At 67.7% G+C, this 114850-nt stretch carries 115 protein-coding genes and 1 pseudogene (1 of these 116 cut by a window edge); 59 read left to right on the plus strand and 57 right to left on the minus strand.

The window, feature by feature from the left end; genetic code table 11:
* The 8 genes and pseudogenes from A5732_RS04845 to A5732_RS04880 form a co-directional block, all read left to right on the plus strand.
* A pseudogene (locus tag A5732_RS04845) lies at positions 1-287 on the plus strand (amidohydrolase family protein); the annotation flags it as partial.
* 11 nt (positions 288-298) lie between these two features.
* Positions 299-751, plus strand: a complete 453-nt coding sequence (locus A5732_RS04850; RefSeq protein WP_065056314.1) for a MarR family winged helix-turn-helix transcriptional regulator — start codon at positions 299-301, stop codon at positions 749-751.
* A 93-nt stretch (positions 752-844) separates the two neighbouring features.
* Positions 845-1939, plus strand: a complete 1095-nt coding sequence (locus tag A5732_RS04855) for a ferredoxin--NADP reductase (protein WP_081395987.1) — start codon at positions 845-847, stop codon at positions 1937-1939.
* Positions 1940-1971: 32 nt separating this feature from the next.
* A complete protein-coding gene (locus A5732_RS04860) occupies positions 1972-2715 on the plus strand; it encodes an SDR family NAD(P)-dependent oxidoreductase (protein WP_076101075.1) in 744 nt (247 codons plus the stop codon).
* Positions 2716-2728: 13 nt separating this feature from the next.
* Entirely contained in the window at positions 2729-3991 is a 1263-nt protein-coding gene (locus tag A5732_RS04865; protein WP_076101078.1) for an aromatic ring-hydroxylating oxygenase subunit alpha, read from the plus strand.
* The gene (locus A5732_RS04870) at positions 3988-4326 is read left to right on the plus strand and encodes a hypothetical protein (RefSeq protein WP_076101081.1); all 339 of its coding nucleotides are present in this window, start codon (positions 3988-3990) and stop codon (positions 4324-4326) included. Before A5732_RS04865 ends, A5732_RS04870 begins: the two co-directional genes overlap by 4 nt.
* Before the next feature lie 14 nt (positions 4327-4340).
* Positions 4341-5186, plus strand: coding sequence for a TauD/TfdA dioxygenase family protein (locus A5732_RS04875; RefSeq protein ID WP_076051510.1), 846 nt, complete (start codon positions 4341-4343; stop codon positions 5184-5186).
* Positions 5186-5737: a carboxymuconolactone decarboxylase family protein gene (locus tag A5732_RS04880; protein ID WP_076101083.1), complete on the plus strand. Its 552-nt coding sequence runs from the start codon at positions 5186-5188 to the stop codon at positions 5735-5737. Before A5732_RS04875 ends, A5732_RS04880 begins: the two co-directional genes overlap by 1 nt.
* Before the next feature lie 64 nt (positions 5738-5801).
* Here the strand turns inward: A5732_RS04880 and A5732_RS04885 are convergent, their stop codons facing one another.
* Positions 5802-5993 carry a ferredoxin gene (locus tag A5732_RS04885; RefSeq protein ID WP_064952222.1) on the minus strand — a complete coding sequence of 64 codons (192 nt, stop codon included), beginning with the start codon at positions 5991-5993 and terminating at the stop codon, positions 5802-5804.
* A gap of 125 nt (positions 5994-6118) precedes the next feature.
* Here A5732_RS04885 and eno point away from each other — a divergent pair, with 125 nt between their 5' ends.
* Positions 6119-7402 (plus strand): phosphopyruvate hydratase, encoded by a 1284-nt coding sequence (gene eno, locus A5732_RS04890; protein WP_076101086.1) that lies wholly within the window; start codon positions 6119-6121, stop codon positions 7400-7402.
* Positions 7403-7413: 11 nt separating this feature from the next.
* On the opposite strand, the gene A5732_RS27780 is transcribed toward eno, so the two are convergent.
* The 8 genes from A5732_RS27780 to A5732_RS04930 form a co-directional block, all read right to left on the minus strand.
* Positions 7414-10296 carry an ATP-binding cassette domain-containing protein gene (locus A5732_RS27780; protein ID WP_076101089.1) on the minus strand — a complete coding sequence of 961 codons (2883 nt, stop codon included), beginning with the start codon at positions 10294-10296 and terminating at the stop codon, positions 7414-7416.
* 45 nt (positions 10297-10341) lie between these two features.
* Complete coding sequence (locus tag A5732_RS04900) at positions 10342-11169, minus strand: mycofactocin-coupled SDR family oxidoreductase (RefSeq protein ID WP_076101091.1); 828 nt, start codon at positions 11167-11169, stop codon at positions 10342-10344.
* Positions 11170-11186: 17 nt separating this feature from the next.
* Positions 11187-14012 (minus strand): RND family transporter, encoded by a 2826-nt coding sequence (locus A5732_RS04905; RefSeq protein WP_076101094.1) that lies wholly within the window; start codon positions 14010-14012, stop codon positions 11187-11189.
* On the minus strand, positions 14009-14407 hold the full coding sequence (locus A5732_RS04910; RefSeq protein WP_076051520.1) for an MmpS family transport accessory protein: 399 nt from the start codon (positions 14405-14407) through the stop codon (positions 14009-14011). Before A5732_RS04910 ends, A5732_RS04905 begins: the two co-directional genes overlap by 4 nt.
* A gap of 161 nt (positions 14408-14568) precedes the next feature.
* On the minus strand, positions 14569-14994 hold the full coding sequence (locus A5732_RS04915) for a hypothetical protein (protein WP_076051503.1): 426 nt from the start codon (positions 14992-14994) through the stop codon (positions 14569-14571).
* Positions 14995-15063: 69 nt separating this feature from the next.
* Positions 15064-15249 carry a hypothetical protein gene (locus tag A5732_RS04920; protein ID WP_076101097.1) on the minus strand — a complete coding sequence of 62 codons (186 nt, stop codon included), beginning with the start codon at positions 15247-15249 and terminating at the stop codon, positions 15064-15066.
* Between the two features lie 29 nt (positions 15250-15278).
* Positions 15279-16727: a hypothetical protein gene (locus tag A5732_RS04925; protein ID WP_076101100.1), complete on the minus strand. Its 1449-nt coding sequence runs from the start codon at positions 16725-16727 to the stop codon at positions 15279-15281.
* 110 nt (positions 16728-16837) lie between these two features.
* Positions 16838-19273 (minus strand): glycogen/starch/alpha-glucan phosphorylase, encoded by a 2436-nt coding sequence (locus A5732_RS04930; protein WP_076101250.1) that lies wholly within the window; start codon positions 19271-19273, stop codon positions 16838-16840.
* Positions 19274-19568: 295 nt separating this feature from the next.
* On the opposite strand from A5732_RS04930, the gene A5732_RS04935 reads away from it, so the two are divergent.
* On the plus strand, positions 19569-21068 hold the full coding sequence (locus A5732_RS04935) for an MFS transporter (protein ID WP_253189006.1): 1500 nt from the start codon (positions 19569-19571) through the stop codon (positions 21066-21068).
* Positions 21069-21122: 54 nt separating this feature from the next.
* Here the strand turns inward: A5732_RS04935 and A5732_RS04940 are convergent, their stop codons facing one another.
* Positions 21123-21446 carry a DMT family transporter gene (locus tag A5732_RS04940; protein WP_076051517.1) on the minus strand — a complete coding sequence of 108 codons (324 nt, stop codon included), beginning with the start codon at positions 21444-21446 and terminating at the stop codon, positions 21123-21125.
* 93 nt (positions 21447-21539) lie between these two features.
* Between A5732_RS04940 and A5732_RS04945 the strand changes: the two genes are divergently transcribed.
* The 4 genes from A5732_RS04945 to A5732_RS04960 all read left to right on the plus strand — a co-directional run bounded on the left by A5732_RS04945 (position 21540) and on the right by A5732_RS04960 (position 24729).
* Entirely contained in the window at positions 21540-22463 is a 924-nt protein-coding gene (locus A5732_RS04945; RefSeq protein ID WP_142256558.1) for an alpha/beta hydrolase, read from the plus strand.
* A complete protein-coding gene (locus tag A5732_RS04950; RefSeq protein WP_076101255.1) occupies positions 22463-22888 on the plus strand; it encodes a DoxX family protein in 426 nt (141 codons plus the stop codon). Before A5732_RS04945 ends, A5732_RS04950 begins: the two co-directional genes overlap by 1 nt.
* A gap of 83 nt (positions 22889-22971) precedes the next feature.
* Positions 22972-23769, plus strand: coding sequence for an SDR family NAD(P)-dependent oxidoreductase (locus A5732_RS04955; RefSeq protein WP_076101106.1), 798 nt, complete (start codon positions 22972-22974; stop codon positions 23767-23769).
* Positions 23770-24729, plus strand: a complete 960-nt coding sequence (locus tag A5732_RS04960) for a phosphotransferase family protein (protein WP_076101109.1) — start codon at positions 23770-23772, stop codon at positions 24727-24729.
* Positions 24730-24753: 24 nt separating this feature from the next.
* On the opposite strand, the gene A5732_RS04965 is transcribed toward A5732_RS04960, so the two are convergent.
* Positions 24754-24999, minus strand: a complete 246-nt coding sequence (locus A5732_RS04965) for a hypothetical protein (protein WP_076051515.1) — start codon at positions 24997-24999, stop codon at positions 24754-24756.
* A 171-nt stretch (positions 25000-25170) separates the two neighbouring features.
* On the opposite strand from A5732_RS04965, the gene A5732_RS04970 reads away from it, so the two are divergent.
* Positions 25171-25854: an MspA family porin gene (locus A5732_RS04970; protein ID WP_081388640.1), complete on the plus strand. Its 684-nt coding sequence runs from the start codon at positions 25171-25173 to the stop codon at positions 25852-25854.
* Positions 25855-25866: 12 nt separating this feature from the next.
* Here A5732_RS04970 and A5732_RS04975 read toward each other — a convergent pair whose 3' ends face one another.
* Genes A5732_RS04975 through A5732_RS04990 form a run of 4 tightly spaced genes read right to left on the minus strand, consistent with a single transcriptional unit; the run spans position 25867 to position 30334 of the window.
* A complete protein-coding gene (locus A5732_RS04975; RefSeq protein ID WP_076101112.1) occupies positions 25867-27162 on the minus strand; it encodes an acyl-CoA dehydrogenase family protein in 1296 nt (431 codons plus the stop codon).
* Between the two features lie 3 nt (positions 27163-27165).
* Positions 27166-28308, minus strand: a complete 1143-nt coding sequence (locus A5732_RS04980; RefSeq protein ID WP_076101114.1) for a CaiB/BaiF CoA transferase family protein — start codon at positions 28306-28308, stop codon at positions 27166-27168.
* The gene (locus A5732_RS04985; protein WP_170879958.1) at positions 28305-29087 is read right to left on the minus strand and encodes an enoyl-CoA hydratase/isomerase family protein; all 783 of its coding nucleotides are present in this window, start codon (positions 29085-29087) and stop codon (positions 28305-28307) included. Before A5732_RS04985 ends, A5732_RS04980 begins: the two co-directional genes overlap by 4 nt.
* On the minus strand, positions 29084-30334 hold the full coding sequence (locus A5732_RS04990) for an acetyl-CoA C-acetyltransferase (protein ID WP_076101116.1): 1251 nt from the start codon (positions 30332-30334) through the stop codon (positions 29084-29086). The genes A5732_RS04985 and A5732_RS04990 overlap by 4 nt, the downstream gene beginning before the upstream one ends.
* 353 nt (positions 30335-30687) lie before the next feature.
* Between A5732_RS04990 and A5732_RS04995 the strand changes: the two genes are divergently transcribed.
* Positions 30688-31644 carry an LLM class F420-dependent oxidoreductase gene (locus A5732_RS04995; RefSeq protein WP_076101119.1) on the plus strand — a complete coding sequence of 319 codons (957 nt, stop codon included), beginning with the start codon at positions 30688-30690 and terminating at the stop codon, positions 31642-31644.
* A 3-nt stretch (positions 31645-31647) separates the two neighbouring features.
* Here A5732_RS04995 and A5732_RS05000 read toward each other — a convergent pair whose 3' ends face one another.
* The 7 genes from A5732_RS05000 to A5732_RS05030 form a co-directional block, all read right to left on the minus strand.
* Positions 31648-32478 carry an oxidoreductase gene (locus A5732_RS05000; protein ID WP_076101121.1) on the minus strand — a complete coding sequence of 277 codons (831 nt, stop codon included), beginning with the start codon at positions 32476-32478 and terminating at the stop codon, positions 31648-31650.
* Positions 32479-32495: 17 nt separating this feature from the next.
* Positions 32496-33374, minus strand: a complete 879-nt coding sequence (gene ppk2, locus A5732_RS05005; protein ID WP_076051491.1) for a polyphosphate kinase 2 — start codon at positions 33372-33374, stop codon at positions 32496-32498.
* Positions 33375-33403: 29 nt separating this feature from the next.
* Positions 33404-34069 (minus strand): nitroreductase family protein, encoded by a 666-nt coding sequence (locus tag A5732_RS05010; protein ID WP_171974962.1) that lies wholly within the window; start codon positions 34067-34069, stop codon positions 33404-33406.
* A 14-nt stretch (positions 34070-34083) separates the two neighbouring features.
* A complete protein-coding gene (locus tag A5732_RS05015) occupies positions 34084-35601 on the minus strand; it encodes an Hsp70 family protein (RefSeq protein WP_076101126.1) in 1518 nt (505 codons plus the stop codon).
* Positions 35602-35782: 181 nt separating this feature from the next.
* Positions 35783-36067: a hypothetical protein gene (locus tag A5732_RS05020; RefSeq protein ID WP_142254527.1), complete on the minus strand. Its 285-nt coding sequence runs from the start codon at positions 36065-36067 to the stop codon at positions 35783-35785.
* 136 nt (positions 36068-36203) lie between these two features.
* A complete protein-coding gene (locus A5732_RS05025; RefSeq protein ID WP_076101131.1) occupies positions 36204-38483 on the minus strand; it encodes a carbon starvation CstA family protein in 2280 nt (759 codons plus the stop codon).
* 53 nt (positions 38484-38536) lie between these two features.
* Positions 38537-40066, minus strand: a complete 1530-nt coding sequence (locus A5732_RS05030; protein ID WP_076101134.1) for an ATP-dependent DNA ligase — start codon at positions 40064-40066, stop codon at positions 38537-38539.
* Between the two features lie 111 nt (positions 40067-40177).
* Between A5732_RS05030 and A5732_RS05035 the strand changes: the two genes are divergently transcribed.
* Together A5732_RS05035 and A5732_RS05040 are read left to right on the plus strand one after the other, a co-directional pair.
* A complete protein-coding gene (locus A5732_RS05035; protein WP_064952246.1) occupies positions 40178-40945 on the plus strand; it encodes an SDR family NAD(P)-dependent oxidoreductase in 768 nt (255 codons plus the stop codon).
* Positions 40946-41120: 175 nt separating this feature from the next.
* Complete coding sequence (locus A5732_RS05040; protein WP_076101137.1) at positions 41121-43286, plus strand: acyl-CoA dehydrogenase; 2166 nt, start codon at positions 41121-41123, stop codon at positions 43284-43286.
* 10 nt (positions 43287-43296) lie between these two features.
* Here A5732_RS05040 and A5732_RS05045 read toward each other — a convergent pair whose 3' ends face one another.
* A complete protein-coding gene (locus A5732_RS05045; protein WP_076051484.1) occupies positions 43297-43632 on the minus strand; it encodes a Zn-ribbon domain-containing OB-fold protein in 336 nt (111 codons plus the stop codon).
* Between the two features lie 53 nt (positions 43633-43685).
* Here A5732_RS05045 and A5732_RS05050 point away from each other — a divergent pair, with 53 nt between their 5' ends.
* The 3 genes from A5732_RS05050 (at position 43686) to A5732_RS05060 (ending at position 47493) form a co-directional block, all read left to right on the plus strand.
* Entirely contained in the window at positions 43686-44879 is a 1194-nt protein-coding gene (locus tag A5732_RS05050; RefSeq protein WP_076051483.1) for a thiolase family protein, read from the plus strand.
* Between the two features lie 22 nt (positions 44880-44901).
* Entirely contained in the window at positions 44902-46359 is a 1458-nt protein-coding gene (locus A5732_RS05055; protein WP_076051482.1) for a FadR/GntR family transcriptional regulator, read from the plus strand.
* Positions 46360-46500: 141 nt separating this feature from the next.
* On the plus strand, positions 46501-47493 hold the full coding sequence (locus A5732_RS05060; RefSeq protein ID WP_076051481.1) for a sensor histidine kinase: 993 nt from the start codon (positions 46501-46503) through the stop codon (positions 47491-47493).
* A gap of 70 nt (positions 47494-47563) precedes the next feature.
* On the opposite strand, the gene A5732_RS26890 is transcribed toward A5732_RS05060, so the two are convergent.
* Together A5732_RS26890 and A5732_RS05070 are read right to left on the minus strand one after the other, a co-directional pair.
* The gene (locus A5732_RS26890; protein WP_076051480.1) at positions 47564-47773 is read right to left on the minus strand and encodes a hypothetical protein; all 210 of its coding nucleotides are present in this window, start codon (positions 47771-47773) and stop codon (positions 47564-47566) included.
* Positions 47774-48189: 416 nt separating this feature from the next.
* A complete protein-coding gene (locus A5732_RS05070) occupies positions 48190-48369 on the minus strand; it encodes a hypothetical protein (protein WP_076051479.1) in 180 nt (59 codons plus the stop codon).
* 332 nt (positions 48370-48701) lie between these two features.
* Here A5732_RS05070 and A5732_RS05075 point away from each other — a divergent pair, with 332 nt between their 5' ends.
* Positions 48702-49223, plus strand: a complete 522-nt coding sequence (locus A5732_RS05075) for a homocitrate synthase (protein ID WP_076101140.1) — start codon at positions 48702-48704, stop codon at positions 49221-49223.
* An 88-nt stretch (positions 49224-49311) separates the two neighbouring features.
* Here the strand turns inward: A5732_RS05075 and A5732_RS05080 are convergent, their stop codons facing one another.
* A complete protein-coding gene (locus A5732_RS05080; protein ID WP_076101142.1) occupies positions 49312-50790 on the minus strand; it encodes a cytochrome P450 in 1479 nt (492 codons plus the stop codon).
* Positions 50791-50904: 114 nt separating this feature from the next.
* Here A5732_RS05080 and A5732_RS05085 point away from each other — a divergent pair, with 114 nt between their 5' ends.
* Positions 50905-51540 carry a TetR/AcrR family transcriptional regulator gene (locus A5732_RS05085; protein WP_076051476.1) on the plus strand — a complete coding sequence of 212 codons (636 nt, stop codon included), beginning with the start codon at positions 50905-50907 and terminating at the stop codon, positions 51538-51540.
* A gap of 30 nt (positions 51541-51570) precedes the next feature.
* A complete protein-coding gene (locus A5732_RS05090; RefSeq protein WP_076101145.1) occupies positions 51571-52503 on the plus strand; it encodes an SDR family oxidoreductase in 933 nt (310 codons plus the stop codon).
* Here A5732_RS05090 and A5732_RS05095 read toward each other — a convergent pair.
* Positions 52438-53490 (minus strand): DNA polymerase IV, encoded by a 1053-nt coding sequence (locus tag A5732_RS05095; protein WP_076051475.1) that lies wholly within the window; start codon positions 53488-53490, stop codon positions 52438-52440. The genes A5732_RS05090 and A5732_RS05095 overlap by 66 nt on opposite strands.
* Complete coding sequence (locus A5732_RS05100) at positions 53487-54095, minus strand: TetR/AcrR family transcriptional regulator (RefSeq protein WP_076051474.1); 609 nt, start codon at positions 54093-54095, stop codon at positions 53487-53489. Before A5732_RS05100 ends, A5732_RS05095 begins: the two co-directional genes overlap by 4 nt.
* A gap of 90 nt (positions 54096-54185) precedes the next feature.
* On the opposite strand from A5732_RS05100, the gene A5732_RS05105 reads away from it, so the two are divergent.
* From A5732_RS05105 to A5732_RS05140, 8 genes are all read left to right on the plus strand, one after another.
* Complete coding sequence (locus A5732_RS05105; protein WP_076051473.1) at positions 54186-54740, plus strand: NAD(P)H-dependent oxidoreductase; 555 nt, start codon at positions 54186-54188, stop codon at positions 54738-54740.
* A 504-nt stretch (positions 54741-55244) separates the two neighbouring features.
* Complete coding sequence (locus A5732_RS05115; RefSeq protein WP_064952259.1) at positions 55245-55484, plus strand: redoxin NrdH; 240 nt, start codon at positions 55245-55247, stop codon at positions 55482-55484.
* Positions 55485-55511: 27 nt separating this feature from the next.
* Complete coding sequence (nrdI, locus tag A5732_RS05120) at positions 55512-55958, plus strand: class Ib ribonucleoside-diphosphate reductase assembly flavoprotein NrdI (protein ID WP_064952260.1); 447 nt, start codon at positions 55512-55514, stop codon at positions 55956-55958.
* Positions 55928-58093: a class 1b ribonucleoside-diphosphate reductase subunit alpha gene (nrdE, locus tag A5732_RS05125; RefSeq protein ID WP_076101148.1), complete on the plus strand. Its 2166-nt coding sequence runs from the start codon at positions 55928-55930 to the stop codon at positions 58091-58093. Before nrdI ends, nrdE begins: the two co-directional genes overlap by 31 nt.
* Positions 58094-58274: 181 nt before the next feature.
* Complete coding sequence (locus A5732_RS26895) at positions 58275-58958, plus strand: adenylate/guanylate cyclase domain-containing protein (protein WP_142256560.1); 684 nt, start codon at positions 58275-58277, stop codon at positions 58956-58958.
* 2 nt (positions 58959-58960) lie between these two features.
* Positions 58961-59551 (plus strand): hypothetical protein, encoded by a 591-nt coding sequence (locus A5732_RS26900; protein WP_076051469.1) that lies wholly within the window; start codon positions 58961-58963, stop codon positions 59549-59551.
* Between the two features lie 658 nt (positions 59552-60209).
* Positions 60210-60938, plus strand: a complete 729-nt coding sequence (locus tag A5732_RS05135) for a TetR/AcrR family transcriptional regulator (RefSeq protein ID WP_076101257.1) — start codon at positions 60210-60212, stop codon at positions 60936-60938.
* A gap of 154 nt (positions 60939-61092) precedes the next feature.
* Positions 61093-62631 (plus strand): flavin-containing monooxygenase, encoded by a 1539-nt coding sequence (locus A5732_RS05140; RefSeq protein WP_076101153.1) that lies wholly within the window; start codon positions 61093-61095, stop codon positions 62629-62631.
* 65 nt (positions 62632-62696) lie between these two features.
* Here the strand turns inward: A5732_RS05140 and A5732_RS05145 are convergent, their stop codons facing one another.
* Complete coding sequence (locus A5732_RS05145) at positions 62697-63242, minus strand: TetR/AcrR family transcriptional regulator (RefSeq protein WP_076101156.1); 546 nt, start codon at positions 63240-63242, stop codon at positions 62697-62699.
* Complete coding sequence (locus tag A5732_RS05150; protein WP_076051467.1) at positions 63226-63672, minus strand: SRPBCC family protein; 447 nt, start codon at positions 63670-63672, stop codon at positions 63226-63228. Before A5732_RS05150 ends, A5732_RS05145 begins: the two co-directional genes overlap by 17 nt.
* A gap of 179 nt (positions 63673-63851) precedes the next feature.
* Here A5732_RS05150 and nrdF point away from each other — a divergent pair, with 179 nt between their 5' ends.
* Positions 63852-64826 (plus strand): class 1b ribonucleoside-diphosphate reductase subunit beta, encoded by a 975-nt coding sequence (gene nrdF, locus A5732_RS05155; RefSeq protein WP_170879956.1) that lies wholly within the window; start codon positions 63852-63854, stop codon positions 64824-64826.
* A 234-nt stretch (positions 64827-65060) separates the two neighbouring features.
* On the plus strand, positions 65061-65219 hold the full coding sequence (locus tag A5732_RS27265; RefSeq protein WP_170879955.1) for a hypothetical protein: 159 nt from the start codon (positions 65061-65063) through the stop codon (positions 65217-65219).
* Between the two features lie 273 nt (positions 65220-65492).
* Here A5732_RS27265 and A5732_RS27270 read toward each other — a convergent pair whose 3' ends face one another.
* On the minus strand, positions 65493-65807 hold the full coding sequence (locus A5732_RS27270) for a hypothetical protein (RefSeq protein ID WP_171974963.1): 315 nt from the start codon (positions 65805-65807) through the stop codon (positions 65493-65495).
* A 186-nt stretch (positions 65808-65993) separates the two neighbouring features.
* On the opposite strand from A5732_RS27270, the gene A5732_RS05160 reads away from it, so the two are divergent.
* Positions 65994-66419 carry a DUF3349 domain-containing protein gene (locus A5732_RS05160; RefSeq protein WP_076101158.1) on the plus strand — a complete coding sequence of 142 codons (426 nt, stop codon included), beginning with the start codon at positions 65994-65996 and terminating at the stop codon, positions 66417-66419.
* A 13-nt stretch (positions 66420-66432) separates the two neighbouring features.
* Here A5732_RS05160 and A5732_RS05165 read toward each other — a convergent pair whose 3' ends face one another.
* Both A5732_RS05165 and A5732_RS05170 read right to left on the minus strand, forming a co-directional pair.
* On the minus strand, positions 66433-67473 hold the full coding sequence (locus A5732_RS05165; protein WP_076101161.1) for an NAD(P)-dependent alcohol dehydrogenase: 1041 nt from the start codon (positions 67471-67473) through the stop codon (positions 66433-66435).
* Between the two features lie 119 nt (positions 67474-67592).
* Positions 67593-68699: an iron-siderophore ABC transporter substrate-binding protein gene (locus tag A5732_RS05170; RefSeq protein ID WP_076101163.1), complete on the minus strand. Its 1107-nt coding sequence runs from the start codon at positions 68697-68699 to the stop codon at positions 67593-67595.
* Between the two features lie 235 nt (positions 68700-68934).
* On the opposite strand from A5732_RS05170, the gene ctaD reads away from it, so the two are divergent.
* The 8 genes from ctaD (at position 68935) to A5732_RS05215 (ending at position 77381) form a co-directional block, all read left to right on the plus strand.
* Positions 68935-70695, plus strand: a complete 1761-nt coding sequence (ctaD, locus tag A5732_RS05180) for an aa3-type cytochrome oxidase subunit I (protein ID WP_139334546.1) — start codon at positions 68935-68937, stop codon at positions 70693-70695.
* A 17-nt stretch (positions 70696-70712) separates the two neighbouring features.
* Entirely contained in the window at positions 70713-71951 is a 1239-nt protein-coding gene (gene serB / locus A5732_RS05185; protein WP_076101166.1) for a phosphoserine phosphatase SerB, read from the plus strand.
* Between the two features lie 60 nt (positions 71952-72011).
* Positions 72012-72854: an ABC transporter ATP-binding protein gene (locus tag A5732_RS05190; RefSeq protein WP_064952272.1), complete on the plus strand. Its 843-nt coding sequence runs from the start codon at positions 72012-72014 to the stop codon at positions 72852-72854.
* On the plus strand, positions 72851-73684 hold the full coding sequence (locus A5732_RS05195; RefSeq protein WP_076101169.1) for an NUDIX hydrolase: 834 nt from the start codon (positions 72851-72853) through the stop codon (positions 73682-73684). The genes A5732_RS05190 and A5732_RS05195 overlap by 4 nt, the downstream gene beginning before the upstream one ends.
* Positions 73681-74445 carry an enoyl-CoA hydratase gene (locus tag A5732_RS05200; RefSeq protein WP_142254528.1) on the plus strand — a complete coding sequence of 255 codons (765 nt, stop codon included), beginning with the start codon at positions 73681-73683 and terminating at the stop codon, positions 74443-74445. The genes A5732_RS05195 and A5732_RS05200 overlap by 4 nt, the downstream gene beginning before the upstream one ends.
* Before the next feature lie 10 nt (positions 74446-74455).
* Entirely contained in the window at positions 74456-75427 is a 972-nt protein-coding gene (locus A5732_RS05205) for a class I SAM-dependent methyltransferase (RefSeq protein ID WP_076101260.1), read from the plus strand.
* The gene (locus A5732_RS05210) at positions 75424-76626 is read left to right on the plus strand and encodes a THUMP-like domain-containing protein (protein ID WP_216351567.1); all 1203 of its coding nucleotides are present in this window, start codon (positions 75424-75426) and stop codon (positions 76624-76626) included. The genes A5732_RS05205 and A5732_RS05210 overlap by 4 nt, the downstream gene beginning before the upstream one ends.
* Positions 76627-76697: 71 nt before the next feature.
* Positions 76698-77381 (plus strand): esterase, encoded by a 684-nt coding sequence (locus A5732_RS05215; RefSeq protein WP_076101173.1) that lies wholly within the window; start codon positions 76698-76700, stop codon positions 77379-77381.
* 22 nt (positions 77382-77403) lie between these two features.
* Here the strand turns inward: A5732_RS05215 and A5732_RS05220 are convergent, their stop codons facing one another.
* Both A5732_RS05220 and A5732_RS05225 read right to left on the minus strand, forming a co-directional pair.
* Entirely contained in the window at positions 77404-77793 is a 390-nt protein-coding gene (locus A5732_RS05220) for a DUF6264 family protein (RefSeq protein WP_076101175.1), read from the minus strand.
* A gap of 18 nt (positions 77794-77811) precedes the next feature.
* Positions 77812-79134 (minus strand): outer membrane protein assembly factor BamB family protein, encoded by a 1323-nt coding sequence (locus A5732_RS05225; protein WP_076101177.1) that lies wholly within the window; start codon positions 79132-79134, stop codon positions 77812-77814.
* A 136-nt stretch (positions 79135-79270) separates the two neighbouring features.
* Here A5732_RS05225 and A5732_RS05230 point away from each other — a divergent pair, with 136 nt between their 5' ends.
* A complete protein-coding gene (locus A5732_RS05230) occupies positions 79271-80008 on the plus strand; it encodes an acyltransferase (RefSeq protein ID WP_064952277.1) in 738 nt (245 codons plus the stop codon).
* 155 nt (positions 80009-80163) lie between these two features.
* On the opposite strand, the gene A5732_RS05235 is transcribed toward A5732_RS05230, so the two are convergent.
* From A5732_RS05235 to A5732_RS05245, 3 genes are read right to left on the minus strand one after another with little or no spacing between them, the layout of a single operon-like run.
* Positions 80164-81492 carry a cryptochrome/photolyase family protein gene (locus tag A5732_RS05235; protein ID WP_076101180.1) on the minus strand — a complete coding sequence of 443 codons (1329 nt, stop codon included), beginning with the start codon at positions 81490-81492 and terminating at the stop codon, positions 80164-80166.
* Positions 81493-81495: 3 nt separating this feature from the next.
* A complete protein-coding gene (locus A5732_RS05240) occupies positions 81496-81975 on the minus strand; it encodes a TspO/MBR family protein (protein ID WP_076055283.1) in 480 nt (159 codons plus the stop codon).
* Complete coding sequence (locus A5732_RS05245; protein WP_076101182.1) at positions 81972-84077, minus strand: MMPL family transporter; 2106 nt, start codon at positions 84075-84077, stop codon at positions 81972-81974. The genes A5732_RS05240 and A5732_RS05245 overlap by 4 nt, the downstream gene beginning before the upstream one ends.
* Before the next feature lie 146 nt (positions 84078-84223).
* Between A5732_RS05245 and fni the strand changes: the two genes are divergently transcribed.
* Entirely contained in the window at positions 84224-85270 is a 1047-nt protein-coding gene (gene fni, locus A5732_RS05250) for a type 2 isopentenyl-diphosphate Delta-isomerase (RefSeq protein WP_076101185.1), read from the plus strand.
* An 11-nt stretch (positions 85271-85281) separates the two neighbouring features.
* The gene (locus A5732_RS05255; protein ID WP_076101187.1) at positions 85282-86532 is read left to right on the plus strand and encodes a glycosyltransferase; all 1251 of its coding nucleotides are present in this window, start codon (positions 85282-85284) and stop codon (positions 86530-86532) included.
* On the opposite strand, the gene A5732_RS05260 is transcribed toward A5732_RS05255, so the two are convergent.
* From A5732_RS05260 to A5732_RS05320, 13 genes are all read right to left on the minus strand, one after another.
* Complete coding sequence (locus A5732_RS05260; RefSeq protein ID WP_076055290.1) at positions 86529-87101, minus strand: MarR family winged helix-turn-helix transcriptional regulator; 573 nt, start codon at positions 87099-87101, stop codon at positions 86529-86531. The two genes, A5732_RS05255 and A5732_RS05260, sit on opposite strands and share 4 nt — an antisense overlap.
* 132 nt (positions 87102-87233) lie before the next feature.
* On the minus strand, positions 87234-87569 hold the full coding sequence (locus tag A5732_RS05265; RefSeq protein WP_076101190.1) for a DUF3140 domain-containing protein: 336 nt from the start codon (positions 87567-87569) through the stop codon (positions 87234-87236).
* Positions 87570-87601: 32 nt separating this feature from the next.
* Positions 87602-87817: a DUF2945 domain-containing protein gene (locus tag A5732_RS05270; RefSeq protein WP_076055294.1), complete on the minus strand. Its 216-nt coding sequence runs from the start codon at positions 87815-87817 to the stop codon at positions 87602-87604.
* Positions 87814-88251 (minus strand): hypothetical protein, encoded by a 438-nt coding sequence (locus A5732_RS05275; RefSeq protein WP_076101192.1) that lies wholly within the window; start codon positions 88249-88251, stop codon positions 87814-87816. The genes A5732_RS05270 and A5732_RS05275 overlap by 4 nt, the downstream gene beginning before the upstream one ends.
* A gap of 320 nt (positions 88252-88571) precedes the next feature.
* Positions 88572-88961: a DUF2784 domain-containing protein gene (locus A5732_RS05280; RefSeq protein ID WP_076101194.1), complete on the minus strand. Its 390-nt coding sequence runs from the start codon at positions 88959-88961 to the stop codon at positions 88572-88574.
* A 36-nt stretch (positions 88962-88997) separates the two neighbouring features.
* Positions 88998-90008, minus strand: coding sequence for a DUF5914 domain-containing protein (locus A5732_RS05285; RefSeq protein WP_076101197.1), 1011 nt, complete (start codon positions 90006-90008; stop codon positions 88998-89000).
* Positions 90005-91531 carry a hydroxysqualene dehydroxylase gene (locus tag A5732_RS05290; RefSeq protein ID WP_076101199.1) on the minus strand — a complete coding sequence of 509 codons (1527 nt, stop codon included), beginning with the start codon at positions 91529-91531 and terminating at the stop codon, positions 90005-90007. Before A5732_RS05290 ends, A5732_RS05285 begins: the two co-directional genes overlap by 4 nt.
* The gene (locus tag A5732_RS05295) at positions 91528-92247 is read right to left on the minus strand and encodes a class I SAM-dependent methyltransferase (RefSeq protein WP_076101201.1); all 720 of its coding nucleotides are present in this window, start codon (positions 92245-92247) and stop codon (positions 91528-91530) included. Before A5732_RS05295 ends, A5732_RS05290 begins: the two co-directional genes overlap by 4 nt.
* Positions 92234-92545 (minus strand): lycopene cyclase domain-containing protein, encoded by a 312-nt coding sequence (locus tag A5732_RS05300; RefSeq protein WP_076101203.1) that lies wholly within the window; start codon positions 92543-92545, stop codon positions 92234-92236. Before A5732_RS05300 ends, A5732_RS05295 begins: the two co-directional genes overlap by 14 nt.
* Positions 92542-92865, minus strand: a complete 324-nt coding sequence (locus A5732_RS05305; RefSeq protein ID WP_065054623.1) for a lycopene cyclase domain-containing protein — start codon at positions 92863-92865, stop codon at positions 92542-92544. Before A5732_RS05305 ends, A5732_RS05300 begins: the two co-directional genes overlap by 4 nt.
* Positions 92862-93815, minus strand: coding sequence for a phytoene/squalene synthase family protein (locus tag A5732_RS05310; protein WP_076101206.1), 954 nt, complete (start codon positions 93813-93815; stop codon positions 92862-92864). The genes A5732_RS05305 and A5732_RS05310 overlap by 4 nt, the downstream gene beginning before the upstream one ends.
* A complete protein-coding gene (gene crtI, locus A5732_RS05315; protein ID WP_076055344.1) occupies positions 93812-95332 on the minus strand; it encodes a phytoene desaturase family protein in 1521 nt (506 codons plus the stop codon). The genes A5732_RS05310 and crtI overlap by 4 nt, the downstream gene beginning before the upstream one ends.
* A gap of 28 nt (positions 95333-95360) precedes the next feature.
* Positions 95361-96545, minus strand: coding sequence for a polyprenyl synthetase family protein (locus A5732_RS05320; RefSeq protein ID WP_081389592.1), 1185 nt, complete (start codon positions 96543-96545; stop codon positions 95361-95363).
* A gap of 160 nt (positions 96546-96705) precedes the next feature.
* Here A5732_RS05320 and A5732_RS05325 point away from each other — a divergent pair, with 160 nt between their 5' ends.
* The gene (locus tag A5732_RS05325; RefSeq protein WP_076101209.1) at positions 96706-96894 is read left to right on the plus strand and encodes a hypothetical protein; all 189 of its coding nucleotides are present in this window, start codon (positions 96706-96708) and stop codon (positions 96892-96894) included.
* A 24-nt stretch (positions 96895-96918) separates the two neighbouring features.
* Here A5732_RS05325 and A5732_RS05330 read toward each other — a convergent pair whose 3' ends face one another.
* Positions 96919-97350, minus strand: a complete 432-nt coding sequence (locus A5732_RS05330; protein ID WP_076055311.1) for an STAS domain-containing protein — start codon at positions 97348-97350, stop codon at positions 96919-96921.
* Positions 97351-97770: 420 nt separating this feature from the next.
* Here A5732_RS05330 and A5732_RS05335 point away from each other — a divergent pair, with 420 nt between their 5' ends.
* Together A5732_RS05335 and A5732_RS05340 are read left to right on the plus strand one after the other, a co-directional pair.
* Complete coding sequence (locus tag A5732_RS05335; protein WP_076101212.1) at positions 97771-98502, plus strand: Rv1815 family serine proteinase; 732 nt, start codon at positions 97771-97773, stop codon at positions 98500-98502.
* 74 nt (positions 98503-98576) lie between these two features.
* Entirely contained in the window at positions 98577-99260 is a 684-nt protein-coding gene (locus A5732_RS05340; protein WP_076055346.1) for a phosphodiesterase, read from the plus strand.
* A 10-nt stretch (positions 99261-99270) separates the two neighbouring features.
* On the opposite strand, the gene A5732_RS05345 is transcribed toward A5732_RS05340, so the two are convergent.
* From A5732_RS05345 to A5732_RS05360, 4 genes are read right to left on the minus strand one after another with little or no spacing between them, the layout of a single operon-like run.
* On the minus strand, positions 99271-100626 hold the full coding sequence (locus A5732_RS05345; RefSeq protein ID WP_076101215.1) for a TIGR01777 family oxidoreductase: 1356 nt from the start codon (positions 100624-100626) through the stop codon (positions 99271-99273).
* A gap of 22 nt (positions 100627-100648) precedes the next feature.
* Positions 100649-101893 (minus strand): glycosyltransferase family 4 protein, encoded by a 1245-nt coding sequence (locus A5732_RS05350; RefSeq protein WP_076101218.1) that lies wholly within the window; start codon positions 101891-101893, stop codon positions 100649-100651.
* A gap of 13 nt (positions 101894-101906) precedes the next feature.
* Positions 101907-103487, minus strand: coding sequence for a 1,4-alpha-glucan branching protein domain-containing protein (locus A5732_RS05355; RefSeq protein ID WP_076101221.1), 1581 nt, complete (start codon positions 103485-103487; stop codon positions 101907-101909).
* Positions 103484-104308 (minus strand): class I SAM-dependent methyltransferase, encoded by an 825-nt coding sequence (locus tag A5732_RS05360; RefSeq protein ID WP_076101223.1) that lies wholly within the window; start codon positions 104306-104308, stop codon positions 103484-103486. Before A5732_RS05360 ends, A5732_RS05355 begins: the two co-directional genes overlap by 4 nt.
* 227 nt (positions 104309-104535) lie before the next feature.
* Here A5732_RS05360 and A5732_RS05365 point away from each other — a divergent pair, with 227 nt between their 5' ends.
* The 6 genes from A5732_RS05365 to mnmA all read left to right on the plus strand — a co-directional run bounded on the left by A5732_RS05365 (position 104536) and on the right by mnmA (position 110547).
* Positions 104536-105327, plus strand: coding sequence for an electron transfer flavoprotein subunit beta/FixA family protein (locus tag A5732_RS05365; RefSeq protein WP_064954550.1), 792 nt, complete (start codon positions 104536-104538; stop codon positions 105325-105327).
* Positions 105328-105361: 34 nt separating this feature from the next.
* Positions 105362-106318, plus strand: coding sequence for an electron transfer flavoprotein subunit alpha/FixB family protein (locus A5732_RS05370; protein ID WP_076055322.1), 957 nt, complete (start codon positions 105362-105364; stop codon positions 106316-106318).
* A gap of 249 nt (positions 106319-106567) precedes the next feature.
* Positions 106568-107416 (plus strand): GNAT family N-acetyltransferase, encoded by an 849-nt coding sequence (locus A5732_RS05375; protein ID WP_076101225.1) that lies wholly within the window; start codon positions 106568-106570, stop codon positions 107414-107416.
* Positions 107413-108258 (plus strand): lysophospholipid acyltransferase family protein, encoded by an 846-nt coding sequence (locus A5732_RS05380; protein WP_076101228.1) that lies wholly within the window; start codon positions 107413-107415, stop codon positions 108256-108258. The genes A5732_RS05375 and A5732_RS05380 overlap by 4 nt, the downstream gene beginning before the upstream one ends.
* Before the next feature lie 33 nt (positions 108259-108291).
* Positions 108292-109470: a cysteine desulfurase family protein gene (locus A5732_RS05385; RefSeq protein ID WP_076101231.1), complete on the plus strand. Its 1179-nt coding sequence runs from the start codon at positions 108292-108294 to the stop codon at positions 109468-109470.
* Positions 109471-110547 carry a tRNA 2-thiouridine(34) synthase MnmA gene (gene mnmA / locus A5732_RS05390; RefSeq protein ID WP_076055328.1) on the plus strand — a complete coding sequence of 359 codons (1077 nt, stop codon included), beginning with the start codon at positions 109471-109473 and terminating at the stop codon, positions 110545-110547.
* A 7-nt stretch (positions 110548-110554) separates the two neighbouring features.
* Here mnmA and A5732_RS05395 read toward each other — a convergent pair whose 3' ends face one another.
* Entirely contained in the window at positions 110555-111199 is a 645-nt protein-coding gene (locus tag A5732_RS05395; protein ID WP_170880116.1) for a sensor domain-containing protein, read from the minus strand.
* Between the two features lie 99 nt (positions 111200-111298).
* Here A5732_RS05395 and A5732_RS05400 point away from each other — a divergent pair, with 99 nt between their 5' ends.
* The 4 genes from A5732_RS05400 to ligA all read left to right on the plus strand — a co-directional run.
* Positions 111299-112327, plus strand: a complete 1029-nt coding sequence (locus tag A5732_RS05400) for a methionine synthase (RefSeq protein ID WP_076101233.1) — start codon at positions 111299-111301, stop codon at positions 112325-112327.
* A gap of 64 nt (positions 112328-112391) precedes the next feature.
* Positions 112392-112874 carry an SRPBCC family protein gene (locus A5732_RS05405; RefSeq protein ID WP_064954558.1) on the plus strand — a complete coding sequence of 161 codons (483 nt, stop codon included), beginning with the start codon at positions 112392-112394 and terminating at the stop codon, positions 112872-112874.
* Positions 112871-113188 carry an ArsR/SmtB family transcription factor gene (locus tag A5732_RS05410; RefSeq protein WP_076101236.1) on the plus strand — a complete coding sequence of 106 codons (318 nt, stop codon included), beginning with the start codon at positions 112871-112873 and terminating at the stop codon, positions 113186-113188. The genes A5732_RS05405 and A5732_RS05410 overlap by 4 nt, the downstream gene beginning before the upstream one ends.
* A 55-nt stretch (positions 113189-113243) precedes the next feature.
* Positions 113244-114850, plus strand: partial view of an NAD-dependent DNA ligase LigA gene (gene ligA, locus A5732_RS05415; RefSeq protein ID WP_076101238.1) — the 5' portion only. 475 nt of this gene lie beyond the right edge of the window; 1607 of the gene's 2082 nt are visible here — the first part of the coding sequence; the start codon lies at positions 113244-113246; its stop codon lies off the right edge, out of view.

Genomic DNA, 114850 nt, shown 5'->3' on the forward strand with positions numbered 1-114850 from the left:
CCCGCCCGGGGGGCGCCCCCCCGGCCCCCCCCACCCCCCCCGCCAAAACGCCGAGGAGCTCGGCGCGCTGGGGCAACGGGGCATGACTCCCGCCCAACCGATCCGGGGGGCCCCCGGGGGGGCCCGCCGAGCTGATCGAGGCGGATGACGAGTTGGGCAGGCTGGCCCCGGGCTATCTGGCCGACATCATCGCCGTTCCCGGAGACCCGTTTGACGACATCGCCGCGACCCTTGACGTCCGCTTTGTCATGAAGAACGGGCAGATCTACAAAGCCCCAGCGGCGTGATGGAGGCGGGCATGGAACTCACCGACAACATCCTGTGGCTGCTCAAGCAGGCCTTCTATTACTCGCTGACCACCATCAACGAGGCGATGCGCGAACACGGCGTGAGCACCGCCCAGATCGGCGTGCTGCGCCAACTGGCCAACGAACCCGGCCTGTCCGGCGCCGAATTGGCGCGGCGCCTGCTGATCAGCCCGCAAGGCGTGCAGCTGGCACTCACCGCCCTGGAACGTCGCGGCCTGGTGGAGAGAAAACAGGACCCCCAGCACGCGCGCATCCTGCGGGCCTATTTGACCGGGGAGGGCCGCACGGTCGCCGAAACGGTGGTCAATGACGCGATCGCCGCGCACCAGGAGGTGTTCGGTGTGCTGAACGAGCAAGAGCAGCGGACCTTGCGGGAACTGCTGGGCCGCGTGGTCGAAAAGGGCACCGGTCATGAGCTGTTCAACGATCACGTCGATGGCTGACGCCGCCAGCAGCGGCGTGACCTGGGGCAGCGTCGTGCGGCCCCATTATCTAGTACTTGAGACTAATCGCAAGTAGTTGATACTCTGGCCGGGATGGGTGAAAAGCACGTGACTGCGAACGTTGGTACGGCGGCGGTGGCCGACGCCGGCTTAGGCGGTCTCGACGTCGCTGCCCTGCCGGATGGCTTTGTGCCACTGCGGATCAAGCGCGTGATCCCCGAAACCCGTGACGCCGTGTCGATCGTTCTCGATGTTCCACCGGGCAGCGTGGAACGGTTCGATTACCAAGCCGGACAGTTTCTGACGCTGCTGGTCAGCATCGACGGCAGCGAGCACCGGCGGTGCTACTCGATGTCGTCCGCACCCGGTCTGGGCGAGGACCTGCAGATCACCGTCAAACGCGACCGCGACGGCCTGGTGTCGAATTGGCTCAACGACAGAGCCGCGCCCGGCGACCAGCTGCCCGCCCTGCCGCCGCAGGGCCGCTTCGTGCTGCACAACACCGATCGAGAGCTGATCGCCTTCGCCGGCGGAAGCGGTATCACGCCGGTCTTTTCGCTGCTGCACACCGCGCTGGCGTCCGGCAAACGCACCGCGCGACTGTTCTACGCCAACCGAAGCCGTGAGGCGGTGATCTTCGACGAGGCATTGGCGTCGCTCAACACGCGGCACGCCGATCGCTTCGTCCTGCACCACCATCTCGACGACAGCAGCGGCTTCGTCACCCCGGCGGACGTCGAGGCGTTCGTCCGCGATGCCGGCGACGCCGAGGTCTACATCTGCGGGCCCAACGAATTCATGGAGACCGTGCGTACCGCCCTGTCCGCGACGGGTATGCCGGCCGATCGCCTGCATGTGGAGCACTTCGACGTGAACGACATCGCCGCGGCGGCGCCGCCGGACACCGATGTGGTGACCGACGAGGTCACCGTCGTGCTGGACGGGGTCACGACCACGGCGTCCTACGATCCGGGCAACACGTTGCTGCAGACGGCCCGGATGGCCGGCCTGCGGGCCCCGTCGTCGTGTGAGATCGGTTCGTGCGGAACGTGTATGGCGCGCCTGACACAGGGCAGTGCCCGGATGATCAACAACGACGCGCTCGAGCCGGATGAGGTGGAGGAGGGCTGGGTGCTCACGTGTCAGGCCCTGCCCACCAGTCCCACGGTGCGGGTGGTCTACGAGTGAGCGAAAAGGCGGTCGATGGTGGAGTTGAGTCGATGACCAGGGTGGCGGTGGTGACCGGCGGCGCCTCGGGTATGGGCGAGGCGACCTGCCATGAATTGGGCCGGCGCGGACTCAAAGTCGCGGTCCTCGATGTCAATGAGCATGCCGCGCAACGTGTCACCGATGATCTGCGCGCCAACGGTGTGACCGCGCTCGGGGCGCGCGCGGACGTCACCGATCGGGCCGCGGTGGAGCAGGCCTTCGCGAAGGTGCGTAGCGAACTGGGCCCGGTGACGGTCCTGGTGACCAGCGCCGGCATGTTCGACTTCTCGCCATTCTTGGAGATCAGCGCCGAAACCTGGTCGCGCATCATCGACGTCAATCTCACCGGCACCTTTCACTGCTGTCAGGTCGCGTTGCCGGACATGGTGGAGGCGAATTGGGGGAGGATCGTGATGATCTCGTCGTCGAGTGCCCAGCGCGGCTCGCCGTTCGCCGCCCACTACGCGGCGTCCAAGGGTGGGGTCATCACCTTGACCAAGTCGCTGGCCCGCGAATACGCGCCGCACGGGATCACGGTGAACAACATTCCGCCCTCGGGCATCGAGACACCGATGCAGCACCAGGGCCAGGCCGCCGGGTACCTGCCGTCCAACGAGCAGATCGCCAGCAATATCCCGTTGGGCTACCTCGGCAGCGGGGCCGACATCGCCGCGGCCGTGGGGTTTTTATGTTCGGAAGAAGCCAGGTACATCACCGGCCAGGTGTTGGGTGTCAACGGCGGAGCGGTGATGTGATTGTGAGGATTCGATGACCAGAGCAGGCAGGCCCCCGGAGGGCTCCTGGACCGAGCACTATCCCGAATTGGGAACCGGCCCCGTGTCTTTCAAGGACTCGACGTCGCGGGAATTCTACGAACTCGAGCGCGAGGCGATCTTCAAACGGGCGTGGCTGAACGTCGCACGCGTGGAGGAGTTGCCGCGCGTCGGCAGCTACCTGACCAAGGAGATCGAGGTCGTCGGCGTCTCGGTGATTCTGGTCAAGGGCAAGGACGAGCAGATCCGCGCGTTCTACAACGTGTGCCGGCACCGCGGAAACAAGCTGGTGTGGAACGACTTTCCCGGCGAGGAGACCCGCGGTACGTGCCGGCAGTTCACCTGCAAATACCACGGCTGGCGCTACGACCTGCAGGGCGCGCTGAAATTCGTCCAGCAGGAGTCGGAGTTCTTCGACCTCGATCCCGCGCAGTACGGGTTGCGTCCGGTGCACTGCGACGTGTGGAACGGCTTCGTCTTCATCAACCTCGACACCGAACCGCGCCAGAGCCTGCGTGAGTTTCTCGGCCCGATGATCACCGCCCTCGACGACTATCCGTTCGGCAAGCTGACCGAACGCTACGAGTGGGTGGCCCACAACAACAGCAATTGGAAGATCTTCGCCGACGCCTTCCAGGAGTACTACCACGTGCCCTCGCTGCACTCACAGCAAGTGCCCTCCGAGGTGCGCGACCCCAACGCCGGATTCACTTGCGGGCATTTCCAACTCGACGGGCCGCACCGATTGGTCTCCACGGCCGGGCGCCGCCGCTGGCTGCTGCCACCGGAATACATGTACCCGATCGAGCGGGCCACCCGCAGCGGGTTGGTGGGACCGTGGCGAACCCCCGACATCGGCGAACTGCCGGCTGGCCTCAATCCGGGAGGGATCGAGCCGTGGGGCATCAGCAATTTCCAGATCTTCCCGAACATCGAGATCCTGATCTATGGCGGCTGGTATCTGCTGTACCGGTACTGGCCCACCTCGCACAACACGCATCGGTTCGAGGCGTACACCTACTTTCATCCGGCGCGCACCGTGCGGGAGCGTATCGAGCACGAAGTCGCCTCGGTGGTGCTGAAAGAGTTTGCGCTGCAAGACGCCGGGATGCTCGGCGGGACGCAGGCGGCGCTGGAATACGGCATCGTCGACGAGTTCCCCCTCAACGACCAGGAGATCCTGGTGCGCCATCTGCACAAGGTCGCCGCGGACTGGGTCGAAGCCTACCGCCGCGAGCGGGATTCGGTGGGGGTGTGACCATGACTCCCATGCTGCCCAGCGCCTTCGCCGAGCTGGAGGACTACGCCCAAACCTGGTGCCTGGAAACAGAAACCGAGCGCTGGAACGCCCGGATTAACGCGTCGATGCCGGAACTGCGCGACTTCTACGATGCGTTCTTTCCCCGCCTCGAAGAGGCGATCGACTACTGCGACAAGTTTCCCCTCGACAATGTGCCCGACGACGCACTGAACCTGCTGCACTTGATCTATTCGCTGATCATGGTCGCCATGGCGGTGGAGATCATGCACCAACCCGCTCCGGTCGACGCCGCCGACGCGGTCATGATCCGCACCGGCGGACCGGTGCCCTGACGAAAGGAGCGACCATGAGTCTGCTCACCATCACCAAACTCACCGACTCCGTCGGTGCCGAAGTCGCGGGCCTGGAGCCGGCCGCACTGGCAAGCGACGACTCGGTTGGTGAGGCGGTGCTGGATGCGTTGGAAGACAACGGAGTTCTGGTCTTTCGGGGCCTGCAGCTCGACCCGGCCGCCCAGGTCGGCTTCTGCCGTCGCCTCGGCGAGATCGACCACTCGTCTGACGGCCACCATCCGGTGGCCGGCATCTACCCGATCACGCTGGACAAGTCGAAGAACGCCTCGGCCGCCTACCTGAAGGCCACCTTCGACTGGCACATCGACGGTTGCACACCGCTGGGCGACGAATGCCCGCAGAAGGCCACCGTGTTGTCGGCGGTACGGGTCGCGGAATGGGGCGGCGAAACCGAATTCGCCAACTCGTACGCCGCCTACGACGCCCTGAGCGACGAGGAGAAGGAGCGGTTCGGCACCCTGCGTGTGGTGCACTCGCTGGAAGCCTCCCAGCGCCGCGTCTACCCCGACCCGTCGCCGGAACTGGTGCAGCGCTGGCGATCTCGCCGCACCCACGAACATCCGTTGGTGTGGACACACCGCACCGGCCGCAAGTCGCTGGTGCTGGGCGCCTCGGCGGACTACGTCGTCGGCATGGATCTCGATGAGGGACGCGCCCTGCTGGACAGCCTGCTGGAGCGCGCCACGGTGCCCGAGAAGGTCTACAGCCACAGCTGGTCGATCGGCGACACCGTCATCTGGGACAACCGCGGGGTGCTGCACCGCGCGGCCCCGTACGACCCGGATTCACAGCGCGAGATGCTGCGCACCACCGTGCTCGGCGACGAACCGATCCAGTGATGACGCCGGCCGACCAGCATCCGCTGCGCCTGACACCGTTGCCCGCCGACGAGTGGGACGAGAGCGCCCGTGCGGCGCTGGCGTCGCTGATCCCGGCCGAGCGGGCGAATCCCGTTGGTGCGGGCAATGTCTTGTCGACCATGGTCCGCCACCCCGACCTGACCGCGGCCTACCTACCGTTCAACGCCTACCTGCTCATGCGATCGACCCTGTCGCCCCGGGTGCGCGAAGTCGCGTTGCTGCGGGTGGTGCACCGCAGCAATTGCGGCTACCTGTGGTCGCACCACATTCCGATCGCTCTGCGTGCCGGCCTGACCGAATCCGAGATCGATGACATCCGCTCCGGCCGCTGCGCCGACCCGACCGATCAGGCCGTGGTCCGGGCGGTCGACGATCTCACCGGTGACAGCACCATCAGCAAAGCGACCTGGGATTTACTGGGCGAGCTGTTCACGCAGCAACAGTGCATGGATCTGACGTTCACCATCGGCGGCTACCTCCTGCTGGCGCTGGCCGTGAACACGTTCGGGATCCAGGAAGAGCACGAATAGGAGCGCCGTTTGGGCGCGCGGCCAGCGCCCGGGTGTTCAACCCAATATGTGAGTCTCAAAAGCGCTAGTCCTCGCGAGACAGGGCGGCGCGCGGGCACTCGGCGATGGCCTGCTCGACCAGCGCCTCCTGTTCGACGGGGACCGGATCCGCGATGACCACCGCATAGTCGTCATCGTCGAGCTGGAAAACATTCGGCGCGATGTTCACGCAGTAGGCGTTGCCTTCACACCGATCAAGGTTCACTACCGGCCGCATGAAGATCCTCCTCTGATCTCGTACGGGATTTTCACAAGTGAGGCTTGTGTAAATCCTAGTACGCCGCTTCTCAGTGACCTCTCAGTGGCGCGGTCTTACGCTGAGATACTGGGTCCGGGAGGTCGATGATGAAGATCGCATCCGTCATCGCGCGCCAACTGCTGGACTGTAAAGCCCGGCCCCTGCTCGAGGTCGAAATCACCACCGATAGCGGCGTTGTCGGCCGCGGTGCGTCGCCGACCGGCAGTTCGGTGGGTTCACATGAGGCGTTCGTGCTGCGGGACGGCGATCGAACCCACTACAACGGGCTGAGCGTGCACCACGCCATCGCCGCGGTGACCGACGAAATCGCCCCTGCCCTGATCGGCGCGGAGCTCGACGATCCGCGGTCACTGGACCGGATCATGATCGATCTCGACGGCACGCCGGACAAGCGCCGGCTCGGCGGCAACGCGATCTACTCCACGTCGATCGCGCTGCTGCGGGCGGCCGCCGCCGCGGCCGGCGCACCCACCTACATCTATGTCGGCGCACTGCTCGGGCTTGAGCCGCCGACCACCGTCCCGGTGCCCAGCTTCAACATGATCAACGGGGGTCACTACGGCGATGTCTGCCAGACGTTCAGTGAGTTCCTTGTCGTGCCCTATCGCGCGGACTCGATCGAATCCGCGGTCGAAAAGGGGGTGAGCCTGTTCGAGACGCTCGGCGAGGTGCTCACCGAGCGGATCGGTCGCGCACCGATGCTGGCGTCGTCGTATGGATACATAGCGCCGTCCGGCGACCCGCGCGTCGTCCTGGAGGTGCTGACCGAGGCCGTCGAGCGCGCCGGCTGCGCCGACATCATGGCGTTCGCCCTGGACTGCGCGTCCAGTGAGGTGTACGACAGCGACTCTGCGACATACGCATTCAACGGCGAACGGGTGACGGCGGAGGCTTTGATCGACTATGCCCGGGGGCTGTCGCAGGAGTTCCCGATGCTGTTCATCGAAGATCTGCTGGACGGGGATGACTGGCCCGGGTTCGCCAAAGCGGTGCAGGCGGTGCACCGTTCGATCATTCTCGGCGACGACCTGATCGTCACCAACCGCGCCCGCTTGCAGCGGGCCGTCGAGACGTCCGCCGTGGACGGTTTCATCCTGAAGCCCAACCAGGTCGGAACCATCGCCGAAGCCCTGGACTGCTTCGAATATGCCACGCGGAACGATGTTTTGGCGATCCCGTCGGGCCGCTCGGGTGGCGTCATCGACGACGTGGTGATGGACCTGGCGGTGGGCCTGGCGGCGCCGTTTCAGAAGAACGGCGCACCGCGGTCGGGCGAGCGCATCGCGAAACTCAATTTTCTGCTGCGCGCCGCCGAAGGCATCCCGGACTGTGCGCTGGCCGACGTCGCGGCACTGGCGCGGTTCTGAGCCCGTTGCGGTCAGCGGGCGGCGAACAACGCGAGCTCGGCCGCCACGGCGGCCCCGCACACCGCCAGCACGATGGAAAGAGTCAGCCAGTCGGCCGGTTTCGGTCGCGACGGGGCGGCCGAGATCTGGCCGGTGCCACCGCGGGCGGTGATGGCATCGCCCATCTCGTCGGCGCGGCGCAGTGTCACCGTGATGACCGCAACGACCACGTCGATCACGTCTGCCGCCGGGCGGCGCAGCCTGGCCCAGCGGGTTTGCGGTGGCCGCTTGGGCCGCAACCGGCGCGCGGCGAAGAGCACCCTGAATTCGTCGATCAGCATCGGGAAGGTGCGCAGCGCGAGCGCCAACGCGACCGACCAGTCGTCGACGGGGATCCGCAGCGGCCGCAGGAAGCGGCCCAAAGTGGCGACCGCCGGGGCGACCTGCGCGACATTGGTCGTCCACGACACCAGAGCGCCCAGGGCGAGCAACACCACCGACAGCGCGGTGAGGCGCAGAAAGTCCAGCAGGCCACCGAAGCCCAGCGACACCGTGCCCAGGTGGACCCTCGGGCTCCCGCCGGCGAACGCCGCGTTGATGCCGACGATCACCAGCACGATCCACAGCCAGCGCGGCACCGACGGCAGCACGCCCCGGGGGATGCGCGCGAGCCGTATTCCCGTCACCGCCAGCGCGCCGGTGAGCCCGATCGCCACCCAGCCCGGGAAGAACGTCAACAGCAGCGAAAAGCCAAACACCACAAGCAGTTTGGTGCCTGCCCACAGCTCGTGTATCGGTGAGGTGCCCGGCACCGGCCGCAGCAGCACGACGGGGCGCCGGCGACCGGGCGCCCGCTTGGCCGGGGCGGCGGTAGCCACCGTATTGTCCTGGGCCGCAGCCGTTGCCGGCTGCAGTGAACCGTCATGCAGGTGCAGGGTGCGCGGACACAGCTCCTGAAGCCCGGCGAAGTCATGCGAAATGACCACCACGGTCAGGCCGGTGTCGCGGCGCCGCTCGGTCAGCAACTGGACGAGGCCGCGCTGACTGGCGGCATCCAGCCCCGCCAGCGGCTCGTCGAGGATCAACACCCGTGGCGATCGCGCCAGCAGCCCGGCCAGCACCACGCGACGCATCTGGCCACCGCTGAGCTGGTCGATGCGCCGCTTCGCCAGCCCGGCATCCAGGCCGACGGCGGCCAGGGCCGCGGTCACCCGGGCGTGATCGGCGGACGAAAACCCGGCCGCCGAAGCCACTTCCAGATCGACCCGGCTGCGCATCAACTGCAGCCGCGCCGCCTGGAACTGCAACGCGACCGCACCCACCTGGTCGACGGTCGGGCGTCCGTCGAGCAGGCAGGCGCCGGTGGCCGGCGCGGTCAATCCGGCCATGATCCACGCCAGCGTCGACTTGCCGGAACCATTTCCACCATGGATCAGCAGCCCGTCACCCTGGTGCACCGCGAAGCTGACATCGCGCAGCGCGGTCTGAGCCCACGGCGTGCCGCCGGCGTATTCGTGTCCGACGTGGACGAGTTCGAGCACCGGCGCGCCGGAGGCGAGATCGGTCGTCACCGTCGGTGCCGGGGCGGTCGCGCTCTGCACCAGATCGGTGTCGACCGATGCGTCGCCGAGTTTGATTGCGCGGTCGGCGTATTCGGCCTCGTCGTTGTAATGGGTGATGTGCACCAGCGCGGTTTGGTGGCGCTCGGTCAGGCCGGACAGCACGGTGAGCAGTTTCTCGCGGCCCTGCCGATCGACCATGCTGGTGACCTCGTCGGCGATCAGCAGCGCCGGCTCGCGCGCCAGCGCCGCGGCCACGGCCAGGCGCTGCAGCTCTCCGCCGGACAGACTGCCGGTGTCGCGGTCGGCCAGTGCGGCCAAACCGACCTCGCCGAGTAGCCGGGGGATGTCGGTGGACTTGCCGGGTGGCAGTCCCCAGACCACGTCGTCGGCGACCCGCGTGCCCAGCACCTGGCTCTCCGGGTGCTGCATGATGACCGCGGTGCCCCCGAGTTCGCCTAGCCCGACCGCCCCGGGACGGTCTACGGTGCCCGACGTCGGTTCGCGGCCGGCCAGGATCAACATCAGCGTCGTCTTCCCCGAGCCGTTGGCGCCGGTGACCGCGATATGTTCGCCCGTTCGCACGTCCAGGTCGACCGCACGCAGCGCGTCGTGGTCGGCGTGCGGGTAGCGCAGGCGCACCTGGTCCAGGCGTACCGGGACGGGCCGGATCGGTCCGTCGCCGGCGGGCGGGTCCAGCTTGTGCACGTCGGGAATGCCGCGGAGTCGCTCCAGCACCCGGGACAGCGCCCACCAGCCGACCAGGGAGGCGCCCACGATGGCGAAGATGGCGTACCCGAGGACCAGCCACTGCCAGTAATGCAAGGCCTCGGCGAAGAACGCCTTGAACCCTTGCGCGGCCGGACGCAGCTGCGGCACCCGCGACACAACCGTCGTGGCGCCGTCCACGGTGGCGCTGGCGGCGTGGAAGGCGAGCTGCCTGAACCGGGTCAGGACGGTCAGCGCGACGACCATCCCGGCGCCGACGACGGCGCCCGCGCCGACGGACACCACGATGACGGTGGGCGTGCCGCGGCGGTGCCGCTTGACGGTTCCGGCCAGGCCCCCGACATAGGCACAGAGCCCGATCGCACCCAGACCGCTCAGGCCGACCACCAGGAAGCCGATCACGCCGGCGGCGACCGTCGCGGTGATCAGAACGCGGATCCGGTAGCGATAGGCCAGCAGCCCGGTCGGCACGCTGCCGAGCAGGCCCAGCCCCCCGCCGTGCGGAAGGACGACCGCGATGATGGCGATCGCCGCGCACAGGGCGCCCATCACCGCTGCCTGCGCCAGTTCGCCGGGTCGTAGCGATCCGGCGCGCGTTTTCGCCGTTGCAGCGCCGGGTGCCTTCACGACACGATTATGCCGTCGTCGGCGGTGCGCCCGGTGGCTCTCTCATCAGATCTTCAGGTAGCCCTTGTCGGCGGGAATTTGCGCGGCCGTCACCAGTGAGGACGCGTCGCTGGCAAGCCACAACACAATGTCCGAGACCAGGTTCGGGTCGGCGAGCGAGTCGGTGGGTAACGCGCCGGGGGAGAAGCTGTGAATGTAGGTCTGGTTGTCGGCGAACAGCTGCCACATCGAGGGGTCGTTGCCCATCGGGGTGTCGGTGCCGTACGGGTGTACCGAGTTCACCCGGATGCCGTATCCGCCGAGTTCGACCGCCAGCGAGTTCGTCAGCCCGACCACACCGAACTTGCTGGCGCAGTAATGACCGCAACCCGGCACGGCCTTCACGCCCGCGGCCGAGCTGATGGTGATGATCGAGCCGCCGTTGCCCGCCTGAATCATCGCGGGCACAGTGGCTTTGATGGTGTGCCAGACGCCGGTCAGATTGGTGTCGAGGACGTCCTGCCATTGCTGAGCCGAAATCTCCCAGAGGCGGCCCCAATTCAGCACGCCGGCGTTGGCGACGACGACGTCGAGGCGGCCGAACTGAGTGATCGCCTCGTCGACGATCCGCTGCTGCCCGGCGGCGTCGCGGACGTCGACCTGCGCGGCCAGCATCTTGCGGCCTTCGCTTTCCACCAGGCTCGTCGTTTCGGCCAGGTCCTCCGGCGTCGATGCCGGGTAGCCGTTGTTCGCCGCCACTGGGCCGCAGGCGTCGATGGCGACGATGTCGGCTCCGGCCCGGGCCAGCCGCACGCAATGCGAACGGCCCTGACCGCGTGCGGCACCGGTGACGAACGCGACCCGGCCGGCCAGGGGTTTGTCGTTGTCGCTCATGAGATTCGGGCCTTTCGCTAACGCTGCGGCAGCGGACGGGTACGCACCAGCGTGGGCCACCAGAACCACGGCCCAAGGATTCGCAGTATGCACGGCACGACAAACGAACGCACGATCATCGTGTCGAGCAGCAGGCCGATGCACACCGTCGAACCCACCTGACCGACGGTGCGCAGATCACTGGTCAGCATCGCCAGCATGGTGAACGCGAACACCAAACCCGCGGACGTCACTACGCCACCGGTGCTACCCAGCGCGCGGATCAGGCCGGTATGGATTCCGGCGTGCAGCTCCTCCTTGACCCGAAGGATCAACAGCAGGTTGTAGTCCGAACCCACGGCCACCAGGATGATGAACGTCAGCGGCAATACCAACCAGTGCAACGGCAGGCCGATGAGGTGTTGCCAGACGAGGATGGAGAGCCCGAACGCCCCGGCGTAGGAGAAGGCGACGGTGCCGGGGATGACGACGGCTGCTATCAGACTTCTGGTGAGGAACAACATGATCAAGAAGATCAGCACGAAGGCGGCGATCGCCACGATAAGCAGATCGGACGCCGCGTATTGCTTGATGTCCTTGTTGGTCGATCCCGAACCGCCGATATAAACCTTCGAGCCGGCCAGCGAGGTCTCCTTGAGCGCCACGGTGATGGCTGTGGGGAACTGTTCTACGTGCTGCACGCCTTCCGGGCCGTTGGCGTCCCCCTCATGGGTGATGATGAGCCGGGCCGCCTTGCCATCGGGCGACATCAGCAGCTGCATACCGGTTTTGACGTCGTCGTTGTCGAAACCCTCGTGCGGGATGTAAAAGAAGTCATCGCTGCGGGATCGATCGAAGTCGAGGCCCACATTGATCTGGTCGTCGAACGTCTGGTCGGTCTGGGTGGACTGCAGAGAAGACTGGCCGTAGCTGCTGACCAAAAGTGAGGCCAAAGCGTCCGAGTCGTCGGCAGTGAGTTTGAGCTGAGCGATGATCTGCGGGAAAGCCTTGTCCACCTCCACGAGGGAGACCCTGGCGAACTTGATGTCTTCGGCCAAGTGGTCGATGTGGTCGATCGTGTCCCACAACGATCTGAACGCCCAGCAGATGGGGATGTCGAAACAGTGCTTCTCCCAATAGAAGTAGCTCTTGACCGGGCGGAAGAAATCGTCCAGGTTGGAGACTTCCTCGTTCATCTCGTTGCTGACACGTTCCAGGTCCTCAACGGTGAGCACCGTCTGGTGCAATTCGTCGGACACCTTCTGGAAGAACCCGATCTCTTTGCGCAAGACCGCGACCGTGTGCTGCGTAATCTGTGCCTGCTCGTTCGTATTTGCGTTCTGCTGCTTGGTGAACGGGAGCTGTTGACCGCTCCCGCTGCCCTGGGTGGTGAACAAGTACGGGAGTGTGGCGTGTTCCAAGGCTCGGCCCATCGGCCTGGTGATGCTTTGCACCATCGCGACGCCTGGAAGGCGTGCGAGAGCCTTGGCCGCGCGGTCCAATGAGATGAAGTCCGCCGAGTTTCGCATGTCGTGATCCGACTCGATCATCAGCATCTCGGAGAACAGCTTGCTCTTCGGGAAGTGCCGATCGGCCGCCTGGAAACCCAAATTGGCTGGAGAATTGTGCGGCTGGTACTGGCGGTCGTCGTAGTTCTGCCGGTACGTCGGCACGAAGATCGCCCCGAGCAGAACGGCAGCGGCGCTGGCGAAGAGGATCGGCACCGGCCACCGCACCACGCTCGTTCCAAACCGCCGATACAGGTGAGCCTTGGCCTTGCTTCTTGGGTCGAAGAGCCCGAATAGGCTGCCCACGGTCAAGAAGGCCGGGCCCAGTGTCAGCGCCGCCGCGATGGTGAACAGCATGCTGATCGCGACGGCCGGCCCCATGGTGTGGAAGTAGTTGAGGCGCGCGAAAGTCAAGCAGTAGCACGCCCCCGCGATAGTCAGCCCCGAGCCGAGGATGACGGGTGTGACGCTCTTGTACGCGGTGTAGAACGCCTGCTCCCTGCTTTCACCGTCGTGTCGCGCCTCGTGATAGCGGCCCATCAAGAAGATGCCGTAGTCCGTCCCCGCTCCCAGCGTCAGCGCGACGACGATGTTCACGGCGAATGATGAGAGCTCGATGTACCCGAGATGCCCGAGGGTTGCGATAACCCCCTTCGCGACCAGCATCTCGAACAGAACTCCGGCCAGCGGCACAAACAGGGTGACGATGGAGCGGTAGACCAGTAGCAACATCGCGATGATAAGGAAGATCGTCACGATCGTGATGTTGTTCAAGCTCGAATTCGCAATAGCGACAGTGTCTTTGGCGAGCGGGGCCGCGCCGCTGACATAGACCTTGAGCCCGGGCGGCGGCGAGACCTTGGCGACGATATCCCGAACGGCGGTAACGGACTCGTTCGCTTGCATCTGGCCGATATCGCCCGCGAGGCGCAGCAGCACGTACGCACACTTGCCGTCGAGGCTCTGCGCCCCTGCCGCGGTGATCGGCTTCCCCCACAGATCCATGGCGTACTGCACATGCTTGGGGTCTTGCCTGAACCGGCGCATCAGATCGTCGTAGTACCGATGATCCGCGTCGCCCAGCGGCCGGTTGGCTTCGAGCACGATCATGGCCAGGCTGGTCGAATTGGACTCGTGGAACTTCGCGCCGATGGACAGCAACGCCCGCTGCGACGGCGCGTAATGCGGGACCAGCGGCCCCGCCAGCTCTTCGGCGACCCTCTCGACCTGCGGCATGAAGGTGTTCGTCGACACCGCGAGCAGGCCCCAGAAGGCGATGATCGGTATCGCGAAGATGCGGACCATTCTGGGGACGAAGGGTCGCTTCGGCCGCGGCTCCGCCTGGTGCTCGCTCATGCCGATTTCACCAGGCAAAAGACGTGTGCGTCCTGATGGGCATCGGATTGCTCGGCGCGGACAATGCCATTCACCCGCAGCCGGCAGCCGACCTGACCACCATGAACCTGCGCCGAGATGCTGCCGGACACCACGGTCAGCGTGGTCGCCTCCGTATGCGACCACGGCAAGGTCGTGAGATCGACCTGATGTGGATGCCCGTTGATGTCCACCCAGACGAGCATCCCGCCCTCGCCGAGGTTGCCGAACAACTCATACGTGAGCCGTTTGATACTGAACTCCGGAGGTGCTGCCGGCTCATTGACGGTGATGACCGGCGGGGGGTTGGAGAACTCGTGCACCTTCACCATGGCCACCGCGCCCACGCCGACCACAATGACGGCGACCAAAGGCATCCAGATGCGCGCCAAGACAGTCCTGCCGACTGAGCGAGGGCTCACTGGCTCACCGGTCCCATCGTCGTCACGCCCCCGCTCCTGCCGTCAGGTCAAATGCAGATAGTAGACGGTCGTGTGCTCAAGGGACAGTGATGGGGCCAAACACGCCTCGGGTTGCGTCAAGACATTTTCTGCAGTCGGCGCTTCAACCTGGCGCTTCGCAGAATCTGAGTGGTGAGGTTGACCGACGCCAGCATGGGAAACACCCCCAGAAATGTCCGCTCCGACGGCGTCGCACCGTGCAAGTGGTGCAGACTGCCGAACACATAGAAGCAGCCGATCGCGAACAAAGCACCGGGGATGCACAACGCCAGCAACGAGCCACGGTTCGCGAGGAGTTGCTTCGCATAATTCAACTCGTCGTGCGACATCGGTTGGCGTTTACGCACTTTCGTCACAACCGCTTTGGCGCTTCCCACTTCTTCACCCGTGGGGCTGGTCGCCCGATCGCCGAGCCGTTTCACGAATACCGCGGCAACGGAAGCGAACACCAGCACCAGCGCGAGGGCCAATACGGTGAGCAGACCATATAAAGACGTACTCATGTTCCAGTCCTTGCTTCGCCGTGGGACAACGGAAGGCTCGCGGAGAACGCTACCCCAACGATCCGGACGTCAGCGCTTTCCGGAGTCCTGGTCCTTGATCACATCCCGAGCGATCAATACGACCAGGATGATCAGGGCGAGCGGAACCAGCAGCTTGAAGACGATGGACGCGTGGCCGTATAGCAAGCCGTATGCGACGGCTCCGATCACCACCATGACGAGCAGGATGGCGCGATTGATCTTGTCCGTACTCATTGAAGGAACCTAACTTCTCTCGCGTTACGTCAAAACCCGAAGTCGCCGCCACCGCCGGAATCGGACCCGCCGCCGAAGTCCGAACCGCCGCCGAAATCGGCGCCGCTGGAGTCCCAGCCGCCACCGGAGTCCCATCCGCCGCCAAAGCCCACGTCACCGCCGCCCGAGTCCTGATAGCCGCCGGTGAATCCCACGTCGGCCGGCGCGCTGTCATAGCCCGCGGCCTGTCCGCCGTCATAGCTGTAGCTGTTGGCATCGGCGAAGGCGGAGTCGCGGCCGGCCTCGAAACCGCGCTCGTAGCTGCCGCCCCAATGGTCGTCGAGCAGCGCATCCATCAGCAGCACATCGGCCAGCGCCCACGTCCAGCCCGGACCCCAGAACGCGTACGGGTAATAGCCGGGGTAGAAGAACATCCCGTTGTGGTAGCCACCGCCGTAGTAGTACGGGTAGCCGGGCTGCGCCGTGGTGCTGTAGTTGTTGTTGTTGATCGTCACCGATTCGCCGGTGTCGGGGTTCCTGGTGCGCACGGTGGCTTGCTTGCGATCGTGGTCCGGCACGGAAGTCACGGCGGCGACGTCGGGCCTGGATTGCCGGGGGTCGAGCTTGCGGTTGGCCTTGGCGACAGTGGACTCCACCACCCGAAGATGTGCCCGCGCGGAGCCGTAATCGCCTTTGTCATAAGCATTTCGGGCGTCGTACAGGCTGGCGTTGGCTTTCAACGACTCGGCGCTGACATCGGCGCCGCTTTCGGTCAGCACCGCGTTGTCGAGGTCGCTGACACTCGACGTGGCCGCGATCAACTCCTGCTTGATCTCCTCGCGCGCCTCGGAGTTCTTGCGGTGCTTGCGATTTCGTCCCACCGCGAACCAGAGCAGGCCGGCCATGGCCAGCCCGATGCCGACGATGACCAGCGTCACCTTCAGCCAGGCCCAGTCGTCGTGCTTTTCGTGCGCGATGTGAGAGGTGGTCACCGGTCCCCGGGAGGCCGCGTTGACGCTCGCCAGCTTGCCGACGAAGGCGCTCGTCGCGCCGTACGGGTCGTTGCGATGATCCTTCGCCGACTGATTCATGACCTCATCGACGTTGTCCGCGATGGCCTTGGGCACGTTGTAGGCGCGCACGTGGTAGCCGCGAGAGTCGATCACCAGAATGACGCCGCTGAATTCGCCGTTGCGGGCGAGCATGGCGCCATGGACGGCGTCGGCCGTGGTCACGCCGCTCTGTGCGGGCGACACCGCAGCGACCCAGATCGGAGGTTCCGAACTCCACGTCCACGAGCTGGTGAGGATCTGCTGGTTCAGCGTGTCGGGGTTCTGCAGCGGTGGTCTGGCACCCGGGTCGACCACCACATGCGTCTGGGCGTCGAACCTGCTCACCAGCTGGTCTGTGTAGGTGTCGGCCGAGGCGGACGGAGCGAGCAGCAGTGCCAGCACCATGGTCAACGCGGCCAGCGCAAGGCCACGGAAGCGTGAAGTCACATCTCTCCTGCCGTCTCAGCGTGAGCGCCCACCCTAGCCCGTTTCCGGCCGATGCGCCGCTGGAGCGGCCGGCTAACCGCGAGCGCAGTGCCGGATTTGCCCGGTCACCGCTAGATCTTGACCGTCAGTGGCCAGACGTTCCAGATCTCGTCGCAGTATTCGGTGATGGCGCGATCCGACGAGAACTTGCCGCTGCGCGCGGTGTTGAGGATCGACATCTTGGTCCACGATTCCCGGTCCTGCCAGGCCGCGCTGACCCGCTCCTGGCAGTCCAGGTAGGACGCGTAGTCGGCGCACACCAGGAAGGGGTCGTCGTAGCGCAGGTTGTCCACCAGGGGCCGGAACACCTCGGTGTCCCCGCGCGAGAACGTCCCGCCGGCAATGAGATTCAGCACCGCGCGCAGCTCGTCGTTGCCATCGATGTAGTCGGCCGGACGATACCCGTCGGCCTTGACCGCCGCGACCTGCTCCTCCGTCAGGCCGAACAGGAAGAAGTTCTCCGGCCCGACCTCGTCGCGCATCTCGACGTTCGCCCCGTCCAGGGTGCCGATGGTCAGCGCCCCGTTGATCATGAACTTCATGTTCCCGGTGCCGGAGGCTTCCTTGCCCGCGGTAGAGATCTGCTCGGACAGATCGGCGGCCGGATAGATCATGTGGGCGTTCTGCACGTTGAAGTTCGGCACGAATGCCACCTTCAGGAATCGGTTCACCTCTGGGTCCGCGTTCACCGTTTCCCCGACCGCGTTGATCAGCTTGATGATCCGCTTGGCCAGGAAATAACCGGGGGCGGCCTTGCCGCCAAAGATGAAGGCGCGCTGCGGGATCGACAGGCCGGGATTCTGCTTGAGCCGGTGGTAGAGCGCGACGACGTGCAGCACGTTGAGGTGCTGGCGCTTGTATTCGTGGATGCGCTTGACCTGGACGTCGAACATCCAGTCCGGGTTCAGTTCGACGCCGGCGACCGTGTGGATGTATTTGGCCAGGCGTGACTTGTTGTTGCGCTTGATGTCGCGCCACTCGCGCCGGAAGGCGGCGTCGTCGACGAACGGTTCGAGCCCGCGCAGGCGGCCCAGGTCGGTCAGCCAGCCGTCACCGACGGTGCGGTCCAGCAGTTCACGAAGCCCGGGGTTGGCCAGCGCGAGGAAGCGGCGTGGCGTCACACCATTGGTCTTATTGCTGAAGCGTTCCGGCCACATCTCGTAAAAGTCTTTGAGCACACTGCTTTTCAGCAGCTCCGAGTGAAGTGCGGCGACACCGTTGATGGCGTGGCTGCCGACGGTGGCCAGGTGCGCCATCCGGACGTTCTTGCCGCCGTTCTCACCGATCAACGACATCCGGGCGACGCGGTCCTCGTCACCGGGAAAGCGGCTGCGCACCTCATCGAGGAACCGGCGGTTGATCTCGTAAATGATCTCCAGGTGGCGGGGCAACGACTCGGCGAACATCTCCAGCGGCCAGGTCTCGAGCGCCTCGGGCAGCAGGGTGTGGTTGGTATAGCCGAACGTCGCGACGGTGATGTCCCACGCCTCGTCCCAGTCCAATTGGCGCTCGTCGACCAGCAGCCGCATCAGCTCGGCCACCCCGATCGAGGGATGGGTGTCGTTGAGCTGCAAGGCAAACCGCTGCGGTAGTTCCTTGACGGACACGTCGGCGAGGTCGTCCATGATGTGCAGCACGTGTTGCAGCGAGCAGGACACGAAGAAGTATTGCTGCAGCAGGCGCAGCCGCTTGCCGGCCTCGGGCTCGTCATTGGGGTACAGCACCTTGGTGACCGTCTCGGACGTGACCTCGTCCTCGACCGCCTTGTAGTAGTCGCCGGTGTTGAAGGCCTCCAACGCGAATGACTTGACGGCGCGCGCGCTCCACAACGTCAGTACGTTGCAGGTGTTGACGCCGTAGCCCTGGATGGGTGTGTCGTAGGCGGTGCCTTTCAGTAGCCGTCCGGGCACCCAGCGGACCCGGTCGTGGCCGGCCTCATCGATGTAGTGCTCGGCATAGCCGCCCCACTTGACCAGGAAGCTGACGTCGGGTTTGGCGATCTCCCAAGGGTTTCCGTTGTCCAGCCAGTTGTCGGTCTGCTCGACCTGCCAGCCGTCGTGGATTTCCTGATCGAAGATGCCGAATTCGTAGCGGATGCCGTAGCCGATCGCCGGGCGCTCCAAGGTGGCCAGCGAGTCCAGGTAGCACGCGGCGAGCCTGCCCAGGCCCCCGTTGCCCAGCCCGGGTTCCTCCTCGCAGGCCAGGACCGTTTCGAGGTTCTGGCCCATGGCCGCCAGCGCCTCGCGCGCGGCCCGCTCCATCTGAAGGTTCAGCAGGTTGTTGCCCAGTTGCGGGCCCATCAGGAATTCGGCCGACAGATAGCAGGTCACCTTGCGCCCGAGGTCGAGTGAGGTCTGCGTCGAGACCACCCGGCGGTCCTGCATGCGGTCCCGCACCGCGAGAGCGAGCGCGCGGTAGTAGTGCTCCGGGCGCCGGGCCGCCGCGGGACGCCCGATCGAGTAGCGCAGGTGGTCGTTGATCGCCCGCTGCAGCGCCGCCGCGCCCATCCCGGTGCGAGAATGCTCGACCAAGTCGGCCCGGGTGGGGCTGCCGGGGGACAGTCCGTCGGAGGGCGTCTGCTCGACATCGGTCATCGTGGGTCCTACTCGCTAGGGGGTGACGGGCAGCACCGCGTGGCCTACGCAGTGGTGTGCAGGCGTCAGTCTCGCAGCGATGTTTGCACACCAGGAGCGGAATTGACGTCTGCCACGTGAACGGAAGCTCACCTACTGGCGACGAGAGAGCGTTGCCGGCCGGGGTCGGTGGCCGCGGCGGCGACCCCGTAGCGCAGAATCCCCATCCGTGGGCCGGCCTGGTGGCGGTGAATCGACGGAGCCACGTCAACTGCCGTTGGCGTCGGCCGGCGCGCGTTGGCTCATCGCCGCGGCCGTCCTCGGTTCGGGGATTGCGCTCCTGGACGGGACCGTGGTCAACGTTGCGCTGCCCACCATCGGCCGGGACCTTGGTGGGGGTCTGACCGGCCAACAATGGGTCCTCGATGGCTACCTGTTGACGCTGAGCGCCCTGCTCCTCTCCGGAGGCGCCGCGGGCGACCGGTACGGCCGGCGAAGGGTGTTTCTTGCAGGACTGGCGGTTTTCAGCGCGGCGTCGCTCGGCTGCGGTTTGGCACCGACGATCGGATGGCTGATCGGTGCTCGGCTGGTGCAGGGTGTCGGCGCGGCGGCGTTGGTCCCGGGCAGCCTTGCCCTGATCGACGCCGGCATCTCCGACGACGACCGCGGCCGTGCCGTCGGTCTCTGGGCGGGCATGTCCGGTGTGACGACGGCGCTGGGTCCGTTCATCGGCGGCTGGCTGGTCGACGCGGCGTCGTGGCGCTGGGTTTTCCTGTTGAACCTTCCGCTGGCCGTCGCGGTGGCATGGATAGCTATGCGGCACATCTCGGAATCTCGCGATCAAATCGCACGGGGCGGCCCCGACATCCTCGGGGCTGCCGCCGTCACGGTCGGGCTGGCGGGAGTGATCTTCTCCCTGATCGAGACCCCTTCGCGCGGTTGGACATTCGTGACAGTCACCGCCGCCTGCGTGGGGCTGGCGGCGTTGTTCGCTTTCCCCTTGATCGAATGGCGCGCACCGTCGCCGCTGTTGCCCCCGAAGCTTTTCCGCTCAAGGCAATTCACCGGCGCCAACCTCACGACCTTGGCCGTGTACACGGCGATCGGCGGGGCGTTGTTCCTGTTGACGCTGCAGCTGCAACAAAGCCTGCACTACTCTGCCCTCGCGGCCGGGCTGGCGACGCTGCCGATGACGGCCATCATGATGATCGGCTCCCCGTTGGCCGGTGCGTTGGGTCAGCGCACCGGCCCCAGGCTGCCCATGACGGTCGGTCCGTTGGTCGCTGCGGGCGGTGTGGCGTTGATGGCGCGTATCGTGCCCGGGGCGACTTACCTGGCTGCAGTCCTGCCCGCGGTGGTTCTCTTCAGCGTCGGCCTGGCGATCACTGTGGCGCCTCTGACTTCAGCCGTTCTTTCCGCTGTTCCTGATGCGTATGCCGGAACCGCTTCGGGTGTCAACAACGCGGTTTCGAGGATCGCGGGCCTTCTCGCAATCGCCGTGTTGCCGGTCGCCGCCGGGATCGACGCGGCCCCCGGGACGCCCCTCGGCCCCGGCTTCTCGCTCGCGATGATCATCATCGCAGTCGTATGTATGGTCGGCGGCGGTGTCGCGCTGCTGACGATTCGCGCCGGCGCCGAGTTCGCGCATCAATTGGTGCCGGGCATCAACCACGCCTGCCAAGACCCATGCACCCGGCGGCCGGGCAACCGCGCGCCGGACGCCGTGTAGTTCTGCGACACGAGCGCAAGGACTCGTGGTTGCCACAGCGGACGAGCCGGGCAGTCAGTGCGCGCCGGTCAGATTCAGCGTCACCACCCCCGCGATGATCAGCCCGACACCGAGAACCTTCGTCACGGATATCGACGAGCCCAGGAACAGCACGGCGATCAGCACGATCAGGGCGGTACCGATCGCGGACCACAACGCGTAGGCGACGTCGGTCTGCATACCGCGCGAAATCGACACCGCCAGCAGCGCGAAGGAGACGGCATAACCGATCAGGCACACCACGGTCGGCCACAGTCGGCTGAAGCCGTCGGTGCTCTTGAGCAGGCTGGTCGCTATCACCTCCGCGAAAATGGCGCCGAGGAGAAAGAGATAGGTCAAAACGCCTCCTTGCATACCCGGGTACACGTACGTATTTACATGACAGGGAGCAATGGACGTCGTCTCCCGCTCGCCAACGAAGGGTTGCGCCGTATGACGCTTGCCGGGCATCCGCTGGAGCTCGATGTCAGCGAGGTGATCGGGGAACGCGCGGCACTGGCCGCGACGTACTATCCCGCCCGCGGTGACGAGCCGGCCCCCGCCGTGCTGGTCTGCCTGCCGGGCGGTACCTACAGCCGCCAATACTGGGACCTCGACATCCCCGGCCACCACGGGTACAGCTTCGCCGGCTTCGCCACCGAGAACGGTTACGCCGTCGTGACGATCGATCCCTTAGGCACCGGCGAAAGCTCGCGGCCCGCAGGCGATTTCGACTTCCGCGATATCGCCGCGACGCTGGCGTGTGCCGTTTCCGCCCTGCCGGACACGATCGGCCTCCACGCGCCGCCGATCGCCGTGGCGCATTCGCTGGGCGGGTATCTGGCCATCACCCAGCAAGCGCTGTTTCCCGGTTATGCCGGGCTGGCGGTGCTGGGCTGCACCAACCAACACGTCGCGCCACTGAACCTCGATGCCGCGATCATCGCGCGCTGCGCCACCCCGCAAGGCCGCACCGAGCTGGCCGCCGAAATCCTGTCCGCCCTTTCGCAACCGTATTTCGAGGGGCCACGCGAGCACCTGCAGAGCTGGTTCCACCTCGCCGACGTGCCCGCCGACGTCGTCGCGGCCGACTCGGTCACCGCCAAGTCGGTCGTGCCCCGGGTGTTCGGCACGGCGATGATCCCCGGCGTCGTCGCCGAGCACGCGGCGCGGATCGACGTTCCGGTGCTCGTCGGTTACGGCGCGGTCGACGTCTCGCCGGATCCGCGCGCCGAGGCCGGCCTGTACCGGAGCAGCCCCGACATCACCACGATCGTGCTGGCCGACAGCGCGCACTGCCACAACATGGCATCGAGCCGGCATCGGCTGTGGCGTCGCCTGCTCGCCTGGGCCGCCACCGTAACCTTGCCAGCGTGATGAATGGGCTCGACCAGAGACTCGCCCGCTACGCCCCCGCCGTGCTCAGCCTGTTTCGCTGCGTCTACGGTTTGCTCTTCGCCGCATACGGGTCGAGAAGCCTCTTTGACTGGCCCGTCCGCTCACCCGTTCATATCGGGCTCGGCGTCTGGCCGGAGTGGTACGCCGGGGTGATCGAAGTCGTCGCGGGTCTGCTCATCGCCAGCGGGTTGTTCACCCGCGCCGTCGCGTTCGTCGCCTCGGGGGAGATGGCGGTCGCCTACTTCTTGATCCATCAACCTAAGGCCCTGTGGCCTGTTGGCGATCCGCCCGCGGGCAATGGCGGAGCTTTGGCGATCATGTTCTGCTTCGCCTTCTTCCTGCTGGTCTTCTCCGGCGGCGGCGCCTACTCGCTCGATGCCCTACGCCGAAAGGCGCGCAGCTGAGGCTTCCCCTCGTCCGGCGATAATGGCATTCTCTGATACGGAGAAGCTGTTTCCAACGACGGATGGGTTCGGAGAGGTTGACGATGAGCGCACAACGCTGCGACGGGATGGTGGCTCTCGTCACCGGAAGTAGCCGGGGCCTGGGCAAGGCGATCGCCGTGCGGCTGGCTTCGGAAGGCGCGACGGTGGCGTTGACCGCCCGCACGATGGACCCCGATCCGAAGTACCAGGGATCGCTGAGCCAGACGCGCGACGAGATCGTCGCCGGGGGTGGGAAAGCCATTGCGGTCCAAGCGGATCTGTCTCAATCCGAACACCGGGAGCGGCTTTTCGCCGAAGTGACCGACGCCGTCGGCGCGCCCGACATCCTGGTCAACAACGCCGCGGTGACGTTTTTGCGGCCGCTCGACGGGTTTCCCGAGCGGCGCGCCCGGCTGATGATGGAGATGCACGTGCTGGGGCCCTTGCATCTGTGTCAGCTGGCGATACCCGCGATGCGTGAGCGTGGACGCGGCTGGATCTTGAACGTGACCTCGGTGGGCGGCGACCTGCCGCCCGGGCCGCCGTTCTCGGAGTTCGACCGGACCGCCGGCTTCGGCATCTACGGCTCGGTCAAGGCCGCGCTCAATCGGTTGACGAAAAGCCTTGCGGCCGAACTCTACGACGACGGCATCGCGGTCAACGCCGCCGCACCGTCCAATCCGGTGGCCACGCCCGGCGCCGGCACCCTCGATCTGGCCAAGACCGACACCGAGGACATCGCGCTGATCACCGAGACGGCGTTCCGGCTCTGTACGGGTGATCCGAAGACCCTGACCGGGCGCATCGCACACACCCAGCCATTCCTCGCCGAGGTCGGCTGGACCGCGCCGGCGGGCTGAATGGCCGAGCTCGACCCCACCGAGCTGCGCCGGCGACTCGACCGCGCGGGCGTCACCGATGTCGCCCCGCTGGCCGGGGGAGCCTCCAGTCTGACCTTCGCGGGAACCAGGGACGGCCAACGCGTGGTGATCAAGGTCGCCCCGCCGGGCGTCGAACCGGTCGCGCATCGCGACGTGCTACGCCAGGCCCGCATCATCAAAGCGCTTGCCGCGACCAGTGTTCCGGTGCCGACGGTGCTGTGGGAGGACGCGGGGGACCCGCCCGCCACACCACCGCTGTATGTGATGTCGCATATCGAAGGCGATTGCGTGGAGCCGTTATTCGACGATTGCCCACCGGTGTCCCATCTGGGCGATCGGTACCGAAATGCGTGCCGCACCATGGCCGCTCTGCACAGCCTCGCGCCAACCGACCTCGGGCTGAGCGATGAGCCGGTGGTCGACCCGGTCGCCGAAGTCCACCGGTGGTCCGACACGCTGGGGACGGTCGACCCGGCGCTGGTGCCGGACTGGCCGAGAGTGCGCGACACGCTGCTGGATTGCGCGCCGAGCGCGATGGCGCCCCGCGTGGTGCACGGCGACTTCCGGCTCGGCAACCTGCTCGCGGCCGGATCGCGGGTCAACGCCGTCATCGACTGGGAGATCTGGTCGATAGGCGACCCGCGCATCGATGCGGGCTGGTTTTTGATCAACTGCGACCCGGACACGTACCGGCGGGTTAGCGCTCCCGACGGCATGGTGCCACCGATCGCCGAGCTCGCCGAGCTGTACGGGTCTGAGTTGGGTTGCGAAGTAAGCGATTTGGGGTGGTTCAGCGCGCTGGCGTGCTTCAAGTCGGCGGCGACCTGGTCGCTGATCGTCAAACACAATCGCCGGCGGGCCGCGCCGCGAGCCGAATTGGAAGCCATGGCAGCGGTTTTGCCGAGACTGCTCGACCGTGCCCGGTCGGCGCTGACTTAGCGTCGGGGGATACGCCCTACTGGCTTACTGGCAGCGGACTAGTAGATTTTCGCAGATCATTCCGACGTCACCCGTGTCGTTCACGGGTTGGCCCTCATTGGACGGGTTGGTCCAGGTGGTCGGGAACGGGCTCCATACGTCGTCGATCCCCGGCGGTTGGGGGCGCGGATCGACGTTCGGGTCCGCGTGCGCGATGCCGGCGCCGCTCGCCAGGGCGATGGCCGCCGTCGCGCAGAGCAGCAGTCCGCGGGCGCGCGTGCGAAGCTTCATCGCCGCCTCCTCGGTTTCGGCCGGGATTGTTGGCTTTTCGACAGCCAAGTCTACCTCTGCCCCGATATCGCATAACAGTTACAAACACACAACAACTTCGACCGGGCGGCCAGCAAATTTCGCTACTCGAATTGCCGGGTGCGTACGGTTTCGCCCGTGAGGCCGGTAGCCGTGGTGGTTCGTCGCGCGATGGTGGTTGCCGCCTGCCTGGTGATTTCGTTGCCCACGGCGGCAACGACGGGTGCGGATCCCGATGTTGTTCCTGCCGCCGCGGAAGCGGCGCCGGACGTCGAGGGAGCGATGCCCTCGAATCCTCCGGCAATCCTCCACACCCCCGACGGTTGGACCTTGGGGGTGGGCGCCAGGGACGAGAAGCAGGTTCCGGTGGCGCCGTTGACCACCGCCACGTCGTCGCGTGAGTACCTCGCCAGCGGGATATACGTCGGCTCGCTGGTCGGACCGGGACCGCCTCAAGGTGTCCTCGAGGTGGGGTACGAGATCGGTTGTGGCATCGACATGAGCACCTCCGATGGCGTCACGATCGGGGGCAGCGCCGGCATCACCCCTGGTGTGACGGGACCGGTGACCGGCGTGCCGTTCGACTTGCTGCCGTTGGTCATTTTTCCGACCTCGAGCCTGCTGAATGTGGGGCTCAAGCCCGGCCTGGTGGTCGTGGTGCCGGTGGTCAAGAAACAGTTCAGGGGACCAAATCCCTGGGTGATGGTCAGCGACTTCCACGTCAAGATCGACGGGTGCGTGGGCGAGTCGTTCATCCGGTCTTATGCGGTGCTGAATCGAGTGACCGACGAATCCGACGTGGTGTTGTCCTACGTAGGTGTCACCAAGAAGGTCTGATGGGCTCGCCGCTCAGCCGCGGGGAATGCCCGCCAGTTTGTCGGCGAACTTCGCCTCCGCGGCCGCGCGCAGCCGCAGCAGATGTTCGGAGGGGAACAGATCGGGCGCGGGTTCACGGTCTTTCAGCAACAGCCTGGCCAGCGTGACCTTGTGCACTTCGGTCGGGCCGTCGGCCAGCCCGAGCACGAAAGACTCGACCAGGTATTGCACGAAGGGCATTTCGTGGGTGGTGCCCAGCGACCCGTGCACCTGAAGCGCCCGCGACGACACGTCGTGCAGGACCTTCTGCATCATCGCCTTCACCGCGGAGATGTCGGCCCGCACGGCCTTGTAGTCGTTGAATTGGTCGATCTTCCAAGCCGTTTGAAGGGTCAACAGCCGGAAGGCCTCGATCTCCATCCACGAGTCGGCGACCATCTCCTGCACGAGTTGCTTGTTGGCCAGCGCCTCGCCCTGGGTGTAGCGCGACACCGCGCGCTCGCAGATCATGTCGTAGATCCGGCGCACCAGGCCCACGGTGCGCATCGCGTGGTGAATCCGCCCGCCGCCCAAGCGAGTCTGGGCGACCACGAACGCGCCGCCGCGCGGGCCCAACATGTGATCGGCCGGCACGCGGACGTTTTCGTAGCGGACATAACCCTCGCGGCCACCGCCGGTCGGCTGGTAACCCAGCCCGACGTCGCGCAGCACGTTGATGCCGGGGGTGTCGCCGGGAACGACGAACATCGAGTAGCGCTCATACGGCGGCGCCTCCGGGTCGGTCATCGCCATCACGATGATGAACGACGCCATCGAGGCGAATGACGAAAACCACTTCTCCCCGTTGATGACCCAGTGATCGCCGTCTTGCACCGCGGTGGTGCGAAACACCTTCGGGTCGGCCCCGCCCTGCGGCTCGGTCATCGAGAAACACGAGATGATGCGGTTGTCCAGCAGCGGCTCCAGGTAGCGCTCCTTGAGCTCGGGTGTGCCGTAGTGCGCCAGGATCTCGCTGTTGCCGGAATCGGGCGCCTGCGAGCCGAAGACGATCGGCGCGCATTCCGAGCGGCCCAGGATCTCGTTGAGCAGCGCCAGCTTCACCTGCCCGTAGCCCGGACCGCCCAGGTGCGGGCCCAGGTGGGTCGCCCACAGCCCGCGCTTTTTCACCACCTCCTGCAGCGGCGGGATGAGCGCCTGGCGCACCGGGTCGTTGAGGTCGTGAGATTCCTTGACAATCAAATCGATCGGCTCGCACTCCTCGCGCACGAAGCCGTCGACCCACTGCAGCTGTTCTGCCCACTGCGGGTCGGTGGAGAAGTCCCACGACATCTGTTATCCCTTCTCGCTCTGCGCCACCACGCCGGCGTCTTCCAGCTCGGTGATGGCCTGTGTGTCCATTCCCAGTTCGCCCAGCAGCGCGCGGGTGTGATCGCCCGGCAACGCCGGAGATGCCGGCGCAGCCGGATGGGTCCGGGAAAAGCGCGGCGCCGGTGCGGGTTGCGTGATGCCGTCGAGCTCGATGAACGTCTGCCGCGCGGCGTTGTGCGGATGCCGCGGCGCCTCGGCCAGCGAAAGCACCGGTGTCGCACAGCATCCCGGCGTATCGAGCAGGAGCTCCCACTCGTCGCGGGTCTTCTCCGCGAAGCGCGCGGCCAGCGCGGCCCGGTGGGCGGCCCACGCCGTCGGGTCGCCATCGTCGTGGGGCACATCCACATTCAGCCGGTCGCACAGTTCGGCGTAGAACTTCGGCTCCATGGCGCCCACGGCGATGTGGCCCCCGTCGGCCGTGGCGTAGGCCCCGTAGAAGTGCGCGGCGCCGTCGAGCAGATTGTCCTGACGCCGGTCGCGCCACGTGCCGGCGGCAAGCATGCCGAAATACGGTGCCAGCAGGGCGGCGACGCCGTCGACCATCGCCACGTCGAGGACCTGACCCGCACCCGACTCGCGGGCCTCGAGGATCGCGCTGAGCAATCCGACCGCCAGCAGCATGCCGCCGCCGCCATAGTCGCCGACGAGATTCAGCGGCGGGACCGGTGATTCGGCGGTGCCGATGGCGTGCAGGGCGCCCGTCAGCGCAAGGTAATTGATGTCGTGGCCCGCGTGACCGGCCAGCGGCCCGTCCTGTCCATAGCCGGTCATGCGGGCGTAGACCAGGCGGGGGTTGCGTTCCCGCAGCGCATCCGGACCGATGCCGAGGCGTTCGGCCACCCCGGGCCGGTACACGTCGACGAAGGCGTCGGCGCCTGCGGCCAGCCGATGGACGAGGTCCCGGCCGCGCGGATCCTTGACGTCGGCGGCCAGTGACCGCTGGCTGCGGCGGACGGTGTGGTCGACGGGCAGCGGGCCGTCGACGCCGGCCAGGGCATCGATGCGGATCACGTCGGCGCCCAAGTCTCCCAACAGCATTCCACAAAACGGAGCGGGCCCCAATCCGCCCATCATGATGATGCGCACGCCGCGCAGGGGACCGGTCATGAAGACCACTTCTTGCGGCGATCGGCCGCCTCGTCGGTCGCGTGCGAAATCACCTGATTGCGGTTCTCCAGTTCCATGGCTGAGGCCAGGCTGGTGGCGTCGGTGTTGACCTGAAGGGCGCGCTTGGTCAATTGGGCTCCGAGCGGGGCATGGCTCGCGATCAGCGACGCCAACTCCACCGCGCGGTCGGCCAGCCGGTCCGGCTCGACGACCTCACTGACCAGACCCCGTCGGTCGGCCTCGGTGGCCGACACGGTGCGCCCGGTGAGCATCCAGTCGGCGGCCACGCTGGTACCCACGATGCGCGGCAGGTGATAGCTCATGCCCATCTCGGCGCCCGAGAGCCCGAGCAGGATCGCGGCGTTGCCGAAAGACGCTGCGGCCGAGCAGATTCGGATGTCGGCGGCCAGGCATAGCGCCAGTCCCGCGCCCACGCAGGGGCCGTTGACCGCGGCGATGACGGGCTGCGGCAACGCGTGCACCGCTTCGGCGAGGGCGGCCATCCGCTCCTGAAAACGCATCCGGTCCAGCGCGGGCGCGCTCGCCTCCAGCATGGAGGGGCCGAAGTCGCGCATGTCGATGCCCGCACAGAACCCGCGCCCGGCGCCGGTCAGCACGACCGCGCGCACCGAGCGGTCGATGGTCAAGTCGCGCAAGGCCTGCCGCAATTCGGTTTGCATCGCCTCGTCGATGGCGTTGAGCCGCTGCGGGCGATTGAGCCGCAGGATCACGACCCCGTCGCCGGGCCGGTCGAGCTCCAGGGTGTCCGGCATGGTCACACCCGCTCGATGATCGTCGCCGTGCCCATCCCGCCGCCGGTGCACATGGTCACCAGTCCCGTTGTCAGATCCCGGCGTTCGAGCTCGTCGAGCACGGTGCCGATCAGCATCGCGCCGGTGGCGCCGATGGGGTGCCCGAGCGCGATCGCGCCGCCGTTGACGTTGACCAGCTCGGGGTCGATGTCGAGATCGCGCATAGTCTTGAGCGGGACCGCGGCGAAGGCCTCGTTGATCTCCCAGAGATCGATGTCGGCGACGGTCATTCCGGCGCGCTCGAGGCAGCGCTGAGCCGCGGGTCCGGGCGCGGTGAGCATGATGACCGGTTCGCTGCCGATGGCGGCGGTGGCGCGGATCTGCGCTCGCGGCGTCACCCGATGGGTGTGCATCCAGTTCGAGGAGGCCAGCGCCACCGCGGCGGCGCCGTCGACGACCCCGGAGGAATTGCCCGCATGATGCACGTGATCGATGCGGTCGATGCCCGGATAGCGCTGCAGGCAGATCTCGTCGAACGTGCGCTGCTCACCGTCGGCACACGCGGCGCCCATCACGGCGAAGGCCGGCTTGAGGCGGGCCAGCGACTCGGTGGTGGTGCCCGCGCGGGGATGCTCGTCACGCTCGATGCAACCGTTTGGCGTCGGCACGTCGACCAGCGAACGCGCGAAGCGCCCCTGCTCGATGGCCGCGGCGGCGCGGCTCTGGCTCTGCGCGGCGTAGGCGTCGACGGTCTCGCGGCTGAATCCCTCGAGGGTGGCGATGAGGTCGGCCGAAATACCTTGCGGGACGGTCGGGTACAGCGCGCGAAGGTCCGGGTTGTTGCCGTCGATGGTCGGGACGCCGGCCGTGACGTCCCAGCGCGACATCGACTCGACGCCGCCGGCGATCACCAGATCCTCGCTGCCCGCGGCGATGCCGGCGGCCGCAACGGTCACCGCCTGCTGGCCCGATCCGCAGAATCGGCTCAGCGTCATCCCGGGGACGGTCTCGGGCCAGCCGGCCAGCAGCACCGACAGGCGGGCGATGTCGTCGCCGTGGTCTCCGCTGAGGATGCCGTTGCCGGCGATCACGTCGTCGATGTCGGCCGGCTCGAAGCCGACCCGCTCCGCCAGCGCGGTGAGGCACCGGGCGAGCAGGGCTTGCGGGTGCACGCCGTGCAGTCCGCCGTCGGGGCGGCCACGCCCGCGGGGCGTGCGGACAGCGTCGAGAATCCAGGCGTCGATGATGGACTCCGATCGTCGTGGGTCGGGCATTACCGGGGTCGGGTTGGACCGGCACAGGTCACCCGCGATCGTAATCTGTCTCTCGACTGCGGAGAACTACCTTCTCCAATATGGCGAAGCTGTTCTCGCTTGGCGGTGAGGACGGCGCCGGGTTGCGCTGCTCTGGTCACACCCGCCCCGTCAGCCCCCGCTGGGGGCGCTGCTCTGGTCACTCGACACTGTCCTGCCGGGGCGTGCGGGGAGTGCGCTGCGCGACCGGAGCGGCCGATGTGGCGCAATCCTGCGGCGCGTCACGGTGCCGAGCGTTATCACCAATTCCCCCTCGCCGCAGGTACACAGCGCGCCCGGTGCATAACGGGACGTTGAGCGGGTAGCCCGGCGCCATGACCAAGATCGGATACTTTCTCACCTGCGAGCAATTCGGCCCGAAGGAACTCATCGACCAGGCCAAGCGCGCGGAGGACGCCGGATTCGAGGCGCTGTGGATCTCGGACCACTATCACCCCTGGAACGACGAGCAGGGCCAGAGCCCGTTCGTGTGGGGAGTGATCGGTGCGCTGTCGGAGGCGACGTCGCTGCCGGTCAGTACCGCCGTCACCTGCCCGACCGTCAGGATCCACCCGGCGATCATCGCGCAGGCGTCGGCCACCGCGGCCGTGCAACTCGACGGACGCTTCGTGCTCGGGGTCGGCAGCGGCGAGGCCCTCAACGAACACATTCTGGGCGATCCCTGGCCGTCCGCCGCGGTGCGCCTCGAGATGCTGGAGGAGTCGATCGAGGTCATTCGCAAGCTGCACAAGGGTGGTGAGGTGAGCCACCACGGCAAGCATTACGAGGTGCAGGAGGCGCAGGTCTACACCCGGCCGCAGCAACCGGTGCCGATCTATGTGTCCGCGTTCGGCCCGCAGGCCGTTGAGCTGGCGGCCCGCATGGGCGACGGCTACAGCATCGCCATGCCCGACGGCGACCTGGTCAAGCAATTCCGGCAGGCCGGCGGCGGCGACAAACCGGTGCAGGGCGGTACGAAGGTGTGCTGGGACTCCGACGCCGACGCCGCCCTGAAGACCGCACACCGGTTGTGGGCCAACGAGGGCTTACCGGGCCAGACGTCGCAAATCCTGCCGCGGCCCAAGGATTTCGCGGCACTGCAGTCGCTGGTGCCGCCGGAGACGGTGGGCGAAAGCGTCGCGTGCGGCCCGGATCCGGAAAAGCACATCGCGCAGGTCCGCAAGTACATCGAGGCCGACGTCGACGAGATCTACGTGCAGCAGATCGGCCCCGACATGGACGGGTTCTTCGCGGCGTGGGAGCAGGGCGTGCTGCCGGAGGTGCGCGCCTAGGTATCAACCCTCGAAATCGGTGCTGCTGGTGAGCTCTTCCCATTTTTGGATCTCGGCGGCTCGCGCGTCCGCTCTATAGCGGTAGGCGGCCAGCGCATCGGGCCCGAGCAACAAAAACGCCGGCGGGTCAGGCGATTCGACGGCCGCGATGATGGCGTTGCCGGCCTTGGCGGGGTCGCCGGGCTGATTGCCATGCATGGTGTCGTTTTCCTTGCGGCGCTGCCCCGCGGTGGCGGCGTAGTCATCGATGACGGTGGCCGACTGGACCAGCGAGCGGCCGGCGAAGTCGGTGCGGAAAGCGCCCGGTTCGACGATGGTCACCGAAATGCCCAGCGGGACAAGCTCACCGCGAAGGGCTCCGCTGATGCCCTCGATCGCTGCCTTGGCGGCCGAGTAGTAGCCGGACCCCACCGGTGTCAGCTGGGCGCCGATGGAGGAGATGTTGACGATGGCGCCGCTGCGCCGCGCCCGCATCCCGGGCAGTACCTCCTTGATCATGGCGACGGTGCCGAAGAAATGCGTCTCGAACAGCGCGCGGACGTCGGCGTCGTCGCCCTCCTCGACCGCGGCGCGATACCCGTAGCCGGCGTTGTTGACCAGCACGTCGATCTGGCCGAACCGCTCGACCGCCCGCCGCACGGCCGAGGCGACCTGCGCGTGGTCGGTGACATCCAGGGCGGCGGTGAGCACCCGCTCGGGTGCCGACTCGACAAGGTCGGCGACCGCGGCGGCGTCCCGCGCGGTGACGACGGCATTGTGGCCGGCGCCGATGACGGCCTCGGCGAGCGCGCGACCGAGCCCGGTCGAGCAGCCGGTGATGAGCCACGTGGACATGATCGTTTCCCTTCGCCTCAGTCGGTCAGGGCCCGGCCCACAATCAATGGGTCGGGTTCACCAACCACCTCATCGTCCTTGTCGTCGTAGTCGACCTTGGAAAGCAGGTACCGCATAGCGTTGATCCGGGCCCGCTTCTTGTCGTTGCTCCGGACCACGATCCACGGAGCATCGTCGGTGTCGGTCGCCTCGAACATCCTTTCCTTCGCCGTGGTGTACTCATCCCATTTGTCCACCGACGCCATGTCCATCGGCGAGAACTTCCACTGCCGCACGGGGTCGACCAACCGGATGGCAAACCGGGTGCGCTGCTCGGCCGGTGACACCGAAAACCAGAACTTGGTCAGGCTGATCCCGTTGTCGACCAGCATCTGCTCGAAAAGCGGTGCCTGGTCCATGAATTCGGCGTACTGCTCCGGAGTGCAGAATCCCATCACCTTCTCCACCCCGGCGCGGTTGTACCACGAACGATCGAACAGCACCATCTCGCCGCCGGACGGTAGGTGGCTGATGTAGCGCTGGAAATACCACTGGGTTTTCTCTTGCTCAGTCGGCTTCTCCAGCGCCACCACCCGTGCGCTGCGTGGGTTGAGATGCTCCATGAACCGCTGGATGGTCCCGCCCTTGCCGGCCGCGTCGCGCCCCTCGAACACGATCACGTGTCTGCCGCCGGTGCGCTTGCAGTGCTTCTGCAATTTCAGCAGTTCGATTTGGAGCCGTCGCTTGAGCCGCTCGTAATCGTCGCGCGACATCCGATGGTCGTAGGGGTACCGCTCGCGCCACGTCTCGATGTGTTTGCCCTCGCGGTCGAGCAGGACCGGGTCGTCGTCATCGCGGTCGTCCACGGTGTACCCGTGTTCGGGGGTCGACAGAGTGTCCAGATCGATTTCGGTCATAGTTCGACGCTATCGGCCTTGTCGACCCCTCACCCGCCGAAGGCCGGGCCGTCGAATCGATCTCGAGTGATGAACTCGGCGACCGGCCGGCGGCGCAGTTTGGTCAGCTGTCGCACCGGCTTTCCGAGCGGCACGACGGCGGCCACCGCGTGCCGATCGGGAATGCCGAGCAATTGGCGGACGTGTTCTTCGGCCGCGATCGCCATCGTCGTGATGGTTCCCCCGTAGCCCTCGCTGCGCGCGGCGAGCAAGATGTTCCAGATCAGCGGGTAGACCGAGGCCCCACCGGCGATACCGACGCGGTTCAGATTCTGGTCGATGGCGGCGACGACGGCGAGGTCCACCGAAACCACCAGGACGACAGGCGCTTTGGCGATCGGGGCCACGAACGTGTCGGGGATCTCGGTCGCGTCGATGACGTCTTGCGGCACACCGCTGGGATGAACTGAATTCCAGGGGTTTTCAGCCGCCTGCAACTGGGCGAAGTAACGGCGAGCGGCGGGCTTGCCGAGCTCGGCCAGCCGGCGGCGGACCGTTTCGTCGCGCACCACGGTGACATGGGCGCCCTGCCTGTTGCCGCCGCTGGGAGCGAACCGGGCATTGTCGAAGATGCGATCCAGCACCTCATCGGGCAACGGATCGTCGGTGAATTCCCGTGCCGCGAAAGTTGTTCGCATCACGTCGTATAGCTGCATGGCAGGATGGCTCATCAACTCGCGGACGCGCACCGCTCCAGGCGGAAGGTGCGTTCGAACCCGGCCGGCTTCGTCGTCAACGTCACCTCCACCGCACCGCTGGGGGCGATGACGTAGCGCTCCTCGACGTCGGGCCCGTCCGTCCAGCGGCCGACGGGCTGATGCCCGAGGTCGTCGCGGTCGTAGAGGGCGGGGTCGAACGGGAACAGCACCGGGTCATAGGGCGTGACATCGCCGTCGGGGCGCCCGTTGACCAGGCGGCTGCATTCCACGAACCGGAAGTGCCCGATATTGTGTGCCGCCCGATATTTTCGCTTCACCACCAGCGGGGATTGCCCGTCGGTCGGAAGCGAAACGTCCTTGCACACGATCGGGTCGAAGACGACGCCGGCGCCGGCCTCGGCCTCCCGGAAGACCCCGAAGTTCCTCGAGAAGCGTTCGGACAGCGCAAAACCGGACTCCTTGTCCAGAAAGACGGCGAGTCCGATGGCAGTGGCGGCGAAGGGGTGCGGCGAGCGTTTCACCCGCTTCTCGCCGAAGGTGCTGCGCAGCATCCGGGACACCAGCGGGAAGCCGCCGGCCCCGCCGACGACGTAGATGCCCGCGACCTCCGACCAGTCCACGTCCTTGCGGACGCGCGCCGGATCGTGCAGGACCCGGTTGAGCAACTCCGTCGTCTGGTCGACCAGCGGCGCGCACACCGCGTAGACGTCGTCGATGGGGCAGGAGAACGGGGGCCGATCGACCGCGGACAGGTCCACCAGGAAGCGGCGTGTCTGCGGTCCGACGGCTTCCTTGCGGGCGGCGCACTCCTCGGCCAGCAGGTCGCGCTCGGCGCCGTCGAGGCCGGGCAGGTTGGCGCCGGCCAGCACCAGCTCGACGATCGCCTCGTCGAAGTCGTCACCGCCGAGGCGCTGGATGCCTTCGCTGATGACAACCTCGTTCGCGTGCCCGGTCATCTTCAGTAGCGAGGCGTCGAATGTGCCGCCGCCCAGGTCGTAGATGAGGACGTATTCGCGCTTGGCGGTGATGGTGGATCGGTACCGGTGGGCGTATTCCAGGCTGGCGGCGGACGGTTCGTTGAGTAGTGCGACGACGTGAAAACCGGCGGCCACGTAGGCATCCAGGGTAAGCAGGCGCTGGGCGCTCGAGGCGTTGGCCGGAACGCTGATCGCGGCTTCGATGCCCTCGCCCGGCGCCAGGGTGGCGTTCGAGTGCCGCTGCAGATCGGTTTTCAGCTGGGCCAGGTAGCCGGTGAGGAGGTCGGCCAGGCGATAGTCACGGCCCGCGAGGGTGACCTCGGTCTGGGGTCCGGCCTCGTTGAGCAGGCGTTTGAAGGAGCGCAGCACCGACCATCCCGGTTCGTGGCGGACGGCGGCCGCGTCCGCGCCGAAGCGCAACTCCCCGGCGGCATTGGCGGCGATGAGCGACGGCCACGCATCCACGCCCTCGAAGGAGACGACGGGATAGTTGCCCCGGTCGACGGCCGCGACGACGGTGTGGGTGGTGCCAAAGTCGATACCGACTCTCATCGCGCAAGTTTAGGACCGCGACGCGGGCTTGGGCACGACCTTTTGCGCGGCGTGCCGTCCGCGTTCGGTCAGTCCTCGAAATGGCGCTCGTAGTCGTATCGCTCGAGCCACCACTGCAGGTTGTAGGTCCCCACTGCGAGCAGCATCATCAAGCCGACGCAGGCGACGCTGACGATCGCGTTCACAGCCTGTCCATTTCGCGCGCCATGCGGGCGTTCTCGATGTAGGTGTAATTCCTGGGGTAGTGGGGGTGCCGCGGCTGATTCGCGTCCGCGGCCATCCGCCGCAGTGCGCTGGCGATCCGCCCGCCGAGGGGGGCGCGGCGCGTCGCCTGGACTGCGGCGGTGCCGAAGAGCACCTGTTGGGTGCTGATCAGGACCTCTGCGGGTGCCGCTTCGACCGAGGGCGGTTGCGGAATGGGCTCGTTGACGGGTGCGGTCCGGGGTCCCGTTGGCGTGACCAGCATTTCGTCCACCTTCTTCGCGTTGGTCTGCCGGTGATGCAGTCAACGTAAGGTCGGCATCACCGGTAGGCACGCGTAGTCGACTACCTGTTTGTGCGCGGCTCGCTGCGGTCCTCGGCAGGTAGTGGTCAGCGGGCGGTCAACGCCGCTGGGCGCCGACGACGCCGGCAGTCGACGTCGGCAGCCCGTCCCACCTGCGTTGCACCTCGCGTTCGGCGGCGGTGGGGAGCAGGCCCGAGGGCGCGAACAACCTCGAGGGCACCGGGTCATCCTCGGTCAGCGGCCGGCTCAACGTGCTGCCCGGACCGCGAATTGCCCCGAGCGCGACCAGGACTCCGGCGATCAGCACGATGACGACGACCACCGCGAACAGGATGGACAGCGTGCCCTGGATGAAGGTGTTGCGGATGACCTCGTCGAGCTGATCAGCGTTCTTGGCCGACCCGAACGACGTCTTGCCGGCACTCCTGGCGGCCAGGTACCGGAAGTGTTGCGTCCAATAGCCGACGGCGGGATCCGCGGAGAAGATCTTCTGCCACGAGGCGGTCAGCGTGACCACCAGATCCCACAGCAGCGGCACCCCGGGAACCCAGGCCCATTTCAGCAGGCCCTTTTTGATGACGATCACCGTGATGACGGTCAGAGCGATCGCCGCGAGCAACTGGTTGGCGATGCCGAACAGCGGGAACAGCGTGTTGATGCCGCCCAGCGGATCGGTCACGCCCATCAGCAGGATGCCTCCCCACGCGGCGACCACCGCCAGGCTGCAGCCCCAGACGCCCGGGCGCCAGCTCGGGTTTTGCAGCTTGGCCAGCGGCCCGCCCAGGTTGCCCAGCGCATCGGAGAGCATGAACCGCGCGACCCGGGTGCCCGCGTCGACGGCGGTCAGGATGAACAGCGCCTCGAACATGATCGCGAAGTGGTACCAGAACGCCTTGAGACCGGCGCCGCCGAAGGCCCGGTTCAACACCTCGGACATGCCGACCGCCAGCGTCGGGGCGCCGCCGGTGCGTGACACGATCGACTTTTCGCCGACGCCGGCGGCGGCCTGGTTCAGCTGGTCCGCGGTCGCCGGCCCGCCCGACAACCCGAGGCCGTTGACGTAGTGCGCCGCGGTGGCCGCGGTGCCGCCGGTCTGCGCGGCGGGGGCGTTGAGTGCGAAGTACACATGCTGGTCCAGGACGGCCGCGCTGACGAGCGCCATGACGGCGACGAACGACTCGGTCAGCATGCCGCCGTAGCCGATGAAGCGCATCTGGCTTTCCTTCTCCAGCAGCTTGGGCGTCGTCCCCGACGAGATCAGCGCGTGGAATCCGGACAGCGCGCCGCACGCGATGGTGATGAACAGGAACGGAAACAGCGAGCCGGCGAACACCGGCCCGTCGCCCCGATGCGCGAACCGGGATACCGCCGGCGCCTGAATGAGCGGATGCGCAAGGAAGATGCCGAGCGCCAGCAACGCGATGGCGCCGATCTTCATGAACGTCGACAGGTAGTCGCGCGGCGCCAGCAGCAGCCACACCGGCAGCGCCGACGCCACGAAGCCGTAGATGATGATCAGCCAGGAAACGGTGACCGCCGACAGGTTCAACCACGATGCGCCCCAAGAGGTTTCGCTGACCCAGTTGCCGGAGACCACGGCGAGCATCAGCAACGCGAAACCGATGAGGGAGACCTCGCCTACCCGCCCTGGCCGCAGAAACCGCAGGTAGCAGCCCATGAAGAGGGCGATGGGAATGGTCATGGCGATGGAGAACACGCCCCACGGGCTCTGGGCCAGTCCGCGCACCACCACCAGGGCGAGCACCGCGATGATCATCACCATGATGACGAGGACGCCGACCAGCGCGGCGGCGCCGCCGGTGGCGCCCAGCTCGTCGCGCGCCATCTGACCCAGCGAACGGCCCCGCCGCCGGGTGGAGATCCACAGCACCAGGTAGTCCTGGACGGCCCCGGCGAATACCGCGCCGAGGACGATCCAGATGCTGCAGGGCAGATAGCCCATCTGGGTGGCGAGCACCGGGCCGACGAGCGGCCCGGCCCCGGCGATGGCGGCGAAGTGATGGCCGAACAGCACCCGGCGGTCGGTCGGCACGTAATCGGTGCCGTCGTCGAGAACCTCGGCGGGCGTGGCATGGTCGTCGCGCGGCCGGACGATCTTCGACTCGATCAGCCGGGCGTAGAACCGGAATCCGATCAGGTAGGTGCAGATCGCCGCGACGACGATCCACACCGCGTTGACCGTCTCGCCCCTGGCGAACGCGATGATCGCCCAGGCGACGGCGCCGAGCACCGCGACGATCGCGAACGCGATCTTGTGCCGCGCGGTGATGGGGGAGCGGTCGACAACCGCGACGGGTGGCAGGTCATCGTCGGTGTGGATGTAGCTGACGTCTGTGCCCTGCTCGGTGACTGCCACGGCGGAAACCCTACGCGCGCTAAACCAACTGCGCCTGTCCAGAAAGTGCTGGTTCAGTACAGCGCGCGCACCGCGTCGATGGTGTCGGCCTCGGCGGGGCCCTTGTCGTCGCGATAGCGCACCACGCGGGCGAACCGCAGCGCCAGGCCGCCGGGGTAGCGCGACGATTTCTGCACGCCCTCCAGCGCGATTTCGACCACCTGTTCGGGCCGCACCGCGACGACGTAATCGTCCGTCCCGCCGACCGCGAGTTCGCTGAACCGGGCGGTCTGCCACTCCAGCATGGCGTCGGTCATGCCCTTGAAAGTCTTTCCCACCATGATGAATTCGCCACTGGCCGGGTCACGCGCGCCCAGGTGGATGTTGGAGAGTTTGCCGCGGCGCCGCCCCGAGCCCCATTCCACCGCGAGCACCACCAGATCCAGCGTGTGCACCGGCTTGACCTTCAGCCAGCCCGCTCCGCGGCGCCCCGCCGCATACGGCGCGTCGGGCGCCTTGGCCATCACGCCCTCGTGGCCGGCTGCCAGCGTCGCGTCCAGGAAGGCGCCCGCCTCTGCGGGGTCGGCGGTGAGCAACCGGTCGACTCGCTGCGCGGGTGGCACCAACGCGTCGAGGGCGGCCAGCCTCTCGGTGGTCGGCGCGTCGATCAGGTCGATGCCGTCGCGATGCAGAATGTCGAAGAAGAATACCGAAAGCCGTTGCGCGGCAAGGGCTGCGGCGATGTCGACGGAGCGGCCGAACCGTGAGGCGGTGACCTGGAACCGGTGGGGACGGTTGTCGGGCCGCAGCGCGATGGCCTCGCCATCGGCGATCAGGTTGTCGACCGGCAGTGCCAGCGTCGCCTCCACCACCTCGGGCAGCCGGGCGGTGACATCGTCGAGGCTTCGGGTGTAGACGGTGACCTCGTCACCGGCGCGGTGAATCTGCACCCGCGCCCCGTCCAGCTTGGCTTCGAAAATCGTTGCGCCGCGGTGGCGTTCGATCGCATCGGCCACGCCCGTCGCGGTCTGCGCCAGCATCGGGCCGACCGGCCGGCCGACCCGCAGGGTGAACGCGTCCAGCGCCGAAGCCGCACCGGACAGGGCGGCCGCCGCCACCGCCGGCAGGTCCCCGCCCAGCATGGCGGCGCGCTGGACGGCGGCGGCCGGGATGCCGGCGGCCTTGGCCACGGCGTCGGCCATGATCCCGGCCAGCGCGCCCTGGCGCAGTTCGCCGCCGAGCAGGCGCAGCAGAAAGGTCTGTTCGGTGTCGGTGGCCTCGGCGAACAGGGCGTCGAGCAGCGCGGCGCGGCGCGCCTGTGCGCCCTTGCCCGACACGGCGCCGATCTCGGAGAAGGTGGCGTCGACGCCGGCGACGGTGAGCGAGGCGTGCGAAGCCGCCGGAGGGCGGGAGCGCAGCGCCGCCCAGCCCACGCCGATCTGGCGTTGCCGCAACTCACCGGAAAGCCACGACACGATGATGGCGACCACCGCGGCGTCGGGCGCGGCGCGGGTCAGCAGGGCGGCGATGTGGGCCACCTTGGTCAGCCGCGACGACGTGCTCCCGACGTCGGTAGACGTCGTCGCCACGTCGGTGAGGAGCACGGTTGCCAGCTTGGCATGGCTCGGTGACAGCCCTGAAGAGCGGACACGCTAGCGTGCCTACGTAACGTTACAGATCGCACTGATTCTGACAACCACAAAGGAGACGTCCGGATGGAGATAAGTGGGAAGAAGGTCGTCGTCATCGGCGGCGCCTCGGGAATGGGCCGTGCCAGCGCCGAGCTGCTGCACGAACGCGGCGCGGATGTCGCGATTCTCGACCGCGAGGGTTCCGACGGTAAGACAGTCGCCGAGGGCGTCGGGGGCACCTTCTACCCGGTTGACGTCACCGACTTCAAAGGCACCGAAGAGACCCTGCAGGCCGCGGTCGACAAGCTCGGCGGCCTGCACGTCGTGATCACCACCGCGGGCGGCGGCATCGCCAAGCGGACGTTGACCAAGTCCGGTCCGCACGACCTCGAATCCTTCCAGTCTGTGATCGATCTCAACCTGATCGCCACCTTCAACATCAGCCGGCTGGCCGCCGCGCACATGGCCAAGAACGAGCCCGAAGACCCCGACACCGGGGAGCGCGGCGTCATCATCAACACCGCCTCCATCGCGGCCTTCGAGGGCCAGATCGGGCAGGTCGCCTACACCGCCGCCAAGGCGGGGATCGCCGGGATGTGCCTGACCATGGCCCGCGACCTGGGCTCGGTGGGCATTCGGGTGCTGGGCATCGCCCCGAGCCTGTTCGCCACGGGGCTGACCCAGGGCATTCCCGACGAGTTCGCGACGCAGCTGACGAAGGACGCGGCGTTCCCCAAGCGCCTCGGCCGTCCGGAGGAGTACGCGAAGCTGGCCGCGGCCATCGTGGACAACCCGATGCTCAACGGCCAGTGCCTGCGACTGGACGCCGGGCAGCGGTTCGCACCCAAGTAGACGCCCCCCGTTGGGGCCCTCCCCGCATTAAGTACACTCTTTAGGCAGCCGCCCCGCTTCCCCTCGAAGCGGGGCAGGCCACCCAGCTTCAGCTCCGACGATGCGGACCGCGCGGCGGTCCGAGCGGGAGCGGGACAATCACACCGGGCTGGCATGCGGCGCGAGGAGGGCCCTCATGGGTATCGCAATAACCGACGACCATCGTGAACTCGCCGAGGTGGCTCGCGGGTTCTTGACCTCACAGAAGGCGCGGTGGGCGGCGCGATCGCTGCTCGACGCCACGGACGAGCCGCGCCCCGGGTTCTGGCAGAACCTGGTCGAGCTCGGCTGGCTCGGCCTGCACGTCGACGAGGAGTACGGCGGCTCGGGCTTCGGGCTGCCCGAACTCGTTGTGGTGATCGAAGAACTCGGTCGTGCGGTGGCGCCGGGGCCGTTCGTGCCTACCGTCATCGCGTCCGCGGTGATCGCCAAAGACGGTACCGCCGAACAAAAGTCGCGGCTGCTACCCGGCCTGATCGATGGAACCGTCACCGCGGGCATCGGACTGGACAGCCAGGTACGGGTCAACGACGGCGTGGCCGAGGGTGAGGCCGGGATCGTGTTGGGCGCCGGGCTGGCCGAGCTGCTGCTGATCGCCGCCGGCGACGACGTGCTGGTGCTCGAGCGCGGCCGCGACGGTGTCTCGGTCGAGGTGCCGGGGAACTTCGATCCGACCCGGCGGTCCGGACGCGTCCGCCTGCAGAACGTGCGCGTCTCCGGCGACGACGTCCTGACGGGGGCGAGGCATTCGGCCCTGGCCCGCGCTCGCACCCTGCTGGCCGCCGAGGCCGTCGGCGGGGCGTCGGACTGCGTCGACACCGCGGTCGACTACGCCAAGGTGCGCCAGCAGTTCGGGCGCACCATCGCCACTTTCCAGGCGGTCAAGCATCACTGCGCCAACATGTTGGTGGGCGCGGAGTCCGGGATCGCCGCCGTCTGGGACGCGGCTCGCGCGGCGTCAGAGGACGAGGAGCAATTCCGGTTGATCGCCGCGGTGGCCGCGGCGCTGGCCTTCCCGGCCTACGTCCGCAACGCCGAACTGAACATCCAGGTGCACGGCGGCATCGGCTTCACCTGGGAGCACAACGCGCACCTGCACCTGCGCCGGGCGGTGGTGAGCGCGGCGCTGTTCGGCGGTGACGCGCCGGCCGCCGACGTCTTCGAGCGCACCGCCGCCGGCGCGGTCCGCGAGAACAGCCTGGACCTGCCGCCGGAAGCCGAGGAACTGCGCACCAGCATCCGTGCCGACGCCACCGAGATCGCCGCGCTGGGCAAAGAGGCCCAGCGCGACAAGCTGATCGAGACCGGCTACGTCATGCCGCACTGGCCCAAGCCGTGGGGACGCGCGGCCGACGCCGTTGCGCAGCTGGTGATCGACGAGGAGTTCCGGGCGGCCGGCATCAAGCGACCGGACTACGGCATCACCGGCTGGGTGATCCTGACCCTGATCCAGCACGGAACGCCTTGGCAGATCGAACGATTCGTGGAGAAGGCGCTGCGCAAGGACGAGATCTGGTGCCAGCTGTTCTCCGAGCCCGACGCCGGCTCGGACGCCGCGTCCATCAAGACGCGCGCCACGCGGGTGGACGGCGGCTGGAAGATCAACGGCCAGAAGGTCTGGACCAGCGGGGCGCACTACTGCGCGCGCGGCCTGGCCACCGTGCGCACCGACCCCGACGCCCCGAAGCACGCCGGCATCACCACGGTGATCGTCGACATGAAGGCGCCCGAGGTCGAGGTGCGCCCACTGCGGCAGATCACCGGCGGCTCGGACTTCAACGAGGTCTTCTTCAACGACCTGTTCGTCCCCGACGAGGACGTCGTCGGCACGCCCAACTCCGGGTGGACCGTCGCGCGCGCGACGCTGGGCAACGAACGCGTCAGCATCGGCGGCAGCGGATCGTTCTACGAGGGACTGGCCGACCAACTGGTGCAGCTCACCGAGCAACGCCCGGATCGGTTGGCGGGCGGGCGAATTCGAGTCGGGTCGTACCTCGCCGAGGAAACCGCGCTGCGACTGCTGAACCTGCGGCGCGCCGCGCGCAGCGTCGAAGGCGCTGGACCCGGCCCGGAAGGCAACGTCACCAAGCTCAAACTGGCCGAGCACATGGTGGAGGGCGCCGCGATCATGGCGGCGCTGCTCGGTCCCGAGGTCGCGCTGACCGACGGTGCCGGCGCGCTGGCCGGCCGGCTGATGATGGGGGCCCGCGGGATGGCGATCGCCGGCGGCACATCGGAAGTGACGCGCAATCAGATCGCCGAGCGGATCCTCGGCATGCCGCGTGACCCGCTGATCAACTAGTCCGGGGCGGTCAGGCCGGCGCGAATTGCGCCGCGCCGCCGCTGCCGCGTTCCGGCCGCAGGGCGACGGGCATTCCGCAGCTCACCGAATCCGGTTCACAGTCAACGATATTGGCGGCGACCCGCAGGCCGCTCTGTTCGGCGAGCTCGACGATCGCGATGACGTACGGGGTGGGGATCTCCGGGTTGTACGGGTGATGGTTGACCGTGTAGGTGAACACGGTGCCCCGCCCGGAAACCTCCCGCGCCTCGAGCGTGCCCCCGCACTCGCGGCATTGGCCGCTGGCCGGATGCACCCAGCGCGCGCAGCCGTCGCAGTATTCGATGAGCAGCGGCCCGTCTGTCACGACGAATACAGTACACTCAATTGATTCGATGCTTGGTCTGACGGGCGGTGTACATGACGCATTTCGAAAAAGACGCGATCTTGTCCGGCATCGGGATCTCACGAATCGGCCGCCGCACCGGCATCCCCGGCCTGGAGCTGACCATGGAGGCGGTGCGCGCCGCCATCGAGGACGCCGGGCTGACCGCCGGCGACATCGACGGCATCGCCACGCTGGGTGACACACCCGCGGCGGACGTCAACGCCCAGCTGCGCATCGATGCCGCGGACTGCGGATCGGGCTTCGGCACCGGCGGCCTGCTTTCGCCGGTGATGTCGGCCTGCCGCGCGGTCGCCGAACGCCGCGCCCGCCACGTGGTGGTCTACCGGACGATCCAGATGCTCGGCGGCACCGTCCCGGTCAAGCAGGAAGAGAACGCACCGGCCCCACCGCTGGCGCGCATGTTCGAGACACCCGAAGGCGAGCCGAAGCCCGCCGTCGGTGCGATGGATGACGTCAACGATCTGGTTGCGGCGCATGCCTATTCGGCCGCCAACTGGCTGGCGCTCAACTGCCGCCGCCACATGGACCTGTACGGGACCACCAAAGAACAGCTGGGCTGGATAGCGCTCAACGGCAGGCGCAACGCGGCGTTGAATCCCCGTGCGGTCTACCGGGATCCGATGACGATGGCCGACTACCTGGGCGCTCGGCTGGTGTCCACCCCACTGGGGCTGCTGGACTGCGACGTCCCGATCGACGGCTCGATCGCGGTGGTGGTCTCGCACGAGGAGTACGCCGCCGACTGTCCCAACCGCGCGGTGAAGGTGGAGGCGATCGGCGGGTCCGACGGCGCCGGCGGCTGGTTTCACCGCGCGGACTATCCGAAGATGGCGATGTCGGATGCCACGGCGCAGATGTGGTCGCGCACGACGTTGAAGCCCGCCGACCTCCAGGTGGCCCAGCTCTACGACGGATTCACCTATCTCACCCTGGCGTGGCTGGAAGCGCTGGGGGTCTGCGGCGACGGCGAGGGTGGCCCATTCGTCGAGGGCGGGGAACGGATCGCCCGCGACGGGCACCTGCCGCTGAACACCTACGGCGGCCAGCTCTCGGCCGGGCGCATGCACGGCTACTGGGCGCTGCACGAAGGGTGCCTGCAGCTGCGTGGCGACGCGGGGGAGCGGCAGGTATCGCGTCGCCCCGAGGTGGGCGTCGTCTCCGTCGGCGGTGGGCCCGTCGCGGGGTGCATGCTGCTGACCTGTTGAGCGACAAGGCGATCGAGCCCGGATGACTGAGGAGCCAAGGACCGGCCAGGCCGACAAACTCGCTTCGATCCTCGCCCGCGACATCGAAGCCGATATCGTCCGCCGTGGCTGGGCGGTAGGCGAGTCGCTGGGCTCCGAACAGGCTCTGCAGCAGCGCTTCGGGGTGAGCCGGTCGGTGCTGCGGGAGGCGGTCCGCCTGGTCGAACACCATCAGGTCGCGCGGATGCGCCGCGGGCCCAACGGCGGGTTGTACATCTGCGAGCCCGATGCGGGGCCCGCCACCCGCGCGGTCGTCATCTATCTCGAATACCTGGGCACGACGCTGGGTGACTTGCTCAACGCGCGGCTGGTGCTCGAGCCGCTGGCGGCCTCGCTCGCCGCCGAGCGCATCGACGAGGCCGGGATCGCGCGGCTGCGGGCGGTGCTGCAGGCCGAACAGCAGTGGAAGCCCGGTTTGCCGGCGCCGCGCGACGAGTTCCACATGGCGCTGGCCGAGCAATCCAAAAACCCGGTGCTGCAACTGTTCATCAACGTCCTGATGCGGCTCACCACCCGCTACGCGTTGGCGTCGCGAACGGACTCGGCGACCGAGGCGATCGAGGCGGTCGACCATCTGCACGCGCACCACTCCGCGATCGTCGCGGCCGTCACGGCCGGCGATTCGGCGCGCGCCAAGACGCTGTCCGAGCGACACGTCGAGGCCGTCACGGGCTGGCTGGAGCAGCATCACGTAGGCGACGGGAGCCGGGGTCGCAAGAGGCGCCGGCGGCTCGATTCCGAGGCGCCCCAAGGCAAACTGGCCGAGATGCTGGCCGTCACCATCGGCGACGACATCGCCGCGAGCGGCTGGCACGTGGGTTCGGTGTTCGGCACCGAGACGGACCTGCTGGAGCGTTACCGGGTGAGCCGCTCGGTGCTCCGCGAGGCGGTGCGACTGCTCGAATACCACTCGATAGCCCACATGCGCCGCGGGCCCGGCGGTGGGCTCGTCATCGCCCAACCCGCGGCGCAGGCCAGCATCGACACGATCGCGCTGTACCTGCAGTACCGCGACCCCAGCCGCGAAGACCTGCGATGCGTCCGCGACGCCATCGAGATCGACAACGTCGCCAAGGTGGTCAAGCGGCTGGGCGAACCCGAGGTGGCGGCGTTCCTGGCGGGCCATCGGTCCGGGCTGCCGGAAAACTCGGGCCAGACCGCCGACGACGTGCGGCAGGCGATTGCGGAGGAGTTCAACTTCCACGTCGGCCTGGCGCAGCTCGCCGGCAATGCGCTGCTGGACCTGTTCCTGCGGATCATCGTCGAGCTGTTCCGCCGGCACTGGTCGAGCACCGGGCAGGCGCTGCCGACCTGGTCAGACGTGCTGGCGGTGCACCACGCTCACCTGCGGATCGTCGAGGCGGTCGAGGTGGCCGACGAGAGCGTCGCCGCTTATCGCCTCCGCCGTCATCTCGACGCGGCCGCCTCGTGGTGGCTGTAGAAAACGCGATCGCCGGCCGTCGAAATGGCCTCTCCGATGAGGCGAACTTAAATGTGATCCGTTGCGCGGTATAGCGAAGGCCCGTCTGGGGTACTGGAAGGAAGGGAAGGCGTCAGCCGACCCAGCAGGGGGTTGGCGTAAGTGATCGAAAGCGAGAGCGCTGAAGTGACGGCGGGCAACGAAACCAGACAATACGGTTTCGTCCACTCCGCATCCATTTATCACTCTCAGCAGGAGTTTTTGGATTTGGTGGGCGGCTTCGTCGCCGACGGTCTGGCGGCGGACGAGGCGGTGCTGCTTGCCGCGCCTCCCGAGACACTGGCGCTGCTGCGCGACGAGTTGTACGCCGGCGGCGACTTATCCGCCAACGTGTGCATGACCGACATCACCGAGGTGGCCCGCAACCCGAGCCGGTTCATGGCTATGGAGGGCGCGTTCATCGACGAGCACCCGGACCAACGAGTCCGGATCGTCAGCCAGCTCGCGTGGCCCGGCCGTACCGACGAGGAGTTCGTCTCCTGCATCGAGCACGAAGCGCTCGTCAACGAGGCGATGGACGGGTACCCGGCGACCAGCCTGTGCCTGTACGACGCGAGCCGGCTCGACGATGCCGTCCTGGCCGACGCCCGCGCCACGCATCCGCTGCTGTGGGAATGCGGTGCGCTGCTGCACAGTCCGAATTTCGCTCCCAGGGACGTCCTGGAACGCTGCAACCAACCGCTGGCAGCCGGCCCCGGCGCCGTGACCTACATGGTCCGCAAGTCGGCGGACCTTCGGCCGGCCCGGTCCTTCGCCGTCGACTACGCGGGCTGGATGGGGCTCTCGCAGGACTGCATTGAGGATCTGCAGCTGGTCGCCACCGAGTTGGCCACCAACAGCCTGATGTACACCGGTGGCGGCTGCCGGTTGGCCTTCTGGCAGGACGACGGGCACCTGATCTGCGAGGCACGCGACACCGGGCGATTCGACGACCCGATGGTGGGCCGCCTGGACCCGGGCCCCTGTGGTCCCGCGAGTCGCGGCCTGTATCTGGTGAACGCCATCTCGGACTTGGTGCGCACCCACACCACCAGGACCGGTACGACGATTCACGCGTATCTACGGTGCGAGCCCGCTGTCGGTCCGGCCGGATAGGACGAAACCGTCCACGAAAATAGCGACCCGCCGAGACCACCGGTCCCCGCGGGTCGCTTGTCTTTTGCGCTCAGAGGCCGAGCGCCCCGGTGATCCCCCCGACGATGCCACCGACCGTGCCGCCGACGGTGCCACCGACCGTGCCGCCGGTGGTGCCGCCCAGCGTGCCTCCGGTAGTGGTGCCGCTTACCAAGCATCCGGTCGGCGCGAACAGCACCACGACGAATCCCGCGGCGGCCGCGGTGGCTTTAACAACCTTCTTTGTCCTCGTTGAATTCATAAATCACATCCTTTCATGTGGAGGGCACAGGCCCGCAGGTAAACCGCTCTATTTAACGGATGTTACAACGGCTATTGAACACACGTAAAGCTCTAATTTGCATTTGGTTTCGGGTGCGTTGTGGGCGTCCTGCGCACGCCAATTAGTCACTGCAGCATCATCATTCGTAGACCGCCGGGCGCGCATAACATGGCGCAGCCGCCGCGGGTAAATGACCAATTGCACGGCCCACAGCGATGCCGACAAAGGGGCAATTCGCAGCGCAATAGCGCCATTGTTGTGGCGCTATTGCGCGCTCGATCCCGGCCGAAGTCGGGTTAGGAATTCTTCGTCATCCGGATCGCCGGATAGACGAAGCGAGTGAGGAAATAGCGCCCCGCCGAGACCAGGTCCCGGCGGGACGCTTGCTCAACCGATTAAAGGCCGAGGCTGCCTAGAACTCCGCCGATGGTGGTGCCGCCACCGCCCGCGCCGCCGATGAGGCCCGAGCCCCCGGCTCCGCCGACCGTCGCACAGCCCGGTACTGCCAACACCGCGGTCACCCCGAGGGCCGCTACGGCAGCTTTGAGGGTTTTCTTGGCGCTCTTCGCCTTCATGATCGTGCCTTTCGGTGAGGGGTAGTTGAACAGCCGTCTAATTGACTGCTGCTCGGCGACATACCCCCTGTTAAACGCGCGTAAACCAAACTTTTAGGATTGGTTTCTATATTTTTTTGTACGGCCCGTTTGTGCGGCTCAGCGGCGTTTCGCGGCCGTCGAGGGCAGTTGCAGAGACGGTGGCCGGGCGTCTAATGTCAACGCTCGTGCGTCTTTTCGAGCGAGTCGTAGTAGCTAGCACCCGCAGCGGGGTCTGATCCGGACCGACCCCCCGCTGTGGGTGGGAAGCTACTGCCGTCGGTCGCTCCTGCTGACCCGAGAAGACCGGCACCATGACTTTTCCCGAGCGCAATCAGCTCCAAAATTTCGATTCCGCCCACGTGTGGTTTGGCGAACGCTTCGGCGTCGCGCTGCCCCTAGGCCTGCGCGAGCAGGCCGACGCCATGTCGTGGGCAGGCTTCGTCGCGACCTATGGGCGCACCGTAGGCCCGCTGCGGCTGGGTGACTGGCAGTGCGCCGACGACGGACGCGCCGCGACCCGACTGGGCCCGCAGCCCCGCGACTACCGGGCCGTGATCGCCGTAGGCGATCGGATCAGCACCGTCACCGCGGCCGCGTCGGGGCCGATCGCGGCCCTGACCGCGATGCTGCATGAGCGTGGGATCACGGTCGAGGTGGTGAAGTTCCATCAGATGCGATCGGCAACCGGCAGCGCGACTTTCATCCGCGGCAGCAACGGCGTCCGCACCGAGTGGGCGATGGGCTGGGCGGACGATCCGACCCAGTCGGCGCTGCGCGCCGTGATCGCCTGCGCCAACCGGCTGTTCGCCGCCCGGTGCGAGATCGATAGGTGAGTTTCATGTGCGCTAGCGCCAGTGATAGCGCACATGAAACTCTGCCCCTACCGCGACGGCGGCGAAGAAGGCTGCCGTCGCGGACGTTCTACAGCGGGCGCAGCACGATCGGCATGCCGTCCATCGGAATGGGCATGCCGCCGTAGTCCCAGTGCGGCTGGTAGCCCGGCCGGGCCAGCTCCATGCGGTAGCGGCGCAGCAGCCGGTGCACCACGGTCTTGACCTCCAGCTGGCCGAACACCATGCCGATGCACTTGTGCGCACCACCGCCGAACGGCGCGAACGCGTACCGGTGCTTCTTGTGCTCCGAGCGCGGTTCGGCGAACCGCTCCGGGTCGAATTTGTCTGGCTCCGTCCACAATTCGGACAGCCGGTGATTCATGCCGGGCCAGATGGTGATGTTGGTTCCGGCTGGGATGTAGTGGCCCAGCAGCTCGGTGTCGCGCACCGCCATCCGCATGTTGAACGGCAGCGGCGTCACCATGCGCAGCGACTCGTTCATGATGAGTTCGAGCGTTTCCAGCTTCTCCAGCGACTCGATGTCCAGCGGTCCGTCGCCCAGGCGGGCCGACTCCTCGCGCGCCCGCTCCTGCCATTCCGGGTTGGCGGCCATGTTGTAGACCATCGTGGTGGTCGTCGAGGTGGACGTGTCGTGCGCGGCCATCATCAGGAAGATCATGTGGTTGACGATGTCCTCGTCGGTGAAGCTGTTGCCGTCGTCGTCCTCGGTGTGGCACAGCACGGTCAGCATGTCGTTGCCCGTCGCGTTGCGGCGGTCCTTGACCCGCTCGACGAAGTAGTCCTCGAGCAACTTGCGGGCCTTCAGACCGCGCCACCACTTGAACGGCGGAATCGGCTGCCGGATGATCGCGCCGCCTGCGCGCGTCGTCGTGGTGAACGCCTGATTGACCTTGGTGACCAGGTCATGGTCGGACCCCGGCTCGTGCCCCATGAACACCAGCGACGCGACGTCCAGGGTGAGTTCCTTCATCGCCGGGTGGAACAGGAATCGCGCGTCGTTGGTCGGCCAATTGGCGACGATGTCGGTGGCGACCCGGTCGATGTGCTCGACGTAGCCGGTCAGCCGGCTGCGGGTGAAGGCCTCCTGCATGATCCGGCGGTGGTGCATGTGCTCGTCGAAGTCGAGCATCATCAGCCCGCGGTTGAAGAACGGCCCGATCACCGGGTGCCAGCCCTTCTGGGAGAAGTCCTTGTTCCTGTTGGAGAACACGGCCTGGGTGGCGTCGGGCCCCAGCGCGGTGACCGCCGGCATGATCGGCGAGTCCAGGTAAATCAGCGGGCCGTGGTTTCGGTAGAGATGCAACGCGTAGTCCGGGCCGCCGCGGAACAGCTCGATGATGTGGCCGAGGATCGGGAGCCCGGCGTCACCCAGCACGGGCTTGAGGTCGCTGCCGGGCGGCGGTTCCGCCAGGACTTTGGTCTCCCACTCGTGGGCGAGCAGGCGCTTCTCGATCGCACCCATCCCCGGGATGGTCTGCAGCGTCGGGGTGAACCGGCGCCGCGCCTGATCCAGCAGATACTGCGGGGTGCTGATGGTGGCGGTCATAAACGCTCCTTTGCGTGCCCTCCCGGTGACGGCCGTCACTGATTTATTACCTTCGCTGACAAACTTGACGGCTGTCAAGTTTGCTTTTCGCGCGGCGTGGTGCAAGGTCAGGGAGTGACCAGCCACCCCGCAAATCCAGAGCCGGGCGCACGACGGCGTGGCGACAAGCAACGCCAGGCGATCGTGCAGGCGGTGCGCGAACTCCTGCAGGAAAAGCCGTTTGCCGAGTTGTCGGTGAGCACCATCAGCCTGCGGGCGGGCGTGGCGCGATCCGGCTTCTACTTCTACTTCGACTCCAAGTACGCGGTGCTGGCACAACTCATGGCCGAGGCCGCCGAGGAGCTCGAGGAACTCACCGAGTACTTCGCCCCCCGGCAGGCCGGCGAGTCACCCGAAGAGTTCGCCAAGCGGATGGTCGGCAGCGCCGCGGCGGTCTATGCGCACAACGACCCCGTCGTCACCGCCTGCAACGAGGCCCGCAACACCGACGTCGAGATTCGCGATCTGCTGGACCAGCAGTTCGAGGTGGTGCTGGGCCAGATCGTCGGGATCGTCGAGACCGAGATGAAGGCCGGGACGGCCAGGCCGATCAGTGACGACCTGCCGACGCTGATCCGCACCCTGGCCGGCACCACCGCCCTGGTGCTGACCGGCGACCCGATCCTGACCGGGCGCGACAGCGACCGTGACCGACGGGTGCGCGTCCTCGAGCAGTTGTGGCTGCACGCGCTGTGGGCGGGCCGTCCCTAGCGCGGTGGTACCGGCGGTATCGTCACGGCCATGGCGCAGAGGGGATCCGGGCGGTCTTTTGCGGGAAAGCGGTGCCTTGTCACCGGTGCGGCGAGCGGCATCGGCCGCGCCACGGCATTGCGGCTAGCGGCGCAGGGCGCCGAGCTCTACCTGACCGACCGCGACCGCGACGGTCTCGAACAGACCGTGGCCGACGCGCGCGCCCTGGGCGCGCAGGTCCCCGAGCATCGCGCGCTGGACATCGCCGACTACGACCAGGTGGCCGCCTTCGCCGCCGACATCCACGCCGCACATCCGAGCATGGACCTCGTCCTCAACATCGCCGGCGTATCGGCGTGGGGCACCGTCGACCGGCTGACCCATCAGCAGTGGAGCAAGATGGTCGCCATCAACTTGATGGGTCCGATCCACGTCATCGAGACCTTCGTCCCGCCGATGGTGGCGGCCAAGCGCGGCGGGCATCTGGTCAACGTGTCCTCGGCGGCGGGGCTGGTGGCCCTGCCGTGGCATGCCGCCTACAGCGCCAGCAAGTACGGATTGCGCGGCCTGTCGGAGGTGCTGCGCTTCGACCTGGCCCGCCACCGCATCGGCGTATCCGTGGTGGTGCCGGGCGCGGTGAACACCCCGCTGGTCGGCACCGTGGAGATCGCCGGCGTGGACCGGGAAGACCCCAACGTCGCGCGATGGGTCCGGCGGTTCGCCGGCCATGCCGTGTCGCCGGAAAAGGCCGCCGACAAGATCCTGGCCGGAGTGGCCAAGAACCGGTACCTGATCTACACCTCGGCCGACATCCGGGCGCTGTACGCCTTCAAAAGGCTTGCGTGGTGGCCCTATAGCGTGGCCATGCGCCAGGTGAACGTCATCTTCACCCGCGCGCTGCGGCCCAGCCCGGCGCCGCTAGCCCGGCATGACCAACTCAAGGCGCACGCCGAGCAGGCGGACCGGCCGGTCGAGCTCGAATAGGTCGAGAACGCGAAGGGCCGCGGCCACGATGACGTCGCGATCGGTGCTGGGCGCATCGAGCTTGCGAATTTTGGTGCGCGTGTAGAAGGTCGCCGTTCGCACGGTAACGGCCACCCTGGCGACGACTCGGCCCTCCGCCAGCACATCGGTCAGCGCCCGCTCGGCCAAATCCGTTACAGCAGCGTCCATTTCGGATCTATCGGTGAGATCGCGCGGAAAGGTGACCATGTGGCTGCGCGAGCGCGGCACCCAGGGCTCCGCGCTGACCTGGCTGTCACCGCCGCCCTTGGCCAACAGCAGCAGCCACAGCCCGGTGCGCGGGCCGAACGTGGCCGTCAGCAGCTCCGCGTCGCAGTGGGCCAGCTGCCATACCGTCGTAATCTCAAGATCGGCAAGTTTTTTGGCCGTCTTGGGGCCCACGCTCCAGAGCGCGTCCACTGGGCGGTCGGCCATCAGCGGCATCCAGTTCGCGTCGGTGAGCACGAAAATGCCGCCCGGTTTGGCGAAGCCGGTGGCGACCTTGGCGCGCTGCTTGTTGTCGCTGATGCCGACCGAGCAGGACAGCCCGGTTTCCGAGGAGATGACGCTGCGGATCTGCTGCGCGACCTCGACCGGGTCCTGCGCCCTCACCGCGACATAGGCCTCGTCCCAGCCCCAGACTTCGACCGGATGCCCCACGTCGCGCAGCACCCCCATCACCTGATCGGACGCCTCGTCGTAGGCGGCCGGGTCCGAGGGAAGGAAGGTCGCCTCGGGGCAGCGGCGGGCGGCGGCCCGCAGCGGCATGCCCGCACGCACGCCGAACTCGCGGGCCTCGTAGGAGGCGCAGGTGACGACCTTGCGCGGTTCGTTCGGATCGCCGCTGCCCCCGACAATGACCGGCAGACCGGCCAATTCGGGGTGCCGGCGCAACTCGACCGACGCCAGGAACTGGTCGAGGTCCACGTGCAGGACCCAATCCGGTGCCGCCGCGGGCGCGGCGTTCATCGCCCGCAGAGCTTGCGCGCCAGGCTTTCCCACGCGTCGCCCAGCGTCGCCAGCGTGTGACCGCCCTCGGCCAGTTGGTGCTCGACGTAGTCCACGTCCAGCAGCGCGAGCAACGCGTCGGTCTGGGCGTCGAGGTCGCCGGTCGAGCCCGCGGCCTTGAGCAGCACGCGCACGTGCGTGCGCAGCACCGTGGCCGGCGCGTTGTGCCGGTTCTGCGGGTCGCGGTTGGCCGCGGACAGCAGTTCGCAATGGTCGTGAGCGAAACGGATCCGTTCCCGCCCGAACGCGACCAGCCGGTCGGTCGGCGGCGCGCCGGGGCCCAGCGGTGGCGGACCGAACAGGAACGCCTGCTGAACGGCGTGTTCGTCCTCGTCCAGCAGCACCATCATCAGCCCGGCCCGGCTGCCGAAGCGGCGAAACAGCGTGCCTTTGCCGACCCCGGCCGCGGCGGCGATGTCGTCGGTGGTGACGGCGTCGGCGCCGCGCTCGGCGACCAGGTTTCGGGCAGCCTGGAGGAGCAGGGCGCGGTTGCGCGCCGCGTCGCCCCGCTCGTGGTGCACCACCTGGGGGGCGAGCACGCGCAACTCACCCGACCGCTCGCTCACTCCTGCACTTTAGCGCTGCCGGAATAAAGCGGACTATAGTCCGTTTTAGCCGTGCGAGGATGTACACAACGACCGAAGGGAACTCCGACAGTGGCAACCAAAATCTTGGCGTTAGTGGGAAGCCTGCGGGCGGCGTCGATCAACCGCCAGATCGCCGAGTTGGCGGGGGCGGTCGCCGCCGACGACGTGTCCGTCACGATCTTCGAAGGGCTCGGCGAGCTGCCGTTCTATAACGAGGAGATCGACGACGCGATGAACACCGACGCGCCGCCGCTGGCCCCGGTGGCCGCGCTGCGCGCCGCGGCGGCCGACGCCGACGCCGCCCTGGTGGTGACTCCCGAATACAACGGCAGCTACCCGGCCGTCATCAAGAACGCGATCGACTGGCTGTCGCGGCCGTTCGGCGACAGCGCGCTGAAGGGCAAGCCGCTGGCGGTCATCGGGGGATCCTTCGGCCGGTACGGCGGGGTATGGGCGCACGACGACACCCGCAAGTCCTTCGGCATTGCCGGCGCGCGGGTCGTGGACGCGATCAAATTGTCGGTGCCGTTCAAGACCCTGGAGGGCAAGGCGCCCGCGGACCACGCCGAGCTGTCCGCGAACGTGCGTGATGTGGTGGGCAAGCTGGCCGCCGAAGTCGGCTGATTGGCAGAAGTCGACAAGCCGCTCGCCGGGCGACCAGCGCGGTTGGCACAACCCAATAGCAGAAGCCGCCAGGCCCGCCTGGCGGCTTTGCTAGCTGCGGGCGGTCCCGTCGCCGTCGGCGGTGATGTCGGTGGTCGCTGCTATACCCATACATAGAGGCGCCCACGCCTCGGCGTGTGATCTGCGACACGCCGAGCGAGCGGTCAGATTTTTTCGCGACAGGGCTCACGACCAGGGAATTTCAAAATTGTTATTCAGAACATCTTGTATCTCGACATCTTGTCAGCCACTAGGTGTAGTGTTTCGAGCACCGGCAGATCCCAGGACCACCAAGCAAGCCAGACTCGGTGAACCCCCCGAAATCGGCATTCACAGGTCGCTCGACCTTGACCGCCGCAAGACGGGAATCAGGGGGCCTGACGGATCGCTGAACATAGCAAAGACGCAGTCCCAAAGTAGTTGCCAGTCCGTTGGGTCCCCTCTTCCGCAAAGGAGCGGCATTCTATGAGCATCACCGTGTACACCAAGCCGGCATGTGTGCAGTGCAGCGCCACCTACAAGGCGCTGGACAAGCAGGGCATCGCCTACGAGAAGGTCGACATCTCGCTGGACGCCGAGGCGCGTGACTACGTGATGGCCCTGGGCTACCTGCAGGCTCCCGTGGTGGTGGCGGGCAACGACCACTGGTCCGGTTTCCGGCCCGACCGCATCAAGGCGCTCTCCACGGCGGAACTCAGCGCGTAAGGCAAGACGTTAGGTAAGGAGGTTGCGGTGCAGTCGCGCAACCTGGTCTATTTCTCTTCGGTGTCGGAGAACACCCACCGCTTCGTCGAGAAGCTGGGGATCCCCGCCACGCGGATCCCACTGCATGGCCGCATCGAGGTAGACCAGCCCTACGTCCTCGTCCTGCCCACCTACGGCGGAGGCCGGGCCACGCCCGACCTCAACGCCGGCGGTTACGTCCCCAAGCAGGTCATTGCCTTCTTGAACAATGAGCACAACCGGTCGTTGATCCGCGGCGTCATCGCCGCGGGCAACAACAACTTCGGCGCGGAATTCGCCTACGCGGGCAACGTGATCTCGCGCAAGTGCGGCGTTCCGTACCTCTACCGCTTCGAACTAATGGGAACCCAGGACGACGTGGACGCCGTCCGCGCGGGCTTAGCCAATTTTTGGAAGGAACAGACGTGTCACCAACCGTCGCTGCAGAGCCTGTAACCACCGGAGCCCACGCGTTGCCGGGGGAGACGGATTACCACGCGCTCAACGCGATGCTGAATCTGTACGACGCGGACGGCAAGATTCAGTTCGACAAGGACCGCGAGGCGGCACATCAGTACTTCCTGCAGCACGTCAACCAGAACACGGTGTTCTTCCACAATCAGGACGAGAAGCTCGACTACCTGATCAAGGAGAACTATTACGAGCGTGAGGTTCTCGACCAGTACAGCCGCAACTTCGTCAAGACGCTGCTGGATCGCGCCTACGCCAAGAAGTTCCGGTTCCCGACGTTCCTGGGCGCGTTCAAGTACTACACCTCCTACACGCTGAAGACGTTCGACGGGAAGCGTTACCTGGAGCGCTTCGAGGACCGCGTCGTGATGGTCGCGCTGACGCTGGCCGCCGGTGACACCGTCCTGGCCGAGAAGCTCGTCGACGAGATCATCGACGGCCGGTTCCAGCCGGCCACCCCGACCTTCCTGAACTCCGGCAAGAAGCAGCGCGGCGAACCGGTGAGCTGCTTTCTGCTGCGCATCGAGGACAACATGGAGTCAATCGGGCGATCGATCAACTCCGCGCTGCAGCTGTCCAAGCGGGGCGGGGGAGTCGCGCTGCTGCTGAGCAACATTCGCGAACACGGCGCCCCGATCAAGAACATCGAGAACCAGAGCTCCGGCGTCATCCCGATCATGAAGCTGCTCGAGGACTCGTTCTCCTACGCCAACCAGCTCGGGGCCCGGCAGGGCGCGGGCGCGGTGTACCTGCACGCACATCACCCGGACATCTACCGGTTCCTGGACACCAAGCGCGAGAACGCCGACGAGAAGATCCGCATCAAGACGCTGAGCCTGGGCGTGGTGATTCCCGACATCACCTTCGAGCTCGCCAAGAAGAACGAGGACATGTACCTGTTCTCGCCGTACGACGTCGAGCGGGTCTACGGCCTGCCGTTCGCCGACATCTCGGTCACGGAGAAGTACTACGAGATGGTCGACGACGCCCGCATCCGCAAGACGAAGATCAAGGCGCGCGAGTTCTTCCAGACGCTGGCCGAGCTGCAGTTCGAATCCGGTTACCCCTACATCATGTTCGAGGACACCGTGAACCGGGCCAACCCGATCGACGGCAAGATCACCCACTCGAATCTGTGCTCGGAGATCCTGCAGGTGTCCACGCCGTCGGTGTTCAACGATGACTTGTCGTATGCCAAAGTGGGCAAGGACATTTCGTGCAACCTGGGCTCACTGAACATCGCCAAGACGATGGACTCGCCCGACTTCGCGCAGACGATCGAGGTCGCGATCCGCGCGCTGACGGCGGTCAGCGATCAGACGCACATCTGGTCGGTGCCCTCAATCGAGCAGGGCAACAACGAGTCCCACGCGATCGGGCTCGGCCAGATGAATCTGCATGGCTACCTGGCCCGCGAGCGCATCCTCTACGGGTCCGAAGAGGGCGTCGACTTCACCAACATGTACTTCTACACCGTGCTCTACCACGCGCTGCGCGCGTCGAATCGCATTGCGATCGAACGGGGAACCAAGTTCGGCGGCTTCGAGAAGTCGAAGTACGCCTCGGGTGAATTCTTCGACAAGTACACCGAGCAGGCGTGGGAGCCGGCCACCCCGCGGGTGCGGGAGATCTTCGCCGAGGCAGGCATCCGCATTCCGACGCAGGAAGATTGGCAGCGGCTCAAGGAGTCGGTACAGCAGCACGGCATCTACAACCAGAACCTGCAGGCCGTCCCGCCGACGGGGTCGATCAGCTACATCAACCACTCGACCAGCTCGATCCACCCGGTGGCGAGCAAGATCGAGATCCGCAAGGAAGGCAAGATCGGCCGCGTCTACTACCCGGCGCCGTATCTGACCAACGACAACCTGGAGTACTACCAGGACGCCTACGAAATCGGTTACGAGAAGATCATCGACACCTACGCCGCGGCCACCCAGCACGTGGACCAGGGGTTGTCGCTGACGCTGTTCTTCAAGGACACCGCCACCACCCGCGAGGTGAACAAGGCGCAGATCTACGCCTGGCGCAAGGGAATCAAGACGCTGTACTACATCCGCCTTCGCCAGATGGCTTTGGAAGGAACAGAGGTCGAGGGCTGCGTCTCGTGCATGCTTTAGTAGTCGTCGTCAGGCCGTCGTCTGATCGGAGCAGGTCAGCAACTAGTGCGGACCTGGATGTCGAGGGCGTCTGATGACATCGGCTGGGGCCCGCTTCTCTAACACCGTACTGGCCAATTATGGGGGTCAGAAGTCATTTCATCGCATAGCTGGTGCTGGGCCAGTGACAAGGCATGTTGGTGTGGGTCATCCGCTTTTCGCGGGTCTTCAACTTGGTGAACGCCGCTCGTGCAACATGGCTTCACTCTTCTTGGATTTGACGAATTTCACTGCACGTACCTTCTGGGATGATCCCGAAGAGGTAACGCTGTTAGCGCACAGTGTGTTGTGCGCATTCGCCCAGGTTGTGACTGAGCTCGGCGGCCACGTGCTCGGGTTGCGCGGAGATGGCTTGTTCGCTGGTTTCGGACCTGTCGCAAACCCGGAGGTGAGCGTGGCCATCGCATCGATTGCGGGCGCGACAGCAATCGATGCCATTCAGAACGACTTGAATCCGAAACTGAAATTTCGTGGCATTGAGCCGATCCAAGCGCGGGGCGGCGCGGACTTTGGAGAAACCTTCTTTGTACGCAGCGGTAGTTTCGAAGCCAGCGAAGTCAATGTTATTGGTTTTGCGCCAAATTTTGCGGCCAAGTGCGAGAAGGCCGCTGCCTCTTGGGAGTTCGTGGTCGGCGAAAGGTTTGCCTCGTACATCGTCGACGAGACGCTTCTGGAGACGCACCCGGGTTCACCCAAGAAATACCAGCGAGATTATGAGACCAAAACGTACGGTTTCTCGAAGTACCGTTGGGCAAAGTCGCTCAAGTGGGTCGATTCGACGATCGATGAGCTTCGTGGCCTACCGCTAGAGGAATTGGTGATCTAACCATGACAATCAAAGAGATGCTCAGGCATCACGGATACAACTGCTCACGTGTGGTGTTGCCAAGTGGCAGACTCGAATTCCAGACGAGCAAGGCTACAACTGCCTGCGTTGGACTTCCCCTGACAACGCATACCTTCCATGGTGGCGACGAACCAGTCGAGACTGCCGACAATGCCCCCTGGTGGCTTGCAAAGGGTGCCCTGGACCGTGATCGTGCCGAGATGAAGGACTACTTTCCCTCATTTGTGGAAATTGGGGGGGACGCCGAGTTGGCGCCGGCGTGGGTCGGCCTCATCGAGACACGCATCGGCCACTTTCGGATCGCGGTGATCCATAGGTTTGACCATAGCTTGCCTAAAGTTGTTCCTATCGAACCTAAAAATCGCGTGAAGCGGATAGGGCGCCGCTTGATTGACGCGCCCCATTTATATACGAATGGCAATCTATGCGTGGCGGCACAAGAAGATTGGGATTGTGATCGAGACTCAATCGCCACCGTCGTAGCTTGGGCCGCCCACTGGCACGCGTTCTACGTGGAGTGGTTATTCACCGGGAATTGGCCGTCTGAGGGATACATTGCCGAAGCTGCCTAAGTCATGGCTGCCGGATGCAGACGAATCGTCGAACTTGGTGCAGACTTCCGCAGAGGCACTCCTAGATGCCAGGTTCGCCATACAGGAGTCTGGAAACTGGATTAAGAACGCCGACACGAAGAGCACCATCATCGCGGCGGCTGCTGGTGTGGTAGCAGCCGCAACGGCCTCAAAGGCCGACGTTGTTTACAGAGCTTTTTCGAGCGGGAAGCTGGGCTGCAGTGCCATGCTCCTGTTAATGCTAATAATCGGTTATGTCGCAACGCTTTTGGTGACCGCCAGTTATTTGTACCGAGCCTTGTCCCCCAGAACCGATCTTCTGCCAGATGTAAATCGGTTCGCATGGCCAAGTGTGATTTCGGGCGGGCCGGCAGTCCCAGAGCTCTCCTGGGCCAAGGTCATCCAAGAAGCGTGGGCGCAGAACTACATGCTCGCTTGCATTGCGCGGGATAAATACAGAGCGTTTAAAAACGCTCTTCGGTGGTTTGGTCTGAGCCTTGCTGCTGCAGTCATATTGATTTCCGTTGCCACTTGGGCCGATGCGGGAGCGCGTCAGCACATAAGTTCGCCATCTGTAATTCCAGCCAAACCCCACGCTCCTCGCGCAGAATAAGTAGTCTGCCCAGGTCAGAAGCCGCGACGAGGTAAAGTGCTTGACGTGGTGAGAATTCCCCGACCCCACCCCAGCGTCAAGCCTGGGGCCAAGGTCGATGCGCGCAGCGAACGCTGGCGCGAACACCGCAAGAAAGTGCGCAGCGAAATCGTCGACGCGGCCTTCCGCGCCATCGACCGCCTCGGGCCCGAGCTGTCCGTGCGGGAGATCGCCGAGGAGGCCGGCACCGCCAAACCCAAGATCTACCGGCATTTTCACGACAAGTCCGACCTGTTTCAGGCGATCGGGGAGCGGCTGCGCGACATGCTGTGGGCGGCGATCTTCGCGTCCATCGACCTGAAAACCGACTCGGCCCGCGAGGTGATCCGGCGCAGCGTCGAGGAGTACGTGGTCCTGGTCGACAAGCACCCCAACGTGCTGCGCGTGTTCATCCAGGGCCGCTCGGCCGCCAGCCCTCAGATCCTGGACGAGGGACGTGGCATCACGCTGGCCGTGGCCGACATGTTCGACAACGAGCTGCGCGAGATGGATCTCGACCATGCGGCGGTCGAGCTGGCCGGGCACGCGGCCTTCGGCTGTGCCGCGTCGGCCACCGAGTGGTGGCTGGGTCCCGAGCCGGAAAGCCCGCGCCTGATGTCGCGTGAGCAGTTCGTTGCGCACCTGACGACCATCATGATGGGAGTAATCGTCGGCACCGCCGAGGCGCTGGGCATCACGATGGACCCTGACCTGCCCATTCACGACATGGTGACCGTTAAGCCGGCCGCGGGCTGAGCGAGCCGCGGCGTTGACAATCGCCGCGGCCATCGATAACACTCGTCCAAACCGATACCCTGGGTACTGGGTATCTGCGTCAGCCGGGGGCAGCAGCCGAAGACGCCAGCTAACGCCGACCCGAAACAGGCCTGGATAGAAGGACCGATCGACCGTGACCGACGTCGTGACACAAACCGAGACACTGTCGGGGGCCAGCGCCCACAAACCGGTGCACACGCGCGCCGTCATCATCGGGACCGGGTTTTCCGGCCTGGGCATGGCGATCGCGCTGCAGAAGCAGGGCATCGGCTTCGTCATCCTGGAGAAGGCCGCCGACATCGGCGGGACCTGGCGAGACAACAGCTACCCGGGGTGCGCCTGCGACATCCCGTCGCACCTGTACTCGTTCTCGTTCGAGCCCAAGCCCGACTGGAAGAACCCGTTCTCCTATCAGCCCGAGATCTGGGACTACCTCAAAGGGGTCACCGAGAAGTACGGGCTGCGCCGCTACGTCGAGTTCAACTCGCTGGTGGATCGTGCGCACTGGGACGATGACGAGAACCGCTGGCACGTGTTCACCGCCGACGGGCGCGAGTACGTCGCGCAATTCCTGATCTCGGGTGCCGGCGCGCTGCACATCCCGTCCTTGCCCGACATCGAGGGCCGCGACGAATTCCGTGGCGCCGCTTTCCATTCCGCGGAGTGGGACCACAGCGTCGACCTGACCGGCAAGCGAGTGGCGGTGATCGGGACCGGAGCGAGCGCGATCCAGATCGTGCCGGAGATCATCGACCAGGTTGCCGAACTTCAGCTCTACCAGCGCACCCCGCCGTGGGTGGTGCCGCGTTCGAACCCCGAGATCCCGCCGGCGGTGCGCCGGGCCATGGAGAACGTGCCCGGCCTGCGTGCGCTGGTCCGCCTCGTCATCTATTGGGGGCAGGAGGCGCTGGCCATCGGCATGACCAAGCGGCCGAAATTGTTGAAGTTCATCGAGGTCTACAGCAAGTACAACATTCGCCGGTCGGTCAAGGACCGGGAGCTGCGTCGCAAGCTGACCCCGCACTACAGCATCGGATGCAAGCGAATCCTGAACTCCACCACGTATTACCCCGCGGTCGCCAACCCGAAGACCGAACTGGTCACCGACCACATCGCGCGGATCACCGCCGACGGCATCGTCACCGCCGACGGAACGCACCGGCAGGCCGACGTGATCGTGTACGCCACCGGTTTCCACGTCACCGACTCCTACACCTACGTCCAGATCAAGGGGCTGCACGGCGAGGACCTGGTGGACCGGTGGAACCGGGAGGGCATCGGCGCGCACCGCGGGATCACCATCGCCGACGTGCCCAACCTGTTCTTCCTGCTGGGGCCCAACACCGGGCTGGGGCACAACTCCGTGGTGTTCATGATCGAATCGCAGATCCGTTATGTCGCAGACGCGATCGCGACCTGTGACAAGCTGGGTGCCCAGGCGCTGGCGCCGACGCGCGCCGCCCAGGACAAGTTCAACGACGAGTTGCAGCGCAGGCTGGGCCCGTCGGTGTGGAACAGCGGCGGCTGCAGCAGCTGGTATCTGGACGAGCACGGCAAGAACACCGTGCTCTGGGGCGGCTACACCTGGGAGTACTGGCGTGCGACCCGTTCGGTCAAGCCCGACGAATACCAGTTCTATGGTGTGAACATGGGCAGCCGCGCGACGGCCTAGCCGAGCGAAGTTGTTGCGGTGCTACGGTTTTCGCTCGACTGGCGGCACCACGGGCGTGGACACGCTCATCTCGGTGTTGTCAAAAGTCGGATGAATGCCTGCGCGGCCGCGTCCACGCCGGACTCGTCATTGGTCGCAACGAGATCCAGCAGCAGGCCACGGGTGACCGCCAGTCCCAGCCGGGCGAGCGCGGGGTCCATCGGACTCTCGGCGACCGCCTCGACCTCGGCGAGCCAGCTCTCGACGGCGCCGGGAATCATTCGGGCAAAAGGCTTTTCGCCCACAGCCGCGCGGGCATAGCACTCGAAGAACAGTCGCTCGGATTCGCGCAGCTCGGGTCGACGCAGGTCCTCCCACATCGCCGCAAAGCCCTCGGCCGGGTCGGTCGGCAAGTCGGGCAGCAGTCCCATCTGGCGTCGCTCGACCTCCTCGACGATCGCCACGAGCAGATCTTCGCGAGAACCGAAGTGGTGCAACAGCATCCGGTGGCTGGTACCGACCGCGGCGGCCACCTCGCGCAGCGACCGGTCGCCGATGCCGCCGGCGGCGAACTCGGCTACCAGCGCATCGAGGAGCTGCCGGCGCCGCTCGTTGTCAGGAGTGCGCGCCATCGGCGCGGCTGAGCTGCTCTGATCGAGCCTTGAGGCCCTGGGCCTCGAGTTGCAGGAAGCGCTTGGTCTTCTTGGCCATCAGCCGCCCGACGAGGGCGCCCAGCGCGCCGCGCTGGTCGAGTTGCTGGCGGACCAGCGTGCGGCCGCCGGGCTGGGCGATGACCTCGTGCCGGGCGGTGACCCGCGCCCCGGGCGAGCTCTGCACCCAGGTCCATGACCTACCCGGGGCGATCTCGGTGACCTTCCAGACCAGCTTCGACATGCCGGGCTGCTTGATCGCGAACCGCCTGCCGGCTGCAAGGGTCGAACCATCAAGGCCGACAAGGGAAGTGACCGACGCGGTCCACTCGGGCCAGTGCTCGACGTCGGTGAAGACCTCCCAGACGAGTTGGGGCGGTGCGTCGATCTCGACGCCGTCTTCGGTAAACATGTACCAAATGGTACATCATCAACGCGCAATACTGGAGGTTGGATCGAATCCGGTGGCGGCCGGACACGTCGGCGACACGTAAACACAAGTTGTTGTGTTGCCGTTGCTTGTCGCACCCCAGGGGTAGTGTTTGGAGCCTGGGATTCATCCGGCAAAACGGTGTGTGAAGTGGGGTTCTGGTGAGCGAAAACATGAAGCTGATCGACCGCGTTTCGGCGATCAACTGGAACCGGCTGCAAGACGAAAAGGACGCCGAGGTCTGGGACCGGTTGACCGGCAACTTCTGGCTGCCCGAGAAGGTGCCGGTATCCAACGACCTGCCGTCGTGGGGCACTCTGACCGCCCACGAGAAGCAGATGACCATGCGGGTCTTCACCGGCCTGACGCTGCTGGACACCATCCAGGGCACCGTCGGCGCGGTCAGCCTGATTCCCGACGCGCTGACGCCGCACGAAGAGGCCGTCTACACCAACATCGCCTTCATGGAGTCGGTGCACGCGCGCAGCTACAGCAACATCTTCTCCACGCTGTGCTCGACCGCCGAGATCGACGACGCCTTCCGCTGGTCGGAGGAGAACCCCAACCTGCAGCGCAAGGCCGAGATCGTCATGCAGTACTACAAGGGCGACGAGCCGCTTAAGCGCAAGGTCGCCTCCACGCTGCTGGAGAGCTTCCTGTTCTACTCCGGCTTCTACCTGCCGATGTATTGGTCGAGCCGCGCGAAGCTGACCAACACCGCCGACATGATCCGGCTGATCATCCGCGACGAGGCCGTGCACGGCTACTACATCGGCTACAAATACCAGCGCGGCCTGGCGCTGGTCGACGACGCGCGCAAGCAGGAGCTCAAGGACTACACCTACGAGCTGCTCTTCGAGCTCTACGACAACGAGGTGGAGTACACCCAGGACCTGTACGACGAGGTCGGGCTGACCGAAGACGTCAAGAAGTTCCTGCGCTACAACGCCAACAAGGCGCTGATGAACCTCGGCTACGAGGCGCTGTTCCCGCGCGACGAGACCGACGTGAACCCGGCCATCCTGTCCGCGCTGTCGCCCAACGCCGACGAGAACCACGACTTCTTCTCCGGCTCGGGCTCGTCCTACGTGATCGGCAAGGCCGTCGTCACCGAGGACGAGGACTGGGACTTCTAGCGGCGCGTCTATAGCCTTCATAGAGCGGATGCACGTCTGAGGGGCTCACCGGGCTGCTTTATAAACGGCGCCTAAGTTTTTACAAATCCACTTTGTAACTAGACGTGCAAGCCATTACGCTGCCATCGACGCATCGGGACACGTCACCAAATATCAGGGTCGCGAACGGGGAGGTTTGGAAAGTATGTTGTTCCGTGCAACTCGCGACACCGCAAACGTGGCCACCACCGTCTCATGACCGCCGCGTTGCTGACTCAGCATCTGTACGAGTTTGCCGTCGAATTGCGCCGGTTGGCCTATACCATGCCTGGCGGGCATGAAGACCCACTCATCCACCTCAGTGAGCGGATGATCCACTGCGCCAAGGCACAAAGCGCGGAAGGCGTTAACTAGCTCAGCCGATCAATGTTGCCTATTTGGAGCAGCACGATCGACCGGCAAACGCGCAACGTCTTTCCCGCAAGCCCCTTTCTCAGGATGGTGTATGCCATCCAATTATTGACTCGACCGCCAATAAATCCGAGGCGGAAATGCATTCGGGTTATTGGCGCTGCAATGGTGAGCAGTCAGCAGATCCGCCGTCGATTTCTCGTCGCTTCTTGTCGAAGCGGTTGAAAACCGCGCCTTTTGCCGCGGCTGAGTGCTCGTTTTCCCGTTAACGCCGCATCAACGGCCGGGAGCGGGCGCTGGCGTGTTCGGCATCGAAGGCATGCCCGGCATCGGCGACATGCCCGGCTTGTTTTCCATTGGCATCTTCATGCCTTTCATCATCGAGGCGCAGCAATCCATCGACTGGGTTGCCGGCGGGCCGGCTTTCGTCATGTGGTTGCAGCCGCTCGGCTGCCAGAAGACGAGGTAGATGCCAGCGACGATGATGAAGATGCCGACCGCGATGCCCGTGAGGGCGAGAGCTGGATTAAGCCAGCGAGTCCACGTCGGGGTGGTCGGGATTCTTGAGCTGGTGGAAGCGGCGTCGGTCATCACTGCTTACCTTTCATGCGGGGTGACTCGATTATCCGCCAGCGGCACCTCACCTAGATCGGCGAGGCCATCGTCGCCGCGGACGAGGACTGGGACTCCTAAGCGGTTCGTGAACGACGCATGAATTGTCGGTATGGCGCGACCGCCCGCTGGCGCGGCTGATACGGCTGCCCTGACACTGTTGGGGTGACGAACACCGCCGCCTCTGCCACCACCAACTTCTGCCGTTCAGTGCTGCGCTGGCTGCGCGCCGGCTACCCCGAGGGCGTCCCCGGCCCCGACCGCGTGCCGCTGCTGGCGCTGCTGCGCAGCACGCCGCTGACCGAAGAGCAGATCGCCGAGGTGGTGCGCAACATCACCGCGGACGGATCCCCGGCGATCGCCGATGGCGTGATCGACCGCGACGACATCGCCCATTTCATCTCCGACATGACGCACTACGACGCCGGGCCGGAGAACGTCATCCGGGTGGCCGCCACCCTTGCCGCAGTCGGATGGCCGCTGGCCGGGATCGACGTCAGCGAGGTCATCCCCGGCGACGAGTGGGGAGAGGCCGCGGAGATCGCCGCGCGCAGCGCGGTATCCAAGAGCGCTCCGGGCGCAGCGCTGTAAAGCGTTGGCGCCCCTACAGCTTCGAGATGTCGATGACGAAGCGGTAGCGCACGTCGCTGGCCAGCACGCGCTCGTAGGCTTCGTTGATGTAATCGGGCTCGATGAGCTCGATTTCCGGCGTCACGTTGTGCTCGGCGCAGAAGTCCAGCATCTCCTGGGTCTCGGCGATGCCGCCGATGTTCGACCCGGACAGGCTGCGGCGCGCCAGCGCCAGCGAGAACGCCCCCACCTCCATGGGGTGCTCGGGAATGCCCAACTCGACGAGCGTGCCGTCGACGTCGAGCAGGCTCAGATAGTCGTTGAGGTTCAGGTTCGCCGAGACGGTGTTGAGGATCAGGTCGAAGCTGTTGCGCAGCTTCTTGAAGGTTTCGCGCTCGGCGGTGGCGTAGTAGTGCTTGGCGCCCAGCCGCAGCCCGTCTTCCATCTTCTTCAGTGACTGCGACAGCACCGTCACCTCGGCGCCCATCGCCGCGCCGAGCTTGACGCCCATGTGGCCCAGCCCGCCCAGGCCGATGATCGCCAGGCGGGTGTCCTTGCCGGCCTTCCAGTGCCGCAGCGGCGAGAACAGCGTGATGCCCGCGCACAGCAGCGGCGCCGCCTTGTCCAGCGGCAGCGAGTCGGGGATGCGCAGGACGAAGTTCTCGTCGACGACGATCGCCTGGCTGTAGCCGCCCTGCGTCGTCGTGCCGTCCCTGTCGGTGGCGTTGTAGGTGAAGACGGTTCCGCGGCTGCAGTACTGCTCGAGGCCGGCCTTACAGCTGTTGCACTGGCCGCAGGAGTTCACCATGCAGCCGACGCCGACGTGGTCGCCCACCTTGTGTTTGGTGACCTCGGAGCCGACGGCGGTCACGACGCCGGCGATCTCGTGGCCCACCACCAGCGGGTAATCGGGCGTGCCCCATTCGCCTTTGGCGGTGTGGATGTCGGAGTGGCAGATTCCGGCGAACTTGATGTCGATCGCCACGTCGTGCGGACCCGGGTCGCGCCGCTCGATGGTGGTCTTGGTCAGCGGTGCCGTCGGCGAGGTGGCCGCGTACGCCGAAACTGTGCTCATGAGAATCCCTCTTCGATTCGATGCGTCGTCAAGAAGTTTAGCTAAGGTAAAAGTTCTTTCGCCATCGGACGGGGCGAACATCACGTTATGACGATGGACGCGGTTTTGCCGGACCGCCGTCAGTTGATCGGGGCGTTCACCAGGCGCAGGTCGTCGACGATGCCGCGGGCCGCGATCAGGCCCTCGCCGGTTTGCCAGATCTCGTCGTTGACGATGTAGACCCGGTTGTCCCGGTTGGCGGACAGCTTGCGCCACGGGTTGCTGTCCAGGATCGTGGCGGCCCGATCGGCGGCGGCCGGAGTGGCGCAGGACACGTACACCACGTCGGCGTCCGCGATCGAGAGGTCCGGATTCGTCGCCAGGTCCGCGTCGCTGCTGCCGATCTCGATGTACGGCTTGTCGGTGAACCGCTGCGACGCGGGCCGGTCCACCCCGACCGCACCCAGCACGCTGGCCGGGAAGTTGTTGGCGCCGAACACCCGGATCGTGCCGGCCGTCAGCTGCACGACCGATGCCTGATAGTGGGACGCATCATGCCGCGCGCCGATGTCGGCCGTTCGCTGGGAAAAGCCGCTGATCAACCCGTCCACCGCGGCCGTGCGGCCGGTGGCGGCGCCGACGGCGCGCAGGTTGTCCTGCCACACCGCGCCCGGTGCGGCCGTGAACACCGTCGGGGCGATCGCGGTCAGCTGCGGATACAGCGTCGGCGTCAACCCCTGCGACCCCAGGATCAGGTCGGGGTGGGCGCTCGCGATCGCCTTCAGGTCGGGGTGCGAGCGGGTGCCGACCCCGGGCAGGCCGTGCACCGCGCCGCCCAGGTAGGCGGGCTGGCTCGAGGACCCGTCCGGCAACGCCGCGCCGACCACCCGCGACTGCAGACCCAGCGCGCACAGCGTGTCGAGCTGGTCGCCGGAGAGCACCACGATGCGCTGCGGGTCGGCGGGCACCTGCGCGACGTCCGGGTTGACGCCCGCGGCGTTGTGGACTTGCCGTTTCGCCGAACCCGCATCGGCCCCGGCGGCGTCGCGCGCGCAGGAGTCGTCGGGCCTGCGGTCGTTTCCGAGCACGCCGGCGCCCGCGATCTGGGTCGTCGGAGTGACCAGGGAAGGGGCTGGCGCCTGGCCGGCGGGCTTGTCGGATCCGCAGCCGCTGGATGCCAGGACGAGCGTCGCCGTCACCGCGGTCGCCGCGGCCAGCCGGGCGGGTCTGATCACGCCGAACAACACGCGTCAGACGCTAACATCCGGGCAGCGTGGCGATCGCGAGCGCTGCGGAGCCGGGTGAAGCCCGGTCGCCACCATTCGGGCAGTTCGGCGCCGCCGCGCCGACGGACGCGCCGCACCGGCGAGCCATTTACGACAGTTTGTAGGACCAGCCCTGACGGCGCCAGAATCGACGGCTAAGATTCGTCTCAATACCGATTTTTGGGCCAGTGTCCGATCTGGATGTTTGGAGAAGCTGTTGACAGCCGAAGCGCCCCCCTTGGGACAACTCGAGGCCGTTCGTCCGTACCCGGACCGCATGGGCCCCAAAGGGAACCTCGTCTACAAACTGATCACCACGACCGATCACAAGATGATCGGCATCATGTACACCGTCACCTGCTTCGGGTTCTTCTTCATCGGCGGGCTGATGGCGTTGCTGATGCGCACCGAGCTGGCCGCTCCGGGGCTGCAGTTCCTGTCGAACGAGCAGTTCAACCAGCTGTTCACCATGCACGGCACGATCATGCTGCTGCTGTACGCCACCCCGGTGGTGTTCGGTTTCGCCAACCTGGTGCTGCCGCTGCAGATCGGCGCCCCCGACGTCGCCTTCCCGCGGCTCAACGCCTTCTCGTACTGGCTGTTCCTGTTCGGCGGGCTGATCGCGGCGTCCGGCTTCATCGTCCCGGGCGGGGCCGCCGACTTCGGCTGGACCGCCTACACGCCGCTGTCTGACGCCGTGCACTCGCCCGGCGCCGGGGGAGACCTGTGGATCACCGGCCTGATCGTCGCCGGTCTGGGCACCATCCTGGGTGCGGTCAACATGATCACCACCGTGGTGTGCATGCGCGCGCCCGGCATGACCATGTTCCGGATGCCGATCTTCACCTGGAACATCCTGGTGACCTCGATCCTGATCCTGATCGCGTTCCCGATCCTGACCGCGGCGCTGTTCGGGCTGGCCGCCGACCGACATCTCGGCGCCCATGTCTACGACGCCGCCAACGGCGGAGTGTTGTTGTGGCAACACCTGTTCTGGTTCTTCGGCCATCCCGAGGTGTACATCATCGCCTTGCCGTTCTTCGGCATCATCACCGAGATCATCCCGGTGTTCTCGCGCAAGCCGGTCTTCGGTTACACCACGCTGGTGTACGCCACCCTGTCGATCGCCGCGCTGTCCGTCGCGGTGTGGGCGCACCACATGTTCGCCACCGGAGCCGTTCTGCTGCCCTTCTTTTCGTTCATGACCTATCTGATCGCGGTGCCGACCGGGATCAAGTTCTTCAACTGGATCGGCACGATGTGGAAGGGGCAGATCACCTTTGAGACGCCGATGCTGTTCTGCGTCGGCTTCCTGATCACCTTCCTGCTGGGCGGTCTGACCGGCGTGATGTTGGCCAGCCCGCCGCTGGACTTCCACGTCACCGACACCTACTTCGTGGTCGCGCACTTCCACTACGTGCTGTTCGGCACCATCGTGTTCGCCACCTTCGGCGGGGTGTACTTCTGGTTCCCGAAGATGACCGGCCGGCTGCTCGACGAGCGGCTGGGCAAGCTGCACTTCTGGCTGACGTTCATCGGGTTCCACACCACCTTCCTGGTGCAGCACTGGCTGGGCGACCTGGGCATGCCGCGCCGCTACGCGGACTACCTGCCCAGCGACGGCTTCCAGCCTTACAACGTCGCCTCGACGGTGGGAGCCTTCATCCTGGGCGCGTCGATGTTCCCGTTCGTCTGGAACGTCTTCAAGAGCTGGCGTTACGGCGAGGTCGTCACGGTCGATGACCCGTGGGGCTACGGCAACTCCCTGGAGTGGGCGACCAGCTGCCCGCCGCCGCGGCACAACTTCACCGAGCTGCCCCGAATCCGTTCGGAGCGCCCGGCATTCGAGCTGCACTACCCGCACATGGTGGAGCGGCTCCGCGCCGAGGCGCACATCGGCCGCCACGCCACGGCTCTCGAGTCACCGAAGGGCTTCGGTCCGCGAACCGAACCCGATCGCTCGACTGCTGAGCAATAACGCGACGGCTGTCGGGCGTGAATCCACCACCCAAGGTGTCGGTGCTGATCACTGTCACCGGCGTGGATCAACCGGGCGTGACGGCGACCCTGTTCGAGGCGCTGTCGCGGCACGGGGTTGAGCTGCTCAACGTCGAACAGGTGGTGATCCGGCACCGCCTGACGCTGGGCGTGCTGGTCTGCTGCCCGGCCGAGGTCGCCGACAGCGCGCAGTTGCGCGACGACGTCGAATCGGCCATCCACAAGGTGGGTCTCGATGTCAGCATCGAGCGCAGCGACGACGTGCCGATCATGCGGGAGCCCTCGACCCACACCATTTTCGTGCTGGGCCGGCCCATCACCGCCGGCGCGTTCGGCGCGGTGGCCCGCGAGGTGGCGGCCCTGGGCGTCAATATCGACCTGATCCGCGGCGTCTCCGACTATCCGGTGATCGGCCTGGAGCTGCGCGTGTCGGTGCCGCCGGGCGCGGACGGCGCGTTGCGGACGGCCCTGAACCGGGTGTCCAGCGAGGAACAGGTCGACGTCGCGGTCGAGGACTACAGCCTGGAACGACGGGCCAAGCGGCTCATCGTGTTCGACGTCGACTCGACGCTGGTGCAGGGCGAGGTCATCGAGATGCTGGCGGCCCGGGCCGGTGCCGAGGGCAAGGTCGCCGCGATCACCGAGGCCGCGATGCGCGGTGAGCTGGACTTCGCGCAGTCGCTCGAACAGCGGGTGGCCACGCTGGCGGGCCTGCCCGCCAGCGTGATCGACGAGGTCGCCGAGCAGCTCGAACTGATGCCCGGCGCCCGCACCACGCTGCGTACCTTGCGGCGGCTGGGTTACGCCTGCGGCGTCGTGTCCGGGGGCTTCCGCCGGATCATCGAGCCGTTGGCCGAGGAGTTGATGCTGGACTACGTCGCGGCCAACGAGCTGGAGATCGTCGACGGCACGCTCACCGGGCGGGTCATCGGTCCCATCGTCGACCGGGCCGGAAAGGCCACGGCGCTAAGGGAATTCGCGAACCAGGTCGGGGTGCCGATGGCGCAGACCGTCGCCGTGGGCGACGGCGCCAACGACATCGACATGCTGGCCGCGGCCGGACTGGGAATCGCGTTTAACGCCAAGCCGGCGCTGCGCGAGGTCGCCGACGCGTCGCTGAGCCACCCCTACCTGGACACCGTGCTGTTTCTGTTGGGTGTGACCCGCGGCGAAATCGAGGCCGCCGACGCGGTCGACGGCGAGGTCCGCCGGGTCGAGATCCCGCCCAACCCGTAGCCCCGCCGGGCGTGGCGACCCGGCAGGGATTCGAGCGCCGCGGTACGGCACGATGGTCGGGTGCCCGATAACGGAAGCGAGTCAGCCGACCCCGATCTGCTGCTCGACTTCAGGCAGGTGTCGCTGCGGCGCGGCGGCAACGTTTTGGTAGGGCCAGTGGATTGGGCGGTCGAACTCGACGAACGCTGGGTGATCGTCGGGCCCAACGGCGCGGGCAAGACCTCGCTGCTGCGGATCGCCGCGGCGTCCGAACATCCCTCGTCCGGTGTGGCTTTCGTGCTCGGCGAGCGGCTGGGACGCGTCGACGTGACCGAGTTGCGGTCCCGGATCGGGCTCAGCTCCTCGGTGTTGGCGCAGCGGATTCCCACCGACGAGGTGGTGCGCGATCTCGTCGTCTCGGCCGGCTACGCGGTGCTGGGCCGGTGGCGGGAGCGCTACGAGGACGTCGACTACCAACGCGCCATCGACATGCTGGAGAGCCTGGGCGCCGAGCACCTCGCGGACCGCACCTACGGCACGCTGTCCGAGGGCGAGCGCAAGCGGGTGCTGATCGCTCGCGCGCTGATGACCGACCCCGAGCTGCTGCTGCTCGACGAGCCCGCCGCCGGCCTGGATCTGGGCGGCCGCGAGGAACTGGTCGCCCGGCTGGCCGACCTGGCCGCCGACCCCGACGCACCGGCCCTGGTGCTGGTCACCCACCACGTCGAGGAGATTCCGCCCGGGTTCAGCCACTGCATGCTGCTCTCGGAGGCCGAGGTGGTCGCCGCGGGATTGCTGACCGACGTGCTGACCGCCGAGAACCTTTCCACCGCGTTCGGCCAAGCGATCGCCCTCGACGTCGTCGACGGGCGTTATTTCGCGCGGCGTGTCCGCACCCGCGCAGCCCACCGGAGGCCGTTATGACGTCACCCGACGAACCACCCCCGCTGGTCGCACGGCCGGCCGCCACCGTGATGCTGGTCCGCGACGACCCGGGCGGCATCGCGGTCTTCCTGATGCGCAGGCACGCCCAAATGGAGTTCGCCGCGGGCACTGTGGTCTTCCCCGGCGGCGGTGTCGACGACCGCGACCGCAACGCCGACATCGCGTGGGCCGGCCCGCCGCCGCAGTGGTGGGCGCAGCGGTTCGGCATCGAACCCGACCTGGCCGAGGCGCTGGTGTGCGCCGCCGCCCGCGAGACGTTCGAGGAGTCGGGGGTGCTGTTCGCCGGGCCGGTGGACCAGGCCGTTTCGGCGCCGAACAGTATCGTCGGCGACGCCTCGGTGTACGGCGAGGCCCGCCGGGCGCTGGCCGAACGGTCGCTGTCCTTCGCCGACTTCCTGCGCCAGGAAAACCTGGTGCTGCGGTCCGATCTGCTGCGGCCGTGGGCCAACTGGGTCACCCCGGAGGCCGAGCGCACCCGCCGCTACGACACCTATTTCTTCGTGGGCGCGCGGCCGCAGGGGCAGCGCGCCGACGGCGAGAACACCGAATCCGACCTCGCCGGCTGGATGGCGCCCCGGGCCGCCATCGACGAGTTCGAGGCCGGTCGCTGCTTCCTGCTGCCGCCGACGTGGACGCAGCTGGATTCGTTGGCCGGGCGGACCGTGGCCGAGGTGCTGGCCGTCGAACGCCAGATCGTGCCGGTGCAGCCGCACCTGGAGATCCAGGGCGACAACTGGGTGTTCGAGTTCTTCGATTCCGACCGCTACCACCAGGCGCGGGAAGCGGGCGGCCTGGGGTGGCGGCATTGAGCGAGTTCGTCAGCGTCGTGGTCAGCGACGGCTCGCAGGACGCCGGGCTGGCCATGTTGCTGCTGTCGCGCCCACCGACCAACGCGATGACCCGCCAGGTCTACCGGGAGGTCATCACCGCGGCCGAGGAATTGGGCCGGCGCGACGACGTCGCCGTGGTGATCCTGTTCGGCGGCCACGAGATCTTCTCCGCGGGCGACGACATGCCGGAGCTGCGGACGCTGCGGGGCCCCGAGGCCGAGAGTGTGGCGCGGGTGCGGCAGGAGGCCGTCGACGCCGTGGCCGCGATCCCCAAGCCGACCGTCGCCGCGATCACCGGCTACGCGCTGGGTGCCGGGCTCACCCTGGCCCTGGCCGCCGACTGGCGGATCAGCGGCGACAACGTGAAGTTCGGCGCGACCGAGATCCTGGCCGGCCTGGTGCCCGGCGGCGACGCGATGGCCCGCCTGACCCGGGTGGCCGGCGCGAGCAAGGCCAAGGAGCTGGTGTTCAGCGGCCGCTTCTTCGACGCCGAGGAGGCCCTGGCGCTGGGCCTCATCGACGACATGGTGGCCCCCGACGACGTGTACGACGCCGCCGCCGGGTGGGCGCGCCGCTTCCTCGACGGGCCGCGGCACGCGCTGGCCGCCGCCAAGGCCGGGATCAACGACGTGTTCGATCTGGACCTTCCCGGGCGGCTCGCCGCCGAACGCCGCCGCTACGTCGAGGTATTCACCGCTGGTCAGGGCGGTGGCGATCTGGCGGATCCCGGCGGCCGTTAGGCTGCCCTGCATGACCAGTTCGACCGACGCCGTTCCGACGCCCCACGCCACCGCCGAGCAGGTGGAAGCCGCCCGGCACGACAGCAAGCTGGCCCAGGTGCTCTACCACGACTGGGAAGCCGAGACGTACGACGACAAGTGGTCGATCTCCTATGACCAGCGCTGCATCGACTACGCCCGCGGCCGCTTCGACGCCATCGTGCCCGACGAGGTGCTGCGCGAGCTGCCCTACGACCGGGCGCTCGAATTGGGCTGCGGCACAGGGTTTTTCCTGCTCAACCTGATCCAGTCCGGGGTCGCCCGGCGCGGATCGGTGACCGACCTGTCCCCGGGCATGGTCAAGGTCGCCACCCGCAACGGCCAGTCGCTGGGCCTCGACATCGACGGCCGGGTCGCCGACGCCGAGGGCATCCCGTACGAGGACAACACCTTCGACCTGGTCGTCGGGCACGCGGTGCTGCACCACATCCCCGACGTGGAGCTGTCGCTGCGCGAGGTGATCCGGGTGCTCAAGCCCGGCGGCCGGTTCGTCTTCGCCGGCGAGCCGACCAGCGCCGGCGACGTCTACGCCCGCGAGCTGTCGACCCTGACCTGGCGCATCGCCACCAACGTCACCAAGCTGCCCGGCCTGGGGAGCTGGCGGCGCCCGCAGGCCGAGCTCGACGAATCCTCCCGGGCCGCCGCGCTCGAGGCCATCGTCGACCTGCACACCTTCACCCCGGCTGATCTGGAGCGGATGGCGGCCAGCGCCGGAGCCACCGAGGTGCGGACCGTCAGCGAAGAGTTCACCGCCGCGATGTTCGGCTGGCCGGTGCGCACCTTCGAGGCGTCGCTGCCCCCCGGGCGGTTGGGTTGGGGCTGGGCGAAATTCGCCTTCAACGGCTGGAAGACGCTGAGCTGGGTGGACGCCAACGTCTGGCGCCGCGTGGTCCCGAAGGGCTGGTTCTACAACGTGATGGTGACCGGGGTCAAACCCTCCTGACTCCGTCTTTTCAAGGGCTCCGCTTCGGCACGGACGACGTCGGCTACCTGCGGTCGCAGGCGGGTGCCGCGGCGCTGGAAGCGGTCGCCGAACTCGAACTGACCGACGCCACCCTGGTCGCCGATGTCGCCGCGGCGCGAGCGCAATTCGGCGACCGGGCCGCGGTGCTGGTGGAGACGGTGTTGTTGCGCCGCCGCGCCGTGGAAAAACTGGGCGAGCTGGGCGTGTCGCACTGGCTCTTCACCGACGAGGCGCTGCAGCAGGCCACCGCGGCGCCGGTGGCGTTGCACCGGGCCAGGCGGCTGGCCGGCGACGGCGGCGTCGTCGTGCACGACGCGACCTGTTCGATCGGCACCGAGCTCGCCGCGCTGAGCGCCTGCGGGATCGCCGCGCTGGGCAGCGATATCGATCCGGTGCGGCTGGCGATGGCGCGCCACAACGTGGGCGAGTCGGCCTGGATCTGCCGCGCCGACGCGCTGCGCCCGGTCACCCGCGACGCCGTGCTCATCGTGGACCCGGCCCGGCGCGTCGAGGGTCGGCGGCGATTGCGCATCGACGACTACCGGCCCGGCCTGGGCTTGCTGCTCGACACCTACCGCGACCGGGACTTCGTCGTAAAGTGCGCTCCTGGAATCGGTTTCGATGAGGTGCGACACCTGGGCTTCGACGGGGAGATCGAGGTGACGTCGTATCGCGGCTCCGTCCGGGAAGCCTGCCTGTGGTCGGCCGGGCTGGCGCGGCCCGGTGTGTGCCGGCGGGCGAGCCTCCTGGATCGCGGTGAGCAGCTCACCGACGACGACCCGGACGACTGCGGAGTGCGGCCGGTCGGGCGCTGGATCGTCGACCCGGACGGTGCCGTGGTGCGGGCGGGGCTGGTGCGCCACTACGGCGCGCGGCACGGGCTGTGGCAGCTCGATCTCGACATCGCCTACCTCTCCGGCGATCGGCTGCCCGCGGCCGACCGCGGGTTCGAGGTGCTCGAGCAGCTGGTCTTCGACGAACGCCGGCTTCGCCAGGCCCTGTCGGCGCTGGACTGCGGGTCGCTGGAGATCCTGGTCCGCGGGGTGCGGGTGGACCCGGACGCGCTGCGCAAACGGATGCGGTTGCGCGGGCGCCGATCGCTGTCGGTGGTCATCGCCCGCATCGGTGCGCGCGGCGCCGGCCGGGCGATGGCGTTCGTTTGCCAACCCTCCCGATAACGCCGGGTACGCTGGCGGCGTCACTTCTCCGGGTCATCCGGCCCTGGCCAGTTTGCGAGGACAATTCCACGATGCGTTACCTGGTAGCCGCTGCGCTGCTCGCGGCGGCGGTCTTGGTGGGCTGGCCGGCCGCGGCCGACCCGCCGTCGTGCGCCAGCCTGGGCGGCAGCGTCGAGGACGGCCAGATGTGCCGCCTGCGCGCCACCGGCCCCAACTACATGCTCAACATTGCCTTTCCCGCCGACTATCCGGACGGGCAGGCGCTTGCCGACTACGTCACCCAGAACCGGGACGGCTTCGTCGCCGTCGCGCAGAGTTCCGGGGGGCGCGACCAGCCCTACCAGCTCGAGGCCACCACCGAGCAGCGCTTCGCCGGGCAGCCACCGCACAACACCCGCAGCGTCGTGCTCAAGTTCTTCCAGGATGTCGGGGGAGCGCATTCGTCGATCTGGTACAAGGCGTTCAACTACAACCTGGGGACCAAGCAGCCCATCACGTTCGACAACCTGTTCCCTCCGGGCGCCACGCCGCTGGACGCCATCTTCCCGATCGTGCAGCGCGATCTGGAACGCCAAACCCCTTTGGGCGCAGCGATTCTGCCGTCGACGGGACATGACCCGACGCATTATCAGAACTTCGCCATCACCGACGACCAGCTGATCTTCTACTTCGCCCCGGGCGAGATGCTGCCGGCGTTCGGCGGGCCGTTGCAGGCCCAGGTGCCGCGCAACGCCATCCCGCCGCTGGCGATCTAGTCCCGCCGTCGGCGGCGAGGGCTCAGACCGGGCCGGCCTGCAACTCCATGGCCACGGCGGCCAGCGCCAGCGCCACCTGCGCGATGCAACCGATGAGCGGGACGAAGAACGCCCGCCTCCGCCGCACCAGGAAATACACGGCGACGACGATGTCGATGACCAGGAGGGTGGCGCCGCCCCACGTGCCCAGGTTCATGGCCCGGTCGATCCAGGCGGGATCTCCGCATTTTCGGGACCCGCAGGCATCGGTCGTCATCACCAGCAGGCCCAGCAGCACAAAGCTCGCCGCATAGAGGCCGCCGTGGATGACCAGCAGGACGCACGTCGCCACGATGTCGGCGGTGCTGCCGCGCGGGCTTGCGGTGGTCTTGGTGGTCGCGGCGTCTGGCGCCGCGGTTTCATCGATCGGCACTACAGGAGTATGTCCCGGTCAGGCCGGGGCAAAACCGTAAACCTGGCCGTCGCTGGTGGCGGCTACCACCCGGCGATCGGTGCCGACCGATACCCCGACCGGATACCCGGTCGCCGCCGGCATCGGGTAGCTGCCCAGCGTGCGGCCGCTGCCCGGATCGAAGATCAGCAGCGACATGCCGGGGGCGCCGTTCGCCGGGGGCCCGCTGGCCACCGTGTAGCCGACGCCCAGGCCGGCCAGGCTCGACGTCGACAGAGGAAAAACGTCGTCGCGGCGCCACACCTGATCGGCGTGATCGCCGGCGTCCTTGAACGCCGCCAGCTTCGTGTCGGGCCCGCCGCCGGTCACGATCAGCCCCTGCGGGGTGACCGCGGGCGGCGTCTGCGCCAAGAAACCCAGCGGCGCCGACCATTTCACCTTCGCGTCGGCGGCGCGCAGTGCCCACAGTCGTTGGTCGCGGCCGTTGACGTAGACGGTCGACCCGTCGGCCGACAGGACCGGGCTGGCGATGACACCGGCGCCCACGGCGTCGCTGGTCCACTCGCGGGTCAGCAGCGGCGCCTGCCCCGGGTGGTATTTGAGCCCCACCAGGCCCGCGGCGGGAGCGCCGGGTTGCCAGACACCGAGCACCACCATCCCGGTGGCCGCCGAGAAGGCGGGTGCGGCCGCGACGGGGCAGCCCTGGCGGGCCGGCGCGCAGTCGGCCAGCCCGCGCGCGGCGTCGGTGGGGTCGACGCCGTCGACCAGGTCGAGCGGGCTCCCCGACACCTGGCCGCGATGGGAGTCGAAGATCAGCACCTGCCCCAGGTGCGTGGCCACCAGCAGCGCGCCCTGTCCGACGAATCGCGGCGTGGTGGGCATGCCGATCACCGGTTGACGCCACCGCGTCCACTGGGTCACCGGGAAAGACAGGAGCGCGCCGGGCTGGCCGACGTAGAGGTTGTCGAATCTGTCGAGCAGCGGGCCGCCGAAGCCGCCGCCCTGGGCCAGACGCACGCACCAGCGCTGCCGCCCGTTGTTGTTGTTCTCCCATTCCATCAGCGAGCATCCCGCCGAGGTTTGGGCGTTGAGGGCCAGATAACCGCGCGCGCTGAGCGCCGGTCCGGCGGCCAGGCTTCCCTTGACCGACCGGGTCCACTGCAGCGAGAGCTTGGTGGCCCCGTCGGTGGCGGTGTAGCTGCTGTTGGCGGCGTCGGCGTACTGCGCCGGCCAGCCCTGCGCGGCCGACGCGTCGACCCAGGAGTCGGTGTTGCCGCAGGCGCCGGCCCCGATGGCGATCACCGCCGCCAACACGACCGATGACGAACGCCGGAGCCCACTGACGAGTTGTCCGGCAAGCACCTTCGGTTTTCCCAATCCTTTTCGCGTGGCGGGCCGCGCGCGGGCGGACCCGGCCGTGGGGCGGCAATCGAGTACAGGTGAGGGTAACCCGTGGCGGTTCGCGGGCTTACGATTGATCGAGTTAGGCTGTCCGGCCATGACGAGCATGTGGGGTGCACCGGTCCATCGCCGTTGGCGTGGATCGAACCTGCGGGACCCGCGCCAGGCCAAGTTCCTCACGCTGGCCTCGCTGAAATGGGTGTTGCGCAACCGCGCATACACACCGTGGTACCTGGTGCGGTATTGGCGGCTGCTGAAGTTCAAGCTGGCCAACCCGCACATCATCACCCGCGGCATGGTGTTCCTCGGCAAGGGCGTGGAGATCCATGCGACGCCTGAGCTGGCGCAGCTCGAGATCGGGCGCTGGGTGCACATCGGCGACAAGAACACCATCCGCGCGCATGAAGGCTCGCTGCGGTTCGGCGACAAGGTGGTGCTGGGTCGCGACAACGTCATCAACGCCTACCTCGACATCGAGCTCGGCGATTCGGTGTTGATGGCCGACTGGTGCTACGTCTGCGATTTCGACCACCGGATGGACAACATCGACCTGCCGATCAAGGACCAGGGCATCGTCAAGTCCCCGGTGCGGATCGGTCCGGACACCTGGGTGGGCGTCAAGGTGTCGGTGCTGCGGGGCACGTCCGTGGGACGGGGCTGCGTGCTGGGGTCTCACGCGGTGGTCCGCGGGGTGATCCCGGACTACTCGATCGCGGTCGGCGCGCCGGCCAAGGTGGTCAAGAACCGTCAGCTCGCCTGGGAGAGCTCGGCCGCGCAGCGCGCCGAACTGGCGGCCGCGCTGGCCGACATCGAGCGCAAGAAGGCCGCGCGCTAGCCGCCCGCTTGCGGTTCCTGCGGTGACCTAGGGATGGCCACTCGTGCCACAGCAGTAACGTCTACGCACCATAGACCGCTTTCCGAATCCGCTAGCGCGGGCGCTAGCAGGTCGTACAGCGGTTACCGGCGGCGGCGCCGCAGTGGCGAACGCGATCAGATGCTCTGATAGCGGCGCAGCGCCTCGGTGCGCTCGGCGGCGTGGTCGACGATGGGCGCCGGGTAGCCGTGCGGCCGCTCACCCTTGCGCAGGTGCACGTCGTCGGCCGAGCGCAGTTCGGGTATCCAGCGCCGGATGTAATCGCCCGACGGGTCGAACTTCTCGCCCTGCGTGATCGGGTTGAACACCCGGAAGTAAGGCGCGGCATCGGTACCGCAGCCCGCACACCACTGCCAGCCGTGCTGGTTGTTCGCCATGTCGCCGTCCACCAGCTGGTCCAGAAACCATTGGGCGCCCCATTGCCACGGCAGGTGCAGGTCTTTGACCAAAAACGACGCGACGATCATCCGCACCCGGTTGTGCATGAAGCCGGTGGTGCGCAGCTGACGCATGCCGGCGTCGACGAAGGGAAAACCGGTCTCGCCGGCTTTCCATGCCTCGAAGCGGCGTTTGGCCTCGGCGCCGGTGTCGGTCGTAATGCCGTCGAAATCGCTGTTCCAGTTGCGCCAGGCGCTGGCCGGCCAGTGGTGCAGCACGTCGGCATAGAAGTCACGAAAAGCCAACTCCCGCAGGAAGGCTTGCGCCCCGCTGTTGCGCAAGTCCAGGTCGGCCACCAGGGTGCGGGGATGAATCGCGCCGAACTTCAGGTGCGCCGACATGCGGCTGGTCCCGGTCAGGTCCGGCCTGTTGCGGTCCTCGGCGTAGCTCTGTAATCCCTTGTCGACGAACGACTTCCACTGCTTGCGCGCCGCCGCCTCGCCTGCTGCCACCTCGAGGGCCAACCCGGGATCGGGGATCTCGCATTGCTCGATCCGCAGCTGCGCCGGGTCCAGCCAGCGTGCGGACTGCGCGGTCGACTTCGCCGGTGCGCGCCAGCCGTTCTTTTGCCACTGACGCAGGAACGGGGTGAATACCTGGTAGGGCGAGCCGTCCGGCTTGGTGACGCGGCCTGGTGAGACCAGATACGGCGAGCCCGTCGCCACCAGCGGCACCGAATCCAGTGCCGCGCTGACCAACTCGTCGCGGCGCTTACCGAACGGTGCGAAGTCCTCGGAGATGTGCACCGACGACGCATCGATTTCCTTGGCGATGCGCGGGATTTGCGTGTGGGGCTGCCCGCGGGTGACGAGCAGCCGGCCGTCCAGTTCCTCGCGCAGCCGCCGCAGCGAGTCACCCAGGTACTGCAGCCGGCGTTGTCCCGACGACTTTTCCAGGCGTGGATCGAGCACGAAGCAGGCGAGCACCTCGTCGTTCTCGGCCGCGGCGACCAGCGCCGGATGGTCACGCAACCGCAGATCGCGGCGAAACCACAATAGTGCCGGCATGATCTAGCGGTTGAGTCGCCAGATGTGGGTGGACAGGACGGTCGCGAAGCCACACCACAGCGGGTAGGGCAGCAACGCCAGCCCGCCGCGGGGCGTGGCTTGGGCCGTGCGCCTGACCAGATCGGCGCTGCTCGCCGTCAGCGCGGCGGCGCCGACCGCGCTCGCGCCGAGTTTGTGATACCCGAAGAACAGCCAACTCCATCCGGCATTCAGGAGCAGGTTGGCCGTCAGCGCCACGGCGTAGTTGCGTGCCTTGTCGTGTTGCCCGGTCGCGCGAAACCGGTCGATGGCCACTGCCGACGTGCCCGCGATGTCGGCGTAAAGCGTCGTCCACACGGTGGGGAAGGCGGCGCGGGGCGGCTGGTAGGAGGGCTTGCGAAGCCGCGAGTACCACCGGGGAATGGCGTTGCTGCTGGCGATGCTTCCGGCGCCGGCGGCTGCGGCGACGGCCAGGCTGGTCGCGGCCGGTATCGACCTGTTCACGGTGTGCTCCGTTCTGGTTGTTTCCGGTCCGCTTGTTGCTCAACGGCTTTGGTGTGGGCAGGATTGGTGGGCCACCAGATCCGGTCACCGATGAGGGCGAACAGGGCCGGGATGACCAGCGTGCGCACCACGAAGGTGTCGAGCAGGATGCCCAGGCCGACGATGATCCCCAGCTGGGTCAGGACGATCAGCGGCAACACTCCGAGCACGCAGAACACGGCGGCCAAAACGATTCCCGCGCTGGTGATCACGCCCCCGGTGGCCGACACAGCACGCACCATCCCACCGCGGGCACCGTGCTGCGCGGCTTCCTCGCGGGCCCGGGTGACCAAGAAGATCGTGTAGTCCACGCCGAGGGCCGCAAGGAACAGAAAGGCGAACAGCGGGGTGGTGTTGTCCAGCGCCGGAAAGCCGAAGACGTGCAGGCTCGCCCAGCCGCCCATGCCCAGCGCGGCCAGCGCGCCCAGGATCGTCGCGGCCAGCAGCGTCGGTGGCGCGAGCGCCGACCGCAGCAGCATGTAGAGGACGATCAGGATGACGGCCAGGATCGCCGGGATCAGCAGCACCCGGTCATGGGTGGCCGCGTCGCGAATGTCCAGGGCCTGTGCGTCGGCGCCGCCCACCAGCGCGTGCGGGTCGGCGGCCCGTGTCGAATCCCGCAGCGCGGCAACGATGTCGAATGCCCGCTGTGACGACGGCGGCGCGTCGATCACGATCGACCACTTCGTCAGCCCCGATCCCGACCGGCCGGACTCGGTCGCCGAGACGACGCCGGGGGTGGACGTGATCGCCCGCTGTACGGGTGCGGCATGATCGGTGGGGGTGACGACCAGCGTCGGGTTGGCCAGGCCGGCCGGAAAGTGTTCGGCCACAACGGTGTAACCGGTTACCGAGTCCGCACGGACCCGGAACTGCTCGGTCTGCGACAAACCGATCCGAATTCCGAACAGGCCGGCGCCCAGGGCCGCCAGCACGGCGATCGCGACCGCGGCGACCAGTGCGGGGCGCCCGCCCACCCAGTCGGCGACGCGATGCCAGCCACCGGAGTCCAGGGTTTCGTCGTCCCCGGCGTGCGGGATGAACGGCCAGAACAATCTCCGGCCGCACACGGCCAGCAGCGGGGGCAGGATCACCAACACCGAAATCGCGGCAACCACAAGGCCGCACGCGGACAGGGCGCCCAGGCTGCGGGTGCTCGGGGTGGACGCGAACAGCAGGGTGAGCAGCGCCAGCACCACGGTGGCGTTGCTGGCGACGATGGCCGGCCCCGCCCTGCGCACGGCATGACGCAGCGCTGTGCGGTGCGCGGACTGGCGCCGCAGCTCCTGGCGATATCGGGAGATCAGCAACAGCGCGTAGTTGGTGCCGGCGCCGAAGACCAGCACGCTGGTGATCCCGGAGGTGGCACCGTCGAAGCTCAGCCCCGTCAGTGATGCCACCGCCGTGCCGGCCGCGGCGGCCACCCGATCGGCGAATCCGACCACGAGCAGCGGCACCAGCCACAGCACCGGGGAGCGGTAGGTGGCGATCAGCAGCAGCGCCACCACCGCCGTCGTCACCGCGAGCAGGGTGACGTTGGCGTTGGTGAAGGCGCTGGCGATGTCGGCGCCGAATGCCGGCCCGCCCGTCACGTGCACCTCCAGGTCCGAGGGCATGCCGCCGGCCGCGGCCGTGCGCAGCGTGGCGACGGCGTCGCCCAGGGCGAGCCCGGAGAGGTCGGCGCTGATCGGCACGACGCCGAGGACGGCCTTGGAATCTTGCGAGGGCATCGGAGGTGCGCTCTGATTCGCGCCGGGCTGCGCCGCGGCCTGCACGCGATCGAGTGCGGCCTGGGCGGCGGCGATATCGGACGGGCCGAGGACCCCACCGTCGGTGCGGCTGACCACCACGATCAGCGGGGCCTTGTCACCCCCGGGAAACTGCTTTGCCAGCGCGTCGACCTGCGCGGATTGCGCCGCTACCGGAACCGATCGCGGGGACTGGCCCGCGGCGTCTTTGCCGCCGACGAGAACCATGAATGCGACCCCCACCAGGGCCGTGACCAGCGCGAGCAACCATGAACGCCGACCCGTCACAGCGGCGGCCAGGGAATCCCACACCACGAATACAACCCTTTCAGTTTGTTAAACATTAATCAACTGAAATGACGCATCGCCACGCGGCAGCTCCGGCGGTGCGCAAGAGGGGGCACTATGGACATTATGAACGCGGGGCGGGGGCAGTGCCGGGACGCGAGGGGGTACCTGCGATGACCGCTGACCGGGGGGAGATGACCACCCGCAAGCGGCGCCACATCGACGTCTGCCTGAACGAGCCGGTCGGCTACGACGGAGTCAGCACCGGGCTGGAACGCTACGCATTGCCATACAACGCGCTGACTCAGACGAACCTGGGCGACATCGACTTGTCCACCGGTTTTTTCGGCGCCAACCTGCGGGCTCCGATACTGATCGGCGCAATGACCGGGGGCGCCGAACTGTCCGGGACGATCAATCGCAACCTGGCGGCGGCCGCCCAACAGCTGGGTCTGGGCATGATGCTGGGCTCGCAGCGGATCATGCTGGACAGTGCGCTGGGGGAGCGCGCCGCGGACAGCTTCGCGGTGCGCGACGTCGCCCCGGATGTATTGCTGTTCGGCAACATCGGCCTGGCGCAACTGACGAAGACCGCCGTTCCGGATCTGGCCAAGGTCCTCGACCGGGTGGGCGCCGACGCGCTTGCCGTGCATACCAATCCGCTTCAGGAAGCCATGCAGCACAACGGTGACACCGATTTCTCCGGGTCGCTGAGCAGGCTGCGCGAGGCGGCTGACAGCATCGACTATCCGGTGCTGCTCAAGGAGGTCGGGCACGGGATCGGTGGGGCGGCTGCCGCGGAACTCGTTGGGGGAGACGGCGAATTGCCGGTCGCCGGAATCGACGTCGCGGGCGCCGGTGGCACGTCGTGGTCGCGGGTCGAGCAATTCGTGCGGTACGGCGAACTGCGCTATCCGCACCTGGCCGATTGGGGCATCCCCACCGCCCGCGCGATTGTCGAGGTGCGTGAGGTGCTGCCGGCGATCCCGTTGGTGGCATCCGGCGGCATCCGCACCGGCATGGATGCGGCCAAGGCGATCGCGCTGGGCGCCGACGTGGTGGCGGTGGCGCGGCCGCTGCTGCGCGCGGCGATCGAATCGACTGCGGCCGTGGTCGATTGGCTGAAGCCGTTCATCGACGAGCTCAGGGTCTGCCTGCACGGCTGTGGCGCCGCGAAGCTGGCGGACCTGCGCGATGTCGACCTCGTCGGCGTGGCCTAGGCTCGCGCGACGTGGCCGTCATCTTGGCGTACGGTTCGCCGGCCCTGGGCCATCTGCTGCCGACGGGGGCCCTGCTGGCCGAGCTGGTGCAGCGAGGCCATGACGTTCATCTGCGCACCATGTCGGCCGGCGTGCCGGCGATGCGATCAGTCGGCGTGCACGCCGAGTCGGTCGACCCGGACATCGAGGCTATCGCCGGCAACGACTGGCAGGCGCGAAACGCTCTGGCAGTGCTGAGATTATCGATCGACGTGCTGTGCCGGCGGGCGGTGCTGGAGATCGGCGACTTTCGGCGGGCGGTGGACGCGATCCGACCGGATGCGGTCATCGTGGATGCGAATTGCTGGGGCGCCTTGTCGGCGGCGGACGCCGGCGACATTCCGTGGCTGCTCTTCTCGCCGTTCACCCCATATTTGCGCTCCCGCGGCGTGCCGCCGTTCGGTCCCGGAATGCGTCCACTGCCGGGCATCGCCGGCGGCATCCGGGACGCCGGGGTGCGGCCCATCGTCAGGCACGTGTTCGACCGGCCAATGTTACCGCGCATCAACGCCATTCGTGCTGAGCTGGGTGTGCCCCCGGTGACATCGGTGGACGCCTTCATGCGGCGCGCCCCCCTGGTGCTGGCCGTGGGTGGCGAGCCGTTCGAGTACCCGCACCCCGGCTGGGCCGGTCTGGTGCACCACATCGGCGCTTGCGTATTCGAGCCCACGCCGACGGCAACACCGGAGTGGATCGACGCCATCGACCGCCCGATGGTGCTGGTGAACACCTCCTCGCTGCGGCAGGCGGACGAGGCCCTGGGGCGAATCGCGTTGCGCGCGCTGGTCGGCGAGGACGTTCATGTGGTGGCGACGTTCCCGGCCGGTGTACCCGCCGATCTGCCGCGCCCGGCGAACGCGACCGTATGCCGTTTCGTGCCGCACTCGGCCATCCTCGCCAAGGCCAGCTGCGCCGTCACGCACGGCGGGATGGGCACGACGCTGAAGGCCCTCGATCGCGGCGTGCCGGTCTGCGTCGTGCCGTTCGCGCGTGACCAGGCCGAGGTGGCGCGGCGGGTCGAGGTTGCCCGCTGCGGCACCCGCCTGGCCGCGAAAAAGCTCACCGCGGCGCGGCTGAGGGCCAAGGTGCGCGAGGCGATGAAGATGGCCGGCGGTGCGCACCGGGTGGCGGCCGGATTCGCCGCGACGGGGGGCGTGGCCCGCGGTGCCGACCTGATCGAGCAGCGGCTACTGGGCTGCGCGGCCGAGAGGCCGGTCCACTAGACGCCGCGTTTCACCGGGCTGCGGCGGGTTTTCGCCGTCGCGCGCTTCGGTTCGGGCGCGGCCGCTTTCGGAGTTGGTGCGACGAGTCGGGATTCGAAGCTCGCCATGGCCTCGATCATCGACGTGAACACCCGATGTGCCGCCGCCAGGTCGCGATCGGGTAGGTCGGCCAGCGCGGTATGTAGTTCGGCGCCAAGGGGAGTGAAAAACGACCGGGCCAGGGCCATCCCCGGCTTCTCGTAGCGGAGCAGCGTCTTGCGCCGGTCCTGGGGATCGGGTTCGCGCCGGACGTGACCGGCGTCGATCATGCGATCGACGAGATAGGTGATCGCGGCCGGTGACACGTCCATGCGCCGTCGCAGCTGTGCCGCGGTCAACGGTTCTCCGGCGGTTTCGGCGACCATGATGTGCAGCAGCGCGTGGAAATCGGTGCCGCTGACGTCGTTCTGGCGGGCGAAGTGCCGGCCGATGCGGTCGGACTGCGCTGTGATCGCGCGCATGTCGGCCGACATCAATTTCTCGAGTTCGGCCCGGTCTAATCGCCGGTCAGCGGCGGCGCGCTTGGTCACTTACCCGCATCCTTCTTGCAAGATACGCCGGCGGGCCAACACTGAGAGCAAACACGCCCGCAGTGTTCCCGGTGCGATTGGTGGCCATCAGCCTACGGCACCCCGCGGCGGCTCAGCCGCGGCCGGCGGGCGCTATCGGGACTTCGCCGGGTCGTGGCCCCAGTTCATCAACGAGTATCGCCACGGGCTGTCGTCGATCTTGCCGTCCGGGCGTTGCGCCAGGTGGCGTTTGGCGTAGCCGACCACCTTTCGCATGTGCGCGTAGTCGGCGTCGGTGAGGTCGGCACGTTTGGCCCTGAGTATCTCGACGATGTGCCGGCCACTGGCGTGGCCGGTTGACTCGTCACCGTCCTGCTTTTGGCCGACGCTCTTGGATTCCTCGGTGCCGAGCCACTTTTCCAGCTCGCGTGCTGTCATGTTGACGGTGTCGCGGAAGCGATCCCAGGTGGTTTGTTGGTCATCGGTCATGGTCAGTCCTCGTGGATCGGCGTTCACGCGAATCACTTTGCGCGGCGCAGCGCATCCGGCTTGTGCACCGCGTCCGCGCCCGTCTTGTCGCTGCGCACCCTGTACTGCGGCTCGTCCTTGGACGCCCGCACCGTGCGTCCGGCGGCTTCGGTGTCCGAGGTGATTTTGCCTTCGACCGTGCCCCGGACCGTGGTGCCGTGGCTTTGCCACTCGACCTTGTCGCCCTTGTTGAATTCATTGTCGCTCATCGGGAGTCGCCTTTCGCCGATTCATCACTGGGGGACGCGGTGTGGGCCGGGTGGCCGGCGGTGCGGCGGCGCTGTTTCAGTGCCATCTCGTGGACATGGCGGCGACCGTCGGTGAGTCGGGTCCGCACCAGCTGTTCGGTCTCCTTGAAGCAGCGGTAGTAGCCGTCGTCATACTCCTCGACGACCTGAAAGCTCCACCGGCCGGCCAAGACATTGCGTCCGATCAGCTCGCTACTGATGTGTCGCGCCAGCTCGGCCTGGCCGATGTCGTCCAGCTGCGCCACCGCCTCGTCGAGTTGCAGGTCGGCGCGACCGGTGAGCTGGTGGAAGGAATACAAATGCCCGCGGGCACGCTCGATGGTTTCCAGCGCCTCGGTCACTCGCCCTACCGCCTGCGCGACGCCGTCAAAGTCGGCACTCGCTCCGTCACTCATCGCATTCCTCCCCCGCGCTGGCCTATGGCATTCCCGCCGTGAGGGTCACCGAATCGCCGGAATCAGCGATTCATAAAGTGAATGGTTAAGAGTTTGGTGGGAGCTGTGCGCGGCGCGGCCAGGCGGTTTGAACGAGTGCGCCCCGGGTATCTGGTGTGACGATGACTGTGATCGAGACTTCCCGGCGCCTCGGGCGCGCGGAGCGCAAAGTACTGCGCCTGCAACGACGTCTGTGGCTTGCGCAGGTGGCCATGTGGCCCGCCGTGATCGTCCTGGCGGTCCTGCTGGTGGGTGGTGTGCTCTGGGTGGTGCGGCGGAGGTCAACCGGTGGTCGGCATGCCGCGGCTGAAGCGGCCAACGCCCCGGCGGGCGAATACACCCCATGAGACGGCGGCGGCGGTGAACGCGAGCGCCTGCGCGGCGCCGACGCGGCCGGACGGCACGAAACATCCCGTCACGTAACGGTCGATGAATCCGGACGTGGGCAGCGGATCCATCCCCGCGCGGCGGCGCGCCCACGATTCCACCGACGTCAACGGGCAGCGCAGCCCGAGCACCACGACGGCGACGCCCCAGGCAACCGCCGGCACGTGCAGCACGATGGTCCTCGGCCAGCGCAACGCCAGGAAGCCCCCGCTCGGCACGTACAGCAGGTATGCCAAATGTGCGCCGACGGTCACCGCGACGACAGCGACGTAAGGCTTGCGCACGGTTGAATTCTTCCACGCGCGGCGCTCGGCGCCCGGCTACGCGAGTCCGGCGCGGACGTGGTAGCGGCGTTCGGCGTAGGCGAGGTCGTCGCGCCAGAGTTTGGTGGCCGCATAGCGCATGACGGGTGTGATCAGCCGTTCTGCCCGGGAGGCGTGTGCGAAGCCGGGCCGGTCCGAATGCGCGATGGTGGCCTCCAGGACGGCGGTGCGGGGCCGGCCGTCGGGGCCCGAACCCATTGGCGTCGCGTGGGTTTCGACGACGCTGCCGGTTCCCTCGCCGTCCACGATCCGCATGACGACGGTGCGTGCCTCCGGGCAGCTGAATTCCGCGACGACGGGCACCCCCAGGCGTCCCATCCGGAATGTCACCGCCACCAGGAATCGGTCGACCTGTTCGGTGGGCGTCGTGAGCACGTCGAGCCGGGTGAACGAGTAGGGGTGGTACCACGCGCCGTGCCAGGGATCGAGCCGGTTGGCGATGATGTCGCTCGGCTCGCACACCCCCTCCATGCGGGCGACCGCGCTCAGGGTGTCGCCGGTCGGCCGTTGCCCAAGCACCGGCCGGTCCAGCGGTTGCTCCTTGCCCACCGTGTCGAGCCGCACCCACGCGAGCACCCCGTCGTCGTGACTGGGCAGCGGGCTCCAGCCGAACTCGCGAGTGTGGCCGTCCAGCGTCAGCCCGTGCCACCGGCAGATCAGCGCGCCCCGGTGCACGGTGCCGGTCGCGAGGTCGGCGCCCAAATGGGGACAACTGCGCGGCCCCACGCACAGCCGGCCCTGTTCGTCACGCCAGGCGACGACGTCGACACCGGCGACGCGCGTGCCGAAGGGCCGCCCCCCGGGCACCCGGTCGCTGGCGGCGAAGGCGTACCAGTTGCCGGTGGGCTTGCGCTGGGCGCGCTGCAGCGCGCCCTCGATGATGGCGGGCTGTGCGTCGCGGTACGTCGGGCGCTGATCTGCCCATGACGTGCGCGGGATCACCTGCAGCGGCCAATCTTTGGCCCGCACGGCGGACAGGCGTTGCTGAAGCTGATCGCGAATCTTCATGATCGGCTGGCTCTTTCGCGGGCGGCAAGCCATCGCAGCAGTGGTGACCGGCCTTGGGTGGGTACCGTGGCCAACGGGTGTCCGGCTAAACCCCATCGTTGCAGGAGTCGGTTGGCGGCGCACCAGCCGGTTGTTGCGGCCCGCTCCATCAGTGCCACCGGCAGGTCGATGCGGATGGCGTCGCCGGCCAGCAGCAGGCCCGGCGTGGGCGTGATGATCGGGGGCCGGTGGGGATAGGAGCCGGGCGAGAACAGCGGACAGTCGCTGCGATGCAGCAGCTTCTCGTGGACGATCTGTGCCGCGGCGGTTTCGGGATACACCCGGTGCAGTTGTCGTAGCGCGGCGGCGCGCGACGGCGCGGAATCCAATGCGTACGAGTGCAACTCGACGACCGAACCGCGGTGCGCGGCGGCCCAGTCGCGCGCCTCGCGTTCGTAGCGCTCCAGCACGCTGATGTTGTCGAGCGGTTCGTGGCCGGCCGTGCCCAGGAACGCCGGCCGGTGCGCCGCGACCGGGCGGTCGAGCCACAGCCGGTGCACGGCGAACGGCGGCGCGGTGCGCAGCCGCGCTATCTGGGCGCGCCAGTCGTCGGTGCCCAGGTCGCTGGACGCCGCAACGATCCGCTGCAAACCCGCGATGTCGGTGGCCAATACGACGGCGTCGACGTCGGGGTGGTCGTCGGAATCGGTGTGCACCCGAAAGGTCTTCGCCGGCTCCGCGTCGATGCGCAGGACCTTGGTGGCGAGCCGGAACCGCACGCCTTGCCCTTCGAGATAGCCGCGCAACGGCTGCCAGAGCGCGCCGTCGTAGTTCGCCGACGGCACGTCGAAGATCAGGCCTTCGGAGGACCCCAGGAAGTAGATGTGAAACATGGTCGCCAGCTCGGCCGCGGAAAGCTGGGCGGGGTCGGCGAAGAAGCTGCGGGAGAACACCTCGAACGCCAGATGCCTTGCCGCCTCGGGGAATCGGATGTCTTTGAGGAACGTCGCGGCATCGGTGTCATCCAGGCGCTGGTAGGTGCCGGGCACCGATACGGCGGCCAGCGGTGCGGCCGCGCGGGCGTCGATGCGGGTGAAGTCGCGAAGCCGGAACGTGGGACTGCGCGCCGCGAAGACCACGGCGTTCCACGGTGGGGTGCGCGGCAGCCCGCGGAAGCTGTCGCGCCGGCCCGCCCCGTCGATCAGCGGGTAATCCTCGACGGGGGTCAGCATCCGCAATTGCGGGTCGATCCTCTCCAGCAGGGCGCGCAGGTTGTAGTACTGCCGGAAGAACGCGTGGAAGCCGCGGTTCATCGCGAGCTCGGCGCCGCCGTCCCGCTCGGTCCACCCGCCCACCCGGCCGCCCAGATAGGGCTCGCTTTCGATGACCTGGACGGCGACGCCGCGCTCGGCCAGCCCGGTGGCGGCGCTCAGCCCGGCGATCCCGCCGCCGACGACGGCCACCCGCGGGCGCGATTCCAGCGCGTCGGCGTCGGGCAATCCCGTTGGCGCGGCGAAGGTTCGGCGATGCCGGTCGGCGCTCATCGCGGCGCATCCGCCAGGAAGGTGTGCACGATGTTGGCTTCCCAGCCGGGCATCGTTTCACTGTGCACCGCGGTGAAGCCGGCGTCGGCGAGCCGAGCCCGAAAGCGCGCGGCGCCGTCGAATGCCAGCACGCTGCGCCACAGGTAGCGGTACAGCCCCGTGTCGCGGGTGCGCCACCACCCGGCGGGGATGATGATGCCCCAGCACACGGCGTGCCAGATGCGGGTGGCCGCGGGGGAGTCGCGCACCGAATATTCGTGCACCGCCAGCGTGCCGCCCGGCCGCAACAGCTCGCGGAACTTGCGCAGCTGTGCGTCGCGGTCGGCGACGTTGCGGATCAGGTAGGCGGCCAGGATGCCGTCGAACGGCCCGGTGATCCCGTGCTCGGCCAGTTGTTCGACCGGGGTGTGGACGAAGCGCACCGAGGCGGGCCAGTCCTTCGCACGCGCCGCGTCGAGCATCCCGCGCGAGGCGTCCACGGCGACGATGTCGGCCTCGGGCGCGACGGCGAGCAGCGCGGCCGTCGAGGCACCCGTGCCGCACCCGGCGTCGAGCAACCGTAATCCCTTGCCGCCGCCGGGAATCCGCATCCGCCGGGCCGACAGGGACAGCTGAGCGTGGTAGCCGGGGCTGGCGCCGACCAGGCGATCGTAGGCCGGCGCACCCGCGTCGAACGCGGCCGCCAACTCGCCGGGCCCCGCGTCACCGACGCGCACGTTGCCGTTCCCACAGCAGCAGCACCGCGGTGACCAACGCGAAGCCGAACAGAAAATCTTCGACCGGGATGTCGAACGGGAACCGCACGCCGCTCAGCTGCCGATCGTCGTAGCTGACGATGGGGGAGCTGAGTTTGGTCAGCCACCCGTCAACCGGGATCTGGAACCCGAGCACGATCAGCATCGACAGCCAGTACGCCGGCCGCCGGAAGAGCCCGGTTCGCAGCACCGCCAATTCCAGTGCGAAGACCAGCAATACCGCCAGCGCGGCCGGCAGGGCGTAGCCGACGCCGGTCATCGCCGATGCACCTTTTCCAGGATGGTGGTCACGGCGTTGTAGGTCAGCAACGCGCACACCGGGATGACGAGGAAGAACAGCACCTCTTCGATTGGCACCCGGAACGGGATGCTCAGGCCGCACAGATAGTTGCGGTCGTAGGTCCACACGTGCGCGGCCACTGCGATCTCATCCCAGACCAAAAAGACCGCCGCAACCGGCACGACCGCCTTGATGACCCGCCGCCACTGCCGGTACACGCCGGGGCCGAAGATTTCCAGCGGAGCGGTGATCACCAGGCATGCGGCGAGCACCGCCAGGTATTGCCACCGATCGCTCATGCGGCCCCCGATTGACGAACGCCCCGTGCGCTGTTTCGCGCCCGCCACGACCGTATCAGCCCCGCGCCGGCGACCCGTAGCCGTCGCGCCGTCCCGACGGTGGCCCGGTGATCGAACACCGCGAAGTCGCTTCTTTCGATGCAGTCCAAGATCTCTGAATACAGAGCCGCCGCGGTCGCCACGCATGGTCGCGAGCGGCGGGCGAGCGTGTCGATTCCGCTCGTGGCGAATCGGTAGGTCTGCCAAGCGATTTCGTGCTGGGCGATCAGGGCGCGGCGCACCCGTGGATCGGTGCGGCGCTGCGCGTGGCACCACATCAGCAGCTCTCGGTCGACGCCGTCGGCGGCCAGTTCGTCGGCCGGCAGGTAGACCCGGCCGCGCTGCAGGTCCTCATCGACGTCGCGCAGGAAATTCGTCAGCTGAAACGCCCGGCCCAGGGCCGCGGCGTACGGCGCGGCTTCCTGCACCGGCGTGACGGTGCCCAATATCGGAAGCACTTGCAGCCCAATGGCTTCCGCGGAGCCCCGCATGTAGTGGTTGAGGGCGTTGCGGTCGGGATAGTCGGTGACCGTGAGGTCCATCCGCATCGAAGCCAGGAAGTCCTCGAACAGATCCGCGCTGATCCGGTAGCGCCGCACGGTGTCGGTGACCGCGGCGACCAGCGGATCCTCCAGATGCGCTCCGTCGGAGAAGAAGCGCTCCGCGAGCTGCTGCAGCCGTAGGCCTCGGGCGTCGGCGCCGACCTGCGGGTCGAGGACGTCGAGGATGTCGTCGGCGTAACGGGCGAAGCCGTACAGCGCGTGCACCGGGGGCCGCTGGTCGGGCGCGAGCAGCCGGGTGGCCAGGAAGAAGGTGCGGCCATGGGCGGCATTGAGTTCGCGGCATCGCCGGTATCCGTCGCGCAGCCGCGGATCGGCGATTCCGGCCGCGGTCAACTCGCCGCGCATCACGGCAGCCCCGCCTTCATGTCGATGTGCGCGGCCGATCGCGTGGTGGTGCCGGTAACGCGGTCGGCGGCGAGCCGCCCGGAGATCAGCGTGGTCGGCACGCCGACGCCGGGCACCGTGGAAGACCCTGCGAGCACGGCATTGTCGATGCCACGCACCATGTTGCCCGGCCGGAACGGGCCCGTCTGACCGAACGTGTGGGCGAGCGCGAACGGACTGCCGGCCGCCATGCCCTGCCGCGCCCAGTCGACCGGTGTGACGACACCCAAAACCGTTGCGTCTTGCGGCAAACCGGGTAGCAGCCGGTCGGCGACGTGCGAGATCATGTCCTCGACGTAGGCGCCGCCGGTATTGGCCCAGTCGATGGTGCCCCGCTCGAGGTTCGGCGCCGGCGCGAGCACGTAGAGCAGGTCACGTCCCTCGGGGGCCACGGTCGGGTCGCTGGCCGTCGGCCGGGTGACCAACAGGGACGGGTCGCTCATGAGTTTTCCGTCGTCGACGATGTCGGTGAATGTCTGATCCCATGCCTCGCCGAACAGGATGGTGTGGTGGGCCGTCCCCGATGCGACGGCGGGACAACCCAGGTGCGCGACGACGGCCGAGGGCGAGGGCCGCAGCCGCACCGCGCGACGCGGTGTGCGGCCCAGCAGCGCGTAGGTCTGCGGCAGCTCGGTGGTCAGCACCACCGCGTCGCAGGCGATGCGCCCGGTCTGCTCGGTCACCACCGCGCTGACCCGGCCGCCGGCGCGTTCGAGCGCGGTAACCGTTGCGCCGTAACAGAATCGGACGCCGGCGCCGGCGGCGGCCGCGGCCAGTGCGTCGGGCAGCGCGCGCACGCCCCCGCGCGGAAACACCACGCCCGAGATCGTGTCCATGTAGGCGATCACCGCGTACACCGCCAGCGCGTCGCGCGGCGCCACGCCGGCGTACAGCGACTGGAAGGTGAAGATCCGCCGCAACCGTGGGTCGCTGATGTACCGCTTGACCATCCGGTCCCACTTGCGGAAGCCGCCGATCGCGGTCAGCTGCGCCAACTGCGGGGTGAGCAGCGACAGCGGGGAATCGAAGTTCGCGGCGATGAAGCCGTCGAATTCGGTGCGGTACAACCGCGTCAACCACTTCCGGAGCCGCCGGTATCCCGCTGCCTGCCCGAAGCCAGCGAACTCTGCGACGGCGTCGGCCATCCGGTTCTCGTCACTGTGCACGTCCAGCGCACTGCCGTCGGCGAACACGGCGCGGTAGGCCGGGTCGAGCGTCAACAGCTCCATGCGGTCCCGCAGTCGCTCGCCCACGGCCGCGAGTGTCTCGTCGATGATGTCCGGCATGGTGAGCACCGTCGGCCCGGTGTCGATCCGGTAGCCGTCGATGTCGAGACGACCGGCCCGCCCGCCCGGCCACTGCTCGCGCTCCACCACCGTCACCGCGCGCCCGCGGCCGGCCAGGTGCAGCGCCGCGGAAAGTCCGGCCAGGCCGGCGCCGACCACCACCACGTGATCTCCGCGCCCCTCGATGGTCCGCATGATCAACAGGCTCCCCGGTCGGTGCTGCTCATTCAGCGCGATCCGTGCAGACACCCGCCATTTCGGCCAGCGCGGTACGAACCGGCTCGTCGATCGGCAGGTCGGTGAGGTGGTCGCGCGCGGAAGCGACGCGGTCGCCGATCATCTCCTCGATCAGCTGCACCGCTCCCGTCTCGACGATCAGCGCTTTCCACCGGTCGATCGCGTTCCCGTCGAGGGTTTCACGCTCCGCGAGCTCGATGAGTTCACGCCGGATCGGCGCATCGGCCAGCTGGTGGGCGGCGACCACGACGCTGGTCGCCTTGCGCTCCAGCAGATCGCCGGCGCTGGGCTTGCCCGTCACCGCCGGCGAGCCGAAAACGCCGAGCACGTCGTCGCGTAGCTGGAATGCCTCGCCGACGGCGGCGCCATAGCGGCCCAGTTGGGACAGCGTCCGATCGTCGCACTCGCCCATGGCGGCGCCGATCTCCAGCGGCCGGCGCACCGTGTAGTTCCCCGACTTGCGCCGCGCCACATCGAGCACGGCTTCCAGCCGAGGCATCTGACGCGCATCGTTGGTCAGGTCGGCGAATTGCCCGACGGCGAGCTCGGTGCGCATGGCGTCATAGCGTGGCCACGCGCGTTGCAGACGCCGGGGTTCGACGCCGCTGTCGCGCAGCATCTGTTCGGCCCAGATGAGGCAAAGGTCGCCCAGCAGAATGGCGGCGGATTCACCGAATCGCCGCGACGAGCCGCACAATCCGCGCTCGCGATGCCACTGGCCGAACTGCCGATGCGCCGACGGGCGGCCGCGCCGCTGGTCGGAACCGTCCATGACGTCGTCTTGCAGCAACGCGAAGGCGTGCACCAACTCGAAACTGGCCGCGGCCCGCAGGGCCGCGTCGTCGGGCGGCGCGCCGCACAGCCAGCCCAGGTACACGAACGTCGACCGCAGGCATTTACCGCCGGAAACGAACTGAACCAGGATGTCGCCGGCGGCATCGATGCGCGCATCATCCAGTTCGCCGACGCGCCGCGCGACGATGAAATCGACGACATCGCCCAGCACCGTGCGTCGCACGTTCGACCGCCATGCTTCGAAATCGTCAGCGCTCAGCCAACCGATCGCCACCGGCGGCGACGCCGTGGCCGGTGAAAACGACAAAGCTCTCATAGTGCCCAAGCGCTCCCTCCCGGACGGCTGGGCATGCCCAGCCCCGTCCGGCCCAAACACCCGCGTCATACCCGCCGATAAGGCGGGCAAAACCACAGCGCTGACCGTCAGACGCTCCCTTGCGCCCACCGCTACGACATACCACCTTGTTAAATAACTTAAACATTAATTTAATGAACTGCACCGCCGCGACAATCACCCCGACGGCCGCCGAAAAGTCGTGTTGCGCAACGATGAATCCGGGCTGGCCACCGCCCGGTTGTTCTTCAGTCCGCTGAACGCGCACACTCGCGTCGCGCTCGCCGGTCTAACCGATGCGGACCTGACCGCCGCACACCGGGTTTTCGCCGCGCTGATCGACGCGCTGCGGTGCTTCAAGGACGAATTGGACGAGGCGCCGAAATCCTGACCACCGCACGGGGTTAGCCGAATATCACGACGCGGCGCTGTGCGTGGTTCGGGCCTGAGTCGGTCGTGGCCGGGCCAGATCGGAGAGGAACTGTCGTCGCGCTCGCAGGATGTCTTCCAGGTTCTGGAACGCCTCGGGCACCGAACCGGCGATCGACAGCCCGTTGTGATGCACGATCCGCAACAGGGGGCGAACGGCCGCGCCGCCGACCACTCCGCAGTACACGCGCGCCTTGCGGAATTCGTCGTTGAGGGACAGCAGCGCCCGAAACCCCTCCACGCTGATGAAGCTCAGATGACTGAGGTCAAGGACCAGGGGAGTCTTGAGGCGGGCGAAGTTTCGGATCGCGTGGGTGAGGTCCTTCGCGTTCGAGGCGTCGATCTCGCCGTCGACGCGTAGGACCGTGCCGAGACTGCGCGCATGGACGAACAGGTGTGCCCTGTCGAAGTGAGCCATGTACCGGCACCGGGTGGGGTCATGTGGGTCCGCGGAATTTGCGGAGCGAATAGCGGTCATGAGAGCGCCTATCGGATGGTGAGAAGGGAGTGAACAGTGTTTTGCACACCGCTCCCGTAAAGACGCAGCTGTGAACTCAACCTTTCGGCAGCTTACCGCCGAGGTGAGCGCCCAGATACCGACATTCCGAAACACCCCAGGCCGCGCCGCGAACACCACGCGAGCGCGACCAGCGCTTTCCTACGCGGTCCGACGGGTGTAGACGGCCAGGTCTTCGTTTTCCGGCCTTTTGGCAACCAACGCCTGTTCGCTTACCGGCCGGGCTCAACAGCGGTTTGGCTCCATCGGACGCGGGTATGCGCGTGTACAACAACAAAACGCAGTGAACCCCCTGATGGACGTGAGGGGTGATGCGTCCCAATGGAAGACCTCGGACGCCGGTGGTGCCGGCTGGCGATCGCATCCGCAGTCACGACGATGCTGTTTACCGCACCGGGCCAGGCCGTCGCCGACCCGGGCAACACTGTGTTTCCCGGAATGGAGATCCGCCAAGGCAACACCGTCTGCATGGTGGGCCTGGTCGAGCCGCGGCTACGGGTCGCGATGACCAGCGGCCAATGCGATGGCGGCCAGTCGGTGGTGACCGACCGTGACCGCAAACCGATCGGCAACGTTGTCCTCGGCCGCCGCCAGGTCGACGCGGACTCCACCGCGGACACCTCGATGCTGCCGGTGGAATACGAGGTCATCGCGATCGCTCCGGAGCTGACGCCCAGCGATGTGCTGCCGACGGGGCGCCATCTGGGTTCCGCACCCGGAGTGCGCGCCCAGACCGGGATGCCCGTGTGCCAGCTGCGCGCGAGCGGCCAACGATGCGGGTCGGTCAGCTCGGTAAGCAACGGCCGCTTCACCATCACCGACATGGCCGCCGACAGCCGGGACTTCGGCGGTCCGGTGTACACGTTGACCGCCGACAACAATGCCGTGATCGTCGGACTGGTCGAGGGCACGTGGCGATCCTCGCCCCAGATCGAGTCGTGGCAGGCCGTCATGGCACAGGTCTATATCGACAGCCACACCTACAGCCCGCAGCAGCCCCCGCCCGGTCTGCGAATGATCGGCTGGCGCACAAGCGGTTCTGCGTCGCCGTAATTTTCCCGCAGAGCCGCAGCGCGACGGTGCCGCACGCCTTGTTTCCCCCGGCCCAGAATGGGAATCCGCCGCCGGTGAACGTTTTCGAACTTGTGGCGCTGCCGTTTCAGTGGGGCTCCGCGATCCGGGGCAAACGGTTCTTCCATCCGATCGGGGTGCTGGCGGAGGGTTACATCGAACGCGTCGCCCCTCCGGCGCAGGGCTTGCCGATCGCATCCTCGGAGATTGTTGCGCGCGTGTCCAAGGCCACCGGGACGCCAGGGGCGCTACCCGACTTCATCGGGTTGGCCGTCCGGCTGCCCACCCCCCAGCCCGCGGACAAGCCGTGGGACATCCTGCTTGTCTCGTCCGGGTCGGGGGTGCTGTCCCGCGCGGTTGCGCTCCGGCCCGCCACATCCTGGAATGGCCAGACCCTGACCACGCTGATGCCGTTGCACTATCAGGGCAACAATTGGTGGCTGCGGGCCCGGACCTCGAGCGAGATCGGCGGCTCGGGCTTGTCCCTGGACAGTGTCCGGTCAAAGCTCGAGCGCAGCAACATCGAGGTGACACTCGACCAAGCCTGCGGCAGCGGCCATTTCACACCCCTGGCCCGCATCACGCTGACCGCCGCACTCGATCCCGAACGCGACCACGACGTGTCCTTCGACCCGGTGCTCAACACGGCGCCCGGCCTGAGTTTGCACCCCCGGTGGTTGGCCGATCTGCGCGCCCGCGCCTATCAGCACAGCCGCGAGGGCAGAGATGCCGAAGAGTAGCCGTTGTCCATCAGCCGGTGCGCCCCAACAAATGACGCAGCGCCGCGTCGAGGCCCGGCTGACGGAACCGGTGTCCGGCGGCGGCGAGCGCGGCGGGGGCAACGCGCTGGCTCGCGCACGCCAGTTCGCGGGCGCCCTGATCGCCCAGCAGTAACCGCGGGCCGAGTGCCGGCACCGGCAGCACGGCCGGCCGGTGCAGCACCCGCGCCAGGACGGCGGTGTATTCGCTGTTGCGAACCGGTTGCGGTGCAACGGCATTCACCGGACCCGAGAGTGTGGCGTCCCACAGCGCACGGTGATAGATGTCCACCAGATCGTCGATCCCGATCCAGGACAGCCATTGCCGCCCGTCGCCGAGCCGGCCGCCCAGGCCGGCGCTGAACAGCGGGCGCATCAGCTTCAGCGTGCCGCCGGCCGGCGATTGCACGATGCCGGTGCGCACCTGCACCACCCGCACCCCGGCCTGCCGCGCGGGTGCGGTCGCCTCCTCCCAGTCGGTCACCACGTCCGCCAGGAACCCGTCGCCGCGATCGCTGTCCTCGGTCAGGGTGTCATCGCCCCGGTCGTATCCGTAGTAGCCGATCGCCGACGCCGAGATCAGCACGGACGGACGTGGGTCGGTGCGGGCCAGCAGTTCGGCCAGCCGCCGAGTCGGCCCAATCCTGCTGTCCCGCACGGCCCGCCGGTGTTCATCGGTGAACCGGCCGGCGATCGATGCTCCCGCCAGATGGATCACCGCGTCGACCCCGTCGAACAACCGGGGGTTGGGATCGTCTGTGTCCCATCGTCGCTCGTCGTCAGAGCGTGGCGCGTGCCGGACCAGCCGGATCACCCGGTGGCCACCGGTGCGCAGGAAGGCGGTCAATGCCGAACCGACCAGTCCCGAGGACCCGGTGACGGCGATCGTCAGGGGCCGCAGCCCGTTCTCGGCGGCCAGCCGGTGCGCGGCCAGATCGTCGGCCAGCTGCCGATGGCGGTAGTCGAACATCGGCCGCAACAGCGACGCGGGCACCGGGGTGTCGACCCGGTCGATCACCCTGGTGCGGTTGCCGCCGAGGTCCTCGAATTCGTGGGTGTGCTTCCAGCGCATGGCAATTCGCGCCGGCAGCGCGGCCAGGCCATCGCCGCCGATGGCGTCGACGAAACGCCGCGGCGGGTCGTAGCCGTCGGGCTGATGGACGGCGACCCAGCGCAGACCCCCGGGCAGCGCCAGCGTGGCCCGCCCGTCCTTGAGTGAGGCCGCCTCGGTGACCAGCCGCATCGGCTGCCACGGCGGCGAGAGCCGGGCGAACGCGCCCGGCCTGGCGTGCCAATCGAAAACGTCGGTGATGGGAGCGTCCACGACGCTCGAATAGTCCAGCCCCATCCCTGAAACGTTAGGGAGAGTGCTACCGGTCCGGCAAGGCGTGTTCGACGATGGGCAGCCGGGCCTGCGGCTGCCGCACGCCACGCTTGGCCGACAGGTACACCTGCGCGGTCTTGTCGGCCACCGTGTGCCAATCGAAATCGGAGGTGAGTCGCTCGCGGGCGGCGTGGGCGCGCTGCTGCGCGGCCTGCGGGTCGTCGAGCACGGTGCGCACCGCCGCGGCCAGCCGGGCCACGTTGCGCGGCGGGCACGACACCCCGGTCTGGCCGTTGATCACCGCCTCGCCCAGGCCGCCGATGTCCGACGTCACCAGGGGAGTGCCGGCCGCGGCCGCCTCCAGCGCGACGATCCCGAACGGCTCGTAGTGGCTGGGCAGCACCGCGGCGTCGGCGCGATGCAGGACGGCCAGCAGCTCGGCGTGGTCGAGGTGCCCGACGAACCGGATCGCCTTGAGCACCCGGTGTTTACGGGCCTGCTCGATGAGCCAGCCCTGCTGGGTGCCCTCGCCGGCGATGGTCAGCGTGGTGCCGGGGTGGCTGCGCCTGATCCGCGGCAGGGCGGCGATGACGTCGTGCACACCCTTCTCGTATTCGAGCCGGCCCAGGTAGAGCAGTTCGGCCGGCCCGCTGCGCGGCCGGCGCGCCGCGAACGGCCACCGCGCGGTCTCGATGCCGTTGCAGATCACCGTGATCTCGGCCAGGCCGGGCCCGAACAGTTCGGTGATCTCGTCGGCCATCGACGCCGAACACGTGATCAGCGAGTCGGATTCGCGCACCAGCCAGGATTCGACCGCGTGCACCTGGCGGCTGATCGCGCCGCTCACCCAGCCGGAATGCCGGCCTGCTTCGGTGGCGTGGATCGTGGAAACCATTGGCGCATCGTAGAATTGGGCGAGTGCGATCGCCGGGTGGGCCACCAGCCAGTCGTGGGCGTGCACGACGTCGGGCCGCCACGCGCGGTTGGTGCCCGGCTTTGTCAGGGGCAGCCCGGCGCGAATCATGGAGTGGCCCATGGCGAGCGTCCACGCCATCATGTCTGTGCCGAAGGTGAATTCGTGCGGATCCTGGGCGGCCGCGATCACCCGGACACCCTCGCTGATGTGGTCGGACGACGGATGGCTGCGGGGATCGGTTCCGGTGGGGCGGCGCGACAGCACGACGACGTCGTGACCGGCGGCGGCGAGCGCGGTCGACAGGTGATGCACGTGCCGGCCGAGCCCGCCGATCACCACCGGCGGGTATTCCCACGACACCATCAGGATTTTCACGCCGCGGCCCGCCTCATCGGGGCAACCTGCGGGCATCGAGGGCGCCGAACAGTCCGTCGGCGCGGTTCCATCCCTCCGCCAGCCGCTGCGCGGTGTCGCGCCGGCCCGACGCCAGCGCGTCGGCGATTTCGCGGGTGGCGTGCGCATGTAGGTGAGCGCGGTAGCGGGCGTAGTCGGCGGCCGAGTCCTTGCTCACCATGAACGGCCAGTCGCTGGACACGGTGAGCAGCGTTTCGCGGAGGATCTGATCGGCGACGTGGTCGCGGGGGATGGGCCCGTCCAGCGACGCGGTCTGGGACAGCGCCTTGTCGACGGTGCTCAGCGCCATGTCGACGACTTCGCTGTTCAGCGCGACCAGATCGGCGACCTGGTCGCCGGCCCAGACCTGCCAGTCCTTGCCCGAGCCCCACGAGCTGGGCGGCAGGGCCACCGGGTTGCCGACGAAGCCGTCGGCGATGGCGTCGTTCAGCGTGCCCACCCGCACCCCGGCCTCGGGCAGGGCCCGCAGCACCCGCTCCAGCCACGTCGGCCCCTCGTACCACCAGTGGCCGAACAGCTCGGTGTCGAAGGCGGCGATCACATGGGCGGGTCGCCCGATGCGCTCGGACTCCGCGAGCAGGCGGTTGCGGACCACGTCGACGAAGTCGGCGACGTGGGTGTCGACGGCGTGGTCGGCGCGCTCGGGGTCATACGGCGCCTTGTCCTCCGAGGACACGTTGCGGCCGGTGACCCGGGCCGGTTTGAGTCCGGTGAGGTGGTCATAGGTGTGGAAGTCGCGATACGCGGCGTGCCCGGGGTAGCCGGATTTCGGCGACCACACCCGGTAGCTGACCTGCAGGTCGCGCCCGAACGCCACCACGTCGGTGTCGCCGACCGGCCGGCCCAGCGCGGTGTCGCCGTGCAGCGACGGGCCGTCGACCATGAAATGGGTGACGCCGGCGGCCGAATAGTCGTGTTCCATGCCGGGCGCGTACGCGCATTCGGGCGCCCAGATCCCGCCCGGGCGGTGTGCCAGGCGGTGCGCGGCGTCGGCCAGGCCCTCGCGCAGCGCGAACTCGCGCAGCCGCGGCGCCAGCAGCGGCTGGAACGGGTGGGCCAGCGGACCGCCGAGCAGCTCCACCGTGCCGGCGTCGAGCAGGCTGCGCAGCAGCGGGCTGCCGCCGTGCCGCCACAGCGTGGCGAAGTCGTCTAGCGCCCGCTGCGCCTCGGCGGACTCACGAATCCCCAAGGCGCGCAATGCTTCCGGCGTGCATGACGGGTAGCCGGCCGACTTCGAGCGCGGCGCGGACCGCACGCTGGTGGCCTCCAGGCCGCGCAGCCGCCAGTTGGCCAGCCAATGATGCATGCCGTCCAGGCAGTACGGGTCGTCGAGTTGGGCGTTCACCACCGGCGTGACGCCCAGCGTGATCACGCCGCGGCGGTCCTCGCCGGCCAGCGTGTGCAGCACGCGCATCAGCGGCAGGTAGGCGGCCGCCCAGGATTGGTACAGCCATTCCTCGCCGACCGGCCAGCGGCCGTGGTGGGCCAGCCAGGGCAGGTGGGTGTGCAAAACCAGGGTGAAGAGGCCGGGAACCCGGTTCTGCGGCGCGCTCACGGCGCTACCGCGATCGCGATCAGGTCGAGGCTGTCGTCGATGTGCTGGCCGGTGCCCGCACCCACGCCGGCCTCCACCAGGTCGAAGTCCCCGGTGGTGACCGCGGCGACATCGGCCGCCAGCTCGGGCGGCCACGGGGCGTCGGCCACCGCCCGGGTGATCTGCGCGTCGATGATCGAGCCGCCGTGCCGGGCATCCATTTCGCGAAGCCGCGGCCCGTGGAAGAGGCCGCTGACCGAAACATCGGTGAATCCGCCGTCGATGAGCAGCTGGGTCAGCTCGGCGGCGTTGAGCTCCCGGGTGTGGAAGGGGTTGATCGGGGTGTCGCGGCCCTGCGAGAAGGTGATCCGGTTGGGCGTCGACATCAGCAAAAGACCTGACGGGCGCAGCACCCGGGCGCACTCGACGACGAACTGTGTTTGGTCCCACAGGTGTTCGATCACCTGGAAGTTGACCACAATATCCACCGACGCATCCGGCAGCGGCAGCTGCGCGAGGTTGGCCTGCATGACGTCCACCCGGGGATAGCGGCTGCGGACATGGGCCACTGCGGCCTCGTCGTAATCCACCGCGATGACGCGGCGGGCGACCCCGGCGATCAGGTCCGCGCCGTAGCCCTCGCCGCAGCCGGCCTCGAGCACGTCGGCGTCCACGCAACGGTCGGCAAGTCGCTGGTAGACGACCTCGTGGCGGCGGAACCAGTAGTTCTCGATGTCCAGACCTGGGATGGTGCGCTCGCCCGTCAGCATCATCACCGCGTCACCCGCCGACGCGGTATCGCCGGGGGTGTGCTGCGGGGCGTCGGGGACCAGTGCGCTCATTGCATAGGCAGGCTAACGCGAAGTGTCGGATTCGCGAACCGGGGAAGGTGGGCCCCGCTTCTCAAGCGGCGGACGGGCTGCAAGAACGTGCACTACGACCAGCTATGGTGTGAAGGCATACCGCACAAAGTTACCGGGTAGTAACACGGCTGTGCGTTGCGAAAAACGCGTACCGAGGTCTCGCAGTCGATCGCTGCGGACCCCTTCGAGGAGGACGAACCAGACTCATGACGAACATCGTGGTCCTGATAAAGCAGGTCCCAGACACCTGGTCGGAGCGCAAGCTGACTGACGGCGACTGGACGCTCGACCGCGAGGCTGCCGACGCGGTGCTGGACGAGATCAACGAGCGCGCCGTCGAAGAGGCCTTGCAGATCCGCGAGCGCGAGGGCGGCGAAGGCTCGGTGACGGTCCTGACCGCAGGCCCCGAGCGCGCCACCGAGGCCATCCGCAAGGCTCTGTCGATGGGCGCCGACAAGGCCGTCCACCTCAAGGACGACGGTCTGCACGGTTCCGACGTGGTCCAGACCGGCTGGGCGCTGGCGCGCGCGCTGGGCACCATCGAGGGCACCGAGCTGGTCATCGCCGGCAATGAGGCCACCGACGGCACGGGCGGCGCGGTGCCGGCGATCATCGCCGAGTACCTGGGCCTGCCGCAGCTCACCCACCTGCGCAAGCTCTCCATCGAGGGCGGCAAGGTCACCGGCGAGCGTGAGACCGACGACGGTGTCTTCAACTTGGAGGCGAGCCTGCCCGCGGTGGTCAGCGTCACCGAGAAGATCAACGAGCCGCGCTTCCCGTCCTTCAAGGGCATCATGGCCGCCAAGAAGAAAGAGGTCACGGTGCTGACCCTGGCGGAGATCGGGGTCGAGAGCGACGAGGTCGGCCTGGCCAACGCCGGGTCGTCCGTGCTGTCGTCGACGCCGAAGCCGCCGAAGACCGCGGGTGAGAAGGTCACCGACGAGGGCGAGGGCGGTAACGACGTCGCCAAGTACCTGGTTGCCCAGAAGATCATCTGACCCGATTCCTTAGACGAGAAGAGCGAGATAACCCATGGCTGAAGTTTTGGTGCTCGTCGAGCACGCCGAAGGAGCGGTGAAGAAGGTCACCGCCGAATTGATCACCGCCGCCCGCGCTTTGGGCGAGCCGTCCGCCGTCGTCGTCGGCGCCCCGGGCACGGCCGCCCCGCTGGCCGACGCGCTGAAAGAGGCCGGCGCCGCCAAGATCTACGTCGCCGAGTCCGACGATGTCGACAAGTACCTGATCACCCCGGTGGTCGACGTGCTGGCCGCGCTGGCCGAGTCCAACGCCCCGGCGGCGGTGCTGCTGGCCGCCAGCGCCGACGGCAAGGAAATCGCCGGCCGGCTCGCGGCCCGGATCGGATCCGGCCTGCTGGTCGACGTGGTCGAGGTCAAGGAAGGCGCCAAGGCCATCCACTCCATCTTCGGTGGTGCGTTCACCGTCGAGGCGCAGGCCAACGGCGACACCCCGGTGATCACGCTGCGCGCCGGAGCCGTCGACGCCGAGCCGCAGGCCGGCGCCGGTGAAGAGGTCAAGGTCGAGGTCCCGGCCCCCGCCGAGAACGCCACCAAGATCACCGCCCGCGAGCCCGCGGTCGCCGGTGATCGTCCGGAACTGACCGAGGCCACCATCGTCGTCTCCGGTGGTCGCGGTGTGGGCAGCGCGGAGAACTTCAGCGTCGTCGAGGAGCTGGCCGACTCGCTGGGTGCGGCCGTCGGTGCGTCGCGCGCCGCCGTCGACTCCGGCTACTACCCGGGCCAGTTCCAGGTGGGCCAGACCGGTAAGACGGTCTCGCCGCAGCTCTACATCGCGCTGGGCATCTCCGGTGCCATCCAGCACCGCGCGGGCATGCAGACGTCCAAGACGATCATCGCGGTCAACAAGGACGAAGAGGCACCTATCTTCGAGATCGCCGACTACGGCGTGGTGGGCGACCTGTTCAAGGTCGCTCCGCAGCTGACCGAGGCGATCAAGACGCGCAAGGGCTGAGTTTCTCGGCCTCAAGCCCCCGGCGCCGCGGTGCCGGGGGCTTTTGCGTTCCTGCGTGCCGGCGCGGTCTCTGCACCATGCACCGAACACCGAATCCGCTAGCGCCCGTGCTAGCGCGTTGCGAAGCCGTATATCGGTTCTCCGGCACCCGGGGCGCTCATTTTTTCGCAACAGTTCGTCATCTCACGTGCACCGACACGTCACAGCGTCGATGCCGACTAGCACATCGACTACGCCACGTTGGGGTTCATGAGCATTGCTTCAGTCCTCATACCCAGCGATAAGCCGACCGGTACGGCCACCAGCTCGTCGGCCGCACCCCGCTACTCCCTGTTGCTGTCCACCGACCCCGCCATGATCGAGGCGGCGCAGCGACTCCGGTACGACGTGTTCACCAGCACGCCCGGCTTCGCACTGCCGGCGGCCGACCAGGAAGGACGGGACGTCGACAGGTTCGACGAGTTCTGCGACCACCTGCTGGTGCGCGACGACGACACCGGTGAACTGGTCGGCTGCTACCGCATGCTGGCGCCGGCGGGGGCCATCGCGGCCGGCGGGCTCTACACCGCCACCGAGTTCGACATCCGCGCGCTCGACCCGCTGCGGTCCTCCCTGGTGGAGATGGGACGCGCCGTGGTGCGCGACGGGCATCGCAACGGCGGCGTCGTCCTGTTGATGTGGGCGGGCATCCTGGCCTATCTGGACCGCTACGGCTACGACCACGTGACCGGGTGCGTGTCGGTGCCCATCGGCGGCGAATCCGACGTACCGCCGGGCAGCCAGCTGCGCGGCGTCCGCGACTTCATCCTGAGCCGGCACGGGGCCCCGCCGGAATACCGCGTCTACCCGCACCGGCCGGTGGTCGTGGACGGGACGGCGATCGACGACATCGCGCCGCCGGCGCGGCCCTCGGTGCCGGCGCTGCTGCGCGGTTACCTGCGGCTGGGCGCCCAGGTGTGCGGCGAGCCCGCGCACGACCCGGACTTCGGCGTCGGCGATTTCTGCGTCCTGCTGGACAAGGCGCACGCCGACGTCCGATATCTCAAGCGACTCCGATCGGTCTCCGCGGCGTCGGAAATGGCGGGCGGCGAGCGATGACCGCCCCCGCGGGCACCGGGCACTCCTGGCTACCGCGCGCCTCGTGCGACGCCGGCTGTGTGGGTGCGGGCGACGTGGTGGCGTCGCGACCGCTGCGCAGCGCGCTGCGGGTGACGCTTCGCCTCGCGCTGGCGCTGCTGCTGGCGCCGGGGCTGCCGCTGCTGGCGGTGCCGCTGCCCGGCCGCACCCGCGTGCAACGCATCTACTGCCGCTTGGTGCTGCGCTGTCTGGGTGTCCGAATCACCGTGACCGGCAACCCGATTCGCAACCTGAGCGGGGTGCTGGTGGTGAGCCCGCACATGTCCTGGCTCGACGTCTTCGCCATCGGTTCGGTGTTGCCGGGGTCGTTCGTCGCGCGGGCCGACATGTTCACCGGTCCGGCGACCGGGATCGTGGCCCGCTTCCTGAAGATCATCCCGATCGAGCGGTCCAGTCTGCGGCGCCTGCCCGGCGTGGTCGACGCCGTCGCCCGCCGCCAGCGCGCCGGTCAGACGGTCGTCGCCTTTCCGGAGGGCACCACCTGGTGCGGCCGGGACCGCGGCGCCTTCTATCCGGCGATGTTCCAGGCCGCGATCGACGCCGGCCGTCCGGTGCAGCCGCTGCGGCTGACCTATCACCACGTGGACGGCAGCCCCTCGACGGTGCCGGCCTTCGTCGGCGACGAGACCCTGCTCAGCTCGATCCGTCGGCTGCTCGTGGTGCCGCGCACGCTGGCCCGGGTGCACGTCGAGTCTCTGCAGCTGCCCGGGACCGACCGGCGTGCCCTGGCCGGCCGGTGCCAGTCCGCGGTGGGTGCCGGGACCGACCGGCGCGCTGGTCACGGGCACGTGCTGGTGGCCTGAGCGAACGGGCGGGCCGGTATCGTGGGTCGCGTCATGGTCTACCTGGATCACGCCGCCACCACCCCGATGCACCCCGCCGCCGTCGAGGCGATGACCGCTGTGCTGGGCACGGTCGGCAATGCGTCCTCGCTGCACACCAGCGGCCGTGCGGCGCGGCGCCGCATCGAGGAATCCCGTGAGCTGATCGCCGACCGGCTGGGCGCGCGCCCGTCGGAGGTCATCTTCACCGCCGGCGGCACCGAGAGCGACAACCTGGCGGTCAAGGGCATCTACTGGGCCCGCCGCGACGCCGAGCCGCGGCACCGGCGCATCGTCACCAGCGAGGTGGAACACCACGCCGTGCTGGACTCGGTGAACTGGCTCGTCGAACACGAGGGCGCCGAGGTCACCTGGCTTCCGACCGCCGCGGACGGGTCGGTGTCGGCGGCGGCGCTGCGTGAGGTGCTCACCCGCCACGACGACGTCGCGCTGGTCTCGGTGATGTGGGCCAACAACGAGGTCGGCACCGTGATGCCGGCCGCCGAACTCGCCGCCGTCGCGGCCGAATTCGGCGTCCCGATGCACAGCGACGCCGTGCAGGCGGTGGGGCAGCTGCCGGTCGACTTCGCCGCCAGCGGTTTGTCGGCGATGAGCGTGACCGCGCACAAGTTCGGCGGCCCGCCCGCGGTGGCGGCGCTGCTGCTACGCCGCGACGTCGCGTGCGTGCCGCTGGCGCACGGCGGCGGGCAGGAGCGCGACATCCGTTCGGGCACCGCCGATGTCGCCGGGGCGGTCGGAATGGCGGCGGCGGCCCGGATCTCGGTCGACGGGCTCGAGGCCAACAGCGCCCGGCTGCGGGCGTTGCGCGACCGGCTGGTCGACGGGGTGCTGGGCGGCATCGAGGACGTCACACTCAACGGGGCACGCGATCCGCTCCGCCTGCCCGGCAATGCGCACTTCACCTTCCGCGGCTGTGAAGGCGATGCCCTGCTGATGCTGTTGGACGCCAACGGAATCGAGTGCTCGACGGGGTCGGCGTGCACCGCCGGCGTCGCCCAGCCCTCGCACGTGCTGATCGCGATGGGCGCCGACGCGACCAGCGCCCGCGGGTCTTTGCGACTGTCGTTGGGGCACACCAGTGTCGACGCCGACGTCGACGAGGTGCTGCGGGTACTGCCCGGCGCGGTGGACCGCGCCCGTCGCGCCGCGCTGGCCGCAGCGGGGGCGTCGTAAGTGAAAGTTCTTGCTGCCATGAGCGGTGGCGTCGACTCGTCGGTCGCCGCCGCCCGGATGGTCGACGCCGGACACGACGTCGTCGGCGTGCACCTGGCGCTGTCCAGCGCGCCCGGCACGCTGCGCACCGGCTCGCGCGGGTGCTGCTCGAAGGAAGACGCCTCCGACGCGCGCCGCGTCGCGGATGTGCTCGGAATCCCGTTCTACGTCTGGGATTTCGCAGAGAGGTTCCAGGCGGACGTCATCGACGAATTCGTGTCGTCCTACGCGCGCGGCGAAACCCCCAACCCGTGCGTGGTGTGCAATCAGAAGATCAAGTTCTCGGCGCTGTCCGCGAAAGCCATTGCGCTCGGGTTCGACACGGTGGCCACCGGCCACTACGCCCGGCTCTCGAATGGCCGGCTGCGCCGCGCCGTCGATCACGACAAGGACCAGTCCTACGTGCTGGCCGTCCTGAGCGCCGCGCAGCTGCGCCACGCGGCGTTCCCGATCGGGGACACCCCCAAGCCGCAGATCCGGGCCGAAGCCGCCCGGCGCGGCCTGACCGTCGCGGACAAGCCGGACAGCCACGACATCTGCTTCATCCCGTCGGGCAACACCCGCGCCTTCCTGGGCGAGCGCATCGGGGTGCGCCGCGGTGCGGTCGTCAACGCCGATGGGACCGTGCTCGCCGAGCACGACGGCGTGCACGGGTTCACCGTCGGGCAGCGCAAGGGGCTCGGCATCGCCGGTCCGGGACCCGACGGCCGGCCGCGTTACGTGACCGCGATCGATGCGGAGACGTCGACCGTGCACGTGGGCGAGGCGGCCGATCTCGAGATACGCGAAATGGTCGGGCGGACACCGATTTTCACCTCGGGCGTCACGCCGTCCAGCCCGGTCGAGTGCGCGGTTCAGGTGCGCGCGCACGGCCAAACGGCCGACGCGATAGCCGAACTGGTCGACGACGAGCTCGTGGTGCGGCTGCGCGCGCCGATGCGCGGCGTGGCCCGCGGGCAGACGCTGGTGCTGTACCGGCCCGATCCCGACGGTGACGAGGTGCTCGGCAGCGCCACCATCGCCGGCACCACCCGCTGAATCCGGGCTACCGCGGCATGTTCGCGGAGATATTCGTCATCACGATGTCGGACACCGATTGTGCGAAGCCGCAGAAGGTGACCTCCAGCATGGCCACAGACAGGATCCGGTAGTCGCGGCCGCACCCGCCGGGCCGCAGGTGCAGCGAGGTGGCGTCGGCTTTCCAGTCGCCGACGTAGAGCTGGCCGCTGGAGCCGTTCGCGCAGTCGCCGACGGTGCCGACCAGGGTGCCGAAGGCGCGCCGGGCGGTGTCGGCGTCGCGGTAGGCCGCGGCGCCTTCGGAGATCAGCGCGCCGTCGGGTGGGTCCTGAAACGTCGTCTTGTGGAACGCCTCGAGGTCGTGCCCGAAGGTCGCGGTCTCGGCGTAGATGAACCGGCACTCGCGCGGCGCGGTATCGGCCAGCGCCTCGATGTCCACCGGGCTGGTGCCGTCCATCGACGGGATGATGGTCAGATGGTCACCGGCGCCGGTGATCGCGCGCATCCGCGACTGATCCAGCAGGATCGTGTCGACGTCGACGCCCTGCACCACCCTGCGGTTGGCGCCGGATCCCGCCACGGCCGCGCCGTCCACCACCCGGGTGCACGCCGCCACCAGCGCCACCACCGCGCACAACACCGGTAGCCACGCCGATTTCGCCGTCTGCGACACGTTTTCGCACCCCTTCGGCGTTGAACCTACCCGCGCCGTCCCGCGGCACACAGACCCCTGCCGACCGGCGGGTGGTCCGACGTCGAATACGGTTGCCCGGTGAGTGGTTTCACCCATCCCTTTGCCAACGCCAGCGGTGTCGGATCGTGGCCCGGCATCGCCGCGCGCCAGGCCGCCGAAGTCGTCGTGGGTGAACTCGCGGGCGCGCTGGCGCACATCGTCGAGCTGCCGGCGCGCGGGGTGGGTGCCGACATGCTCGGCCGGGCCGGCGCGCTACTGATCGACGTGGCCATCGACACGGTGCCGCGCGGCTACCGGCTCGCCGCCCGGCCCGGTGCGGTCACCCACCGCGCCGTCAGCCTGCTCGACGAGGACATGGACGCGCTGGAAGAGGCCTGGGAGGCCGCCGGCCTGCGCAACGACGGCCGGGTGGTGAAGGTGCAGGCGCCGGGCCCGATCACCCTGGCCGCCGAGATCGAGCTGTCCAACGGCCACCGGGCGATCACCGACCCCGGGGCGCTGCGCGACCTGGCGGCGTCGCTGGCCGAGGGCGTCTCCGCGCATCGCGCGGGGCTGGCCCGCCGGCTCGAGGCGGAGGTGGTGGTGCAGTTCGACGAGCCGTCGCTGCCCAGGGCGCTGGGCGGCGGGCTGAGCGGGGTGACCGCGCTGAGCCCGGTGGCGCCGATCGACCAGGAGGTGGCCGCGGGCCTGCTCGACGCCTGCGCCCAGACGGTGGGCGGAGAGGCGCTGCTGCACTGCTGCGCCCCCGGTCTGCCATGGGACCTGTTGCAGCGCAGTGCCTTTCGAGCCGTCTCGGTAGACGCCGGCGCGCTGAGCGCGGCCGATCTGGACGGTGTCGCCGAGTTCGTGGAGTCCGGCCGCACCGTCGCGCTGGGAGTGGTCGCCGGCAACGCCCCGCCGCGCCGGCCGTCGGCGGAGGAGGTGGCCGCCGCGGTGGTCGGGGTGACCGATCGGCTCGGCTTCGCCCGCTCGACGCTGCGCGACCGCATCGGCGTCACGCCCGCGTGTGGTCTGGCGGGTGCGACGCCGGAGTGGGCGCGGACCGCGATCGAGCTGGCCCGCAAGGCGGCCGAAATGTTCGCCGAGGATCCCGACGCCATCGGATAGGCAACCGGGAGGTTGCGTTTCTGGGCGTGCTGTGCTGAAGTGATAGGCAACCAGGAGGTTGCATATGAAGATCGAGAAGCAGGTGGTGCTGCGCGCGCCGCTCGAGCGGGTGTGGCGGGCGATCAGCGACGCCGAGGAGTTCGGCCGCTGGTTCGGGGTGCGCTTCGACGGGCCGTTCGTCGCCGGGACGTCGGTGACCGCGGCGATCACCCCGACCGTCGTCGACGATGAGGTCGCCAAGCGTCAGGAGCCGCACGCCGGGGTGCGCAGCACCTGGCAGATCGTCGCCCTCGAGCCGCGGTGCCGGTTCGCCTACCGCTGGCATCCGTTCGCCGTCGACCCGGACGTCGACTACGACCACGAGCCGACCACGCTCGTCGAGTTCACCCTGTCCGAGCAGCCCGACGGCGTGCTGCTGACCATCACCGAATCCGGTTTCGAGGCGATTCCCGAGGCGCGCCGCGGGGGAGCGTTCGAGGCCAACGGCGAGGGCTGGGCGATCCAGACCACGTTGGTGCGCAGGTACATCGAAGGCGTCCGGGTATGAAAGTCGCCGTCGACGCGCCGCTCTTCGACGCGCTCGGCGATCCCAACCGGCTGCGCATCATCGTGCGGCTCTGCGATCAGGGGCCCAGTTCGACATCGCAGGTCACCAGCGTCATACCGGTCTCCCGGCAGGCGGCCAGCAAGCACCTGCAGCTGCTGGAGTCCGTCGGGCTGGTGACCAGCAGCCGGCGGGGCCGCGAGCGGGTCTGGACGGTGCAGACCAAGCCGCTGGCGTCGGCCAGCGACTACCTGAGTCAGCTGTCCCGGCGCTGGGATGCCGCGATGGATCGGCTGCGCGCCTACGTGGAGGACTGAGTGGAGGACCGAGCGCGCCCGGTTTCGCGTCGGTGTCCTCGGATAGCCTGCCAAGGTGAGCGCAGCAGAAGCTGATTCGGTACCGCCCGAGGTTCGCCGGCAGTGGCAGGACCTCGCCGAAGAGGTCCGTGAACACCAGTTCCGCTACTACATCAAGGACGCCCCGATCATCTCGGATGCGGACTTCGACGCGATGTTCAACGAGCTGCTCGCGTTGGAGGAGCGCCACCCCGAGCTGAGGGTGGCCGATTCCCCGACCCAGCTGGTCGGCGGGGCGGGTTTTGCCACCGAGTTCGGCGAGGCGCAGCACCTGGAACGGATGCTGAGCCTCGACGACGTCTTCGATCGCGACGAGCTGGTGGCCTGGAACAACCGCGTCGAGACCGAGGTCGGCAAGGAGCCGTACTACCTCTGCGAACTCAAGATCGACGGGGTCGCCCTGGCGCTGGTGTACCGCGACGGCCGGCTGGAACGCGCCGCGACCCGCGGCGACGGCCGGGTCGGCGAGGACGTGACGCTCAACGCGCGCACCATCGACGACGTCCCCGAGCGGCTGTCCGCCAGCAAGGACTTCCCGACTCCCGCCCTGCTCGAGGTGCGCGGCGAGGCGTTCTTCCTGCTCTCCGATTTCGAGGCGCTCAACGCCAGCCTGGTCGAAGACGGCAAGGCGCCGTTCGCCAACCCGCGCAACAGCGCCGCGGGGTCGCTGCGCCAGAAGAACCCGGCCGTCACCGCCCGGCGCAAGCTGCGGATGATCTGCCACGGCATCGGCCGCACCGAGGGATTCGCACCGAAGACACAGCACGAGGCCTACACCGCGCTGAAAGCCTGGGGGCTGCCGGTCGCCGAACAGACCGCGCGGGTGCGCGGCCTGGCCGCCGTGGAGGAACGGATCGGCTACTGGGGTGAGCACCGCTACGATCTCGAGCACGAAATCGACGGCGTGGTAGTCAAAGTCGACGACGTCGCGTTGCAGCGCCGGCTCGGGACCACCTCCCGCGCGCCGCGCTGGGCCGTCGCCTACAAGTACCCGCCGCAGGAGGCGCAGACCAAGCTGCTCGACATCCGCGTCAACGTCGGGCGCACCGGCCGCGTCACCCCGTTCGCCTTCATGACGCCGGTGAAGGTGGCCGGATCGACGGTGGGGCTGGCCACCCTGCACAACGCCGCCGAGGTGAAACGCAAGGGCGTGCTGATCGGCGACACCGTGATGATCCGCAAAGCCGGCGACGTGATCCCGGAGGTGCTCGGTCCCGTCGTCGACCTGCGCGACGGCTCCGAACGCGAATTCGTCATGCCCACCGCGTGCCCCGAGTGCGGCACCACGCTGGCGCCGGCCAAGGAGGGCGACGCCGACATCCGCTGCCCCAATGCCCGGTCGTGTCCGGCGCAGTTGCGGGAGCGGGTGTTCCACGTCGCCGGGCGCGGTGCGTTCGACATCGAGGGCCTCGGTTACGAAGCGGCCATCGCACTGCTCAAGGCCGGGGTGATCGCCGACGAGGGCGACCTGTTCACGCTGACCGAGGACGACCTGTTGCGCACCGAGCTGTTCCGGACGAAGGCCGGCGCCCTGTCCGCCAACGGCAAACGGCTGCTGGACAACCTGGACAAGGCCAAGAAGGTGGCGTTGTGGCGGGTCCTGGTGGCGTTGTCGATCCGGCA

Origin of the sequence: Mycobacterium colombiense (assembly GCF_001953985.1) — a bacterium.
Classification (GTDB): domain Bacteria; phylum Actinomycetota; class Actinomycetes; order Mycobacteriales; family Mycobacteriaceae; genus Mycobacterium; species Mycobacterium colombiense_B.

Bases quoted from the DNA above. Each gene is read 5' to 3' on its own strand.
- A5732_RS04850 (WP_065056314.1), top strand. From the start codon at position 299: ATGGAACTCACCGACAACATCCTGTGGCTGCTCAAGCAGGCCTTCTAT.
- A5732_RS04855 (WP_081395987.1), top strand. From the start codon at position 845: ATGGGTGAAAAGCACGTGACTGCGAACGTTGGTACGGCGGCGGTGGCC.
- A5732_RS04860 (WP_076101075.1), top strand. From the start codon at position 1,972: ATGACCAGGGTGGCGGTGGTGACCGGCGGCGCCTCGGGTATGGGCGAG.
- A5732_RS04865 (WP_076101078.1), top strand. From the start codon at position 2,729: ATGACCAGAGCAGGCAGGCCCCCGGAGGGCTCCTGGACCGAGCACTAT.
- A5732_RS04875 (WP_076051510.1), top strand. From the start codon at position 4,341: ATGAGTCTGCTCACCATCACCAAACTCACCGACTCCGTCGGTGCCGAA.
- A5732_RS04880 (WP_076101083.1), top strand. From the start codon at position 5,186: ATGACGCCGGCCGACCAGCATCCGCTGCGCCTGACACCGTTGCCCGCC.
- A5732_RS04885 (WP_064952222.1), bottom strand. From the start codon at position 5,993: ATGCGGCCGGTAGTGAACCTTGATCGGTGTGAAGGCAACGCCTACTGC.
- eno (WP_076101086.1), top strand. From the start codon at position 6,119: ATGATGAAGATCGCATCCGTCATCGCGCGCCAACTGCTGGACTGTAAA.
- A5732_RS04900 (WP_076101091.1), bottom strand. From the start codon at position 11,169: ATGAGCGACAACGACAAACCCCTGGCCGGCCGGGTCGCGTTCGTCACC.
- A5732_RS04905 (WP_076101094.1), bottom strand. From the start codon at position 14,012: ATGAGCGAGCACCAGGCGGAGCCGCGGCCGAAGCGACCCTTCGTCCCC.
- A5732_RS04910 (WP_076051520.1), bottom strand. From the start codon at position 14,407: ATGCCTTTGGTCGCCGTCATTGTGGTCGGCGTGGGCGCGGTGGCCATG.
- A5732_RS04915 (WP_076051503.1), bottom strand. From the start codon at position 14,994: ATGAGTACGTCTTTATATGGTCTGCTCACCGTATTGGCCCTCGCGCTG.
- A5732_RS04920 (WP_076101097.1), bottom strand. From the start codon at position 15,249: ATGAGTACGGACAAGATCAATCGCGCCATCCTGCTCGTCATGGTGGTG.
- A5732_RS04930 (WP_076101250.1), bottom strand. From the start codon at position 19,273: ATGGGCGCGGCGGCGCTGCAGCGGGCGATCAACGACCACCTGCGCTAC.
- A5732_RS04945 (WP_142256558.1), top strand. From the start codon at position 21,540: ATGACGCTTGCCGGGCATCCGCTGGAGCTCGATGTCAGCGAGGTGATC.
- A5732_RS04950 (WP_076101255.1), top strand. From the start codon at position 22,463: ATGAATGGGCTCGACCAGAGACTCGCCCGCTACGCCCCCGCCGTGCTC.
- A5732_RS04955 (WP_076101106.1), top strand. From the start codon at position 22,972: ATGAGCGCACAACGCTGCGACGGGATGGTGGCTCTCGTCACCGGAAGT.
- A5732_RS04960 (WP_076101109.1), top strand. From the start codon at position 23,770: ATGGCCGAGCTCGACCCCACCGAGCTGCGCCGGCGACTCGACCGCGCG.
- A5732_RS04965 (WP_076051515.1), bottom strand. From the start codon at position 24,999: ATGAAGCTTCGCACGCGCGCCCGCGGACTGCTGCTCTGCGCGACGGCG.
- A5732_RS04975 (WP_076101112.1), bottom strand. From the start codon at position 27,162: ATGTCGTGGGACTTCTCCACCGACCCGCAGTGGGCAGAACAGCTGCAG.
- A5732_RS04980 (WP_076101114.1), bottom strand. From the start codon at position 28,308: ATGACCGGTCCCCTGCGCGGCGTGCGCATCATCATGATGGGCGGATTG.
- A5732_RS04990 (WP_076101116.1), bottom strand. From the start codon at position 30,334: ATGCCCGACCCACGACGATCGGAGTCCATCATCGACGCCTGGATTCTC.
- A5732_RS04995 (WP_076101119.1), top strand. From the start codon at position 30,688: ATGACCAAGATCGGATACTTTCTCACCTGCGAGCAATTCGGCCCGAAG.
- A5732_RS05000 (WP_076101121.1), bottom strand. From the start codon at position 32,478: ATGTCCACGTGGCTCATCACCGGCTGCTCGACCGGGCTCGGTCGCGCG.
- ppk2 (WP_076051491.1), bottom strand. From the start codon at position 33,374: ATGACCGAAATCGATCTGGACACTCTGTCGACCCCCGAACACGGGTAC.
- A5732_RS05010 (WP_171974962.1), bottom strand. From the start codon at position 34,069: ATGCAGCTATACGACGTGATGCGAACAACTTTCGCGGCACGGGAATTC.
- A5732_RS05015 (WP_076101126.1), bottom strand. From the start codon at position 35,601: ATGAGAGTCGGTATCGACTTTGGCACCACCCACACCGTCGTCGCGGCC.
- A5732_RS05020 (WP_142254527.1), bottom strand. From the start codon at position 36,067: ATGCTGGTCACGCCAACGGGACCCCGGACCGCACCCGTCAACGAGCCC.
- A5732_RS05035 (WP_064952246.1), top strand. From the start codon at position 40,178: ATGGAGATAAGTGGGAAGAAGGTCGTCGTCATCGGCGGCGCCTCGGGA.
- A5732_RS05040 (WP_076101137.1), top strand. From the start codon at position 41,121: ATGGGTATCGCAATAACCGACGACCATCGTGAACTCGCCGAGGTGGCT.
- A5732_RS05050 (WP_076051483.1), top strand. From the start codon at position 43,686: ATGACGCATTTCGAAAAAGACGCGATCTTGTCCGGCATCGGGATCTCA.
- A5732_RS05055 (WP_076051482.1), top strand. From the start codon at position 44,902: ATGACTGAGGAGCCAAGGACCGGCCAGGCCGACAAACTCGCTTCGATC.
- A5732_RS26890 (WP_076051480.1), bottom strand. From the start codon at position 47,773: ATGAATTCAACGAGGACAAAGAAGGTTGTTAAAGCCACCGCGGCCGCC.
- A5732_RS05070 (WP_076051479.1), bottom strand. From the start codon at position 48,369: ATGAAGGCGAAGAGCGCCAAGAAAACCCTCAAAGCTGCCGTAGCGGCC.
- A5732_RS05075 (WP_076101140.1), top strand. From the start codon at position 48,702: ATGACTTTTCCCGAGCGCAATCAGCTCCAAAATTTCGATTCCGCCCAC.
- A5732_RS05080 (WP_076101142.1), bottom strand. From the start codon at position 50,790: ATGACCGCCACCATCAGCACCCCGCAGTATCTGCTGGATCAGGCGCGG.
- A5732_RS05090 (WP_076101145.1), top strand. From the start codon at position 51,571: ATGGCGCAGAGGGGATCCGGGCGGTCTTTTGCGGGAAAGCGGTGCCTT.
- A5732_RS05095 (WP_076051475.1), bottom strand. From the start codon at position 53,490: ATGAACGCCGCGCCCGCGGCGGCACCGGATTGGGTCCTGCACGTGGAC.
- A5732_RS05115 (WP_064952259.1), top strand. From the start codon at position 55,245: ATGAGCATCACCGTGTACACCAAGCCGGCATGTGTGCAGTGCAGCGCC.
- A5732_RS26900 (WP_076051469.1), top strand. From the start codon at position 58,961: ATGACAATCAAAGAGATGCTCAGGCATCACGGATACAACTGCTCACGT.
- A5732_RS05145 (WP_076101156.1), bottom strand. From the start codon at position 63,242: ATGGCGCGCACTCCTGACAACGAGCGGCGCCGGCAGCTCCTCGATGCG.
- A5732_RS05150 (WP_076051467.1), bottom strand. From the start codon at position 63,672: ATGTTTACCGAAGACGGCGTCGAGATCGACGCACCGCCCCAACTCGTC.
- A5732_RS27265 (WP_170879955.1), top strand. From the start codon at position 65,061: ATGACCGCCGCGTTGCTGACTCAGCATCTGTACGAGTTTGCCGTCGAA.
- A5732_RS27270 (WP_171974963.1), bottom strand. From the start codon at position 65,807: ATGACCGACGCCGCTTCCACCAGCTCAAGAATCCCGACCACCCCGACG.
- A5732_RS05165 (WP_076101161.1), bottom strand. From the start codon at position 67,473: ATGAGCACAGTTTCGGCGTACGCGGCCACCTCGCCGACGGCACCGCTG.
- A5732_RS05195 (WP_076101169.1), top strand. From the start codon at position 72,851: ATGACGTCACCCGACGAACCACCCCCGCTGGTCGCACGGCCGGCCGCC.
- A5732_RS05205 (WP_076101260.1), top strand. From the start codon at position 74,456: ATGACCAGTTCGACCGACGCCGTTCCGACGCCCCACGCCACCGCCGAG.
- A5732_RS05215 (WP_076101173.1), top strand. From the start codon at position 76,698: ATGCGTTACCTGGTAGCCGCTGCGCTGCTCGCGGCGGCGGTCTTGGTG.
- A5732_RS05230 (WP_064952277.1), top strand. From the start codon at position 79,271: ATGACGAGCATGTGGGGTGCACCGGTCCATCGCCGTTGGCGTGGATCG.
- A5732_RS05235 (WP_076101180.1), bottom strand. From the start codon at position 81,492: ATGCCGGCACTATTGTGGTTTCGCCGCGATCTGCGGTTGCGTGACCAT.
- fni (WP_076101185.1), top strand. From the start codon at position 84,224: ATGACCGCTGACCGGGGGGAGATGACCACCCGCAAGCGGCGCCACATC.
- A5732_RS05265 (WP_076101190.1), bottom strand. From the start codon at position 87,569: ATGACCGATGACCAACAAACCACCTGGGATCGCTTCCGCGACACCGTC.
- A5732_RS05270 (WP_076055294.1), bottom strand. From the start codon at position 87,817: ATGAGCGACAATGAATTCAACAAGGGCGACAAGGTCGAGTGGCAAAGC.
- A5732_RS05275 (WP_076101192.1), bottom strand. From the start codon at position 88,251: ATGAGTGACGGAGCGAGTGCCGACTTTGACGGCGTCGCGCAGGCGGTA.
- A5732_RS05285 (WP_076101197.1), bottom strand. From the start codon at position 90,008: ATGAAGATTCGCGATCAGCTTCAGCAACGCCTGTCCGCCGTGCGGGCC.
- A5732_RS05290 (WP_076101199.1), bottom strand. From the start codon at position 91,531: ATGAGCGCCGACCGGCATCGCCGAACCTTCGCCGCGCCAACGGGATTG.
- A5732_RS05300 (WP_076101203.1), bottom strand. From the start codon at position 92,545: ATGACCGGCGTCGGCTACGCCCTGCCGGCCGCGCTGGCGGTATTGCTG.
- A5732_RS05305 (WP_065054623.1), bottom strand. From the start codon at position 92,865: ATGAGCGATCGGTGGCAATACCTGGCGGTGCTCGCCGCATGCCTGGTG.
- crtI (WP_076055344.1), bottom strand. From the start codon at position 95,332: ATGCGGACCATCGAGGGGCGCGGAGATCACGTGGTGGTGGTCGGCGCC.
- A5732_RS05330 (WP_076055311.1), bottom strand. From the start codon at position 97,350: ATGGCTCACTTCGACAGGGCACACCTGTTCGTCCATGCGCGCAGTCTC.
- A5732_RS05335 (WP_076101212.1), top strand. From the start codon at position 97,771: ATGGAAGACCTCGGACGCCGGTGGTGCCGGCTGGCGATCGCATCCGCA.
- A5732_RS05345 (WP_076101215.1), bottom strand. From the start codon at position 100,626: ATGGGGCTGGACTATTCGAGCGTCGTGGACGCTCCCATCACCGACGTT.
- A5732_RS05360 (WP_076101223.1), bottom strand. From the start codon at position 104,308: ATGAGCGCACTGGTCCCCGACGCCCCGCAGCACACCCCCGGCGATACC.
- A5732_RS05365 (WP_064954550.1), top strand. From the start codon at position 104,536: ATGACGAACATCGTGGTCCTGATAAAGCAGGTCCCAGACACCTGGTCG.
- A5732_RS05370 (WP_076055322.1), top strand. From the start codon at position 105,362: ATGGCTGAAGTTTTGGTGCTCGTCGAGCACGCCGAAGGAGCGGTGAAG.
- A5732_RS05375 (WP_076101225.1), top strand. From the start codon at position 106,568: ATGAGCATTGCTTCAGTCCTCATACCCAGCGATAAGCCGACCGGTACG.
- A5732_RS05380 (WP_076101228.1), top strand. From the start codon at position 107,413: ATGACCGCCCCCGCGGGCACCGGGCACTCCTGGCTACCGCGCGCCTCG.
- A5732_RS05385 (WP_076101231.1), top strand. From the start codon at position 108,292: ATGGTCTACCTGGATCACGCCGCCACCACCCCGATGCACCCCGCCGCC.
- A5732_RS05405 (WP_064954558.1), top strand. From the start codon at position 112,392: ATGAAGATCGAGAAGCAGGTGGTGCTGCGCGCGCCGCTCGAGCGGGTG.
- A5732_RS05410 (WP_076101236.1), top strand. From the start codon at position 112,871: ATGAAAGTCGCCGTCGACGCGCCGCTCTTCGACGCGCTCGGCGATCCC.